Below are 115,343 nucleotides of genomic sequence, written 5' to 3'. Positions count from 1 at the left end.
TCAGAACGGCTGTGTTCGATCATGTGCAGCGCATGCCCGTCGCGTTCTTCACGCGTACCCGTACGGGAGCGCTGGTCAGCCGGCTCAACAACGACGTGATCGGCGCCCAGCGGGCCTTCGCCAACACCCTGTCCGGCGTCGTCAGCAACTTCGTCACGCTGCTGCTCACGCTCGCCGTCATGCTCACCCTGTCCTGGCAGATCACCCTGCTCGCGCTGGTGCTGCTGCCGGTGTTCGTGCTGCCCGCCCGCCGCATGGGCAGCCGCATGGCCCGGATGCAGCGGGAGGCTGCGGCCCTGAACGCGGCCATGGGCACCCGGATGACCGAGCGGTTCTCCGCCCCCGGCGCCACCCTGGTCAAGCTGTTCGGCCGCCCGGAGGAGGAATCCGCGGAGTTCGCCGCCCGCGCCGCCCGGGTCCGGGACATCGGCGTACGCACCGCGACCGCCCAGTCCGTCTTCATCACCTCCCTCACCCTGGTCTCCGCCCTCGCCCTGGCCCTCGTCTACGGCCTCGGCGGCTGGTTCGCCCTGCACGGCACCCTGGAGCCCGGCGCGGTCGTCTCCCTCGCCCTGCTGCTGACCCGGCTGTACGCCCCGCTGACCGTGCTCGCCGGGGCCCGGGTGGAGGTGATGAGCGCGCTCGTCAGCTTCGAGCGGGTCTTCGAGGTGCTGGACCTGAAGCCCCTCATCGAGGAGAAGCCGGACGCCCGCGAGGTCCCCGACGGCCCGGTAGCCGTCGAGTTCGACGACGTCCGCTTCGCCTACCCGGCCGCCGACCAGGTCTCCCTGGCCTCCCTGGAGGAGGTCGCCGCGCTCGACACCCGCGGCGGCACCGAGGTGCTGCACGGCATCTCCTTCCGCGCCGAACCCGGTCAGACCGTCGCCCTCGTCGGCTCCTCCGGCGCCGGCAAGTCCACCATCGCCCAGCTGCTGCCGCGCCTGTACGACGTCGACGCGGGCGCGGTCCGCATCGGCGGGGTCGACGTCCGCGACCTCACCTCGGCCTCCCTGCGCGCCACCCTCGGCATGGTCACCCAGGACGGGCACCTCTTCCACGACACCGTCCGCGCCAACCTGCTGCTCGCCCGCCCCGGCGCCACCGACGAGGAGCTGTGGGACGCCCTCGGCCGGGCCCGGCTCACCGACGTCGTACGCTCCCTGCCCGACGGCCTGGACACGGTCGTCGGCGAGCGCGGCTACCGGCTCTCCGGCGGCGAACGCCAGCGCATGACCATCGCCCGGCTGCTGCTGGCCCGCCAGCGCGTGGTCATCCTGGACGAGGCCACCGCCCACCTGGACAACACCTCCGAGGCGGCCGTCCAGGAGGCGCTCGCCGAGGCGCTTCAGGATCGCACCGCCGTCGTCATCGCCCACCGCCTGTCCACCGTCCGCGCCGCCGACCAGATCCTGGTCGTGGAGTCCGGCCGCATCGTGGAACGCGGCAACCACGACGAGCTGCTGGCGGCGGGAGGACGCTACGCCGAGCTGCACCGGACCCAGTTCGCGACCCGCGGCGAACCGGCCGCGGTGATGGCACCGCCGGCCGGCTGAGCGGCACCGGGCCCCGCGCCGGACGGGCGGCGCGACGCGAGCGGCGGGGCGACCGGATACGTGGCGGCACGTGTGAGGCGGGGGCGACCGGATACGTGGCGGGACGTGTGAGGCGGGAGCGACCGGATACGTGGCGGCACGTGTGAGGCGGGGGCGACCGGATACGTGGCGGGACGTGTGAGGCGGGAGCGACCGGATACGTGGCGGCACGTGTGAGGCGGGGGCGACTGGATACGCGGTGGGAACGGCAGCATCGTCCGTCCGGAAGGTCATCCCCGCCCATGACCAGCGCACCCCACCACTCCGAGGTCACCCTGCGGGTCAACGGCAAACCCCACACCCTGCGCGTCGACCACCGGCGCGTCCTGCTGGACCTGCTGCGTGAGGACCTGGACCTCACCGGCTCCAAGAAGGGCTGCGACCACGGCCAGTGCGGCGCCTGCACCGTGCTGGCCGACGGCCGCCGCGTCAACAGCTGTCTGCTGCTCGCGGTCACCTGCGACGGCAGCGACATCACCACCGTCGAGGGCCTCGGCTGCGACGGCGAGGAACCGCACCCCCTCCAGCGGGCCTTCCTGGACCGCGACGCCTTCCAGTGCGGCTACTGCACCCCCGGCCAGCTCTGCTCCGCCGTGGGCCTCCTCGCCGAGGCCGCCGCCGGCCACCCCTCCCACGTCACCGACCCCGCCGCCCCCTCGGGCCGGCCCGTCCCGCTGGACCGGACCGAGATCCGCGAGCGGATGAGCGGCAACCTCTGCCGCTGCGGCGCCTACCCCCGCATCGTCGAGGCGATCGAGGACGTGATCGAGTGAACGGCTTCGCATACCTGCGCCCCGGCACCCTCCAGGAGGCCGCCGAGGCCCACGCCGCCCACCCCGGCGCCCGCTACCTGGCCGGCGGCACCAACCTGGTCGACCTGGTCAAACTCGGCGTGGAACAACCCACCGTCCTCATCGACGTGGGCCGGCTGCCGCTGGACACCATCGAGGAACTGCCCGACGGCTCGCTGCGCGCCGGCGCCACCGTCCGCAACAGCGACCTCGCCGCCGACCCGCGCGTGCGCGACCGCTGGCCCGCCCTGTCCCAGGCCCTCCTCGCGGGCGCCTCCGCCCAACTGCGCAACGCCGCCACCACCGGCGGCAACCTCCTCCAGCGCACCCGCTGCCCCTACTTCCAGGACCTCGGCAAGCCCTGCAACAAGCGGGAACCGGGCAGCGGCTGCGGCGCCCGCGACGGCGTCCACCGCGACCACGCCGTCCTCGGCCACTCCGCGCGGTGCATCGCCACCCACCCCTCCGACATGGCCGTCGCCCTCGCCGCCCTGGACGCCCAGGTGGAGCTGTACGGCCCCGAGGGCACCCGGCGGCTGCCGGTGGCCGACTTCCACCGGCTGCCCGGCGAACACCCCGAACGGGACACCTGGATCCGCCCCGGCGAACTGATCACCGCCGTGCTGCTCCCGGCCGCCACCGCCGGCGTGCCCTCCGCCTACCGCAAGGCCCGCGACCGGGCGTCGTACGCCTTCGCCCTCGCCTCCGTCGCCGTCGCGCTGCGCGTCGCGGACGGGATCGTCGACCAGGTGGGCATCGCCTTCGGCGGGCTCGCCCACCGCCCCTGGCGGGCCCGGCACACCGAACTCGCCCTGCTCGGCGCCCCCGCCACACCGGACGCCTTCGAAGGAGCCGTCGCCCTCGAACTCGCGCACGCCGAGCCCCTGCGGGACAACGCCTACAAGGTGCCCCTCGCCCGCAACCTCGCCCTGGACGTCCTGAACCGTCTCGCCCCGGCCACCGCGACGGCCTGAGCCGCCCCAGGAGGACCCCCATGACCGGTACGACCGGCACGACCGGCACCGCCCTGGGTGCCCCCGCCGAACGCCGCGAAGGACGCCAGAAGGTAACCGGCGCCGCCCGCTACGCCGCCGAGTACACCCTGCCCGGCCGCGCCCACGCCTGGCCCGTGCCCGCCGCGATCGCCCACGGCCGGGTCACCTCCGTCGACACCTCCGAGGCCCTCGCCCTGCCCGGCGTCCTGGCCGTCCTCACCCCCGGCGACGCCCCCCGGCTCGCCGAACCCGAGGACCACACGCTCGCCGTGCTGCAGAACCCGCGGGTGCCGCACCGCGGCTGGTGCGTGGCCCTGGCGGTCGCCGAGACCCTGGAGACGGCACGCGACGCCGCCCGCGCGGTCCGCGTCCACTACGCCCCCGAACCCCACGACGTCACCCTCGTCCCCGGCCACCCGGACGCCTACGAACCCGAGGAGGTCGGCGGCGGCTACCCCGGCCGGCTCGAACAGGGCGACCCCGAGGCCGCCTACGCCGCCGCCGAGGTCCGCCTCGACGTCACCTACCGGGTGCCGCCACTGCACAACCACCCCATGGAACCGCACGCCAGCACCGCCCACTGGCACGGGGACCGGCTCACCGTGTACACCTCCAGCCAGGGCGGCAGCACCGTGCGGTCCGTGCTCGCCGGGCTGTTCGAGCTGCCCGAGGACCACGTCACCGCCGTCACCGAACACGTCGGCGGCGGCTTCGGCTCCAAGGGCACCCCACGCCCCGACGTCGTCCTCGCCGCCCTGGCCGCCCGCCACACCGGCCGCCCCGTCACCGTCGCCTACCCCCGCCGCCACCTGCCCACCACCGTCGGCCACCGCGCCCCCACCGTGCAGCGGCTGCGGCTCGGCGCGCACCCCGACGGCCGGCTCACCGCCCTGCTGCACGAGGTCACCACCCACACCTCACGCGTGCGCGAGTTCGTGGAACAGGCCGCGGTGCCCTCACGCGTCATGTACGCCACCCCGGCCCTGCTCAGCACCCACCGGGTGACCGCGCTCGACATCCCCAGCCCGTCCTGGATGCGCGCCCCCGGCGAGGCACCCGGCATGTACGCCCTGGAGTCGGCCGTGGACGAACTCGCCGACGCCCTCGGCATCGACCCCGTGGAACTGCGGATACGCAACGAACCCGACCGGGAGCCGGGCAGCGGCAAACCCTTCAGCAGCCGGAGCCTCGTCGCGTGCCTGCGCGAGGGCGCCCGCCGCTTCGACTGGGCCGGGCGCGACCCACGCCCCCGGACGCGCCGCGAAGGCCCGTGGCTGACCGGCACCGGAGTGGCCGCGGCCACCTACCCGGCCGCCGCCCAGCCGTCCGCCGCGGCGGCCCGCGCCCTGCCCGACGGCACCTTCACCATCCGGATCAACGCCACCGACATCGGCACCGGAGCCCGTACCGTCCTCGCCCAGATCGCCGCCGACGCCCTCGGCGCACCCCTGGACCGGGTCCGCGTCGAGATCGGCCACAGCGACCTGCCGCCCGCCTTTCTGGCCGGCGGCTCCATGGGCACCGCCTCCTGGGGCTGGCCCGTCCACGACGCCTGCGCCGAACTGGCCTCCCGGCTGGCCGCGCACCCCGGACCGCTGCCCCCCGAGGGCATCGAGACCCGCGCGGACACCACCGGGAAGGCCGGCGCCGACAGCCCCTACGCCAAGCACGCGTTCGGCGCCCACTTCGCCGAGGTCGCCGTCGACACCGTCACCGGCGAGCTCCGGGTCCGCCGGCTGCTCGGCGTCTACGCCGCCGGCCGCATCCTCAACGCCCGCACCGCCCGCTCCCAGTTCACCGGCGGCATGGTCATGGGCCTCGGCATGGCCCTGACCGAACACAGCACCCTGGACCCGGCGTTCGGCGACTTCCCCGAGGCCGACCTCGCCTCCTACCACGTGCCCGTGCACGCCGACGTGCCCGCCATCGAGGCCCACTGGATCGAGGAGGACGACCCCCACCTCAACCCCATGGGCAGCAAGGGCATCGGCGAGATCGGCATCGTCGGCAGCGCCGCCGCCCTCGGCAACGCCGTCCACCACGCCACCGGCATCCGCTTCCGCGAACTCCCCCTCACCCCCGACCGGATTCTCGCCGGCCTGCTGTCCGAGGGATGACGGTGACCGGGCCCACCTGGGAGTACGACGGCTACCGGCCCGGCGAGGAACGCCTGCGGGAATCCCTGTGCACCCTCGGCAACGGCTACTTCGCCACCCGCGGCGCGCTGCCCGAGTGCACCGCCGACGACATCCACTACCCCGGCACCTACGCGGCCGGCTGCTACAACCGGCTCACCTCCGAGGTCGCCGGACGCCGGGTCGAGAACGAGGACATGGTCAACCTCCCCAACTGGCTGCCGCTGCGCTTCCGCCCGGCCGGCGGCGACTGGCTCACCCCGGACACCACCCCCGTCACCGAGCACCACCAGGTCCTCCACCTCGACCCCGGGACACTGGAGCGCCGCACCCGCTACCCGCTCGGCGCCGGCGCGAGCCTGCTCGTCCGGCAGGTCCGCCTGGTCCACCTGGCCGACCCCCATCTCGCGGCGCTGCGCACCGAGTTCACCGCCGAGGGTCAACCCCTGGACCTGGACGTGGAGGCCGCGCTCGACGGGCGCGTCACCAACTCCGGCGTCGCCCGCTACCGGGAACTGGACGGCCGGCACCTCACCCGGGTCGAAGCCGGCGCCGCCGCCCCCGGCACGGTCTGGCTGCGCTGCCACACCCGCACCTCCGACATCGGCTTCGGCCTGGCCGCCCGGCTCACCGCCGAGGCACCGGTCCACCACGCCACCGAGGACCGCCGCGCCGTGCACCGGCTGCGACTGCGCCTGCCGCCCGGCCGGACCGCCACCGTGGACAAGACCGTCGCCCTGCACACCTCCCACGACCCGGCCATCAGCGACCCGCTGTGCGCGGCCCTCGACCGGACCGCAGGCGCGCCCCCGTTCGAAACCCTGCTGGAGGCCCACCGCACCGCCTGGCAGCAACTGTGGCGGCGCACCGCGCTCGACGTGCCCGGCGAGGCGGGCAGCATCCTGCGCCTGCACCTGTTCCACGTGCTGCAGACCCTTTCCCCGCACACCGCCGACCTGGACGTGGGCGTGCCCGCCCGGGGGCTGCACGGCGAGGCCTACCGGGGCCACGTCTTCTGGGACGAACTCTTCGTCCTGCCCTACCTGAACCTGCACCTGCCCGAGGTCTCCCGGGCCCTGCTGCGCTACCGCCACCGCCGGCTGGACGCCGCCTGCCACGCCGCCGCCGCGCTCGGCCGGCGCGGCGCGCTCTACCCCTGGCAGAGCGGCAGCGACGGCCGCGAGGAGACCCAGCAACTCCACCTCAACCCGCGCTCCGGCCGCTGGCTGCCGGACCACTCCCGGCTCCAGCACCACGTCGGCTCCGCCGTGGCCTACAACATCTGGCACTACTGCGAAGCGACCGGCGACACCGGCTTCCGGCACGGCGAGGGCGCCGAGATGCTCCTCCAGATCGCCCGCTTCTGGGCGGACTCGGCCGTCTGGGACGACCACCTCGGCCGCTACCGCATCCGCGGCGTGGTCGGCCCCGACGAGTACCACGACTCCTACCCCGGCGCCGCCCGCCCCGGCCTGGACGACAACGCCTACACCAACGTCACCGCCGCCTGGGTGCTCGGCCGCGCCCTGGAACTCCTGGCCGGCCTGCCCGAACCGCGCCGCCGCGAACTGACCGAGTACTCCGGCCTCACCGAGGACGAGCCCGCCCGCTGGGAGCAGGTCTCCCGCTGCCTCCACATCCCCTTCCACGACGGCGTGATCAGCCAGTTCGACGGCTACGCCGACCTGGCCGAACTGGACTGGGACGGCTACCGCAAGCGGTACGACGACATCCGGCGGCTGGACCGGATACTGGAGGCCGAGGGCGACACCGTCAACCGCTACAAGGCGTCCAAGCAGGCCGACGTCCTGATGCTCGGCTACCTCTTCTCGCCCGGCGAACTGCGCGGCCTGTTCCAGCGCCTGGGGCACCGGCTGGACGAGCACACCTGGACCGCGACCGTGGACCACTACCTGCACCGCACCAGCCACGGCTCCACCCTCAGCGGCCTGGTCCACGGCTGGATCCTGGCCCGCGCGCGCCGTGCCGACGCCTGGCGGTTCGTGCAGGAGGCGCTGCGCGGCGACATCGCCGACCTCCAGGGCGGCACCACCGGCGAGGGCGTCCACCTCGGCGCGATGGCCGGCACCCTCGACCTCGTCCAGCGCGGACTGACCGGCCTGGAGACCCGCGGCGGCCTGTGCCTGGACCCCGTCCCGCTGCCCGAGCTGTCCTCCTACGGCTTCTCCCTGCGCTACCACGGCCACTGGGGCGTACGGCTGCGGCTGCGCAGCGGCCTGCTGGAGATCGCCGTACCGGCCTCCGACCGCTCACCCATCGACATCCGGCTGCACGACCGGGTGGTGCCGGTCGGCCCCGGGGAGACGGCCCGGCTGGTGCTGCCGGACTGAGCCGTTCCGGGCGCGTCCGGCTCGACATTCCCGGACGGACCAGTAGATTTCCAGCCACCGTTTCGACAGGCCGCCCGGCAGCCGGCGGCACAGGACGAGCCAGACGGGGGCACAGGATGAGCCAGTACGACGGGGCCGTGCTCCGCGGTTTCCGCACGGGTGACGGACCGGGTGTGGTGGAGGCGTGGCGCCGCAGCGCGCCGGCCGACCCCCTCACCCCCGGCCGGTTCCGCTCCCTGGTCCTGCTGGACGCCAACTTCGACCCGGAAGGGCTCCGGGTCGCCGTGACCGGCGGCCGGATCGCCGGCGCCGCCTACGCGGTGCGCCGGCTGGTCCCGCAGGCCGGCACCGACCTGGAGCCGGAACAGGGCTGGATCCCGTTCTTCTTCGTCGACCCCGCCGCCCGCGGACGCGGCCTCGGCCGGCGGCTGCTGACCGACGCCCTCGACTGGCTGCACGGCCACGGCCGCACCCGGGTCGACTTCGCGTCGTACACCCCGAACTACCTCCTGCCCGGCCTGGACACCGGCACCTACCCGGAAGCGGCCGGGCTCCTCGCCTCGCTGGGCTTCCGCACGCTGTACGAGGCGGCGGCGATGGACCGCGGCCTGGTCGGCTACCGCCTCCCGGACGAGGTCGCCCGCCGCCGGGACGGCCTGACGGCCCGCGGCTACCGGTTCGCCACCCCGGCCGACGACGACCTGGTGGACCTGATCGCGCTCGCCGGTACCCACTTCCACGCCGACTGGGCCCGCGCGATCCGCGACTGCTGCGCCGCGGGCACCCCACTGGACCGGATCGTCGTCGCCCGGGACCCCTCGGGCCGGATGGCCGGCTGGGCGATGCACGGGGCGTACGAGGCAGCCGCCGAGCGGTTCGGCCCCTTCGGGGTGCGCGAGGACCTGCGCGGCAGCGGAGTCGGCAAGGTCCTCCTCCACCTGGTCCTGGAGCGGATGCGGGCGCACGGCGCGCACGGCGCCTGGTTCCTGTGGACCGGCGAGGACTCCCCGGCGGGCCACCTGTACCGCGCGGCCGGTTTCACCACCACCCGGGTGTTCCGCGTACTGCGCCGCGAGGCCGCCCGGTGACGCGGAGCCGCCGGCACTTCGTGCTCGCCCTCCCCTCGGCGCTGCTCGCCGCCGGCTGCGCCGCCCCGCACCGGGGCACCGGGCGGCCCGGCGACCCCATCGTCCTCACCCTGCTGTCCCACTACGCGAGCGGCACGCTCCGCCAGGCCCTCCAGGGCCCGGTCGACGAGTGGAACGCCACCCACGACCGGGTCAAGATCCGCACCAAGGCCGTCGAGTTCACCGACCTGCTGACCACGTTCATGGTCCGGCAGGCAGCGGGCCAGGGCGCCGACATCCTCCACCCGTACTGCCTGTGGAACGGCCAGCTGGTGCGCGCCGGAGTGCTGCGGCCCGCGCCGCCCGAGCACGCCGAGCGGATCCGGCGCGACTACGGCGCGGCCGCCGTCGGCGCCGTGACGGTGGACGGCACGGTCTACGGCTATCCCACCGAGGCCCAGACGTACGCCCTCTACTACAACCGGCGGCTGCTGCGCGAGGCCGGCGCCGACGGCCCGCCGCGCACCTGGCCGGAGCTGGAGGAGGCCGCCTACCGCACCACCCGCCGCGACCGGTACGGCAACCCCCTCGTCCAGGGGTTCGGGCTGTCCGCGAACGACGACGCCACCACCGTCGGCCAGACCCTCGCCCTGCTGCACGCCGCCGGCGGACGCTTCGTCACCCCCGACGGCAGGTCCACCGCCATCGACTCGCCGGCCGGCCGCGCCGCGCTCGCCCTGGAACACCGGCTCGTCACCCGCGGGGCGAGCGCCCCCGCCGTCAACGTCTACCAGGCCTTCCCGTCCGGGCGGGTGGCCATGGTGATCGGTGCCGGCTGGTGGACCGGCAGCCTTCGGCCCCTGATGGGCGGCGACTACCGGGACGTCGGCGTCGCCCCCGTGCCCGTCCCCGCGCCGGGCGCCCGGCCCGCCACTCTGGCCACCGGCTTCATGCTCGGCGTCAACACGGCCAGCCGGCACCCGCGCGAGGCCTGGGAGTTCCTGCGCTGGCTCAACGCCGACCGGGTGACCACGCGGAAAGGCGCCGCGGCCACCCGGATGAGCGCCCTCCAGGTGTCCGCCGGCACCCTCACCGCCCGCGCCGACGACATGCGCGCGCTCCTCGGCACGGGCGGCGACCCGAACCTGCGCCCGTTCCTGGACGCGCTGGACTACGCCGTGCCGGAGCCGAACGGGCCGGGCGCGCCCCGGGCCAAGACGCTGCTGCGCAAGAACATCGAGGCGCTGTGGACCGGTCGGCGGTCGGTCGAGGAGACGCTGCGCACCACCCGCCGCCAGGTCGACCAGGAGGTGTCCCGGTCATGGTGAACGTCCTGACCCCGCAGACGCCCGAGCGGGCACCGGGCCCGCCGCCCGGCGCGCCCGCCGGTCACGGCCGCCGCCGGGGCCGGCACCGCGAGACGGTCGCCGCCTACCTCTTCCTGGCCCCGGCGCTGCTGTTCTTCGCGGTCTTCCTGCTCCTGCCGCTCGGCTTCGCGCTGCTGCTGTCGCTCTCCCACTGGACCGGCTTCGACCTCGGCGCGATCGAGCCGGTGGGCCCGGACAACTTCGCCGCCCTCTTCGCCGGCGGGTCGACGTTCCTGGTGCCGGTCCTCACCAACACGCTGCTGTTCGCGCTGGGCACCGTGGCGCTGGCCCTGACCGGCTCGGTCACCGTCGCCACGTGCGTCGACCGGCTGCGGTTCCAGGGGCTGTGGCGCACCCTGTACTTCCTGCCGATCGTCACGACCGTCGTCGCCGTCGGCAACGTCTGGAAATACATCTACGAGCCGGGCGGCCTGGCCAACGGCGTCCTCAACGCCCTCGGGCTCGGCTCGGTGGCGTTCCTCCAGGACCCGGACACCGCGCTGCCCTCGGTCGTGGTCGTGCAGGCCTGGGCCTCGCTCGGCTCGGCCATCCTCGTGCTGACCGCCGGGCTGAAGTCCATCCCCGCCTCCTACCACGAGGCCGCCGCGCTCGACGGCGCCGGGCCCGGCACCGTCTTCTGGCGGATCACCCTGCCGCTGCTGCGGCCGTCCCTGCTGTTCGTGTGCGTCACCCAGTTCCTCACCGGCCTGCAGTCCTTCGCACTGATCACCGTGATGACCAGGGGCGGCCCGGGCGACGCCACCGACGTGGCCGCGCTGGAGATGTACCGGCGGGCCTTCGAGTACGGCGACTGGGGCACGGCGAGCGCCGCCGCGTTCGTGCTGTTCGCCGTGGTCCTCGTGGTCACCCTGGCCCAGTTGTGGGTCTTCCGCCGGGCGGGGGAGGACGCGTGAGGCGCCGCTTCCCGTGGCTGTCGTACCTGGTCGTGGTGGCCGGCGCCCTGTTCACGGTGGTGCCGTTCCTGGACATGGTGATGACGTCCTTCAAGGGGCCGGGCGAGGCGGGCACGCTGCCGTACCGGTTTCTGCCGAAGGCGTTCGCGCTGTCCAACTACCGCGCGGCGATGGACCAGTTGAACCTGCCGGTGCTCTTCCGCAACAGCGTCGTCGTCACCACCGTGATCACCCTGTCGGTGCTGCTCACCTCGTCGCTCGCGGGCTACGCGCTGGCCAGGCTCCGCTTCCCCGGGCGGGACCTCGTCTTCCGGCTGGTGCTGGCCACCATGATGGTCCCGCCGTTCCTCTTCCTCATCCCGCGCTTCCTGATCCTGGTGCACTGGCCGCTGGCGGGCGGCAACGACCTGCTCGGGCGCGGCGGCGCGGGCCTGACCGTCAGCATCGCGGCCCTCGCCGTGCCGTTCCTGGTCAACGGCTTCGGGATCTTCCTGACCCGCCAGTTCATGCTGTCCCTGCCCGACGAGGTCCTGGAGGCCGCCCGCATCGACGGGGCCGGCGAGTTCACGGTGTGGTGGCGGATCGTGGTGCCGCAGACCAAGCCGGTCCTGGTCACCCTCGGGCTGCTGACCTTCGTCGACGCCTGGAACGAGTACATCTGGGCGCTGCTCGTCTCGACCGCCAACCCGGACCTGATGACCCTGCCGGTCGGCGTCCAGCTGCTGCGTGACCACGTCGACCCGGCCCGTACGATGCCCGTCGTCATGGCCGGACTCGTGCTGAGCGTCCTGCCGGTGCTGGTGCTGTTCCTGCTGCTGCAGAAGCACTACATCCGCGGCGTCATGCTCAGCGGCCTCAAATAACGATTCGCGTCCCCCGGGCATCACGGCCCGGACACACCGCGGTCCGCGATCTCGACGCCGGTGAGCGGCTGGACCACCATGGGGGAGCGGTCGAGGACGAGAGGAGCGGTGCGCACATGGGGGTGAGCGACGCGCCCTTGCGCGTCCTGGCCGTGGACGACGAACGACCCGCGCTCGACGAACTGCTGTACCTGCTGGGCGAGGACCCCCGGGTCGGCACGGCCGTGCCCGCGCGGGACGCCACCCAGGCGCTGCGCCGGCTGGACGACGCCCGCACCCGGGACCCGGCCGGCCCGGAGGGCTTCGACGTCGTCTTCCTCGACATCGGCATGCCCGGCCTGAGCGGGCTCGAACTGGCCCGTACCCTCGGCGGGTTCACCGCACCGCCGCTGATCGTCTTCGTCACCGCCTACGAGGACTTCGCCGTGCGCGCCTTCGACCTGAAGGCGGTGGACTACCTGCTCAAACCGCTGCGCAAGGAGCGCTTCGCCGAGGCCGTGCGGCGCGTCGCCGAACTGGTCCGGGCCGGTCAGGGCCCCCGCCCGGCCGGACCCCCGGCGCCCGCTCCCACCGCACCCGGCACCGGCGGCCACGTGCCCGTGGAACTCGGCGGGGTGACCCGGTTCGTGCCCCTCGCCGACATCACCCATGTCGAGGCGCAGGGCGACTACGCGCGGCTGCACACCGGCGAGGGCAGCCATCTGGTGCGGATACCGCTGTCCACCCTGGAGGAGCAGTGGCGCCCGCACGGCTTCGTACGGATCCACCGCAGCCGGCTGGTCGCCCTCGGCAGGATCGAGGAACTCCGGGTGGAGGGCGGCAACCTGACGGTCCGGATCGGTGACCGCACGCTCGCCGTCAGCCGCCGCAACGCCCGCGACCTGCGCGACCTGCTGACCGGCCGCGCGGCCGGCCGGGCCCGCTGAGGCCGACCCGGACCCGGCTCACCCGGCTCCGCGGCGGTCCCCACGGGGGGCCGAGGTGCGGCCGATGCCCGAGGGGACGCTCTTCAGCAGGTCACCGTCACGGAGCACGGTGATGCATCCGCAGGCCGACAGGCAGTACTCGATGTAGCCGGCGGACGTCCGGTGCCGTGACAGCAGGACCCACTCCGCGCCCTCCGTGGCCGGCGACAGGCAGACGGGACAGCGATCGATGCCGGAGTCATCCATATCGCCACCCTGAGGCAATGGCCTAAGTGCGTTCAACCATTACACAGCCGGTGGGCGACTGTACGCCGGCTCCGGTGGAACGTCAGGATGTGGGCGTTCCGGGTCCCGACTCGGTGGCGGATCCCGCCGGACTGCGGTCGGCGCGGCCCGGGGCGGATCTGACCGACCACGCTCCGGCGATGACGACCAGCGCGATGGCCGCGCACTGACGCACGGTGACGTGCTCACCGAGCACCACGAAACCCACACAGGCACCGACGGCGGGGCTCATGGCCAGCAGAACGCCGAACGCCCGTACGTCGATGCGTCGCAGCGCCGTCATGTCCAGGGAGTACGGGATCAAGGAGGAGAGGACGGCCACCAGAAGGCCGATCAGCAGGAGGTGCGGATGCCGGGCGACGGCGGCTCCGTGGGTCACGGCTGCCACCGGGGTCAGCAGGCAGGCACCGACGGCCAGTGCGACGGCCAGGCCGCTCCAGTCGTCGAAGAGCAGCCCCACCCGTCGGTTGAGTACGACGTAGGCCGCACGGCATACGGCGGCCAGAGCCCCCATCAGCAGTCCGGCCATGGGGAGATCGGCCCCGGGGGAGGCCAGCAGCACCACGCCCGTCAACGCCATCAGGGCGCCCGCCATGTCACGCCAGTGCCTCGACATGGCGACGGACACCACCACGGGGCCCAGCAGCTCTATGGTCGAGGCGACGCCGATCGGCAGGTAGGTGATCGCCTGGAAGTAGGCGACGTTCATGGTGGCGAAGACCACCCCCAGCGCGATGGACGCCCGCCACTGGCGGGGCGCCATCGCGCTGGGGCGGGGGCGGACGAGCGCGCATACGATGACCGCGGAGAACAGCAACCGCATGCCGGCGAGCGCTGTGGCTCCCACTTCGTCATATGCGCCCTTGGCGACGGCCGATCCGAGCTGCAGGCTGCTGATCTGCGCCAGCACCAGCAGCGGAGGGACCCATCGGCCGCGGTGGGCGTGTCGTGCGTTCACAGCGGCTCAGCGCTCTCCCGTCCCCACCCGTCGGTCAGGCCGCCGCGGATTTCACGGCTTGGACTTCGTGTTCCTTCTCGGCCTCTTTGATGTGCACGTAGAAGTACTCGCAGGCCTTGTGGAAGTCGTCGTCCCTCTCGTAGACGCTCTTGTAGTTGCGCACCCCCTCGTACCGGCGCGTGAGCATCGAGCAGGCCAGGGGCTCCTGTGCCGGCAAGGCCCCCTGTCCCACGCGCTGGTCCTCCGACTCGCACAGCGCGCGCTGTCCCGAGCTGAACACCCGCGTGGTGTCCAACGTCGGCGCCTCGCGGATCTCCAGGTTCTTCACGCACTCGACGCACGTCAGGGGCCCACCCTTCCAACGGGAGCAGAACTCGTTGTTCAGGGCCTCACTCGAGTGAACGGAGGCAGCCAGTTTCTCCACTGGCTGCTCGATGAACACGGGCATGTTTTCCTGGGTGAGAACGGACATGTGCTGCGTCGACACCTGCTTCGGTCGGTTGTCTTCTGCACGTGCCATACCAGCGGCCATATCCGGAAAGAAACAGCCGCTGGCGCGCGACAAAGCATGCTCTAATGATGCTATGAAATTCAACCCTTACGGCGGCGAGGCCGCCCGACTCGCAGCGGATCTGGTCAACTGCGCGGCCCCCGTCGGGCCCCGTGAACTGGAACCGATCCTCGCGGCGCACGGCGTCGAACACCGGTCTCTCACCCCGCGGCAGGCGGTCGATATAGGGGAGTGGAGCCGACGGCTCGCCCGCTGTTTCGGCGACCAGCCGCTGGAGCAACGGTGCGAAAGGATCAACGAGTTATTGGCGAGTGCCGCCGGCACCCCCCACATTTCGCTCCACGACGGTACCCCGCACATGCACTACAGCGCTCCGGGAGCGGACCCCGCCGCCCACATCAAGGCGATCACCGCTGCCGGTCTGTCCTATGTCGTCTGTTCCGCCGCGCCGTCCAGGCTCGGCCGCTGCGCACGCGGCGTCTGCCGGCTGGCATTCGTGGACACGTCCCGCAATGGCCGCCGTGCCTACTGCTCCGTGCGGTGCGCCAACAACGACGCGGTGGCCCGGCACCGGGCCAATGCTCACGCCGCTACCGGCTCGGCCGGTACACACCGACGAGGACTTTGCGCGCGTTGATGACGCGTTTTTATAGCCCGCGGTACACGTGAAATGCGGCAGTCGAGGCGAAACGACCCCTTACATCAGCACGATGTGAGACACGGACGGCCGGCAGCGTCACACCAGGAAAAAGCGCGGTGCCCCAGGTGCCGGAGCCCGGCCGAAGGAGACCCGGCCGGGCCGGCGCACGCCTTCCTCGCCGACCACTTCCGGCACCCACTTCAGTCGTGGGCTGTCTCCCGAGGGCAGGGCCGGCCGGCCTCCTGCGGCGTGCGCAGCCGCTCGGCGACGGCGTCATCGGCCGTGCCGCGTTCTGTCGATGCGCCTGATGCGCAGGACACCCAGCAGAAGAAGACGCGGGTGCCGGTCGCGCGCGATACCAGCTCCGTCTCCTCCAGTCTTTCGACGTTCAGTTCCAGGAATTGAGGACCGCTGCGAAAGGCGACACAAAAAGACGTTTTCTGGCCGGAGGTGCGCGGAGCGGGCAGCGGTTCGGTGCCGGGGCGCCGATTCGTTGACCATGGGGCCGGCCTGATGCAACGGTCTGGTGCACGACAACCCGCACAGAGGGGTGATCCCTCGACCGCACCACGACAAGGAGTGCCGCATGTCCCGCCAGGACTTACCGGGTTCGTCCGCCGTGGACACCGATGGCCGGCCCGAACTGAAGCGGGCGATGGGTCCGGGCCTGTTGCTGCTGTTCGTCGTCGGTGACATCCTCGGCACCGGGATCTACGCGCTGACCGGGCAGGTCGCGGGGGAGGTCGGGGGCGCGGCATGGCTGCCGTTCCTCATCGCCTTCACCGTCGCGCTGGTCTCCGCCTGTTCCTACCTGGAGTTGGTCACCAAGTACCCGCAGGCCGCCGGTGCCGCGCTGTACGTGCACAAGGCGTTCGGCAAGCACTTCCTGTCCTTCTTGGTGTGCTTCACCGTGATGTGTTCCGGTATCACCTCGGCGTCCGCCGCCTCGCGGGCGTTCGCGGCGAACCTGGTGACGGGCTTCGGGCTCGACGCGGGGAACGTCCTCGTGATGCTGATCGCCCTCGGTTTCATGGGCTTGGTGCTGCTCGTCAACCTCCGAGGCGTCGCCGAGAGCCTCAAGGTCAACGTCGTGCTGACCGCGGTGGAACTCTCCGGCCTGCTCCTCGTCGTCCTGGTCAGCGGCTACTTCATCGCGGGCGGGAACGCGGACTTCTCCCGCGCCGTCGCCTTCGAAACCACCTCGGACAAGGGCGTGTTCCTGGCGGTGAGCACCGCGACGTCGCTGGCCTTCTTCGCGATGGTCGGCTTCGAGGACTCGGTCAACATGGCGGAGGAGACCAGGAACCCGGAACGGGTCTTCCCCCGTGTGATGTTCACCGGTCTGGGCATCGTCGGGCTGGTCTACGTCCTGGTGTCCGTCTGCGCCGTCGCCGTCGTCCCCGTCGGCCGGCTGGCATCGAGCGAGACGCCGTTGGCGACGGTGGTCCAGACGGCCGCTCCCGACTTCCCCATCGCCGACCTGCTGCCGTTCATCTCCATGTTCGCGGTGGGCAACTCTGCCCTGATCAACATGCTGATGGCCAGCCGCCTGCTGTACGGCATGAGCAGACAGGGGGTGCTGCCGCCGTTCCTGTCCAGGGTGCACGCCGTACGACGCACACCTCAGGCGGCGATCCTGTTCACCACCGCCATCGCCTTCGGCCTGATCGCCTTCGTCTCGCTGAATCCCGACAGCTCGGTCGTCGCCCTGCTGGGCGGGACGACGTCACTGCTCCTGCTCACGGTGTTCGCGGCCGTCAACCTCTCGGTCCTCGTCCTGCGCCGGGACAAGGCCGACGGGTGGCACTTCCAGGCAGGTCGCCTGCTGCCCGTAGTGGGCATGGTCACCTGCGTCTACCTGGTCCTTCCCTGGTCCTCGGCACGCCCCGCCGATCAGTACCGCGTCGCAGGGGTCCTGCTGCTGGTCGGTGTGGCCCTCTGGGCGATCACCTGGCTCACCCGGCGCGGCGCCCCCGTGCCCGCCGGGCAGGACGAGACCGCGGCGCACTGAGCGGTGGGGCGCTCCGCCGGCCTCTCAGTCGGCGCCGGGCTGGACCAGCTTGAAGGCGAGCCGGGCACCGGCCCGGTGCACCGACTGGCGCAGCCGCGCGGTCAGGGGCCGGGCCGGGGCCGCGGGCGGCCGGGCGGCCAGGCGGGGGAAGAGCGCCTCGGCGTTGGTGCGGCTGACGGCCGTCAGGGTGTCCGGGTCCACGTGGGTGTCCAGACCGGCCGTGAAGTACTGCCCGGCGGCGGTGGGCGCGAACGGCCAGTCGCTGCCGAACAGGACGTGCCCGGGCCGGGCGAAGCCCAGCAGGGTCGGCAGGGCCGCCGGGCTGGAGGACAGCGCGGTGTCGAAGTAGAAGGACCGGAAGTCGTCCAGCACGTCCAGCGGGCAGCGCCCGGTGTCGTTCGCGATGGTGACGGCCATGCGGTGGGAGGCGTACGGCACGAAGCCGCCGCCGTGGCTCAGCACGAACCGGATGTTCGGGTGGTCGCGCACGATGCCGCCCCGCACGAGGAGGTAGGCGGCGCGGGTGGTGTCGAGCAGGAAGTCGGCGGCGAACGGCGGGATGTCCTTGATCGCGGGCGCCGGCAGCTCGGCCGGGTGGACGAACACCACCGCGCCGTGCTCGTCCAGGCACCGCCACAGCGCGTCCTGGCCGGGCGCGCCGAGGTAGACGCCCTGGGTGTTGGCGAGCAGGGTGACCCCGTCCGCCCCCAGCGAGAGCAGGGCCCGGCGGGCCTCGTTCACGGCGGCCTCGGCGTCCGGCATGGGCAGGGTGGCGAACCAGCCGAAGCGGCCGGGGTGGTCGGCGGCCAGAGCGGCGGAGAAGTCGTTGAGCCGCCGGGCGAGGCCCGCGGCCTCGGCCGGATCGGTGAGGAAGCCGGTGCCGGGCGTCGAGACGGACACCATCGCCGTGGCGGTGCCCAGCAGGTCCATCGCCTCCAGCGCCGCCCCGGGGTTCCAGTCGGGCAGCGCGCGGCCACCCGCCTCGGCGATGCCCGCCTGGGCGAGCAGGGCACCGTAGAAGGGCGGTGTGACGTGCTGATGGACGTCGATCCGGCGAAGTGCGGCGGGCATGCGGTGACCTGCTGACTCTCTCTCGGGGGTGGATTTCCGGACGGCGCGGGCGGGCGGCGGTTCTCCGCGGGACGTCACCGGCACAGGGCCGGGACGGCCGGGGCGCGCTTCGCGGGGCCCGGCCGGCGACGGCGCCGGGCGCGGCGGTCGAGACGCCGGGTGATGTCCGCGGAACGAAGTCCAGGGCGCTGCCGTAACCGGTGGGGACGTGCGGCCGGCGCGGTGTGGAAGGCCCGGACCGCCCGTCCGTCCCGGAGCCGGGGGCACCCGGGGTGTGCGCGGCGGAACCGGCCGGCGCACGCGGGCCCGGCGGCCCCGCCCGGTCGCGGGGCGGGCTCGGCGCGTCGCCGGCCGGCCGGGGTCATCGCGCGCTCTCCGCGGCCATGCGCAGGCCCGTCTCGTACACCAGCCGCGCGTGGAACTGGAACATCTCCACCAGATCGACGCTGTCGCCGTTGAACTCCCGCTGGACGAAGAGCCCGTCGGCCCCGGCGATGGCATAGGTGGTGAGGAAGCGCACCGCGTCGTCGTCCAACTGCGGCAGCACGAACCGGACGACTTCCTCGATCCGCTGCCGGGCGATGTGCCGGACCTGGAAGAACACCGTCCGGCTCCGGGGTTCCTCGGGCCGCCGCTCCAGGGCGAGCATGAGGCCGAGACGCAGGAAGTCCGGCTCGTTCACCAGGGACTTGGCCACGTTCGCCGCCATGATCACGGCTCGGTCCAGGGGAGTGCCGGCCTCCTCGCCGGGCAGTTCGACGGCCGCGAGCCAGGTCTCGAAGCTGCGCTCGATGACCGCGGCGATCAGGTCGTCCTTGTCCCTGAAGTGCCAGTAGATCGAGCTGGCCGGAAGGCCGCACCGGGCGCTGACCGCCGCGATCGACGTGCCGTCGTACCCGCGTTCGCCCGCGATGGCCACCGCCGCGTCGAGGATGCGCTGCCGCGACTCCACGCCGTTGGCGCGCTTCTTGCCACTCGTCCGCGGCCCGGTCATGCAGAAGACCCTTCCGTCGCCACGCTCTTGACCCTGTCGGGCGCCGATCTTACCGTAATGCCTGCTCCAATTGGAGCAGGCATTACAGCAAGTCGCGGAGCGGAACCGAGCCGACGGCCCGGCACGGGACGGCCGCGCCGGCGACGGATCAGTCCTCGACCCAGCCGTGGCTCTCGCTGAACTTCACCAGCGCGGCGCGGATGCCGAGGATCTGCTCCGCGGTCAGCAGCGGGCTCGCGTTCAGCAGCAGCTCCGTCACCTCGCGCCGGTACTCCGCGGCGCTGAGCACGTCGCACATCGGCTGGCCGGACTCGTCCAGCGGCGCCGTCCGCGCCGCCGCGCCCGGCCGCCGCGGCACACCGGGCTCGACGCCCTCGGCGAGTCGGATGTTCGACGCCTTCGGCCCCCGCTCGCCGTTCTCCACGTCGAATTCCACGACCAGCCCCGGGCGCACGTACTCCTCGGGGACCAGCAGATCGTTCACGTGCAGGAAGACGTCCTCTCCACCGCCTTCCGGCGCGACGAACCCGTAACCTCGTGAACTGTCGAAACGGACGACACGACCCGCAACCATGCGAAACCCCCAACTCCTCGGAAACACACACCATCCGGGACCTGTCCCCGGAAACCATGTACGGATGGTAGCCGCGGGCCGCCGCCGCCCGGCGGCCCTCCCGTCGGGCATGATCGGGGCCATGGAGCACGCACACCTGCCGACCACCGAGGCCGCGGTCACCGCGATACGCGCGTTGGCGGAGGAATACCGGCTGTCGCTGTCGGTCACCGACGACATCGGGGCGGACCGCACATCGCGTCGCACCTCGGCCCCGCTGTTCACCGTCACCGACCCCGACGGCTCGCTGCCGCACGAGGCGTTCGTGGAGCTCGCGGGCCCGCCGTCGGTGAGCGTCCGGCTCTTCCCCGAGGACGACGCGAAGATCACCGTCGAGGGCGTGGAGTTCCACGACGTCCCCCGTGACTCTGTTCCCGCCTTCCTCCGCTCCGTCTACGGCGGACTGGCCTTCACCAAGGGCCGGCTGTTCCCGCCCGGCCAGTGGCTCGTCGTCCCGCTGCCCGGCGACGAGACGTACAAGGAACTGATCCCGTTCTCCCTGCTGACCCCCTGGCTCACCCGGGACCCCCGTCGCTAGCGCGCCCCCGCCCCGGGGCCGTTCCGTACCGCCGGCCGCCGCTGTGATGGGGTGGGTCCGAAGGAGGGGGTACGGAGACATGGACGGTCAGCGGCGCGTGCTCATCGTCGCCTACGACAACGCGCAGATCCTCGACATCGCCTGTCCCAGCAGCGCCTTGGACATCGCCAACCGCTACGGCGCGGCGCCGCCGTACGCCGTCGAGCTCGCGACCCTCGGCCGCCGGGCCGCCCGCAGCTCGGCGGGGATCCTGGTGGGCGCCGGACAGGACCTGAACACGGTGACGGGTCCGCTGGACACGCTGATCGTCGTGGGCGGCGTCGGCTGCGAGGACGCGGCGGCGAACGAACCGCTCCTGCGCCAGGTGCGCCGGCTGGCCGCCCGCAGCCGGCGGGTGGCGTCCGTCTGCACGGGCGCCTATGTGCTGGCCGCGGCCGGCCTGCTGGACCACAGACGGGTGACGACGCACTGGGGCTGGGGCGAACGGCTCGCCGAACGCCACCCCGCCGTGGCCGTGGACGTGCGCCCCCTGTGCATCCGTGACGGCAACGTCTACACCTCCGCCGGCGTCACCAGCGCGCTGGACCTGGCCCTGTCGCTGATCGAGGACGACCACGGGCCGACGCTGGCCCGCGCCGTCGCCCGGGAACTCGTCACCCCGCTGCACCGCCCCGCCGACCAGGCGCAGATATCGGTGTTCCTGGCCGCCCCGCCACCCCAGGACCGGCTGGTCCGGGACCTGATGGGCTATGTCTCCGGCCACCTGGCCGAGGACCTCGCGCCCGCCGCCCTGGCCCGCCGGGCGGGGATCAGCACCCGCCATCTGACCCGCCTGTTCACCGCCCACCTCGGCACGACCCCGGCCCGGGCGGTACGCAAGGCGCGCACCGAGGCGGCGGCGCAACTCGCGCGGTCCAGCGGGCTTCCGCTCGCGGCGATCGCCCGCCGCTGCGGGTTCGGGTCGGCACAGACCCTGCGGCAGGCGTTCCTGGACCACTACGGGGTCACGGGGGACACGATGCGCAGGATGCCGGACATGCCACCGCCCCTCGCCGCTTCCGGGCAGCAGACTCCGGGACATGACCGACAGCACGCGCACAGCGCACAGCACGCGGCACTCGACGACCCGTAGGAACGTCCTGCGCGGGACCGTGGCCACCGCCGCCCTCGCGGCCACGACGACGGCCCCGGCCGGACCGGCACACGCCGCGCCGCAGGCCGGCGGCGGCCCGCGGATCGGCGTACTCCTCTACGACGGCTTCAGCCTGCTGGACCCCACCGGCCCCGCGGAGGTCCTGTCCCGGCTGCCCGGCGCCACCGTGACCATGATCGCCGAGCGGCGCGGCGCGGTCCGCACGGACACCGGGGACGTGGCCCTGGTCGCCGAGCGGTCCCTCGACGAGGTGGACCGCCTCGACGTCCTGCTCGTCCCGGGCGCGGGCAACCGCGGCACCGTGGCGGCGATGAACAACCGGACGCTCCTGGACTGGATCCGCCGGATCCACCGGCACACCCGGTGGACGACCTCGGTGTGCACCGGGAGCATCGTCCTGGCCGCCGCGGGACTGCTGGACGGGCGGCGGGCGACGACCTACTGGGCCTCCGCCGGGTACCTGGAGTCCACGTTCGACGTGACCTACCTGCCCCGCCGCTACGTGCGCTCCGGGAAGATCATCACCGCGGCCGGGGTGTCGGCGGGCATCGACATGGCCCTGTACCTGGCGTCCCTGCTCGCCGGCCCCGACACCGCGAAGGCGGCCCAGCTCGCCATCGAGTACGACCCGCGGCCCCCCTACGACGCGGGCGACGCCACCCGGGCCGACGCCCGGCTGAAGGAGCGGGCCCTGAGACTGCTGGAGGAGTCGCAGGGGTAGGGCGAGGACGACGCGCGACAAGGCCTGTGCCGACGAGCTGGAGACGATGTGTCTCATCCGGGCCGAGGCGGCCGAGGGTGCGGCCGGAGTCCGCGGGGGATCGTTCGAAGTGGTGCAGGCGAGGGGGTGAATTCGCCGCCCGGTTTGGGCCCACGGCGCCCCCGCCCGCCCTTGTCCGGCGGTTTTCCGGCTCAGGTTGCGACATCAGGGAATCAGCTTCGACGGGAATCGACGTGGGCAGAGAACATCTCCGGGTCAATCGATTCGGCCTTGCCGAATACGAAGACATGGTCGAACTCTCTCGTGGAGTCGACGTCTCCGAGCCGGCAGGAGTTCTGCATGCGATCGTCGAGCTGGTTCTCCCGGAGGAATCCGGCCTGCTCGATTCGCTGACCGACGAAGCTCAAGCGGACTTCGTGGTCCCCCTGGGAATGTGCGCCAAGATGCTGTCGAGTGGCGAGTACTCGGAGATGGAGTCGGTCTCCGCGGCCTGCACCGTCAGCCACTGCGCCGCAGCGCACATGTCCGAGTTCCCGGACGACCTCGCGCGGATGGTCTCCCGGCTGCCCCGCTGAGTGTCACCGACAGCGAACCGGAAGCCCCGTCAGGTGTCTCCTGGCGGGGCTTTCCGGGTGCGCCGCGCGGATCCGCCGGACGTGCCGGGCGGCGCGGGTCGCGGCTGGGGCCTGGTCGTGTACAACGGGACCGGCCTGTGTGTCCGCGGCGACGCGGGAATCGACCACAAGCGGCCCGGCGCGCTGTCCGGCAACCTCGCGTATTCCCACACCTACGCGCTCACCCAAGGATGCGGCACCGGACTGTCCCGGCCCGACGGCTGGGCCGCCACGCGGGCCACCGTCTACCGCTGGAACGGCTCCGCCTGGACGGTGTGCCGCACCAGCGACTGGAAGTACGGCGCCACGGGCCAGATGGGCGGCGAGTTCCCCGGACCCTGGGGTCCTGAGCTGGTGTTCGACTGGGGCGGGTGGCAGTCCTGCGGGCAAGGCTACTACGGCACGCTCGCCGCGGCCTACGTCTGGGACGGCTCCGCATGGCGCGGTGGCGACGTCTGGTCTGGCTACGAGTACGCCTCGGCCACCAGCTTCCACGGCGCCCAGTAGTTAGTTGACCAGGTGACTTTTGAACCGGTGACCATCCGTACGAGAAGCAATCACCGGTGACCGGTGGACACAATGGGGGAGGGGAGCGGAGCGAGGGAGACCTTCGATGATCACCGTGGAACACGTTCCCCAGGCGGAAACGGATTACCTGGCACAGCTGGAGAAGGCCGCGAAACGCTTCGGCGACCGGTCCCCGCAGCGGGAGGAGACCCTCCACACCCTTGAGAGCCGGGGCGTGCTGTACGCCGACGAACCCGGTCGGGTGCAGAAGCGACTGGCCCGGCTGAACGCCGACTGGTCGCTCGCCAAGGCGATCGAGCAGATACCGACGCAGCCCGCCACGACGACCGGCAGCACGTTGTCGCTGTCACCGGACGCGTTCGGCGCCGATCTCCTCGGCCTGGAACGCCTCATGGGACGCAACAACCTCACCGGAGTGGCCTTCCTGGAGGGCGGGTATCTGGCCGCCCGGTCGGTCGGGCGGATCTCCGTCCGCGCACCGGAGGGCGGACATCACGGCACCGGTTTCCTGGTGTCCCCCTCCCTCCTCCTCACCAACAACCACGTACTGCGCAGCCCGGAGGAAGCGGGCCACGCCGTCGTCGAGTTCGACTTCCAGGCGGGCCTGGACGGGCACCCCCTGGTCCCGGTGACCTTCCGCATCGACCCCCACGGTTTCTTCGCCACCGACCGTGAGCTGGACTTCACCGTCGTCGCGGTGGCCGAACACAACCAAGAGGGCGCGCGGCTCGCCGACTTCGGCTGGCTGCCGCTGGACGGGGCCCAAGGCAAGGCCATCCTCGGCGAGTTCGTCAACATCATCCAGCACCCCAACGGCGAGCCCAAGCAACTCGCCCTGCGTGAGAACCAGATCGTCGACCTGCTGGACCGGTTCGTCCACTACGTGACCGACACCGCGCCGGGTTCTTCCGGGTCCCCCGTCTTCAACGACCAGTGGGAAGTCGTCGCGCTGCACCACTCGGCCGTACCGGAGACCGGTCCCGACGGCCTCCCCCTGGCCACCGACGGAACGCCCTGGCGGCCGGGGATGGGCGAGCACCGCCTGGCGTGGAAGGCCAACGAAGGAGTGCGCGTCAGCCGCGTGCTGCAAGCGCTGAGCCGGCTCACGCTGACCGGGAACGCGGCCCGGCTGCGCGACGAACTGTTCCGGCCACCGGACCGGCCGGGCCGCGAGGGCGCACTCCCGACGCCGACGCACCCGGGGCCGGACGGACCCACGCCGGACGGTTCCGCACCGCCCGCCTCCGGTCCCGCCGTCGGCATCACCGTGCCGCTCCGGATCACCGTGGGCGTCGACGCGCCGGCGCCCGGACAGCGCGGCCCCGACCGGTTCGCCGGCCCCCGGGTGACCGCGGTGACCGCCGACGGCGCCGTCCCCGCCCCGCCGGGGCGGGCGGCGGCAGGCTCCGCCGTCGCCGACGCCGTCGCGCGGGACCTGGACGCCGCCCTGCTCAACCTCCGGCTCGGGGAGGCACGCGCCTACTACGTCCCCGACGACGACCGCGCCGCGCGGGACGCCTACTACGCGCACGTCGACGCCGACTCGTACGGCGAGCCGCTGCGGCAGGCGCTGACCGCCCTGCTGGAGGACACCCACGGGCCCCGCCCCTCCTACAGACCGGCGCGCATGCTCTACCCGTGGGTCGACCTCCACCCCGACCGCCTCCTGCGCAGCGTCTACTCGGGGAAGACCTTCACCGCGGAGGAACTCATCCGCGCCGACGCCGCCGCCGAGGCGTCCCGGCTCCGGGGCATGCAGGAGTTCCTGCTGCGGGAGAGCACGGCGAGCGCGGACGAGCTCGCCGGGGAACTGGACGCCCTGGAGGCGTCGTTGCCGTTCAACTGCGAGCACGTCGTCCCGCAGTCCTGGTTCGGCAAGCGGGAGCCCATGCGCGGTGACCTGCACCATCTGTTCGCGTGCGAACCGGCGTGCAACAGCTTCCGCGGGAACTACCCCTACATGGACTTCCCCGGCTTCGAGGAGGCCGTCCGGGACGACTGCGGCATGCGCGAGAAGAGCGGGTTCGAACCGGAGCACAGCAAGGGAGCCGTCGCCAGAGCCACCCTGTACTTCCTGCTGCGGTACCCCGGCCTCGTCGGGGACAGGGCGCGGGAGTTCCCCGAGGAGCGGCTGCCCATCCTTTTGGCCTGGCACGAGAACGAACCCGTGACCGAGTACGAGCTGCACCGCAACGCGGCCATCGCCGGGATACAAGGAAACCGCAACCCCCTGATAGACCACCCCGAGTGGGCCCGGAGCATCGACTTCTCCGGCGTCTGGCCCTGAAGGACCGCGAGGGACCGGCCGGGACACCGGTCCGGTGGCCCCGTCGTCACCGGTCCGGCGGCTCGGGCGGTGGCAGGCGGACGGCGCGGGCCCGTTCGACGGCCGCCACGCCCTCCACCGCCCGCAGCAGCGGGAGCCGGTCCTCGGCGATGGTGCCGGCGGCCGTGCCGATGAGCGGCTGCTCACTCGTCACGGTGAGTCCGACGGCCCGCGCCGCCCCGATCGTCTCGGCGAACCGCCCGGGGTCGTCGACGGACAGGATGACGTCCACCCGCGGGGATTCGGTCACGGAGTCTGTCCCAGACCCGCACCGACGCTCGCGGGAGGCTGTGCGAGCCGGTACGCGCCGGAGAGCAGGCGCTTGCTCAGTTCGGACGCCGTGGCCTCCGGCGCCCCCTGGGCCAGCAGCGCGACGATACCCGCGATGTGCGGGGTGGCCATACTGGTCCCGCTGATCGTGTTGTAGACCTGGGGCATCGGCCAGGCGGAGCGCACATCGACCCCGGGCGCCGCGATGTTGATCTCGGCACCGACGAGACCCTGGCCCCGGCAGGAGAACGGTGCCACGTCCAGCGCCTTGCCCAGAGCCGCGACAGCCAGGATCGAGGGACAGTTGGCCGGGTGGTTGACCGGCCCGCCGTCGTTGCCCGCCGCCGCGACGATCAGCGTGCCCGCGGTGATGACCCGCTTGGCGAGGCTCTCGAAGACCGGTGAGAACAGCTGCCCGGCGCCGACCGGGGCGCCCAGTGACATGGAGATCACCTTCGCCCCCTGGGAGAGCGCCCAGGCGATCCCCGCGAGGATCTGACCGTCGCTCCCGCTGCCCTGGTTGCTGAGCACCTTGCCCGCCAGGATCTGCGCCTCGGGAGCGACGCCGTAGCGCGGCCCGTGCTGCGGCTGCGCCGGCCCGGCCGCCGTGCCGATGCAGTGGGTGCCGTGGCCGTTGCCGTCCTGCGCGGACTGCCCCGGCACGAAGGACGCGGTACCGGCGATGTGCGCGGTCAGGTCGGGGTGTGCGGTGTCCACTCCGGTGTCGAGCACCGCGACCCCGACGCCCTGCCCCGTCAGGGGAGAGTGGTTGGCCCGTACCGCCTGTAGGCCCCACGTGTGCTCGGTCTCGTCCCAGGCCGGGCCCAGCGAGACGGCCATCGCCGCCGTGGTGTGCCGCTCCAGGACGTCCTCGTCGCTGCGGTACGTGGGGTAGTACCCCGTCACCTCCGGTGTACGGTCCGTGATGGTCGATATGTAGACCAGGCGCTCCGGCTCCGCGGCGATGACCGCCGGTTCCTGCTGAGCGGCCGTCACCAGCGCCTCCCGTTGGTCCGGTGCCACGTCGACGACGGCGACGCCCAACTCCGGGAAGAGCGCGTTCACGTCCGGCGCCCCGAAGACGCGCACGGCGCTCTCCGCCTCGGCACCACGCACCGGTTCCGCGCTCGCGATGCCGGCCTGGGAGCGCAGCGCCGCCATGCCGCGCTCCTCCTCCTGGCAGTCGAGAAGTACGAGGTACTTCCCCGTGTAGGCGTTCTCACGCTTGCGGACGCTCTGGTCGTAGAGTCCGAACTGCCCCTCGCCCGCACGGCGGTCGAATGATTCGTTCGTCATGGTGTCTCCGCTCCGACTGCCCCCCTGCATACGGTGACCGCCCCGCCGCACGCCCGAGACACCTTCGGCGAGCGGATACCGCACGTCCGACCGTAGGGTGAGTCGGCGCGTCCGAGCCTGCTGTGTCGCCTTTCCTTCCACCCTCGGGCCGGCCACGGCCGGACGCAACTCGTCCGGAGCGATCCCGTGCTCACAGCCGGGCAGGCCGGCCCGGTCCCGGGGCATTCCGGACGTGGTGGTCTGGAATCGCCGGGCAAGGCCAGACCTGGAGATCACCCCCGGCCGGGCCGCGGACGGGCTTCGGTCCGGCCGGCCGGGCTCCGCTGCCGCGTGCCGGCACGCGGCGAGCCGGCCGCGAGCGGGTCATGCGGAATCCGTGACGGCCGGGGAGCCGGGGCGGGGGACGGTGCCCGCGGGGGCGTACTGGGCGGCCTGCGCGTCGAACATCGCGGCGTAGCGCCCTCGGGCGGCCATGAGGTCGTCGTGGCTGCCGTGCTCGACGAGCCGTCCGTGGTGCAGGACGAGGATGCGGTCGGCATGGCGGACACCGGACATGCGGTGGGTGACCAGGACGACGGCCCGGTTCGGGGCGGCGAGCCGGCGGATGCTGTCGAAGGCCGCGATCTCCGCTTCCGGGTCGAGGGCGGAGGTGGGCTCGTCCACGATGAGCACACCGTCGGCATCGGAGGTGGAGTCGCGCCAGTGGGTCCGGGCGAGGCCGATCTTCTGCCACTCGCCGCCGGACAGTTCGCTCGCGCCCCGGAACATCCGGGCCAGCAGGCTGCGCAGGCCGTCGGGAAGTTTCGCGACGACCGGTCCGGCGCCCGCGTAGTCGACGGACGGCCGCAGGTCCTCGGGGCCGGCCTCCCGTGCGGGCCGGCCGATCCGGATGTTCAGCGCCGCTGTCACCGGCCAGCGTTGGAAGTCCTGGGTGAGCAGCGAGACGCGGTCGAAGACCTCGGCGCGGTCCAGGGAGGCGAGGTCGGCCCCGCCCCACAGCACCCGCCCGGTCTGCGGCAGCAGCAAACCCGACAGCACCTTCATCAGGGTGCTCTTGCCGGAGCCGTTCTCGCCGACCACGGCGGTGACCGAGCCCATGGGCAGCGTGAGGGACACCTCGTCCAGGGCGGGGGTTTCCCGGTCCGGGTAGCGGTAGCTCACCTTGTCCAGGACGACCTGCCGCACCCGTGCCGGGACGGGATCACCCCCGCGGGGAATGGTGCGCCGCGCCGCCTCCTCCAGGAACCGGGCGTGGTCGCGGACGTAGAGGGACTCCTCGTGCAGCTGGTTCACGTTCATCACCAGCCCGCCCAGGCTCGCCGAGCCGGACCGGACGGCGATGACGGCGGTCCCGGCCACGGCCAGACCCATGTGCCCGCTCATGATCAGCCAGAACATGGCCCCGTACGTCGCCGCCATGGCGAGGCCGGACAGCGCGGCTGCCACCCACTCCGTGACGGCCTTGCCGACGGCCAGCCGCTCCTGCTCCGCCTCGGCGCTCTCCGCCATCCGCTCGTAGCGGCTGAGCAGGAACGGCCCGACGGCGTGGATGCGCACCTCCTGTGCCGCGGTGCGCTCCGTGAGCAGGTTGCCGATGAGGCGGCCGGCCCGCACATGCTCGACCCAGCTCATCACCGACACATACCGTTCCTGCGCCACCCGCATCGCGCCCCAGCCGCGCGGCGCCGCGATCAGGAGCAGCATCGGCAGCAGCACCGGGTGGAGGATGGTGAGCACACCGGCCGTGGAGAAAAGGGAGATGGTCCCGTTCAAGGCGGCCACGCAGGCGCTGATCATGCGACGGGCGGAACCGGCGCCGTACTGGGCGACGTCGATCAGCCGCCGGAACTCCGGGTCCTCGATGGCCTCCAGCTCGACGGACGCGGCGGCGGCCAGGTACCGCGTCGTGGCGATCCGTTCCACCAACGGCTCCAGCCGGCCCGCCCGCGAGGTGGACCAGCCGGCCAGACCGGAGTTGACCACGGCGGCTCCGGCGGCGGCGAGCAGTCCGGGCAGGATCGCGTGCAGCCGCTGGCCGGGGGTGCCCGAGCCGAGCAGGGCGTGCATCACGGCGTTCACCGCGAGCAGCCCGACCGCCGCTGCGGCACCCTGCCCGACCTCGCTGACGGCGACCGTGAGCAGAGCGCGGCGGTCGGCCTGCCACGCCATCCGCAACGTCGTCCCGACCAGCCTCGGCATGGAGCGCAGAGCCGACATCATCGTCAGGTCGAGCCAGGCACGCTCATGTTCCGACCAGCCCATGTCGTAGCGCAGAGGACCGCCGAAGAGCTCCCGCTCGGCGTCGGAGACCTCCGGCTCGGCCATCCGCACGCGCCCGAAGAACCTCTTCACAGCGCACCTCCCCGCCCGGACCGGCGCGGCACCCGGAGAACCGGCGTGCGCGGCCGTCGCGCCGCGTGATGGAGAGTCGCGCCAGCTGGTGTCCTGGCCGAAGTCGACATGGGTCCCCCTTGCCGGTTGTGTGACAGCTCCTGCGACTCAACGAGCGGGCGGTGGTTTCGAACACACATGTTTCGGTCGTGTCGGGATGCCCGGGAACGATCGGCCGGCACGACTCCCGGAAGGCCCGGGGGAAGCCGCCCGGACACGCGGGTCGTTCGCCAAGCCGCTCCGCAAGGTCTGCCGCCACCTCACCATCACCGGCCTCGCCGCCGTCGCCGTGTCTTCACCGGCTTCACGGCGGGCGCGCCGCTGTATAGGCTGCCTCGTGCAGCTGGTTCGCCCTGCCCGCCAGGCAGGCGCGTCGTAAGAGGGAACCCGGTGGGAATCCGGGACTGCCCCGCAGCGGTGAGCGGGAACGACCGCCGTCATACGCACTGGGCCCGGCAAGCGGGTCTGGGAAGCGACGGCCAGTAGGTGCCTCGTACACGTCGTACGGCACGAGGCGTGCTCGCGAGTCCGAAGACCTGCCACTGCCCGTGCGCGGCCATCGCGTACGGCATCTCGGTGACCTCGAGGGCGGGTCGGCGGCAGGGGCGGGCACCCATGGTGTCCCGCTGCCCTTCGTCATCCCTTCGCGCCCTCGTCCCGTCCCGGGAACCCATGACGAGTGCTCGCGAAGGAGAGTTCCGTGACAGCCGAGTCCGCAGCCGCGGCAGTACAAGCCACCGTGTACGGCTACCCCCGCCAGGGACCGAACCGGGAACTGAAGAAGGCGATCGAGGGCTACTGGCAGGGCCGGGTCACCGCCGATGCCCTCCGGCGCACGGCCGCCGGCCTGCGCCGCTCCACCTGGCGGCACCTGGCCGACGCCGGTCTGGGCGAGGTGCCGACCGGTGACTTCTCGTACTACGACCACGTCCTGGACACCACCGTCATGGTCGGTGCGATCCCCGACCGCCACCGCGCCGCGGTCCAGGAGGACGCCCTGCAAGGCTACTTCGCCATGGCCCGCGGCACCCAGGAGGCGGCGCCGCTGGAGATGACCAAGTGGTTCGACACCAACTACCATTACCTGGTACCCGAGTTGGGGCCGGACACCGTCTTCGCGGCCGACTCCGGCAAGCAGACCGCCGAACTGCGCGAGGCCCTCGCCCTCGGCCACACCCCGCGGCCCGTCCTGGTCGGCCCGGTCACCTACCTGCTGCTGGCCAAGCCCGCCCCCGGCGTCGCGGTGGACTTCCAGCCGCTCACCCTGCTGGACCGGCTGCTGCCCGTGTACGCCGAGGTGCTGGCCGACCTGCGGGCCGCGGGCGCGGAGTGGGTGCAGCTGGACGAGCCCGCCCTGGTCCAGGACCGCACCCCGGCCGAGCTGAACGCCGCCGCCCGCGCCTACCGCGACCTCGGCCGACTCGCCGACCGACCGAAGCTGCTGGTGGCCTCGTACTTCGACCGGCTCGGCGAGGCGCTGCCCGTGCTGGCGAAGGCCCCGGTGGACGGGCTCGCCCTGGACTTCACCGGCCCGGCCGCCGCCAACCTCGACGATCTCGCCGCGGCCGGCGGTCTGCCCGGCAAGCGGCTGGTCGCCGGTGTCGTGGACGGGCGCAACGTCTGGGTCAACGACCTGAAGAACTCGCTGACCACGCTGGCCACCCTCCTCGGCCTCGCCGACCGGGTCGACGTGGCCGCCTCCTGCTCCCTGCTGCACGTCCCGCTCGACGCCGCGGTCGAGCGGGACATCGAGCCGCAGATCCTGCGCTGGCTGGCGTTCGCCCGGCAGAAGACCGCGGAGATCGTCACGCTCTCCCGCGCCCTGGCGCAGGGCGCGGACACGATCGCGGCGGAGCTGGCCGCGAACCGCGCCGATCTGGCCTCCCGCGCGGGCTCGCCCATCACGCACGACCCGGCGGTACGGGCCCGGGCGTCCGCCGTCACCGCCGCCGACACCCGCCGCTCCCAGCCGTACCCGCGACGCTCGGCCGCCCAGCGCGCGCACCTGCGCCTGCCTCTGCTGCCGACGACCACCATCGGCTCCTTCCCCCAGACCGGAGAACTGCGCACCGCCCGCGCCGACGTACGGGCCGGAAGGACCGACGAGGAGACGTACGAGCGGCGCATCGAGGCCGAGATCCGCGAGGTGATCGCCTTCCAGGAGAAGACCGGCCTCGACGTGCTCGTGCACGGCGAGCCCGAACGCAACGACATGGTCCAGTACTTCGCCGAACAGCTCACCGGCTACCTCGCCACCCGGCACGGCTGGGTCCAGTCCTACGGCACCCGCTACGTCCGCCCGCCGATCCTGGCCGGCGACATCTCACGGCCGGAGCCGATGACGGTGCGCTGGACGAGGTACGCCCAGTCCCTCACCGACCGGCCGGTCAAGGGCATGCTCACCGGGCCGGTCACCATGCTCGCGTGGTCCTTCGTCCGCGACGACCAGCCCCTCGCCGAGACCGCCCGCCAGGTCGCCCTCGCCCTGCGCGACGAGGTGAACGACCTGGAAGCGGCGGGCACTTCGGTCATCCAGGTCGACGAGCCCGCCCTGCGCGAGACGCTTCCGCTGCGCGCCGCCGACCGGCCCGCCTACCTGGCCTGGGCCACCGAGGCGTTCCGGCTGACCACGGCCGGCGTGCGACCGGACACACAGATCCACACCCACATGTGCTACGCCGAGTTCGGGGACATCGTCCAGGCCATCGACGACCTCGACGCCGACGTCATCAGCCTGGAAGCGGCCCGCTCCCATATGCGGGTGGCCCGCGAACTGGCCCGGCACGGGTACCCGCGGGAGGCGGGACCGGGGGTGTACGACATCCACTCCCCGCGCATCCCGGCCACCGCCGAGGCGGCGGCTCTCCTGCGCGCGGGCCTTGAGGCCCTTCCGGCCGAGCGGCTGTGGGTGAACCCCGACTGCGGCCTGAAGACCCGCACCTGGCCCGAGGTGCGCGCCTCGCTCGAGAACCTGGTGGCGGCGGCCCGCGAGGTGCGCGGCGCCCTGCCCTCCGAGACGCCCTGAGACCAGCGCGAAGCGTCCTGTCTCGTGATCGTCTTCTCGGCCTTCACCGGCAGGTGGCACAACGCGGGGGCTCCCGCAGGCGACGTGCCTGCGGGAGCCCCCGCCGCTGTCACGGTGTGCGGCGTGGACCGATGGACCAGCAGTCCTCAGTTGCACTTACTATGCAACAACAAATTCCATGCAACAGGGGGGGCTCATGACGACCCGATGGATACGCGGTGCCGCCGTCGCCACGGCACTGGCCGGTGGGGCAGCCGCGTGCTCGGCGCCCGGTGGCGGCGAAGGCGGCGGTGGGCCCGCCGACTCGGTCGTGATCGGGGTGGCCTCGGAGCCGGACACCCTCAGCCCGCTGCTCGGCTACGGCAAGGACGGCAACTCGAAGATCTTCGACGGCCTCCTCACCCGCGACGCCGGCCTGAGACTGAGACCCGCGCTCGCCAAGGCACTGCCCGAGGTCGGTGACGGCGGCCTCACGTACACCTACACCCTGCGCGAGGGCGTCGAGTTCAGCGACGGCGAGCCGCTCACCTCCGCCGACGTGGTCTTCACCTACCGGACCATCCTCGACACCAAGACCAACAACACCTCCCGCAGCGAACTGGACGCCATCAAGGAGGTGCGGGCGGACGGCGACGACAAGGTCGTCTTCACGCTCAAGTACCCCTACGCGCCCTTCGCCGGCCGCACGGTCCTGCCGATCGTCCCCGAGCACATCGCCGGCAAGCAGGACCCCAACACCGGCGCCTTCAACACCAAGCCGATCGGCACCGGCCCGTACGTCCTGGCCGACTGGCGCAAGGGCGAGAAGCTCACCTTCAAGGCCAACCCCACGTACTGGGGCGGCGCACCGAAGGTGAAGACGGTCACCATGGCGATCGTCGAGGACGACGACGTACGCGCGACCCGCCTGCGCTCCGGCGACCTCGACGGTGCGATCCTCCCGCCCAACCTCGCCGCCACCTTCGACGACGACGAGAACAAGAAGACCTACGAAGCGAAGTCCTACGACTTGCGCACCGTCACCCTCCCCACGGCCGGCAAGGTCACCGGCGACCGCGCGATCCGCCGGGCCCTGGACGCCGCCGTCGACCGCGAGGCCATGGTCGACAAGATCCTCGACGGTGCCGGCCGCCCGGCCTACGGGCCGCTCCCCGTCGACGACCCCTGGTTCGCCAAGGGCATCGAACGGGGCCAGGACCTCGCGAAGGCCAAGCGCATCCTCGACGAGGGGGGCTGGAAGCCGGGGGCGGACGGCATCCGCGCCAAGGGCGGTCAGAAGGCGGCCTTCACCCTGCTCTACCCCTCGGGCGACAAGGTCCGCCAGGACCACGCTCTCGCGTACGCCTCCGACGCCAAGAAGGCCGGCATCGACGTGAAGGTCGAGAGCGCCACCTGGGAGGTCATCGAGCCGCGGATGAAGAACACCGCGGTCCTCGCGGCCGGCGGCAGCATCGGCGACCCCGACTTCGGCCTCTACACCATGCTGCACTCCTCCCTCGCCGGGAACGGCTTCAACAACATGGGCCACTACGACAACCCGGCCGTCGACCACGCCCTCGACACCGGCCGCCGCGGCCAGGACGAGGCCACGCGCGAAACGGCGTACCGGGCCCTCCAGCGCGAACTCGTGAAGGACCCCGGCTACACCTTCCTCACCCACATCGACCACGTCTACGTCCTCGCCGATCGCTGGCAGGGGCTGACCACGCAACTGGAGCCGCACGAGCACGGCTTCGCCAGCGGCCCCTGGTGGAACCTCGAGGACTGGCAGCCCAAGAAGTGAACCCGCTGCCCTGGGGAGCGATGGCCCGCCTGGCGGGGCGGCGGACGCTGTTCGCCGCCCCGGTCCTCCTCGTCGTCACCTTCGGCGTCTTCGCGATCGCCGCCGCCTCCCCCTTCGACCCCGTCAAGGCCTACGCCGGCACCGCCGCACTCGGCGCCGACCAGGAGACGCTGGACCGGCTGCGGGCCAACCTCGGTGCCGACCAGCCCTTCGCCGAACGCTGGTGGCGGTGGCTGACCTCCGCCCTCACCGGCGACCTCGGCCAGTCCAGCGTGATGCGCCAACCGGTGGCCCAGGTCATCGCCGAACGCCTGGCGTGGTCGGCCTTGTTGTGCGCGGTCGCGTTCGCCGTCGCCGTCCTGGCCGGCACGCTGCTCGGCGTCCTCGCGGCCCGCCGCCCCGGATCCTGGCTCGACCGCACCGTCACCTCGCTCGCCTACGCCCTGGAGGCCGCACCGGTCTTCTGGATCGCCCTGCTCGCCATCTGGCTGTTCGCACTCCAACTGGACGTCCTGCCGGCGGGCGGCCTGACCGACACCGCCAGCGAACAGGTCAGCACGGGCCAGGTGGCGAGCCATATCGTGCTGCCCGCCTGCGTGCTCGCCGTCTCGCAGCTGCCCTGGTTCACCCTCTACGTCCGCCAGGGCGTCGGCGACGCCCTGGCGGAGGACCCGGTACGCGGCGCCCGCGCGAGGGGCCTGGACGAACGCACCGTGCTGCTCGGCCACGCCCTGCGTTCCGGGCTGCTGCCGGTGCTCACCCTGATCGGCTCCCGCGTCCCCGAACTCATCACCGGCGCCCTGCTGGTGGAGAGCGTCTTCAGCTGGCCGGGCATCGCGGCGGCCACGGTGCAGGCGGCCACCGCCGTCGACTTCCCGCTGCTGGCCGCCCTCACCACGCTGGCCACCGCCGCCGTCCTGGCCGGCAACCTGCTCGCGGACCTGCTCTACGGACTCTTCGACCCGAGGGTGAAGCTCAGTGAAATGTGACTCCCATGGCTGAGGCCGCAGTCGAGAGGAAGTGGCGGTCGTACGGCACCAACCGCCGCTCCACCCGCACCGTCCGGGTGCGCACCTCCGCCACGCTGACCGCCCTGACGCTCCTCGCGGTGCTGCTCGTACCGCCGCTGGTCCAGCTCGACCAGCAGGCCGTGGACCTGGCGTCGAAGCTGCTACCGCCGTCCTGGGCCCACCCGTTCGGCACCGACGACGTCGGGCGTGACCTGCTGCTGCGCTGCGTCTACGGCCTGCGGGTGTCCCTGCTCGTCGGGGTGGTGGCGGCTTTGACGGCGACCGTGATCGGGACGGCCGTCGGGGCCACGGCCGCGGCGCTCGGCGGCTGGGCCGACCGCGGCATCATGCGGCTGGTCGACACGGTCTCCTCCGTGCCCCACCTCCTGCTCGGCATCTTCATCGTCGCCCTGTTCCGTCCGGGCGTCTGGCCGGTGGTCGTCTCGGTCGCGCTCACGCACTGGCTGTCGACCGCCCGGATCGTCCGCGCCGAGGTCCTCTCGCTGCGCTCGCGCCCGTACATCGACGCCGCCGTCTCCGCGGGGGCGTCCCGGTGGCGGGTGGCGGTACGGCACCTGCTGCCCGCCGTACTGCCCCAGGCCGCCCTCTCCGCGGTCCTGATGGTCCCGCACGCCATGTGGCACGAGTCGGCCCTGTCCTTCCTCGGACTGGGCCTGCCCACCCACACCGCGAGTCTCGGCACCCTCATCCAGACCGCCCGGGGCTCGCTCCTGGCCGGCCAGTGGTGGCCGACCCTCTTCCCCGGGCTGTTCATCATCGTCCCCACCCTCGCCATCGCCGGTCTCGCCGGGGCCTGGCGGGAACGGATCAACCCCCGCCGCCGATCGGAGCTGATGCTGTGACCGAGCGAGAACCCGTGCTGTCGGTGCGCGGCCTGTCGGTGCGCTTCCTCATGCCCGGCGGGCGCCGCGTCGCCGCCGTCACCGACGCGCACTTCGACGTGGCGGCGGGGGAGTGCCTGGCCCTGATCGGTGAGAGCGGCTGCGGCAAGTCCGTCCTCGCCTCCGCCCTCCTCGGCCTGCTCCCCGCCAACGCGCAGACCACCGGCGAGGCCCTCCTCGGCGACCTCGACCTGGTCACGGCCGACGAGCGCACCCTCGCCCGCACGGTACGGGGCCGCAGGATCGGCCTGATCCCGCAGAGCCCGGCCGCGCACCTGACCCCCGTACGCACCATTCGCTCCCAACTGCAGGAGACAATCGCCGCGTTGACGGGGGTCCGAGGCCGTGCCGCCCTGCGCGACGCCGCCGAGGAGGCCGCCGGACGTGCCGCGTTCCCGCCCGGCCACCTCGACCGCCACCCGCACGAACTGTCCGGCGGCCTCGCCCAGCGCGCCGCCACCGCCCTCGCCCTGGTCGGCGAAGCCCCTCTCCTGCTGGCCGACGAACCGACCACCGGACTCGACCGCGACCTGGTGCGCCACACGGTCGACGAACTGCGCCGCCACGTCGACGACGCCGACCGGGCCCTGCTGATGATCACCCACGATCTGTCCGCGGCCGAACGCGTCGCCGACCGGATCGCCGTCATGTACGCGGGACGCATCATCGAACTCTCCGACGCGACCAGCTTCTTCGGCTCCTCCGGACCCCGCCACCCCTACAGCCGCGGCCTCCTCCAAGCCCTCCCCGAACGGGCCTTCACCCCCATCCCCGGCATGCCCCCCGAACTCGGTGACCTCCCCGACGGCTGCGCCTTCGCCGCCCGCTGCGACCGGGCCACCCCCGCCTGCGCCGCCCAGCCGCCGATGACGGACGCGGTCGCCTGCCACCACCCGCACGTCCCGGAGGACGCCCGTGCTTGAACTGCGCGCCATCACCGCCGGCTACGACCGACGCGCTCCCGTGGTACGGGACTTCTCCCTGACCCTCGCACCCGGTGAGGCCGTCGGCCTGCTCGGCCCCAGCGGCTGCGGCAAATCCACCCTCGCCCGGGTCACGGCCCTGCTGCACCGCCCCTACTCCGGAACCCTGCTCCTCGACGGCACCCCCGTACGCCACTGGCGCCACCGGGCCCCCCGCGAACAGCGCACCGCTTTCGGCGTCGTCTTCCAGGAACCCCGGCTCTCCGCCGATCCCCGGCTGCGGCTCAGCGACCTGATCGCCGAGCCTCTCCGGGCCACCGGCCGTCGTGAGGAGATACCCGAACGCGTCCCCGAGCTGGCCGCGACCGTCGGCCTCACCCCCGACCTGCTGACCAGACGCCCGCACGAAGTCAGCGACGGCCAGCTGCAACGCGCCTGCCTGGCTCGCGCCCTCGTGCTCCGCCCCCGCTGGCTGATCTGCGACGAGATGACCGCCATGCTCGACGCCTCCACCACCGCCGCGCTGGTCGCAGTCGTCGAGGGCTACCGAGCCACGACCGGCGCCGGCCTGCTCGCGGTCGGCCACGACCACACCCTCCTGAAGCGCTGGTGCGACCACACAGTCGAGTGGCGAGCTCTGACCCCTGACGCCTGAACCTGCTTCCGGGAGTGCCCCGATGGTGCCTGATCGCGCTGACGGGGAACGTCGCTCCGTCCGCCGTACGTGCCTCTGGTTTCACCAGTTGTCGCCGATGTCGAGATTCGCGTCGACCGGCATGCCGTCGTCGGCGAACACCACCACCAGATAACTCCCGGTCGCGACGAGGCGGTCGTAGAGTTTCTCCGCCAGCTGCCAGGTCTCGATGGACTCGGACCGGGAACGGGCGGTCAGCATCGCCGGAACCTTCTCGAACACCCAGCCCGGCTCTCCGTCGTCGACATACAAGGAAATGCTCACCGAGTCATTCTCGAACCAATACCGATGGCTCCCGGAATCCCCCGGTTCACCGGGACTGTCCTCGAAGGACACCTCCAGAATTCGAGCGACATCAGCCCACAGCCGGTCACCGAATCGCTTCGCGTCCCAATCGCCCTCCGCCAGACCGACGTTGAAGTCGAAATCCTTCTTGGCGCCACCATGCGCCTGGAATCTTCCCATGTGATCACCGCCTTGATCGGCAGCGGACCCCTCTCTCGTGGACACATTGAGCATCGCGGCGACCTGAGATGTGCCGTGCGGTCGGCTGACCGGTGCGGCTGATCGGCGATCTGCCGCCATGTTGCCGCATCGCTTCGCCACGCGGCGCCGCCAGAAGGCCCGAGTGGTCGTCGCCCGGCCGCGCGGTCCAGGCCAGGACGAACCCGCTCGGCAGGAAGAAGAGCCCCACGCCCCAGGTGCCCGACCGGGCGAGGATGGCGGAGACCGACTCGCCCGCCGGCGGCGATGAATCGGATGCGGTGGGCCGGCTTGTCCCGAGGGGCTGAGCGGCGACTGACAGCGCGCTCGTGCGGGACGGCCGCGTCGTACGCCGAACGCCTCTGACGGGGGCGGTGGTTCAGCTCCGGGCGGCGACGGTGCTCGGTGAGTCGCCCTCCTGCGGGCTGTCCCCCTGCTCGGTCGCCGCCGCGGCCGACTCGGGCTTGCCCGGCAGGAACCATCCGGCGATCAGCACGGCGAGGGCTGCCCCGAACACCCACCAGGAGGTGGTCTGGAAGGACTCCACCGGGCTGTGGCCGCTGTCGGCCTGGCGCTGCAGCAGCAGGGCGACGACGGCGATGCCGAGCGAGGCGCCGAGTTGGTTGATGATGTAGAGCACCGAGGTGCCCTGTGCGACGGACTCGCCCGGCAGCGTCCGGTACAACGAGCCCATGGTGGGCGCGCCGATGAAGCCGAGGCCCACCCCGGTGGTGAACGCGCAGCCGCCGAGCAGGACTTCACTGGTGCCGGCACCGGCCTGGGTGTACGCCAGGGAGCTCAGGGTGATGACGAGGGCGCCGAACGGGGCGAGCCGCCTGGCCCCGACCGTGTCGCTGAGCCGGCCGGCCACCGGCATGGCCAGGAATGAGCCGACGCCGAGCGGGGCGAGCAGCAGCCCGGCCGCGAGCACGCCGTGGCCGCGCACCTCCTGCTGGTAGAGGGGGACGAGGAACAGCATCGAGAAGAGCATGACACCGGTGAGCCCCATGACCGTGACGCTGGCGGAGAAGCTGCGGCCGCGGAACAGGCCGAGGCTGATCAGGGCCTTGGCGCCGACCCGTACGGCGTGCGCGCCATAGCCGATGAGCAGCACGGCGCCCAGGGCGAGGGCCGCGATCACCGGGGCGCTGCCGAAGCCGGCGTCCTCGCCGGCCCGCGAGAGCGCGAAGGTGAGGACGGCGAAGGCGGGGCCGAGCAGCGCGAGGCCGACGAAGTCGAGCGGGCTGGTGGTCCGTTCGCTCTTGGGCGGGTCGGTCGGCACGATGCGCAGGGAGAGTGCGAAGGCCAGTACGCCGATCGGGATGTTCACAAGGAACATCCAGCGCCAGTCCAGGCCCTCGATGATGAGACCGCCCAGGACGGGGCCGAGGACGGGGCCGAGCGGGATCACGATGCCCATCAGGCCCATGACCCGGCCCACGCGTTCCGGCCCGGCCACGCGGGCGAGCAGGGTGAGCATGATCGGGTCGAGCATGCCGCCGCCGAAGCCCTGGATCACCCGGAAGACGATCAGGCTCTCGATGCTCCAGGCGAGGCCGGAGGCGAGCGAGCCGAAGACGAAGAGGGCCAGGCCGGTCAGCCACATCTTCTTGCTGCCGAAGCGGTCGACGGCCCATGCGGTGAAGGGGATGGCGAGCGTGACCGCGATGAGGTAGCCGGTCGCGACCCAGCCGACCGTGCCGAGGGAACTGTCGAAGTGGTCGCCCAGGGTGCCGATGCCGACGTTCACGATCGTGCCGTCGAGCAGGCCCATGAGCCCGCCCATCAGGAGCACGATGATCAGGCAAGGAAGAGCTCTTCAGGGAGGCCGTGTGCGTCACCGCCGAACAGGCCACCGCCAAGAGCCTCGCCGTGGTCGCGCGCCTCGGCAGCGACGTGGACGACCTGCCGCACGCGCTGCAGGACGTCGGATACCGCCTCCTGCTCTGCTACTCCAGCGATGACGCCTGGGCCCTGCGGCGCCTGCTGCACGCCGAGATCTCCCGCTTCCCCGACCTCTTCGAGAAGGTCTGGGGCAGTGGCCCGAACCGGCTCTCCGAGGCCCTCGCCGACCGCTTCGCCCGGCTCGCGCTCGTGGGCCGGCTGCGCCTGGACGACCCGGTGCGGGCCGCCGAGCAGTTCGTCGCGCTCCTGACCGGGCCGATGGAGGGCCGTTCCGTCCTCGGCACCCGCGCGGTGCCCGACGAGGAGCTGCGGGCCACTGTCGCCGCCGCCGTCGAGACCTTCACGCGCGCCTTCGCCGCATGACGCGAGGAGAGCTGACGCCCTCTCCGACGGCGACGCACTGGCCGAGCCCGCCTCCAAGTAGCCGCGCAGCTCGACCAGTTCGCGCGGGAAGTCGTCCGGCGACACATAGCCGTCGCGGCCCAGGGCCCGGCCGGCGCCCGCGTCACTGCCGCCCGCCCGGCCCATGCCCAGGTCGATGAGCCCCGGACGCAACTGCCCACCAGGTAGGGGTGGTCAGTTCCCGGACATCAGACGGGCGCTTGGTCGGTGGCACCAACCACAACAGCCTGGTTGGCGCCGAGGCCCAGGCGTGGAGCCCTGTCACCGAAAAGAAGCGATGTTCCTCCCGATCATCGACTTCGGCGGACGCCCTGTAGAGTGAAGAACGCCCTTGACCTGCACAAAGCAGGCAGGGAGCCATCTTACAGGAGTCCAAAGTGCTGCGTACTCTGTTCAAGTCCAAGATCTAGCGTTTGGGTGTTTGCGCAGGTCAGGGGCGTGAAGGAAGCCCCTCAGGTCAGCAAACGGTCAGCGTGCGTCGCAGTCCTATCTCCGCTTCCTGACCTTCCGCCCTCTGCACAATGCCTGTGCATGGTTCCTCGCTCCGGCTCGGAAGGTTCGACACGTGGCCCGACAGCTCGTCCGTGGCATGGGGTCCTTCTTCAAGGACTGTGACTGTGCCAAGCCGACCCATTGCGCACCCGTATACGATTCGGTTCAGGGACGCGCTTGGCAAGCAGCGCGAGGAGTCCGGCTACGACACGCAGGACGACGGGATCGAGCGCCTCACCCAGATCTATTGATCCGAAACTCAAAGGGTTCTATTCGAGAATGTAGCGGAGGTGCGGGCCGCTGAAGTAGCCCCGGACGATGTGCTGCTGGCGTTGGCGTCGGTGGAAGAACCGTCGGGCCTCGGCGGCGAGTTGGGCCTGGTCGCGGCCCGGCTGTGCATAGGCAGCCTCCGTTTGAGGTGGGCGTTGACCAGCTCGTCGGGGTTCAGGTCGGGCGAGTACGACGACAGGAAGTGCAGCTCGATCCGGTCCGGGTGATCGGCGAGCCCGGTGCGGACCTTGCGGGAGCGGTGCGCGGTGGCCGTGCACGACGAGGTGGACCTTGTGGTCGAAGTGGTCGGTGAGCTGGTCGAGGAAACGGCACATCACGTCGGCGTCGAAGGTCTCGGTGAAGACCATGAAGTGCATCCGGTTGCCCGAGCGGCGCACGATCGGGGTCCACCCTTGGCGCCCCAGGTGCGGCCGGCGGTGACCTGGTCGGAGCGGATGCCGACCTGGTCGGCGAAGAGCACTCCGCCGCACTCGGCTTTCTCCATAGCGCGGATCGCCGGCCAGGTCTCCTCCCGCCAACGCGCACCGCCTCCGGGTTCTGCTCGACGGCCCGGCTGGGCCACGAGCGCCTCACGTCCGCCGGCCAGCCACTTCGCCCACCAGATCTCCACGGCACGGCCTTCAGCGGGATCTGGAACACTGCCGCGACATCCTCGCGAGTCCGGCCCGCCACCAACGCGGCCACCGCCCGCAGCCAAAGTGCCTCCTGCGCCGATGGCGGCAATTGCCGGGCGTCCCTCACCAGTTGACTTGCGCGGGGATCAACGACCCGAGACACCTACCGTTTCGGATCAATACCTCGTGAACCGGCCCTCACACCAGCGATCTGGAAGTGCGCGGGTCCATCCAATCCAAACGTTTTGAGTCAGTTACCGATCCGACGAGGCGCGCACCATGGCGAGAAACGGGCTCGGGCCTCCGTGCCAGGAGACCCTCAGCGCCTCACGTGCCCGCGTACAGGCCACGAAGAGCAGACTCAGCTCGCTTAGCAGATCCTCGCGGTGCTGCTGAGCGTCGACCTCCTCGGCTGTGATGGCACTGCGCATGGGGACGATACCGTTATTCACCCCGGCTACGGCCACACAGCGAAATTCGAGCCCCTTCATGCGGTGCATGGTCCCGATACGGACGCCGTCACTTGTCCCTGACGGTGAAGAGCCGAGAACGGTCGCGCCTATCCCCGACCGTTCCAGAGCCTGAGCGACATCCTTCCCGAGCTGGACGAACCGAACGGCGATTCCGATCTCGGCCGGAGCGACGCCTGCCGTCACCCACTCCCCGATCTGGGCCACGAGTCCGGCGAGCTCCTCGGCCTTGCTGGAAGCCGGCACGAGCTGCGGAGGCGCGCCGCGGAATGCAGAGCGGTAGCCACTCAGGGACTCGTCGCCCCCGTCCATGTCATCGACGCTTGTACCCGTCAGCAGGCCGGTGGACCAGGACAAGATCTCCTTGGTCGTACGGTAGTTGATGCGCAGGCGCGTCGAGCGACCGGTGACAGGAATGCCGAGGCTGCGCAGTGACACCCTGTTGCCGTAGATGCGCTGGTGGGTGTCTCCTGCGATGAACAGATCATCGGCCCCCGGAGTAACCAGGGCCCGCAAGAGGCGCCATTGGGCCGGGTGCAGGTCCTGCGCCTCGTCGACCACTACATGACGGAACCGGCGCTCACCGCCGCGCTCCTCCAACAGCCGGGCGGCCTCCGCGCAGATCTGCAGGAAGGTCCACTCGCCGTTGGCCCGCAGTTCCTTCGTGAACGCCTCGACCGCGCGCCATACCTGGGCCCGTTTCAGCGGCCCGAGCGGGGTGCCGCGACCGCTGCGCGAGGCCTTGAGGTACGACTCCGCGGAGCGTACGTCCTGGGCGAGGATGACGTGCCTCCACTCCTGGTCGAGGAAGACGTCGGTGAAGTCGATGCCGAGACGGCGGGCGATCCGCGCCCAACGTGCGGTGATCTCCTTTTGGCCGGTGATGACGGACAGAGAGGTGCGCCGGTCCTCTCGGACGATCTGGTTGGCCAGCGCGTCGATATTGACGACGTGGATCTTGTCGCGCAGTTCCGCGTCGGGGATGAGCAGTTCGAGGCTCCGGCTCAGGTCGGAGGCGAGGTCCCGGGTGAACGTGGTCAGCAGGATGGATTTGTCCGGTGCCTCCGACGGGAGTTGCTGCGCGAGGTGCAGCGCCCGGTGCAGGGCAACCACGGTCTTGCCCGTGCCGGGGCCACCGGTCACGCGCGCCGGGCCGCTGTAGGAGGGGCGGCAGGCCACCTTGCGCTGGCTCGGATGCAGGAAAACCCGCCAGGCGTCGAAGGGTCGCGTAAGGATCTCCATCAGCTCGTCGGGACCCGAGATCAGCGCGATACGGCCCTGGGCACGTGCCATGGCGGCCGACAGCCCGTCCTTTTCACTCACAGGCACGGATCGGTCGTCACCGGTTACACCTGTGACCTGCTGGGGCACGCTTGGCGGCGTCTGCTCCAGCTGTGCCTGCACCACTTCGCGCCATACGTCGTCGACTCCCATGCCGGCCGCGAGGCCTGCCAGCACGTCGTACTGCTGCTCAGGAAGAATCTTGTGCAGGGCGTCGAGATGCGACTCGTCACTGAGATGCCGTACCAGGGGAAGCAGGTCGGCGTCGATTCCCAGGCGGGTCAGGTCCTTGTCGGAGACGTGGGTGAACAGCCGCTTCGTCGTGTCGGCGGCGATGGCCCGCACTCCTGCCGTGGCCCGCTCCAAGGCGACGTCGTTGCGCAATTCGATGCCCTGCGTGGCCGAGTTTAGGGTCGCCCGGTGCTTCACTGCCCACGCGATCGCGTCGTCGTGCGGCAGGACTTTCAGCAGCAGAAAGCTGTCTCCCGACTCTGGAGCCAGCACTACACCCCGCATGAACTGGGTGATGCGGATGGTGCGGATACGGGGGTCTCGGGCCTTTTCCAACTTCTCCAGGTGGAGGCCTGCGTGTCGGTGTTCCTGGAACTTCTCGAAGACCTCGTGGACGCGCTTCTGAACAGGCCTCTCCAGTCGGGCGAACTCCATCAGGAAGTCCTTGTGGATACCCAGCGTTGCCATCAGTGTCGAAGTCCTCTACGTCCTCTGCACCCTCGCCCGAGCGGTCCGGCGATTTCCTCGATCACCGTATCCGCCGCGTGCTCCATGCGACTATCGGCTGAGACAGGCCGCCTGCGCACACATCAGATCTTCAACCGCTGCAGCACGCCTCGCCGTTGCAGGTCCCGTATATGCTCGGCTGCCCTCTGGGGTGCCGTTCCCCCGATGACGAGCAGTCCGGCTTCGATGTTCCGATGGACTCCCGACTCGGTGAGGTTCGCGCTGCCCAGCCACAGAACGCGCCGGTCGGCAACCGCCAGTTTCGCGTGCTGCCGCGCGGGTCGGTGGTCGCGCTGCTCGGGGGGCCAATGCCACAGCCCTATGCCCGAGACATCGGAAAACGCCTCGGCCGGCTCGGGCCCGTGCAGCAGGCCGTCGGCGCCGGTCCTCGTCTCCACCACGACGTGGACCTCGACCCCCCGGGCCACCGCCGAGCGGAGCGCGGCCGAGAGCGGTGCGTAGGGACGGGCCGCGTATGTCATGGCGAGCAGTTCCTGCTCCGCGCGACCGACGACCTCGGACAGAACGCGCGCGGTGGGACGCACCGGTACTCCGGGAGTGGCCGGGCCGCTCCAGACGGGACGGATCTCGACGACATCCCGCTGCCGTGCCTGCCCGGCTAGGTAACCGCGCAGGTACGCGGCGGCCTCGGAGGGCGGCACGTGTTCCTGTTCCGCGACCTCGTACATGGTGCGGATCGCCTCGCACGCGCCCGGATCCTGAAGCATCGTCAGCGCGTACTCGACGCCCTTCCCCCGTGCGAACAGCCCGGCCAGATCCTTGGTGCGCGCCACCCCCAGTGAGGCGGCGGCGGACTGCGCCGCCGCCTCGAACCGCTTGCGGCTCACGGCCGCAGACCGATGGGGGTCAGCACCTGGTCCGTGTCATCCCCGAGCGGTACGAGGAAACGGCGGTCGAGGAAGCGGTTGCCGCGCTCACACGTCGTCTCGGACACGAACAGGCATACGTGGCAGGCGGCGCCGTGCAGGTAATCGGCCGGATCACGGGGGAGCCGCTCGGCGCACAGTGGATCGGAGGAGCAGCGGGCCGCGTCCTTCAGCGCTCTGCGGACGATCCGCTCGAAGTCCCGTTCCTCGGCCAGTGAGACGAGTCCTCCCAGGGTGCCTTCGGAGTCGGGAACAGCGGTGTAGATGAGGATGCCGGTGTGAGGGTTCTCCTCGTCTCCGGCGTAGATGCGTTCACCGAGGCTTGCCGAACTGTAGCCGCACTCCAGGGCGATGGTCCGGATCAGCAGGTGGGACAGCGAGTGCAGCGCTATGTAGCGCTCGCCCGGCCAGCCCCGCATCGGGTCGAACGAGCCCTGCAGGCGGTCGGACTTGCGGTTGGTGCGGAAGCGGGCGAATGCCTCACGGTGCGCCTGCATGGCAGGCGACTTGCGCATACGGTCCTCCCACTCGGCCATCAGGTCCTCCCGCACCCGCAGGAAGATCCCCTCCCCGCGGACCTCGCTCGCGGGCACCCAGTTCTGGGCGGTGCGCGCCAGGCGCACCCGCGTGGCGATCTCCGGAGCCTCAGGGTCCGGAGCGTCGAGGCGGGTGAAGCCGATCAGCGCGCGTGCCTCACGCAGTCGCTGGACCTGCCGTACGTCGGCGAAGAGGTCCTGCAGCGCGTCGGGAACGGTCACCTCCTCCAGCGCGAAGTCGTCGGTGACGTCGGGCAGGGGAGAGGAGGACAGTACTGCCCATTCGGGGCTCAGCAGGTCAGCGGTCGTCATCGCCGGCGCCGCCTCCTGGGACGGCTTGCCGTCGAGCCGGTCACGGTGCGCCTGGACCGCGGCAATGAGCGCGTCCGCGTCGTATTCCTTGAGGTAGGCGTAGGCCGGGGTGCCGGCGAAGGCGTCGAAGATCGCGCGCGAGGTGACGTTCTGGAGGTCGGCCCAGCGCTCCTCCACCAGTTCGGCGAGGTCGGCGTCCTTGGCGGGTGGCAGCGCGAGAGTGCTGAGTGTCATCGGGAACCACTGGTTGGACGCGCCGGCGACCATAAGAGTGGCATCCCGGTCACAGCCGTCCTCGTACGTGCCGAGGTGCGGGTGCCGTCCTCTGCAGGCGGGCAGGTTGCGTCGTCCGCGTTCGCCCATCGCGTCCCGGATGTTGCGCTGCTCGCCGCAGGCCACGCACTCCAGGGTGACGTTGGCCGCCTGGTTGCCGCCGTGGTCCTTCATCCGCAGCAGTGGCCGGGGCATCTTCGAGCACGGGCTGCCGTGGTGGACGAACAGCGCGTACGGGAACTCGTCGAGGTGCCCCGCCGTGCACACCAGGGTGAAGCGGGCCGCGACGGCGAGCGGCTTGCCCGGCTTGCAGTCGTGGACGAACTTGGCCTCGTGCGGGGCGCGCGGGTTGTTGTTGACGAACGCGAACGCGTCGGAGTCGATGGGCGCGAGGAGGTTGCAGGCCGTGCATCGCAGCCACTGTGGGAAGGGTGTGACCGGCACGCCCACACCCTGGGCGGCCAAGTCCTTGGGGGCGTTGTCCGCGCCCTCCATCCAGGGGGCGGAGCGCAGTTCGTTGACCTGCGCGGAACCGTAGAGCTGAAGGGCTCGGTTGACGGCGGAGCGCAGCCGCGGCTCGTCGATGACGTACCCGGCCAGGCCGGTGTAGCTCCAGGAGTCCAGGCCCTTCACCAGAACGGAGAAGTTGGGCAGGTCGATCAGGGAACCGACGCCCGCGGTGTACATGAGGTGGCTAGGGCGGGCCGCGCCCACCCGCCGGTAGTAGCGCTCGGTCATCGTCGTCCCCTTCCGGCCGCCGCGGGCGCGGCGTCCCCGTACTCGTCGGCGTCGACCGGCGCAGCCGCGGCGTCGGCATCGGCGTCACCGGCCGGCGTGAAGTACCAGTCCGGCCCGCTGTGCGTGGCCTGCTCCACGAAGTTCCCCCCGCCGGGCAGAAGCAGGTTCAGTTCGTTCTCGGTCTCACGCATCGACATCGGGACGGTGAGTTCGTCCCACCGCGAGCCGTCGGCCCGGTGCAGCAGCGGGGTGACCAGGATGTCCTTCTTCTTCTCCGTGCGGTAGCCGAGGACGCCCCCGCGCTCGCGCTGCTCGGCCCAGGAGTCCTTCAGCGCGGTGATGCGCTCGGACAGGTACTGCCGGGCACGCTCGCCCGCGACCCGGTCCGCTCGCTCCAGGAGCCGTTCCTCGACCCGCGCGGCGATGGAGCCGTCGAGATCGACGTGGTGTGCGTCGGTGTTGCGTGAGTGCTCGTAGGCGGCCTGGCGCAGTGCCGCGATGTACGTCGGTGCGGTGCCGCGGTCGAGGGCGCGCCGGGTAAACGGTGTGACCGACAGAGCCTCGACCTGGCGGTAGAACGTCGCGTGGTAGTGGGTGAAGTCCTCGAAGTGCGCGAGATCCCGGGGCCGGGACCAGTTGTACAGCGTGACGACCAGGCCGGGGCGGCGGGCGTCACGGCCGACGCGGGAGGACGCCTGGATGTACTCGGCGGTGTTCTTCGGCTGGCCGACGACGAGCATCAGACCGAACCGCGACACGTCCACTCCCACCTGGAGCATGGAGGTGGCGAGGACGACGTCCACCGCCCGCTTCTCGATGTGAGTCAGGGCTACGCGCGGCTCTCGCTTCTCCCGCCGTGCAGCTGCATACTCCGCGAACAGCGCCCGACGCCGCGGGGAGGTGTCCGTTTCCGGATCGAATGCTGTCTCAAGCCGCTTGAGCGTGGCGCCGATGTCGGCCGACGAGATGCGCGACGTCAGCTCCTGGATGTTGAGCATCCCGGACTTGGTGACGATGCGGTCGGCGATCGTGTCGTGGCCCTTGCGGCTGCCGTTGATCCGCACGCGGGTGGCGATGTCGTCGTCCATGTAGCGCCGCATGCCGGCGAGTTCGCGGGTGGCGTTGAAGTAGCCCACCAGCGTCATGTACGGGTCCGCCGGGGCGCCGTACGTGTCGAAGAGCTCCTGGGCACCGAGCAGCAGGATCTCGGCGACCCTGATCTCCGCGGCCTTCAGCCGTGTGCCGTGCGCGCACACGCCGAGGTAGCGGCGGCCGGGTGAGCTGCGGGTCACGTCGACCTGCTGGGAGAAGAACGTGTCGCCCACGTCCACCACCTGCGGCGGGAAGACTGCCACCTGCCGGGCGAACACCCCGCGGACCTGGTCCGCGGCCCGCTTGGTAGTCGCCGTGGAGGCGACGATCTTCGGCCCCACCTCGTGCCGGCGTCCGTCTGCGTCCGTGTACGTCCAGGTACAGAGCTGGTCGACCGCCGCCTCGAAGAGCCCCACGGTGGTACCGAGCGCTCCGGAGATCAGGTGCAGCTCGTCCTGGATGATCAGGTCCGGCGGTCGCAGCCGGGTGACGGGTTGCGCGGCTACCGCCGGCAGCCGCTGGCCCCTGCGGGTGTGCCGGCTACGGCAGCCGGTGCGCTCGTCGAGGTCGTCGTGCCGGTAGCCGTGCCGCGGGCACCAGTCGGTCACGCGTCCGAAGAGCAGCCCGGCGTACCCGTTCCACGGCAGCTGGGCCAGCTTGTCGACGGTCGCGATCACCATCGCGGGGGCGAGCCGGTAGATCTCCTCGTCCACGGTGAGCACGGGAATACCCTCACCGGGCGCCCCGAGCCGGGAGAAGGGGCACCGCTCCTCGCCCTCGCCGCGCGGGCAGTACAACAGCACCCGGCGCCGGTCCTCGTCGTAGTCCATGTTCGAGTGGGCGGACAGGCCCTCGCCGCACCACGGGCAGGTCAGTACCTGGATCACGCGCGCGTGCTTGTCGCTGGAGCTCTCCTTGGCGCCGGCGATCTGCTCCTGGGCCTCCGAGAACCAGTTGGGCGAAACCGAGCTTCCCACCCACAGGCCGATACGGAACGGCGTCTCGCCCCACCGCCGGTCCCGTACGACCTCCTGGCGCCGCAGCACCTCGCAGGCGCTGACCAGGGCCGCCGCCCGCTGGAACTGCTGTGCCGTCAGAAGCCGCAGCGTGTACCGCATGAGTACGCCGACCCCGGCCCCGCCGTCGCGGGCCTCGCTGCCGCTGCCCACGACGCCCTGGAGGCGACGCAGAGCGAAGGTGTAGGCGGCCAGCCCGAGATACGCCTCCGTCTTGCCGCCACCGGTCGGGAAGAACAGCAGATCAACGAGGGCTTCGCGTCCGGTGCCCCGGTGCGGGTGGCCGGGCTGGCTGAGCGAGGCGAGGTTGAGCAGCACGAACGCAAGCTGGAAGGGCCGCCAGCTGGCCGCCTTCTTGTCTTCGCCACGGACCTGCTCGAACGCCTGCCGGTAGCCCATACCGTCCTGCCCGGCACGCAGGGCGGCGATGGCGGTGTTCCGCCGCTGCAGGGCCATGGCCCGGTTGGCGAAGCGGAAGGCTTCCAGGGCGTTCGGGTCCGCGCTGAGCGCGTCGATGCCGAACGCTATGCGGTGGCAGACCTCCGCCGCCTGGTCGATGGCGGTCTCGGCAGCGACCCGCAAGTCCTCGGGCAGCGTCCGGGCCTTGGCCCGCTGTTCCTGGAGCCAGGTGTGGTACCCCTCGGCGAGCGGCGCCAGCGTGGCGGTGAGCTCCTTGCGCCGCTCGGGAACGGCCAGCGCGGCGAGTTCGTCCATCCCCAGCTCAAGGCCGTCCAGGAGAGGCTGCTCGGCGGCCGTCGGTGCCTGCGTGGCCGGCACGTCGTATTCCGGAAGCCAGGTGGTGCGCAGCCGGTGGGCACGGCGCTCACCCTTGCGTACGTCCGCCCGCACAGCCACGTTACGGCCGACGGCATGCCGCAGACTGTCCCGGTAGAGCAGCCGCAGACGCCGCTCCTCGACGTCCTCCGAGGCGCCGGCCGAGGCCGGGTCCAGCGGATCGTCGATCGGGAGGAAAACGGCTGCCTTCTCGTCGGGGAACGCGGTGACCGTGAGCTCCGTCTGGAACAGCCACTGGGTGTCCCGGCGCTCGGCGTCGTTCTCCCGCAGCCGGTTGACGAGCGCGATCTCCACCACCCGCAGGTCCTCGCCGCCCTGCCCGGCGGCACGCTCGCGCACCTGGACGTCGAGGCAGACACCGGAGGACTCGTCGCCTTCCAGGATCCGGCTCTGATCTCCGGTACGCGTCACGTCGATGCCGACCGGGTGCGCCACGGGCTCACGCCCCCACACCTGCGCCGGACGGCCGTCGGAGGTGAATCCGCTCGTCAGCGAGTACCGCCCCCATGCCGCCTGCACGGTCAGCGCACCGACCGACGCCGGAACGACGAACGACAGCCCCATGGACGAGGCCCAGATCCGCCCGGAGGCCTGAGGGGTGAGCCGGTCCTCCAGCGCGCCCTCTTCCGTCCCGGCGTCACTGCCCGGCTCGACATCGGCCTGCTGGGCGGCGTTACGGGCGATCTGGGTCGCCGTCTCGCTGCTCTCCGGCCGGGGGCCCAGCATGCCGACGAGGTAGCGGTCGCGCGGCCCGGCCGACCGGTGGGGCAGCTCCTCCGTGTCGCCGTCCCAGGGCCCGAGCAAGTCCCGCCGGATGTACTTCACCAGGTGGTCGCGTACGTCGTAGGAGTCGCCGGGGAGGAACGTCTGCGGCACCCCTTCGATGGGGTGGCGCACACCGGGGGCTGCGGCGGCGGGCTGGGACGGCATGAGCGATCGGGCCCTTTCGAGTGCTTGCGAGGGGAGTCGGGCGACCGGTTCCGGCGGGGCGGTCTGTCGGGGCGGAGCTGCAGTTGAGACTACCGCCGAGCATGGCTCATGAGACTCTCACAGTCTCATGTATTGACTGAGTTCACAAGTTACTAGCGTAGAGTCCTCAGAAGAGCGTGTCCTCGCGAGGGAACAGGGTGCCGTCGGCGAACTCCCAGCCGTCGTGGGAGTCGGCATCGGCCGGGGCCCCGGCTGCGGCGTTGTCGGTGGGGGATGGAGACGGTGGGGTGCCGTCGGGTTCCGGCGCGATCAGGGCACCCAGCGCCCCCGGCTCACCGCCGGTCATCGCATCCAGTCTCCGCACCGCCTTGTCCCGCATGGCTGTCCGCAGGGCCGGCGGAATCGGCACGCTCACCATCCTGAGCATGCGGTAGGCGCCGCTCGCGTCCTGGATCAGGAAGCCCAACTGCGCACGTCCGGCCCGCGAGAGCACCAGCAGTTCGCACATCTCGTGCGCGTCGTCCTCGTCGTAGCGGAACCGCATGTGGAGGCTCTGCGCATCGGGGTCGTGCTTGGGGAACCCGACCAGCATGTCGTTGGGGTCGTCGAGCGTACGGTGCCCGATGCGCACCTGGCCGTCGTGCTTGAAGCGCAGGGCCGCCGCCGACTCCATCCCGGCCTCCGCGACATACAGCCACCACGGCTGCGAGCCCACCACCCCGGTCCAGCCGAGCTGTCCCGCCTCGGAGAAGACCTGCCCGACCATGGCCATCCACTCCGGTACGAGGGCGCGCGGGCGCTCGGCGGGTTTCAGCGGCGCATAGTCCTCCTCGGTGAAGACGGGCGTGGGCAGAGCGGGATCGCCTGGGGCACACCAGATCTCCGCGTACTGCCGCAGATACGCCTCGGCTCGGGCCGCTTCCTCGGTGCCGAGGTCGAGGTGGGCGTGCTCCAGCGGAGTGAGCCGCGGGACGAACTCGTCGTCCAGCCAGCGCAGATACGCCCTTCCGGCATCGCGCAGGGAGCGAGAGGAAGCCACGAGATCGGCAGGGAGGACCTCGCCTCCGGCCTCCAGGTTGCCCTCGATCACGATGGTGAGCGCCTCGGCGAGTGCGCGTTCCCGGTGGATCAGCGCCAGGTGGGGAACATACGTCAGTTCGTCGGCGCATTCGGAGGCGTAAGCGTCGATCTCCTCGGCCAGGCCCGGAGTGCGCTCCAGGATGACGCGGGCGAAGGCGGCTTCCCTGCTGCCGGAGTGTGCGTCGAGGTAGGCGAAGTACCCGCACCAGTCACCGTCGTCCGATCCGTCGGCGGGGCCGAGCCCGCGCCGCCAGATGCCGTCACTGTCCAGGGACCACCGCTCCCGCAACTCGCTGTGCACCTGCGGCCAGCCCACCGCCTCGGCCCGCATTCGGGCCCAGTGAGCGAGCAGGCCTTCACCGAGAGGCTCGCGCCACCAGGAGTGGAGCAGCGGGGAGGTGGGGTGACGGAGAGCGGTCCACAACTCCTCCACCTCCGAAACACGCTCAGGGGCCTGCACCCCTTGAGGCCCGGCGAGGCGCACCAGGTCGCCGGCCACGAAAGCGATCTCCCGCCGCTCCATGTCGGCCTGCGCGGCCCGTGCGAGCACGGTGGCGGCGAGCAGCTCATGAGAACCGAGGTCGTGCGGGACGGCGGCGTGAATTGTGGGGGAGATGCGTCGGAGGATGCCCGACAGGTGTGCGGCGAGGTCGTCGAACCAGTCGTGGCGCAGGGCGTAGAAGGTGGAGGTGGTCCCATGGGGCGTCATGAAGGAACATTACGTCTGTTGACTCAGTTCACACAAGGCTCGGCTTCGGGGTGGACGGAGGGATGATGGAAAGATCCCGCTACTCTCCTCCCACCCGTCATAATGCCCCCAGGAGGTGAGCTGCCGTGAGCGTCATGAGCGATCTGATCGAACGGGGCGCTGTCCCCGAGGGGTACAAGGTCGAGGTCTTCGACGGGAGGGTGATCATGACGCCGCAGAGCCCGGAGCAGGACTGGACCGTCTCCGACGTCAAGGACGCGGTCAAGGCTGCGGGCATCGCCCGGGAGCGGGTCTTCGGGGACGTGCTCATCACCTTCCCCGGCGAGAATGACGCGGCGCCCGACCTGACGATCATCGGCTTCGACGCCGAGCGCCGGAAGAACAGCTACTCCTGCGTCGACGTGCTGGCCGTGGTGGAGGTCCCGTCCGAGCCGGAGGACGAGAAGGACTACGTCAGGAACGTCCGGAAGTATGGGCGGTTCGGCATCGACGTCTACATGATCGCCGACCCGTTCAAGCAGGCGGTCACGCTGATGTCTGAGCCGCACGCCGCCGGGTACGGGCGGGTGCTGGAGATCCCGTACGGCGAGCCGGTCAGCTTCACGCTGGCGACCGGGGAGCGCGTGAAGGTCGACACGAGTACGTTTCCCGTGCGGGACGCGCAAGAGGGATGATGCCGCCGGGGCGCTGCCCGCGGTGTCGATCACGGGATCACCTAGCCCACACGGTCTTGACGAACGCGTCGCGCGGCTCGCACCCCCAGCGATCGGCGAAGGCCTCGACCAGTAGCAGGCGCGGCCTGAGTGGGCGGGGGCATCGGTGGAGATGGTTGCCGTCGGGGGCCTGCTGCTCGGTGACGGCGGAAGTAGGTCGGGGCGGGTGTCGCTGACCTCCACGTGGGCCCGGTCGGCCGTGACGAAGAGCCGGACCTCGAAGTCGCGGCCGCGTGTACGGCCGTGGGTCGCCGCGTTGGCGGCGAGTTCGGGCGGTGATCGTGGCGAGGGCAAGTGCGGCGGGAGCGGACTGCGGCAGGCCCCGTGATTCCAGTTCCTGAGTGACGAGCAGACGGGCGAGTCGGGCGCCTCGGGGCGTGGAGCTGAAGAGGGCGCGGAGTTGAGGGCTGGGGGTGGTGGGTGTGCTGGGTTGAGGGGCGGTTGCCGGGGAGGCGGGAGACGGTGCGGAACGTGGGGAAGATTTCGACTTCATAGGGTAACCGTCCCGTCGCGCAGATATCCTGACCAGGTCGGACTGCCGTACTCGGTCCCGGTGTACGGGCTGGAAACTGATCTGTACGGGTTCCCGCCCGTGACCGGGGCGGGGATGCGGCGTTCAACTGGGGCTGGAACTTCAGCAACTGGGGGTATGGACGCGTGGCGGTCACAGCACGGGGGTCATGGGGAGTTCGGGCGCTCAGGTGATCCCGCGACGCAGGACGCGGGCCGAAGACGAGGACAACCCGGCCATCTGGATCGCGTACGGCAAGCTGGTCAAACTCTTCCGCACCAAGAAGGGGCTCACTCAGCAGGAACTGGCAGACGCTGTCGGCTACTCATGCGAGCAGGTGGCCTCGATCGAGCAGGGTCGCCGACCGGCGAAGGCCGCGTTCACAGAGGCGGCGGAGCGTGTTCTTGAGGCGGGCGGGGTGCTTGCGGAGCTCCAGGAGGATGTGGACCGGGCCAAACTACCCAAGTTCTTCGGGGACTTTGCGGGGATCGAGGCGGAGGCGGTGAGTCGGTTCGCTTACGATCCTCGAGCAACTTGCAGGAGCGGCATGAGCAAGGGGCAGGCCACGGGTGGCAACGGCAGGTTGACGTGGCGGAAAAGTAGTTACAGCGGCTCGGGCGGAGGCGATTGCATCGAGGTCGCCGAGACGCTCGGGACGATCCTCGTACGCGACTCCAAGGACAAGCGAGGGCCGAAGCTGTTCCTCGCTCGGGAAGCCTGGGTGGCCTTCCTGCCCTACGTCGGGGGCGCCTCGGCCCGCTGACCGCCCTGCGCCATCGGCACGAGGCGAGGCGGCAGGGGACGCGGCGGGTCAGCGTACGTCGCATGGGCCCGTTCTTGTTCCCTGCGCCAGACCATGAGGAGCACCTCGTTTGAGTGCGGGACAGCGAGGCCGAGGTCGCTGAGGAGCCGGCGGAAGAACAGAACGGGGCCGCCGTCGGGCGCGGTGACGAGGGCAGAGAGCAGGGGGACGTCCGGGCTCACTGAGCGGTCTATTGCCGTCAGCATCCGACGAAGCGTGTCGTCCGGGAGCGTGCGACCGCCTTCCAGATCGAGGAGGGGGATGGTCTCCCCGAGGCTCGCCGTTCGGACCAACTGCCGCCTGAGCCGTTCTTCTGCCTTGCTGGCCGAAGTCTTGGATGGCGTCGAGGACGTGGCCGGCACGGGGGTAACGGGAGCGCCGGTGGCAGGCACGGCAGAGAGTGATTCCTCGTTCGGTGGATTGCGTCGGCGCTCGTACTTGATCAGGATCTCTTCCTCTTTGATCGTGCGACGGAGCAGTTTGATCTGGACCTCAAGCAAGTGCGTGACGTGGTTACCGGCCAGTGAGGCGAGGCGAGTTCTCTGTTGCTGTGGCATAGCCTGCGCTAGCGCTGGTCGGCCGTGAAACGACAGCCATGCCTCTGCATCGAGAAGCACTTTGTTCTCGACCTTCTTCTTTTTCCCTGCCAACTGCGTCAGCCGAGCGCGGAGTTCGCGATACTCGTCAATGAGGGTCTGCACTCGCGCCATCGTGCTTTCGCTGGGGGGAATTACCCTGATGGGAGCTTTCGAGGAACCGCTCCCGACAGTGCCCGACCCGCGTCTCGTCGACTGCTTTGTCACCGCCTGGCCGTCGGCCTGCGAGCGCGACGGCTGCTTCCGAGTTGGAGACAGGTCCAGACGCGGTGGCATGGCCCGCGGCGGCCGACTGTACGCGGCGAAGGCCCGTTCGGCTTCGACGGACGCCCACTCCGGGATCCAGGGCGAAGACTGAGCGAACCCTACTCCAAGGCCGGCAAGCACCTGGTCCAAGTAAGGGAGGGGGTGTCTCCCCTGGCGTATGAGAGCGGACAGGACCGGGACGTTGCCCCAGAGCGGGGTGTCGACCTCGACAAGGAGATCGCGGCGCTCATGTTGGCTGAGGTCATCGAGTTCACACCCGACGGCCTGCGCCAACTGCGGCCATGTCGTTGTGGTCGCCTCGCACGCGCACTGCATGAGAGCTTCACGCACCGCCATGATGAGGTCGCTCCGGTTGAGGGCGGTAGACGCCTGGGGCTGCGCTGCGTCGTCCTGGTGAGCGGAAGGCTGGGCCTGGGTCTGGGACTCGGCGCCTTGTTGCGGGGTAGTCGTCGCGTTGCGCGGGGACAGGACCGGTGCGGCGGTCGGAGTGTCGGAGACCGGAGCCGGTGTCCACAGTCCGGTGCGCTGGGCTTCGTGGGCATCGAGTCGGAGATACCGGTTGGCCCGGATAGCCCACCCGCCATCCTCCGTGACGAGCATCCGAGCGGAGTCGGGGATGCGGTAGACGTGCTCGACTGGAGGCAGATCCGTATCGCCGGGCAGGGAGAGCAGGGCACGGACGATGGGGCTGTCGGTGGGCCTGACGTCCGCGACGACGAGGTGCCGGTCATCGGCGGCGAAGGGGGAGGAGATGGGGACCTCGGCCTCGGGTACCAGTGCGAAGAGCAGGCTGCCGAGGATCGGGAACGACGGCGGTTTCGGGCGGGGGAGGGGCAACCGGATCGTCTCTACATCCGGTGTGGAGAGCCCGTTCGGGGTCAACACGCACTCGTCGAGCGGGGTCCATTGGATCTGACGGTCCTGGGTCTCGGCCCCGATGTGCACACGGCGCTCGCCGCCCACGGTCTCGCTTCGCACGCGCAGGCAGAAGCCGTGGCGGCCGGCGAGGTCCCGGGTGACGGGTGTGTCAGGTCCGAAGACCCAGTCGAGGTCGTCGGCGTCACCGGCGAGTTCGTCGACAGCACGTCGCCAGGCGCGGTGGTCGAGGGAGGCGAGCTGGAAGCGGAGGCGGCGCCGGGAGTCAGGAAGGTGCACGTCCACGGCGTCGCCGGGTCCGGTGCCGAGGTTCCTCGTCTGTACTGTGCCGCGCACCTTCTCCTTTTCGAGCAGCCGCTGCACAGCACGCTTGATGAACAGGTGGTCGGCACTGGATTCGCCGTTCGCGGTGCGGTGGCAGGTCGGAGCGCTGGGGTGGTGGGCGAAGTGACAGACCTTGTCGGTGTACCGCTTGTCGCTCAGCTCACCACCACATCCGCCGAGTTGGATGCCGCACCACTAGGTGTAGCTCGGGTGCGCCTTGCGCCAGAGGTCCAGCTCGTACGCGTCCATCGGCAGGATGACCGGATGGTCGGAGTTCGCGTGACCGATGACGCCGGTCTGGACGAGGCGGTGGTCGAAGCCGACGTCGGATGGGGACATGGGGCCTCGCGGTGGGGGTCTCGGTGTGGCGGTCGCAGGTGGCGACTGCGATGGTGGGTGGCCGGTTCTCTGCTTGCCGATAGCTGCAGCTATCGGCAAGCAGAGAACCGGATGTGCGGTCAATCAGGGCCTGGCACTGAGCTGACTGATGGCGTACTTCAGAAGATGGTGCCCTCGGGCCGGAAGAGGCCGCCGTCTTCGAAGTCGACGGTCGCGGTCTGCTTCTGCTCCGCCTTCTTGCGCTGGGCTTCCTCGGAGGGTGGAGGCATGTCTGGGTACTTCTTCGGCTTCTTGTGCAGCCCGAGGAAGACCTCATCAGCGTACGCCTGGTGGTTGAGCTGGCGAAGCCGGTCGATGATCTCGGTGCGGGCGAGCAGGCCGATGGTGTAGCGCGTGCCCTGGTCCGTCTCGTGGAAGCCGTGGTCGAGAGGGAAGGTCTCGTGGGTGGGGTCTGTGGGCGGCGTTGACCCAGTCTCGTCCAGCAGATCGCGCCAGCCGTAGGCCTCGACGGTGGCCTTGTCGATCTCCTGGTGAATACTGCGGAGTTGAACAATGTCCTCATCCTGACAGGCGGGGTCATGCAAGAGGCTGTACGTGCCTGTCAGGCCGATGTTGCGGCGCATCATGAGTTCGCTGCGGTGCTTGTGCAGGCGAGTTCCGGCTGTGCGAAGGCGATCGTTAAGGTGTGGGTAGATAAATGGCTCGAAAACGTCGGTGGGTGTGTAGCGGAGGTCTCCCTTCATGGTGGACGCACGATCGATCGCCCACCAATAGTGGACAGCGCTGCTGAGAACGGACAGAAATGCGTAGTCATCCGAAGCGAAGACGACAGTTGCATCGCTGAAGACCTGCCCAGTCGGCACCATGACCGGCATAACCACCTTGCTCACGCGGGTGATAACGATGCAGCGGTCCAGTGGCGCGATAGCAGCAACCATTGACTTTTGCTTCTCGCCGTATTGCCACCAGCGTTCGCGATAGACTTTTCTCTTGTTCAAATCCCGCTCTGGTTTTACCAGGGCCTCGACCTGGTTGAATGCGAGTGGGAACTCCATGGCTTTGTGGAGTGGCCAGTCGTGGAAATTGATGATCCAGCGATCTGTTCCATGCTCGGGGTGGCTGTTTAGGTCCTGGCCGTTTATGTATGGGAAGAGCACTTCCGAGTACCGGGTATCCTCGCTGATCCAGGATTTAGCTCTGGTCTCAGGCAAGGTAAAACCAAGCCCCAACACTAGCGAGCCGATGTGGGAGAGCTGACTGTTGCGGCGCAGGGGCTCCGCCCATGACGCCTCCCGCGTGGCGGGATTCAGCGACGTAGCAATCCCGTTCGGTACCACGGTCCCGTCAATTACTCTGTTGGCGTTTTTCGCCATTAGTCCTGAACTGGTCCAGATCGCGCAGTATTCAAGCATCGCGGAAGCAGAAGGCCACGGTGCGCTTTTCACTGCTCGGCGAATCTCAACCCCGGCGGCGTGAAGTTGATCCAATCCGACTTCGCGGGTATCTCCTTGCGCCAAGGTGTTGGTTGCGATTAGGCCGCTCTGCCCATTGCGGTTCAACAGGTCATGTGCGCGCAATGTGAAATAGGATACCAAATCTGCGCTGCCGCGCTTACTGTTAGCGAGAAAGTCGACCATGTATTCTCGGTAGGCTTCGCCGAGCGCGCCAGTGAGCTTCTTTCCCCCCAAGAAGGGTGGATTGCCGACCAAGGCATCAAATCCACCCCTCTCTGTAAACACTTCCGCAAACTCCAATGGCCAATGAACCGAAATCCGCCGCATCCCACCGTTGGGCAGCTCACTATCCAGCCAAGCCCGCGCCTGCGCCCGAGCCTCCCGAACCGTCGCCGAATTCTCTGCCACGGATTCAGGCACAACCTCCCGAGCCACCCGAGCAGCCACCGGAAACAGATCCCGAAGCCGTTCGCCGCCCTCCTCCTCGTACCAGGGCACCCGCCCCGAGGCGCATGTCGCCAGCGCAGCCCCTACGACCAGATCCCCCACCAGCCGCAGCTTGGCCGTCTTCTTCCGGATCTCCTCCAGCAGTTCCCGCTTCTCCGCCAGAGCCTGTGTCCCGTCCCCCTTCTCCGTGATGGCGTGCCGCAACGCCACCACCTCACTTACCAGCCTCTCGGTGTCGGCCGCAGCTCCCAACAGGTCACCCTTGGCCACATCCAGGTGCACAGCCTTCAACTGCTCCAGTGAAGTGACACCCAGCAGCGAATCCCCCGCCACCAACCGGTCATCCAGAAACGTGAACGGCCGCTCCGGGTCCATCGACACCAGCCACAGCGACAGCTTTGCCATCTCCACTGCCATGGGGTTGATGTCCACCCCATACAGGCAGTGCTCGATGATCTGACGCCGGGCCTCGATCACCACCGGGTCGGACTCCGCGTCCGCCGCCGTGACCTGGTCCACGTCCTGCCCGGCCCGATAAGCGACCGCCTGCTCGCGGCCCTCCCGAGCCCACGCCTCGATCAACCGGTCGCCTAGATAACGGCAAGCCGCCACCAGGAACGCCGCCGACCCCATCGCGATGTCGGCGACCTTCAACTCAAGGATCTGTTCCGAGGACTTCGGCACCCAAGCCGACTCATCCGCCGTCTGAAGCGGCCCCGGCTCATACACCAGCGGCTCCAGCGCATGCCGGACGACCTCCTCCGCCAGCGACCGAGGCGTGTAGTGCGTCCCCGTGTTCTTCCGCAGCGACGACTCCGTGACGAACAGCGCGCCCGCCGGAATCACCACCGGCAGGTCCCGCAGATCGCGCCGCAGGACCCCGAAGAACGGCACCAGCCGCTCCGTGAGGTCCGCGTCCTTGCACGCGGCCTGCAGGAGCCGCTGCGCCTCCGTGACTTCCTCCGGCTTCCCGGGCGCCAGCAGCTTCTCCAGTTTCGCCACGCTCGCCGGCGGCTTCGGGTCCTTCCACTTGTCGTAGATCTTCTTGGCCAGCGTCTTCACGCTGCCCCTCGACTCCGCCGCCAGCGCCTCCAGCTCCCGCAGCGGAACCTCGTGCTCCATGCCGGCCGGCCCGATCAGGCCAACCATCGTCTCCACGGCACGCTCACCGTCGTACGACAGCAGACCCTCGTACACGTAACCGATCTGCTCGACGTTCAGCGCCCGGAAGCTCAGCGTGCGCGTCTCGCGCTGTCGCCCGGTGCCGACGCGGACCTCCTGCACTGCCTGGAGCATGTGCAGGACCGTGCGGTCGTCGATGGGGAGGAGAGGCGAACTCTTCTCCAGCCAGGGGTATTTGTCCGGGTCGAAGATCGAGCCGTCGTACGCGGGGAGTTCGAGTTCCGGGTGCTTCACGCCGCCGTGCACCGCGTGGAACAGGGCGATCAGGCGGTGCCAGGCCGCCGTCGTGTGCTCCAGTGACGCCTCGCCTTCCGCGTCCGCCCGTGCCTTCAGCTCAGCGCGCAGGAAACGTGCGGAGTACGACTTGGCGTACACCTCGTTGTCCGCCGGGAGCAGGCCGCGCTCCTCGGCGAACAGCAGGAACACCACCCGCATCATCACCGCGACCGCAGCTCGGTAGACCTCGCTCGCCTCGACCCCACTCGCCCGCAATCCCGGCGCGCCGTTCTCCATAGCCCTCGCATCAGCACGGCCGATCGCGTCCACCAGCAGCTCGACAGCCTGGCGCACCTGCACACCGAGCGCGTCCGTGACCTCGTCGCCCGCGTCCAGGCTCTTCTTCAGCAGGCCGACCAGCGTCTCGGACTCGGCGTACTCGAAGAAGCGGCGACGGCGCAGGAGCGACACGAAGGCGCGTACGACGTTGCGTTCCGCGGCCTCGTTCCAGCCGATGGCGTCGAAGACGGCCGTCGTTGTGACGCCGCCGACCGGGGCCCAGACCAGGCACCACCAGCGGCCGTCCGTGAGCAGGCCGAGTGAGACGCCGTGGTGGCGCAGGAGGCGGGCCAGGCGGTCCGCGTGGCTCGCCGACCAGTCGTCGCCCCACGCCGGGCGCGCTGTCGGGGCCGTGCCCGCCGGTACCAGCATGCCCAGCACGCGGACGCGCTCGGCCGCCGAATCTGTGTCCGGCTCGGCCGCGATGTCCGTACCCGGCTCGACGAGGGCGAAGTCCGCGCGCAGGCGGGCTCCGTGCTCGGGGACATCGACCGTGAAGCGGTCCAGGACCAGGTCCGGTACGTCCTCTGCCTCACCCTGACGCAACACCAGCGCGTCGCCCCACTCCAGGAGCGAGCGCAGGACGTACGCCACCCACTCATCGCGGTGGGCGGTCGTGTCCGTCTGCCAGTCGGCGTGGTGGGCTCGCAGACGGGTGCGCTGGTCCTTGTCGAGGGCGTCGAGCTGGGGCCAGGCCTCCAGGAGCACCGGCATGGTGAGGAAGGGGCCGGAGACCTCGGTGAGGTCGAGCCACTCCTGGTGCTGGGCTCGGCCGTCGAGCGCCTTGGCCTTGGCGGCGGCGAGTCCTCGGGAGACGGCAGGGCGGGGGCTCATCGGCGGGCTTCCTTTGTGGGGATCACGAAGACGACGGCGACGGGGAAGAGGTGGGAGCGCGGCTCCTCGTAGCGGGCGGCGATGGCGGCGAGTTCGCGTTCGCGTTCGGCGGGGATCTCCCGGATGCGGGCCTCCCACCGGTCCCGGTCCTCGCGGTACTGGCGCTGCTCGGCCGTGGTCACCTCGCGGGTGCCGAAGAGCGCGATCTGCTCGCCGGCGTCGTCGCCCTCTTCCTTGAGTTTGGCGCGCAGGGTGGCCTCGAAGCGGTCGAGGGTGGCCTGGATGCGGGCCTCCTCCTCGCCGCGGCGGTTGGCGAGGGCGGTCTCCAGGGAGGCGCGGCGTTCGCGGGCGCGGGCGGTGAGGGAGTCGTGCAGGGGGTCTTTGAGTTTGGGCCAGGCGTTCACCATCTCCTGGCGCAGGGGGGCGGAGGCCTCGGTGCCGTCGGTGAGGGCGCGGGCCAGGGCGGCGCCCTGGGTGCGGACCGAGTCCCAGCGGCGGAAGCGGCCCGTGTCGCCGAACCAGCCTCCCGCGTAGAGGATTTCCTCGTGCAGGCGGGTGCCGTCGGAAGCCACGAGTACGTAGCGCGCGTAGGCCGAGACGAGGGTCGTCTGGATGTCCGGGTCGTCCGTGACGACCGCCGTGACGCGGTGCAGGCCCACGCTGTCCGCGTTCCACACGGCCGCGGTGAGCAGTCTTGTGGAGAGAGCCACCAGCGGATGCTTGAGGTGGGCGAGGACGATGTCGTCGCGGCCCTGAGCGGCGATCTGCGGGTCGAAGGTGACCGGACGCAGTTCGGTCGGGCGCAGGCGGTGGGCCAAGCCGCGCGTGGCCCGCTCCCATGTGCCGGACAGGGGCGGGACCTCGTACAGGCCTCCGTCGAAGTCCTCGCTGTAGTACGGCGTGAGCGGCTGCTGGTGGTCCAGGGCGAGCGCGGTGTCGACCACGCGCTTGATATTGGCCGGGGTCAGGCCCAGCGCGTCGACCGTCTCCTGGTACTGGTCGGCGAGGCGCTTGGCCTGCGCGGTGACATTCTGCTCCGAGGCGATGTCGCCGCCGGTGCGCCGTCCGGCGATCTGCTTCGGCTTGGCGTCCTCGATGTCCACGGGGGTCTGGTCGCCCGTCATGCGGCGCTGTACGGCGTCGGCGATGACGGCGTTGACGGAGCCGAGGTCCGCTTCCATCCGGGCGACCTTGCGGGCGACACGGGAGAGGAACTCCAGGTCCGCCTCGTAGGAGCCGGCCGTGGCTTTCTCCCAGCCGGCGCCGATGAAGTGGGTGATCTCCGGGTCCTTCTTCTGGCCCCAGCGGTCGATGCGGCCGATGCGCTGTTCGAGCTTGTTGGGGTTGAAGGGGATGTCGTAGTTGAACAGCCGGTGGCAGTGGTTCTGGAGGTCGATGCCCTCGCTGGCGGCGTCGGTGGCCAGCAGGATGCGGACCTTGCCCTCCTCGGTGGCGGGGTGGGCCTGGAAACCCAGCCGGATCTTCTCGCGCTCCTCGGTGCCCAGGCCGCCGTGGAGGACTGCGACCCGGCCGCCGTCGCTGAGCTCGTGCTGCTGGAGCAGGTTGAACAGCCACTTCTGGGTGTCGCGGTACTCGGTGAAGACCACGACACGCTCGTTGGTCCAGTGCTGGTCCGGGCGGCAGATCGCCTTGAGCTCGCGGATCAGCACCTCGGCCTTGGAGTCGGCGGCGGCCTCGTGGGTGAGGGCCCAGCGCTCCATCTGCTGGAGCAGCTTCAGCTCCTCGCCGTCCTCCTGCGGGGTCAGGCTGGTGGAGCGGGTGAGGGCGTCGTCCTCGGCGTCGGCGAGGCCGAGGTCGTCGAGTTCGGCGGCCAGGTCCGGGAACTCGTCCAGCCAGTTGGGGACTTCGGCGGCGGCGGAGCGCGGGCGACCCTTGGTGTCGTCCAGGTGTGAGAGGTAGACCTGCACGGTGTGCAGGAAGGCGGCGGGGGAGGAGAACAGGCGTTTCTTCAGCAGCAGGGTGACCAGGTCGGCTGCGCGGCGGCCACCGCGAGCCTTGGGCGCCATACGCTGCTTGCGCAGGTCGGCGAAACTGCTGAGCAGGCCGTGGACCTCGCGCTCCTGGTCCGTGTACTCGACGGGCAGTTCGCGGGTTCTGCGGGTACGGAATCGCGGGGTGCCGTCGGGGTTCATGACGCTGGACTTGAGGCGCCGGACGACCGTTTCGTCACGCGACTGCTTGTCGGGTTCGACGCCGCGGGCAAATTTCTGGTCGTCGATGAGCTCCAGCAGTGCGGTGTACGACTCGGGATAGCCGTTGTGCGGGGTGGCCGAGAGGAAGAGGCGGTGCTCGAAGTGGGGCACCAGGCGGCGGATCAGCTTGGTCTGCTGGGAGTCGACGGCGTACACCTGCTTCGGCGCGGCAGGTGCCACGTGGTGGGCCTCATCCAGGACCAGGAGGTCGAAGAAGCGGCGCCGACGCGCTCCGTTCTCCGTGGTCTCCTCCCGGGCCGGCACCACTTCGTCCAGGAGGCGCTGCGCCTTCGCGCCCCGCAGCCAGGGCAGCGAGACGATGGTCAGCGGGTGGACGCGGAAGGGGTTGGCCGCGGTGCCGTGGGTGCGGCGCAGCCGGGCGCAGTGCTCCGAGTCGACGATGGTGAAGTCGAGGCCGAACTTGTCGTGCATCTCGTCACGCCACTTCAGGGTCAGTCCGGCTGGACAGACGATCATGACCCTGCGGGCCCGACCCCGCAGCAGCAGCTCCTGCACGACCAGCCCGGCCTCGATAGTCTTGCCGAGACCCACGTCGTCGGCGAGCAGCAGGTTGACACGCGGGGCACCGACGGCGCGGGAGACGGGTTCGAGCTGGTACGGCTCGACGGCCACACCGGAGCGGAAGGGGGCCTGGAGCGTACTGACGTCGGCGGAGGCGACCGCCGACCAGCGGACGGCGTCGAGGAACGCGGCGAGACGTCCGGGTGGGTCGAACTGGCCGGTGGAGGTGTCGGGCAGCGAGCCGCGGTTCAGGACCCGGCGTCCAGGCTCGACCTCCCATATGACCGACAGGGTGTCCCCGAAGCGGCCGTCCGCGACCGACTGCAAATGGACCAGCGTCGCGGCCCGGCCGGCGACGGCGGGGGCTGCCTCGACCCGTGCCACGACCCAGCTCTGACCGCGGACCTCGACCAGCTCGCCCTCCTCCGGGAGCTGGTCCGCCACCCCTGCCTCGCGCTCCCGCCGAGCCGTCTGCGTCATGCCCGCCGCTCCCTTTCCCTTGCCGGTACGCGCCCTGTACGTACGGCGCTGAGCCTACGCAATTCGGAACACTTGGCGCGGGCTCTGAGAAGGGGAGCGTAACAGAGCTTAGGTGTGTGTGAACATAGTTCACGCATGCCTCAGGTGGCGGCGAGGAACTGATCAAAGCGGGCGATGAGCTCCTCGACCTTGGTGTGCCGTTGGTCGCTCGCAGGAAGGACGCGCCGCTGGTCGTCCCGGAGTGCGGCCAGCTGGTCGCGAGCGGGGCGAACCTGTCCGCCGCGTGCCACGAGCGAGGCGATCTCATACCGGGTGTCGAAGACCCTGCCGTCGGTGGCGCCGAAAGCATGCTGCTGCACCGGCAACATCGCCTCGAACTCGTGCAGGGCCTCCGTGGTGCGGCCGAGCTCGGCCAGGCACTTGGCCGCCCCCGCCCGGCAGGCGAGGACGTCCCGGTCGGTGGCGGGGCGGCTTCGGCGCAGCGCCCCACCCAGCTGGAAGTAACTGTCGTACGCCTGCGTGAAGTCCTCGCAGGACAACAGCAGCTCGCAGCGGGTGAGCCGCAGCGGCAGGAGCTCGGGGTCGTCCACGGGGCGCCGTGTCCTGCGCAGATGCGAGTCGATGAGCGCTGCGGCCGCCGCGTGTTCGCCGCGCCCGGAGAGCCGGCGGAGTTCCTCGGTGAGGGAGGCTGCGGAAGGGGGATCCGCGTCATCGGCAGCGGATGCGGGGCGGGGCAGAGCCGACGGGGCATCGGTGATCAGGGGTGGCTGCTGCTCGGTCCATGCCCGGGCCACCGTCTGCACTTCCTGTACCGAAGGGCGATCCCCCGGATCCTTCGCCAGCAGGCGCATCACGAGATCGGCGAAGATGTGCGGGACGCCGGGCCGCAGCTCACTCACCGGGCGGGGCTTGTCCTGGATGTGCTTGTAGACCAGGAAGAAGGGCGACGCGCCCGGCGCGATCTCGAATGGAGGCCGCCCGGTCAATGCCTCGTACAGTACGCAGCCCAGCGCGTAGAGATCACTCCGCGTGGTCGCAGGCTCGCCCAGGCCCTGTTCAGGAGAGATGAAGCCCGGGGTCCCGGGGACCTCGTTTGTCCCCGTGAGTCGTGGCTCGTCCGGGTCGGGTTCCAGGGCGGATGCGATCCCGAAGTCGAGGACCTTGACGGTGTTGTTCCCCGTGAGCATGAGGTTCGACGGCTTCAGATCGCGGTGGACGACGCCGATGCGGTGGGCGTGTGCCAGGACATCGGCGGTCTGCACGGCCACGAGCGCGGCCAGCCGGACGGGGAGTGGGCCCTGTGCGCGGAGACGGGCGGACAGGGTCTGCCCGTCGACGAGTTCCATGGCGATGTACAACGTCTCGCCGTCGTGACGGCCGGTCTCGAACACCGCCGGTACGCCAGGGTGCCCGATCCGGGCCGTGAGCTGCGCCTCTCGCGCGAAACGGCGCTCAAGGCGGGTGAGGCCCCCGTCCTGGCCTCCGCCCTCCCCCTTGGAGCGTAGGAGCTTCACCGCGACCACCCGGTCCAGCTGAAGATCTCTGGCCGCCCAGACCTCCCCCATACCGCCACGCCCGAGGCGGTCGCCGAGTTCGTAACGCTCCCGGATGACTGTTCCCACGCCTCTTCGGCCCCCTGAGTCCCGTCTGTGCGTGCGCCCTCTCCCGGCATCTTCTCACTTGCCCCGGGCAACTGCGCACGTAGCGGCCGCATCACAGTGGGTAAGGACCCTGCGGCAGGACGAACGGACGGGCGGGGTCCTCGGGGCCGAACCGGTGCGCCGCCGAGAGCCCCGCCGAGGAGGCGGGCAGCCAGGGGCCGAGGGCGGTGTAGACATCGGCCGCCGAGCCGGGGCGGTCGTCACGTTCCTTGGCCATGAGTGAGAAGAGCAGCGCCTGCAGGCGGTCCGGCACGTCCACACCGAGGTCCGATAGTGCGGGCGGGGGCTGGTTCAGGTGCCGGTGCAGCACGGCCATGGGCGCGCCGGGCGGGAACGGAGGGGCGCCTGCCAACAGGTGGTGCAGCAGGCAGCCGACGCTGTAGAGGTCACTGCGGCCGTCCAGAGGCGGTTCCCCGGACAGCAGCTCGGGGGAGGCGTACAGGAGGTTGCCTGGTTGCTGCCCGGTCGCCGTGAGAGTGGGGCCGTTGTCCGCCACCAGCTTCACCAGCCCGAAGTCGAGGATCTTCACGACGCCGTCGCGGCGGATCATGACGTTCTCGGGTTTGAGATCGCGGTGCACGAGCCCCGCCGCATGCGCCGCGGCCAGACCGGCACAGATCTGGGCCCCTGTGGCGGCGGCCGAGTGCACGTCGAGCGGCCCGCGCTCGTCCAGTGCTTCACCCAGCGTTGCCCCCTCCACGAGCTGCATCACGAGCCAGTGCTCGCCGTCAGTGACGCCCGCGTCGAATACGGTCGCGACATTGGCACTGTCCAGTGCCGCGGCGGCCCTGGCCTCACGGTCGAAGCGGCGTCGGAAACGCTCCTGGTCGTCAGGGTCGGCCTCGGGATCCACGATGACCGTCTTGACGGCGACCCGGCGCCCCAGCCGCAGGTCACGCCCCTCCCAGACGCGTCCCATGCTGCCCCGGCCGAGCGGGCGCTCCAGGCGGTAACGCTCCCCGAGCACGGGGCCTTTGTGTGGGGTGGGCATGGCCTTCCCTCTCCTACTCCGCCGAAGACTGCCGACCGTGGTCTTCCACGACCTCGTCCGCCGCGTGTGGTGGACTCCGTAAGGAGCGATCGTATGGCCAGATGCCATCCGATTCGGCGCTTTGCGGACTGTGAACAAAGTCAACGGGCGTAGTAGCCTGACAGGCAGGGCGGGGCAGGGTGGCTTGTTTTGAGCACCTAGGAAGTCGAATGGTCGTTTTTCATCGGAGTGCCAGGGAGATCCATGGTGTCGACGACGCCCGCCGTGCCAGTAACCTTGGCCGAAATCGCGCGGCTTGCTGGTGTGGGACGTGCCGCCGTAAGTAACTGGCGCCGTCGGCACGAGTCGTTTCCCGCCCGTATCGGCGGCACGGACGTGAGCCCACAATTCTCACTGACCGAGATCGAGGCATGGCTGCGTGACAATGGCAAGTTGAAGAAAGCCGCGGAGCGCGAGTGGCTCTGGCCGCAGTTCGAGGCGCTGGGTGGCCGTGATGCCACAGGCTTCGCCATCGCGGCCGCGGGCCGCCTCATGAGCGGCGACGCACACGGACCTGTGGGCATACATCTCTCTGCCGAGGCGCGCGAGTTGGCGCAGAAGGCGGCGAATCTCGGGCGGCGTGAGGGCCCGTCGGACGCCTTCGAGTTCCTGCTGCGGCGCTGGCTCGACGCCAACGTACGGCAGATCAGCACAACGCCAGAACCGCTCGCCGCGCTCATGGTCGATCTCGCCCAGGGGGTGCGGTTGGGCGCGGACGCCGGCGGGCACGGCGACATCCACACCGTGCTCGACCCCGGGTGTGGTACGGGGCACCTGCTCGCCGCGGCCGCCGCCGCCCACGCGCCGGTCACCCTGCTCGGCTGCGACCGCGACCCGGTGCTGGCCGCACTGGCGGACGCCCGTCTCGCTTTGCTGTCCCGAACCGCCGAGGGGTCCATCACGGCGGATGTCCGGTCCGCGGATTCGCTGCGCGCGGATCCCCTGGCCGATGTCCGAGCGGACGTGGTGCTGTGCAACCCCCCGTTCAACGAGCGGGACTGGGGTTATGAGGAACTCGCTACAGACGCGCGTTGGGTGCACGGGATGCCACCCCGCACCGAACCCGAACTCGCCTGGGTGCAGCACTGTGTCGCCCGCTTGGAACCGGGTGGTGCCGCGGTGGTTCTCCTGCCGCCGGCGGTGGCCTCTCGCAGGGCGGGCAGGAGGATTAGGGGGTCGCTGCTGCGCTCCGGGCTGTTGCGGGCCGTCGTGGCTCTGCCCCCGGGCTGTGCGGCACCACACAGCGTCTCGCTCCAGTTGTGGGTGCTGTACATGCCTCGGTTCGGCTCAGGTCCGCAGGGCTCTGGGGAGCTACTGCTCGTCGACGCCGCTTCCCGCTTTCCGAGGACGTCCGCACACGATGCCGTACCCGACTGGGGAGCACTCGCCGCGTTCGTCCGGTCGGCGCTCGGCGCGGCAGGTCAACCGGGCGAGCGGGCAGACACGCGGCCGCAGTTCGTCACCTCGCTACCGGTCATCGACCTTCTCGACGACGAAGTCGATCTGACGCCCGGGCGTCACATCACGCCGCCGCCGTCCGCAGTCGGCTCCCAACGGGCGGAATCGTGGAAGGAATTCGACCGGCTAGTGGCCGCTCTCGGGGACACGGGCGGGCACTTGTCCTCCCTCGAATTCGCCGGCGGCGAGGCCGGTGCACAGCCGACCACGACCGTGGGTGAACTTGCCCGCGCGGAAGCACTCACTCTGCGCGGAGGGCAGCAGCCGACGGAGGGGACGGTTTGTGAAGGTCGGCCTGCCGACGACGGCGTTCCCCTGCTGACGGTGCCCGACCTGCTGATGGACGGTGAGCCCCATGGCTGGCTGACCCGGGCGGATGCCGAGGCGACAGCAGCTGTCCTCGCGCAACCGGGGGATGTCATCGTGGTCGGTGTGGCGAGGGCTTTCGCCGCCTGGGTCCACGACGGCCCGCCGACGGCCCTCGGGCCCCAGCTGTACGCGCTCACGGTGCATCCGGACCAACTCGACGCCTGGTTCCTCGCGGGATCGCTGCGGGCTCCTGCCAACGCTCGCCAGGCCGGTACCCACGCGTCGAGTTCCTCGCGCGTGGACGTCCGCAAACTGCAGGTCCGCCAGATCGGCCTGGCGGAACAGCGGCGTTACGGTGAGGTTTTCCGGCAGGTGGCGGACTTCGAGAAGACCGTCAGACAACTGCACACCCTCGGAACCGGACTCGTTCGCGACCTCGCTGATGAGCTGGCCGCCGGGCGGATGACTGCCGAGGCATGACAAGGCGCCGGGCCGGGCGGTGCGCAGCCTCGGACCTCGGCGATCAGGCTAGTTTCGGCTTACGGCGCGTGGTCTTGCCGAGCCCCGAGGGCCGGATGCCTGTCCTCGCCCGAGGGGGTCCGGCCGTATCCCGGTTTCAGGACTCCGGACCGGCGAGCCGTTCGGTGACGTCGAGGTCGACCTCGCGGCGTACCTCCTCCACGCGCGCCGCCAGTGAGGCGGGCAGCCCGGCCGCCACGTGGCCTGCCGCCTCCACAGCGGCGATCGCCTCCTCGATCTCGCCGAACGCGAGCCGGCACTCGGCCGCCCGCAGCCGCAGCACCGCCCGGCACGCCCGTTCCTCGGGACCGTCGCCGTGCACGAGTTCGCTCGCGATGCTCTCGTAGAAGCGGGCGGCCGGGCCGCACTCCCCGGCCAGGCGCAGGCCCTCCGCCGTAAGCTCCCAGACCCGGCGGACCAACGGCCGCCGTGATCCCCACTCGTCGCGCGCCCGTTCTGCGAGCCCTTCAAGCCGACGTACTGCGTGGTCTGGGTCGCCGTCGTGAATCTCCCGCTGAGCCTCGTCGCACAGCTTCTCGACGGCACGCGCGTCGAGCCACTCGTCGTGAGCCGCGGGAGCGGACGGCGAGGGAGCGGGCGGCTGCCGACGGATCGGCCGCTCCCGCGGGAGCCGGAAGGGCGCCGTGGGATCGCGCTTCAGCCGCGGACGCGGTTCGGGATCACCAGGGCGTGGCGTCAGCGCGGCCAGGACCTCTCGGACCTCTTCGACGGTCGGCCGGCGCTCGGGGGCCTTGGCGAGCATCCGGAGCACAAGGTCGTCCAGGGAGCCGGGAATTCCGGCGGCGTGGACCGCGAGGGGCAGAGGGTCGTCGTGCAGGTGCTGCTCGACCATGCCCTTCGTCCCGTCGGCGACGAAAGGTGGTCGGCCGACGAAGAGCTCGTAGCAGACACAACCGAAGCAGTAGACGTCGGTGCGAGTGGTGGGCTCCTTCTCCAGGATCTGCTCTGGCGCCTGGTAGCCGCGGCTCCCCAGTGTCGAGCCGTGCCGTGTGTACTGAGTGACGCCCATTCCCAAGGGCTTGGCGATGCCGAAGTCGATGAGGACGGCGACACCGTCGTCCGAGATCATGATGTTCTGCGGCTTGAGGTCCCGGTGCACCACGGGCAGCGTGTGCGCGCAGGCCAGGGCGTCCGCCACCTGCGCCGCGACGGCGGCGGCCACGGTGAGCGTGAGCGGGCCGTGCTCGCCGAGGAACTTGTGCAGGTTCACACCGGGGACGTGGCGCATCGCCATGTACGGCATTCCCCGGTGCGACCCGTGCCCATAGAGCTCCGGGATGCCCGGGTGGTCCAGCCTGCCCAGGAGCATTGTCTCGCGCCGGAATCGGGCACGGAGCACGTCGAGTTCCTCCTGCCGCGCGAGGGTGTCGAGCTGGCGCAGGTCCTCTGAGTCAGGGCGGAGGAACTTCACCGCTACGTCGAGACCGGTTTCGCGGTCTGCGGCACGCCACACCTGCGCCATGCCGCCCTTGCCGATCGACTCGGCCAACTCGTAGCGACCCTCGACCACTTCGCCCGCGCGGAACTCCTGTGAACCGCTGTCCACCACTGCGCCCCTCCGTACGCCTGCACCACTTGGTGCATCTCAGCGTAGCGTGAAACGGAAGTGGATCGTTTCGTCTATGGACTTAGTTCACAGATTTATGGCATTGTGAAGTGCACGCTGGAGCGTTGCCTGCGTTCCGGCTGAGCCCTGTCCTCGATCGCTCGCGCTGTCCTCACCAGGGGGAATCAATGCAGAATCCGCCGGGAACCGCAGGGCACGGATGGCTGATCAAAGTGAGCCCCAGACACGCCCGTCCGGCTCCCGCCGCCTGCCCATCCCACCTGCGGACCGCCGTGCGGCCGATGGTCACCGCGGATCCGCCCACACCGTTTCGCCCCGCACCACGCGAGGAGTTCGCGTTCGGGCCCCTGTTCGCCGCGCTCGACCTCTGGGAACACGAAGGGTGGCCACTTGGGCGGGTGCTCGCCGAACTCCGCAGTACTCGTGGGGTATTCCGCGGACGTGGCGCAGTCGTGCATCCGGCCCTGCTGGAGTGGACAGCGCAGGCGCTGGAACGGTATGCCGTCGCCCGTGAGCGTGAGCAGTCGCAGGCCAGGGCGGCAGGGCTGCCATCGACCGCGCCGGTCCGGTCGGGATGGACGGTGCGCACCGCCCGGCGGGAGGTGCCCGACGCACGTGGGGCACGGCAGTACGAGCACACCGTCTGGGGCCGACCCTACGCGTCCGCGGACGGCTCCCTCAGGGAGCTCTGGATTCCGTCGCTGGGTAGAGCCAAGGAAGACCGTCCAGCGGCGGAGAAGGCTGCCATCGCCCATGTCATGGCCAAAGGCGAGGAGACTCCTCGGCGCCGAGCCCGTGTCGCTCCGCCTGAGGCGCCGACCAACCCCGGGCGTCCACCGGACCGGGTGCGCGTGTTCGACTTCGGGTGCGCGGACGGCAGTGCCACCCTGCTGCTGGACTGGAGGTCCGCGCAGGCGGCGGAGCGCTTTACCGCCGACACCGCACCTGTCTTCCACCATGTGGCCACCGGGACCGGCACGCGACCCGGCGAGAGCTGCGTCGAGTGCAAGGGCATCAGCCGGTGCACCGCGCTGCGCAGGACCCCGGATCTGTGGGGAGGCACGCCTTCGACGCAGGCCCACAAACGGCGCTCTCTGTCCGCCTGGGACCTGCGCCTGTACGGCGAGTGCCCGGCCCAGTACCACTTGGTCCGACGGCTCCACCTCGACAACCTGGCCGAGGAGGGCGACGGCGCACGCCGGGGCCGGGCCGTCGACGACTGGCTGAACAAGCGGCACTCCGTACGCCCTGCGCGCACGTGCCGGAGCCTGCCCCGCCCCGACGAATTCGAGGTGGCAGGGGAGTACAACCTGGACGGTCCGTCGGCGTGGGAGGCCGCCCGGATGCTCGACGAGCACCGCGCGCTGTGCCCTCTGGACGGGATCGCCCCCGAGGAGCAGGTGCTTGTGCAGCACACGGTGACCGCCTACGTCCCTGAACTCGACGTCGTCGTCCTGGCCGTGCCCGACCTCCTGTACACCTTCCGCGGCCGGTGGATCTGGCGGGAGACCAAGACCTCCTCCCGGCCTCTGTGGGAGGGGCGGTCCCTCCTGCGGTCATATCCACAGCTCGCGCTGGCGGTACTGCTGTTCTCCGCCGGAGCCGTCGGCACCGGGGCGCGGCGTTCCTGGATCGAGCTGGAGCACCTGCGAGCTGACCGGGGCCTCAGTCGCCTGGAACGTATCGACCCTGCCCATCCGGAGACCGTCACAGAGGCCCGCGAGGTCATCGCCGAGATCGCCCAGCCCCTGCTGAACGACACGTCGTACGAACCCAGGACGGGGCGGCACTGCCACGGCTGCCAGGCACGCACCTGGTGCGGTCCCGGCACCGCCTACACGGCCGATCATCCGCGTGCCACCGGCACGCTGGAGGATGCGTCGGCCTGGGACCCCGATCGAGGGAACCCGCATGACTGATCGACCGCATCTTCCTGACTGGCTTGCCAACCCGGACGTCGTTCTGCTGCGTGATGTCGCGACCGCCGTCGTTCGGCTCGACGCGGTTACCCGGCTCGACTCCTTCAGGCTGCCTTATCCGGCCGATGCCCAGAGGGCCCTGGACGCGCTCGTGCTGCAGTGCCTGCGCAACGGCGCACGTCCGCCGGCCGGGGTGCCCGAGATGGTCCGGTGGTGCCGCACACGGCCGCTGGGCAGCTGGCCGCTCGACCGGCTACCCGACGGGCTCTTCACCGGCGACGACCGGCTGATCGACGAGGACTCGGGGGAGCCGACACAGCTCTGCCAGGAACTGGCCGTCGAGGGGCGCGGCGGCAGCACCGCTCGCCAGTACGACCGACTTGTCGTCCATGAAGCCATGCGGGCATGCCGCGACGCCTCGTCCCCCGAGTCGTACACGGCGTTCCGCCGCCTGCTCGTCGACCGCCCTGTGCTCACCGAGGCCGAGTGGTCCGACGTCAGCACGGACCTGTTCCTCGATCCGGTGAGGTTCCTGATCGAGGAGATCTATGCGCCGGTGCCCGCCAGTCACCGTAGGGACGGCTCCTACCTCACCTGCGGGCGGTGCCTGACCCTACTCACACCGCTGGCCGGAGGCGGTTGGTGGTGCGAACGGGACCAGTGCCGGCATGAAGGAGACGCACCGCACGGCCGCCTGCTCGACCCGGCCGAAACCGGTGAGCTGCGCCAACTGCGCAGGCCCCTCAGACAGTTCGTGACCGGCCCCGGCAGGGCGGAGACCGAGCTGGAACAGGCCCTACGAGACCTGGGACTAGGCGTGGAGATGTGGCCAGGGTTCGACGCGTACGACCTGAGGATCACCTTTCCCGACGGGTACGTGTGGGCCGTCGACGTCAAGGACTGGGCGTTTCCCGGGCTGCTCGGCAGCACTGCGGAGCCCGTCCGACCGGAGCCGCCCTACCACGAGGCCTGCTGGGTGGTACCGCGGTTCCGGGTGCGCACGCGGCGGGACTATCTCGACGTTTTCGACCAGGAGCGCCCGGCGTCCGCCGGCGGCCTGCGGCTGCTGACGGACGAACAGCTAGTGAAGGCGGCGCGGTTTCGGTTGCGTGGCGAGCGAGGGCCCGAGGCTCGTATCGCTCCGTCGACCGCGGAAGCAGAAGGAGCAGGAGCAAAAGGTGCGTGATCGCAACGGCTGGTACCAGCAGCTCGTCAAGGACTTCGGCCCCTGGCCGCAGGAACACGCGGGAACGAAGCCCGCGCTTCTGTGTCAGGTCGAACTGGGCCTGCGTCTGCTGGAAACTCTCGATCCGGGCCTCTCCGTCGATGGCACCTGGGTGCTCCTCGGCGGCTACCCCTTCGCCCGAGCCGCCGGACTCGTCACCCGCCCCGCCGACGAACTGGCGCTGACCGCTGCCCGTCACCTGCTGTGGCCCATGCGCCGCCACCGCGTCTGGCAGCAGAGCCTGGAGGCCTATCTCGACCTGCCGGAGCGGCTGCGTGGCTACCGTGTCCCGCCCGGCGGCGGTCCTGCCCGGCGCGTCAGTCCGCCCGTGGCCGCACACCGCTTCGAGGTGTACGACACCGCTCTGAGCCGGCTACCCGACTACGCCAGCAATCCGCTTCCGCAGGCGAGCGAGGGCACGTACCGTTTAGTGGACCGCCGCAGGTATACATCCGTCACGCTGTCGGCCGACCTGGTTCTCGATCCGCCATCGGGTCACGACCTCGGCGCCGGACGCCCTGGCCGATCGACGCGGTTGAACGTGTCCCTCGCCGAACTCGCGGGGATCGCACAGTGGATGGATGAGGCGGAGCGCACGCGCGGTCTGAAGCCGGGCAACTGGGCCGAGCGCCTGTCGCGACTGGAACTGGACACCCGCACCGCCGACGGAACAGGGTTCGAGAAGGCCGACGCTCTGCCGCTCGACCAACTCACGCACCTCGTGGGAATGGTCGGCGCCGGAAAATCGACCCTGATGACGCTGCTCGCGGTGTGGGCGCACCGCAAGGGCCTGCGTACGACGCTCGTCGTCGGTGACGTCGCGGAACAGCTGGCGCTGACCGCACTGTTCCGCGGACTCGGTCTGCGCGCGGCGATCGTCCAGGGCGGCACCACCCGGCAGCAGCACACTCAGCGGCTCCACCGTCGGCTCGCCAGCCGCGGCGGACACTCCCTGCTCACCCACACCAGCTCTGCGTTCACCCATCTGAGCACCGCGTGTCCCCTGGATGCCCTGCGCGTCCTCGACTCGGCCGCACCCCTGCGCTACGCGGACGCACCGTGCGGCAGCCTCCACCCGGTCCGTCAGCAGGACGGGAAGGACGAGTCCACGGCCGCCAGGATCACCCGGGAACTCGCCCGAGCCCGCGGCGAACGCCCCGACGACAGTGGCTCCGAGGACTTCGGCGACGGCTCGGACCTGGAGGAGCTCCGGGACCCGCACGCTTGCCCACTCTGGAGCGCCTGTCCCCGCCACTCCGCGGCCAGGGACCTCGTGGACGCGCTCATCTGGGTGGCCAACCCGGCGAGTCTCGTCCAGACCCCGGTGCCACGCCAGCTCAACGCCGAGCGGCTGCGCTACCTGGAGCTGGCCTGTCTGCGGAGCGACATCGTGATCGTGGACGAGGCCGACCGGGTGCAGATGCAACTCGACCAAATGTTCGCACCCTCGGCCACTCTGGTAACGAAGGGGCTCGAATCCTGGCTGGACCAGCTGCAGACGCACGAGATCGCGGAGCTGGCCCGGCAGGGTCGCCTCCAGCTGTCCGACCAGGACGTCGAACGCTTCTCCGCCGCCCTGGATGTCGTAGGCTCCGCAGCCGACCGGCTGTACGCCATACTCATCGGGGACGCGAAGCTGCGGAAGTGGGTGCAGATCGACTATTTCAGCGCCTGGACCCTTCAGGAGAAGCTGCTCCACGCCTGGTACCCGCCTGCACGGAGAGAGGGGGAGGCCGACGGCGAATACGACATCGAGGACGAGGCCGACCTCTACGGTGACGACGAGGGCCTGGACACAGGGACAGGTGACGCCCCTGCTGCGGTCGGCGACCCGTGGGCCGCCCGCCGCGACGAGGTGACCAAGCTTTTCGACACCTTCCGCGACGACCCGCTCGGTGATCGAGGGCCGCACGGCACGGCCGCGGACGCGATGGCCGACCTCGCACAGGATCTGCTGCACACACTCAACGAGAGGCACACCCGTCGCCGAGTTCGCGGCCTGCTGGAGGACCTTCTCGACGGTGCACCGGGCCCGGACCAGAGGCCGGCTCAGGCATCTGGCGCCCAGGGGAAGACTGCCCCTGAAGACGTCCCCCTGACGGATGCCTGGCTGGAAGCAAACGCACGCCGACTGGAGTTCACCCTCATCCTCGCCGCGCTCCACCAGCGCCTGGACCGTGTCACTTTCTTGTGGCCCCAAGTCGAGGCGGCCCTGCGGCTCGATCCGGGGGGACACGACCTCACCCGGCGACCGCCCCTCGACTACGCCCCCCTGCTGCCCGAGGCCCCCATGGGGAACGTGATCGGCTTTCAGTACCTGATTGAGGAGCGGGATACGGGGACAGAGCGCGACGGTCGGCGCACCGGGACCCTGCGCTTTTTCCGGTGCGCCGGAGTGGGCCGGGAACTCCTTCTCTCCCTTCCGCAGCTCGGCGCCGACCCGGAACACGACGTGAACGGACCACATGTGCTGCTGATGTCGGGCACCAGCTGGGCAGGCACCTCGACCCGTGCCCACGTGCTCGCCCCTGTGCGAGCGGTGCTCAAGCCACAACCACAGGCACTCCGCTCCATCCGGGACACCGTATTCCGCACAGAGTTCCAGTACGACGACGCGGGGCGCCCGATCCGCCTGTCCGGACAGGACCCCGACAAACGCGACGATGTTCTGCGCATGCTCGTACACCGGCTGGCACGACCCCGCCGCGACGGCAGTGCGGGCCCGCTCCAGCGTGAACTCGCGCAGATCGCAGACGAACGGCGCCGCCGTGCGCTGCTCCTCGTGGGCAGCTACCGGGAGGCATCGGTGGCAGCCGACTGCCTGGACGAGATCCCGCGCTGGCGGGGGCGGGTCCGCGTGCTCGTCGCGGACGACGCCGAGCTGGAGGCGGCAGTCGACGGCGAGGCCCCGGCTGCCACTCAAGGCCCCCGGGCGGGCGCCGTGCGGCGTGGCGACCTCGCCTCCTTCGCCGATGATCCGGACGCCGAACTGCTAGTGGCCCCACTGTTGGCCATCGAACGCGGACACAACATCCTCACGGCACCGCAGCGTCCGGGCGAGGAGCGGGTAGCCGCGTTCGGGACGGTGTTCTTCCTTGCCCGCCCGCATCCGCGCCCCGACGACCTGTCCCTCGCTGTCTTCGCCGTCAACGACTGGGCCACGCGCTTCGCACGTAACCAGCCCGGACTTGATCAGGGCACCTTCGGCGAGCTGGTAAGCAAGGCCGGGGGCCTCAACGCAGCGGGTGGCGCCTTCCGGGCGACCGCCCGCGCGGTATGGCGGCATCTGCTGTCGCGGCGCTACATCTACTCAGCGTTGTCCGACAAGGAGAAGACCTCTTTCGCGTGGGACCAGTTGGTCACCATCTGGCAGGTGATCGGCCGTCTGGTACGCGGCGGCGTGCCGGCGCGTGTCGTGTTCGTCGATGCCGCGTTCGCCCCTCGGCTTGCCTCCGAACGGACTCGGAGGCTCTCGTCGGGGCGACTCCCTCGTTGGCTCGACGATCCCGGCCTGCTGGTCAGGTTGCGGGACGTATTGGCTCCCTACTTCGCCCCAGGCATCGACCCGGGAAGGTTTCCAGACCCATCTGACCCCGCACTGGTCAGGCTGCTCTACCAGCCCCTGTACGAGGCCCTGTGCGGCATCGGCGTACAGACCCGCGAGGACCCACCCCGGTGACGCTGTAGCCGCTCAGCAGGGAGCCGACGGATCCACCCGCTGAGCTTTCCGCTCCCGCATCCCGCCTGAAGGAGGAACACATGTACAAGAAGATCCGCAGAGCCGCCTACCACCTGAGCGACGAAGGAGCCTGGACAGAGGACTTCCGCGCGCTCCGGTTTCCCGAGCACTGGCAACAAGGACTGCTGGAACTCCACAACCACGGGCGTGACGAGGACAAGCGGCACAAGACCGTCCCCACCCGGCGCCTGGACGCCGTACTGCAGACGCTCGCACCCGACATCGTCGTCCGGCCGCGGCCCAAACCGCCTGTGGGCCAAGGGGCCATGCCCCCAGACGACTTCTGGATGTACGTACCGGACGGGGCGCCGGACCCGCTCCCGGACGGGACTCTGGGCAAGCTGCTCGACGCCTGGCTGCGCACACTCGGGCCCACGGGAGCGGCAGACGACCCTGGCTTCCGCTCCCTTCTTCTCCGTTGTAGTGCCGAGTTGAAGCAGAACCTCCCAGGGTGGGAACCGGTGCGTGGCGTGGAGTTGCTGGCCGCGTCGCCCACGAAGGGCGGCACGGCCGCTCCGGAACCCCGGCAGTTCCAGCTCGCGACCGACGCGCTCGCGCGCCGGATTCTCACGTTGGATCCGTACCCCTTCGACGGTGGTGAGCTCCGCTTCCGCGCGCTCCCCCGAGGCCCCCGCGACCAGGGGGCCGAGCTGATGTCCCAGCCCCTGAGCCGCACGATCAAGCGCAGGGAATGGTGGTTCTCCATCGTGCTGAACATCTCCCTGCACACCACCCCGTTCGACCCCCGGCCCCGGTTGCACTTCCACTGGGGCGTACGTCGGTGGGCCACACACCCGAGGGCGGACACCAAGCGTCTGAATCTTCCGTACCGTGAGGCGACCACCATCTATCTCCGGCCGCGCATCCCCTGGCTGCCCGGTGCGCCGGCCACCGAGCGGTACGCTCTGGCCCGCCTTCGGCGCGACCGGGACTCCGACGGATTCGCCTGGGTCGAGAACGACCCGGCGGGCATCCTGCGCACGCTCAGCGTCACCGGTCACTTTCCGGACATCGACCAGCTCCTCTCGGAACCCACCGAGTGGATCAAGGACGGTCCCGGGGTACGCGCCTGCGTGGTCCACAGCACCCGCATGGGTGTCCACGAGGTGGGCCGGGGCCTTATGACGCACCAGCTGTCCGAACTCACCGCGTGGGCGGAGCAGGCGCTGCCCGAAGGTGTAGTGCGCGTTCCGGACCTGGTGCGCGGTCGGGGACGCGGCATCGCCGCCCCTGCGAACCGGCGCGCCAAGCCGAAGGGCGACGCGGAGAAAAAAGCCGAGGAGCTGCGCGCTGCTCAGGCCCGGCGCACCGCCCTCGCTGCGCTTTCCCGCCTCACCGGTCTGGACTCCACCGACACCGGACGTCCTGTCGTGGAGGCCCGGCTGCTGTGGCAGACCGCCGAGGTACGACGCCAGGGAGTCACGGCCTTCGCCCAGGCACTCGGCCTGGACGGTCCCGGCGACCCGGACAGCGCCGGGGTGACGGACCAGGACTTCGACGAGGCCCGCCCTGGCTCACCTGTCGTGTTGGAGTGGCAGACACCGGAACTGATCCTGAGGTTGCGCTGTCTGCCGCTGGCCGACGGGCTCGGTGACCGGCTGCGCCCCGATGCGGTGGTCAAGGGAAAGGGAGCGCGCATCGCCGACGGGATCATGCGGCGCCGACGCGATCTCCGCGAATGGCTGAGCCGGGACGGGGCCGACCCGTCTCGCCCCGGACTCGCCCTGGTCGAGATCGCACACCGTAGCACCTTCAAACCCCGCGAGACGGACCCGAAGTTCGCCATCCGCCTCGGCTGCGCCGACGCCGGGCTCCTGACGCAGTTCGTTGTCACATCCTCCGAGGAACGCGGGATCGACAACGCCGACAGTCTGGAGCACCGAGCCCACAATGCCTGGCTGGACGGACTGCGGCAGCTCGGTGTGCGCGTACTGCCCCAGCACACGCTCGGTGCCGACCTTCCCAACGATCTTCAGTACGCCGCGCTGTGGATGGTGAAGCGGCGCAAGGACGGCCCCACCCGCTTGCCCAGGCATCTGCCAGTCGCCGTGCTCGTCACGCCGCTTCCGGAAGCCACGGACCTCGCATTGGTCCGCGGGTGGGATGACGACGCCTGCGAATGGATCCCCTATCCGCGCTTTCTGCTCAGCTTGGTGAAAAAGGCCGAGATCGATCCGGAGGAGTTCGCGGAGCCGTCCCCTGCCATCCCCGGGCAGCGCGACGGCACGAGCCCACAGGCGCGATGGGTCACCCCTAAACAGTGGCGTGCCAACCTGGCTCAGCAGCGCCAGGAGACCGCAAGCTTCCTGCAGCGGATGCTTCAGTCTCTGCGCGGACGCCCCACGGCCCTCATCACTCATGCCCAGAACAGCAGGCTGCACTGGCCGTGGCTGCAGGATGGTCAGGTCATCCGGGACCTCCTCCGGACGGGACATGCGCCCGCGGGACGGCTCGACGACGAGCTCCGCCTGGTGCGCGTACGCGGGCGGACGGGGAGGGAGACCGCCCAGTGGTGGGGCCTGGCGGAGAAGGGCGAGCCGAATGGGCAGCCGGCCGGATTCTGGGCGGCGGACATCAGCGGCGATGGTCAGCGCTCGCCAGACGAGAGGGTGTTCTACAGCACCACGGAACGCCCCGGATCCCAGCCGGTCTCTCCTGCACTCGACAGGCTCGCCACCAGAGTCACCGCGGCCGGTAACCTCGTTTCGCAAGCGGGCAAAGGCGCCTGGAACCCCGCCCTTGTCGAGATCGCGGTACTTGGATGTCATGCGAGTGACGACTTCTCGGATCAGGCGGGGAAGCCCGACGAGCCGGAGGTGCTGGCCCTGGCCATGCACCAACTGCGTCAAGCACCGGACTATCCGGCGTCGCTGTCTCTACCACTGCCTCTTCACCTGGCTGGGCTCGCTCAGGCTTATGTTCTGCCCATGTTCGCGGAGGGAGAATCGGCTGAGGAGGACGAGAGCGACAGCTCAGGGGAGCAGGCTGCCGGTGGTGCAGCAGAGTATGAGGCCGAAGTGGACCCGGATGTCGCGGACGCGGCAGGGCTGTCGGCGGAACCAGATCTGCACGATGAGGCCTGGGGTGCTGACAGAAGGCTGGAAGCGGGCACTTGAGCAGACCCGTCCGACCTCGGCCCTCTCGGAATCGAAACAGGGGGCTACTGTTCTCTCGGCATCACTCGAGGAGTTCAGCCGCCGCCGACATGTACCCTGATCGGCTCCGAGTAGCCCCGGTCGGATCCGGGTCGAATTCGTCCCCGCGTATTGTCCGCTCTGGTTGCGCGAGGGGTCGGAAGCCGACGGATAGCCGGACGGGGAGCGCCGGACAGGACCGAAAGTATCGTCCGGTGTGTCTCCCTGCGGGGCGGGCACTGTGGGCGCGGGCATTGTCAACATTAACCAGGTCGTAGCCGGCTTCCCGGTAGGTGGGGGGCAGCCTCGTGGACGGGCAGTACGCGCGGGCGGTCGGCCGTGTAGGTGTGGCCGCCCGGAGCGGGCCGGTCGTCGAGGAGGAGGTTGGTGACGGCAGGGTTGGTGAAGGCGCCACGCAGCATGACCTCGTGGTTGATGCGGCGGATGGAGTACTGGTTGAGGTCCCGGCGGGCGACGCGCCCCGCTCGGTCGGCCAGCGGCCGGCGGCGCTGTGGGCGGGGATGCGTCCGGCGGGGGAGATGTGGTCGGCGGTGATGGAGTCGCCGAGGTGCAACAGTGCCTTTGCCAGCGTCGGACCCACGTGTTCGGGCGTCGCAGCCTACAGGCCGGTCAGGTGTGGAGGGCCCTGACGATGGGAATGCCGGGAGGGCTGGCGAAGACCTCCTGCCGTGGCTTGACGATGCGTCAGGAAAGTCGGCAAGTGGTCAGCATGAGTCCTGAAAGACCTGGAGAGAGCTGACCGAACGTGCGAATGGTTGTAGGCTCCGGGAACCGCCCTTGACCTGCGTGAAGTGGGCAGGGAGCAGACATTTCGGGAGTTTCTTCGTGTTTCGTACCATGTTCAAGTCCAAGATCCACCGCGCCACCGTCACCCAGGCCGACCTGCACTACGTGGGATCGGTGACCATCGACGCCGATCTCCTCGACGCCGCCGATCTGCTGCCCGGGGAACTGGTGCACATCGTGGACGTCACCAACGGTGCCCGGCTGGAGACGTACGTCATCGAGGGGGAGCGCGGCTCGGGGGTCGTCGGGATCAACGGGGCGGCGGCCCATCTCGTCCACCCCGGTGACCTGGTGATCATCATCAGCTATGCGCAGGTCACCGACGCGGAGGCCCGTGAGCTGCGGCCCCGGGTCGTGCATGTCGACGCCGGCAACCGGATCGTGTCCCTCGGCGCCGACCCGTCCGAGCCGGTGCCCGGCTCGGACCAGCAGCGCAGCCCGCAGGCCGTAGGAGGCTGACCGGCTGACCGGTGGTCCAGGGGCGTGCGGCGCCTGATCGAGACCGCACGCCCTGTCCGCCGTCCACACGACCGTCCAGCCCGCCCGCGAAACCCGCTCGACCTGGTCAGCCCACCGACGGGATCATGATCAGATGCCGTCGACCGAATCAGCCGCCCGCCGGCTTCAGGACCGTGCCGCTCTGTGGAGCGTGGGTGAGATCCGCGCCACCGACGTCGTCACCGCCGCCTGTGACGCACTCGTCGCCGGCCTGGACGGCCCCGCCCTGCGGATGTTGGCGGCGTGCACCCGCGCGGAGGCGGATCACGACGTTCCCGGCCTCCTGCCCCCGGCACTCGATGAGCTGGGCCTCACCTTCCCCGCGGTGGGCAGTGTTGCCGGCCAGGAGGCCGCCGTACGAGCGCTTGCCGCCCGGATGCTGGCCGGCGAGCTGACGCCGCGGGAGCTGGCCTTCCGGATCCACCGGCGGTTCGGGCACGAACTGCCGCTGGCCGAGCGGCTCGCCGAGCTGGACGACGCGTACGACCTCCTCGAATACGGCGACGCGACACCGGCACAGGTCGACGCCGAGGTCACGGCCGAAGCCTCGCGGCTGGCACGGCATCCCGGTCTTCCAGCCGGGCGCACGGACGCACCGGCCTGACACCGGCCGGTGGTCCCGTGGGCTCAGGCCGAACGGGAGCTCGCCTCCCAGGAGGCGGTGATGTCGCGGGCGACATCGCGTAGGAGGCCGATGAGCAGGTCCGCGAGCGGGGTGAGGCCGGCGTCGGCCTTGGTCACGGCGTAGAGCTGGCGGTAGGGCCTGGGGCGGGCCAGTTCGCGATGGGTGGTGCCGGGCGCGTGGGTCAGGGCCAGGCGTGAGACCAGGGCCACCGCGATGCCCGTGCCGACGAGGGCCTGGGCGACGTCGTAGGACTCCGTCTCGAACCGCACGGTGGGAGTGAAGCCGGCCTCGCGGGCCGCGTCGTGGAACTGTTCGCGGGCGGCGTGGCCGGCCAGGATGGAAACCCACGACTCGTCGCGCAGCTGTTCCAGGCGGAGTTCGGTGTCCGCGGGCTGCCCGGTGGCCAGGGGATGGTCGTCGGGGAGCACCACGACCATCGGGTCCAGCAGGAGCGGGTGGGCCCGTATGTGCGGGGGCGGCGCGAGCGGCGTGCCCCAGGACGCGACGATGGCCACGTCCAGGCGTCCCGCGCCGATCTCGTCCGCCCCGCGTCCCGACACCACGTCCACGACCGAGACATCGGCGTCCGGGTGGCGGTGGCGCAGCGCCGTCAGGGCCGGTGGCAGCAGGTGCAGGGCGGCCGCCTGGAACGTCCCGATGCGCAGCCGCAGCGAGAGGTGACCGAGCAGCGCGGCCAGTTCCGCCTGCGCCCTGTCCGCCGCCTCCTCCACGGTCCGGCCGTGCGAGGCCAGCAGCTCACCGGCCGCGGTGAGCGAGGCCCCGCGAGGCCCCCGCACGACCAGCGGCACCTGCCAGTCCCGCTCGGCCTTGGCCACCTGCTGGGTGACCGCGGCGGGCGTGAGGTGCAGTGCGCGAGCCGCCGCCGTCAGGGAGCCGTGCCGCTCGATCAACGCGAGAAGCCGCAGCTGTCCCGGATCCACCACCATTCACCGATCCTAACGCTGCACCCCTCTCTTTTAACTTCTCTTACGAGCGCGGGAGGGGAAGGGTGGGGGCACACCCATCGGACACGGTCCCCGGAAGGGTTCTTTTCCCATGCCCACGCATGTGCCCGCTTTCCTCGTCACCACCCTGCTGCTGGCGATGCTGCCAGGCGCGAGCCAGGCCCTGATGATCCGGCAGGCCCTGGAAGGCCGCCGGCATACGCTCCGGGGCACGCTCGCGGGCAATGCCAGCGGCTTCCTGCTGTGGTCCACGGCCGCCGCGGCCGGGCTGTCCGCCGTCCTGCTGGCCAGCCCCACCGCGTACGCCGTGCTCCGGATCGCGGGCGGCGTCGTGCTGATGATCCTCGGGCTGAAGACGCTGCGGACCGCGCTCACCACCGGCTCCGCCCGCCCGCCCCGCGACGAAGGGGGCCGCAGCGGCTTCGCGGGCGGATACCTCACCGGCCTGAGCACCAACCTCGGCAACCCCAAGGCGGGCGTGTTCGCCGTCTCGGTGCTGCCCCAGTTCGTGACCTCCGACGGCCCGGTGTTCCTGTCGACCGTCGCCCTGGGAGCCCTGTGGGCGCTCGTCAGCGCCTCCTGGTACACGCTGCTCACCTGGGCCGTCGGCCGGGGGCGCGCCCTGGTGTCGCGGCCGGCCGTCCTGCGGGGACTCAGCGTGACCACCGGCGCCGTCCTGCTGGGGCTGGGCGCCGCGGTGACAGCGGGTGTCTGAGGACCGGACGCGAGTACTTCGCCCACCGCACGGGAGACGAGGAAGAAGCCGATGACCTACGCCACGACGCCGGACGGAACCCGCATCGCCTACCAGCTCCGGGGCCGGGGGGCGCCGCCGCTGGTCCTGCTGGCGGGCCAGGCCAACAGCCACCACTGGTGGGACACCGTACGCGCCGACTTCCACCCCGCCCGCAGCACCCTCACGCTCGACTACCGGGGCACCGGCGACAGTGACAAGCCCGACGCCCCCTACAGCACCGAGCTGTTCGCCCAGGACGTCATCGCCGTCCTCGACGAACTCGGCATCGACCGGGCCGACGTCTACGGCACGTCCATGGGCGGACGGGTGGCCCAGCAACTCGCGGCCCGCCACCCCCACCGGGTGGGCGCCCTGGTCCTCGGCTGCACCTCACCCGGCGGCCCGCACGGCGTCGAACGCGGCGCCGACGTCCGCCGGGCCCTGACGCGGCCTCGGCCCGGAGCCGCGCGACAGGCCCTGCTGGAGCTGATGTACACCCCTGGATGGCTGGCCTCCCACCCCATCCCGCACCACACCCTCGGAGACCCCGGCATGCCCGTCCACGCCCGGCGCCACCACCTCGCGGCCGGCGACCGGCACGACGCCTGGGACCTCCTGCCGGCCATCAGCGCGCCCACCCTGGTCGTCCACGGCAGCGACGACCTGCTCAATCCCACCGCCAACGCGCCCCTGCTCGCCGACCGCATCCCCGGCGCCCGGCTGCACCTGATCCCCGGTGCCCGGCACGCCTACTTCGAGGAGTTCCGCACCCACGCCGGGCGGCTCGTCCTGGACTTCCTCACCACCGCGCACAAGCGGTGACGCGCGCCCGGAGGCGAGCCCGTCACCCCGAGGCAGGGCCGCGCCGGCACGGGGCCGGGTCCGTCCGGTGCCGCCGTCGGGTGAGTGGCCGCGCGGGCACCGGGTAGGCGGGGGAGTAGTCCAGAGGCGACGTCCCGTGACAGCCCGGAGGACACGATGACCAACCCGCACCCCGACCCGGTCCCGCCCGACCCCGTCCCGCCCGGCCCGGCACCCGGTCCGGGCCCGAGCCCGACTCCGCCGGACCCCTACCCCACCCCGGTGCCGCCGCCCGAGCCGGTCCCGCAGCCGACCCCGCCCCCGCCGGGCCCCGGTCCCACACCGCCTCCGGCACCGCCCCACCCGGGCCCGCCGGAACCGTCCCCGTCCCCCATCCCCCCGGGCCCGGAACCGGTGCCGAACCCCGAACCGGGCCCTCCCCTCACCTGAGCACCACCGAGTGAGGGGGAGCGCACGGGGAACCGCCCGCCCAGCCACCGGCACACCCGTAGTCGCGGCCCGGGAGTGCCCCATGCCCCGTCCCCGTGTGCCCAGTCCCCGTGCCCCGGACAGCGTCCCCGGGGCACGGGGAACCACCGCCCGCCTATGCCGTGACCTCGCCGCGGTCCCCGCCCCACAGCGTGTGGAACGCCCCCTCGCGGTCCACCCTGCGGTAGGTGTGCGCGCCGAAGAAGTCCCGCTGGCCCTGGGTCAGCGCCGCTGGCAGGCGCGGGGAGCGCAGGCCGTCGTAGTACGCCAGGGCCGCCGCGAAGCCGGGCGTCGCCACTCCCTGCCGTACCGCCGCGATCTGCACCTCCCGCCAGTCGTCCTGCGCGTCGGCGATCTCGCGGGCGAACGTCTCGTCCGAGAGCAGGCTCGGCAGGTCGGGCCGGGCGTCGTAGGCCGCGCGGATGCGGTCCAGGAAAGCGGCGCGGATGATGCAGCCGCCCCGCCAGATGGAGGCCACCGCGCCGAGGTCGATGTCCCAGCCGTACTCCTCGCTGCCGGCCGCGATCTCGTGGAAGCCCTGGGTGTACGACACGATCTTGGAGGCGTACAGCGCCTGTTCCACCCGGTCGGCGAAGGCGGCGGCCTCCGGTTCGCTCAGCGCGGAGGGCTGCGGTCCGGCCAGGTCCCGCGAGGCGGACCGCAGCGCCGCGTGCCCGGACAGGGACCGGGCGAACACCGCCTCGGCGATGCCGGACACCGGGACGCCCAGGTCCAGCGCGATCTGCACGGTCCAGCGGCCGGTGCCCTTCTGCTCGGCCTGGTCCACCACCACGTCCACGAACGGCTTGCCGGTGGCCGCGTCCACGTGGGACAGCACCTCGGCGGTGATCTCGATCAGGTACGAGTCCAGCCGGCCCGTGTTCCAGGTGCGGAAGATGTCCGCGATCTGCGCGGGGGAGTACCCGGCGACATCGCGCAGCAGCTGGTACGCCTCCCCGATCAGCTGCATGTCGGCGTACTCGATGCCGTTGTGGACCATCTTCACGAAGTGCCCGGCACCGTCGGGGCCCACGTGCGTCACGCACGGCGCGCCGTCCGCGGCCTTCGCCGAGATCTTCTCCAGCATCGGGCCCAGCGACTGGTACGACTCCACGGACCCGCCCGGCATGATGCTCGGTCCGTGCAGCGCGCCCTCCTCGCCGCCGGAGATGCCCGCGCCGACGAAGTGGATGCCCCGCTCGCGCAGCTCCCGCTCCCGGCGCCGGGTGTCCGCGAAGTGTGCGTTGCCCCCGTCGATGATCATGTCACCGGGCTCCAGCAGCGGGGCGAACTCCTGGATCACCGCGTCCGTCGGCTCGCCCGCCTTGACCATGACGACCAGACGGCGGGGGCGCTCCAGCGCCGCCACGAACTCCTCGGCGGTCTCGGCCGCGACGAAGTCGCCCTCCTGCCCGAACTCCTCCACCAGCGCCTTCGTACGCGACACCGTACGGTTGTGCACGGCGACCGTGTAGCCGTTGCGCGCGAAGTTCCGTGCGAGGTTGCGGCCCATCACCGCGAGGCCCGTGACACCGATCTGCGCTGAAGTGCTCATACCGCCTGCTCCCTGGTTGCCTCATGTCTACGGCTCCGTCAGTACGGGGCCCTGCTTATCCTGACGTGCTGTGACGGCGAACGTGTTGGTGACCCGCCACATTCCGGTACGCGTCGCGAGCGCCCTGCCTCGGCCACCGGTCGCGGCCCGGCTCGACAAGAGCTGTTTCCCGGCCACTTGAGCCGTGCGGCAGGCCGATTCCCTGCCTTGTCATGGCCAGTTCGTGGTGCTTACCTTTGCCCCTCCTGACGCATGCCGAGGGGAATTCGGACATGGCCGCACGCGGCCGGCACCGCCGGTACCAGCCGAACAGGATCAACCGCGCCTCGCTCACCGTCACGGCGAGCGGCGCCGGCCTCGCCATCCCGCTGGTCGCCGCCGGCACCGCGCACGCCGCCGACGCGGCCACCTGGAACAAGGTCGCCGCCTGCGAGTCCAGCGGAAACTGGAGCGTCAACACCGGCAACGGCTACTACGGCGGGCTGCAGTTCACCCGGTCCACCTGGGAGGCGTACGGCGGCACCCGCTACGCGCCGCGCGCCGACCTGGCCACCCGGGACGAGCAGATCGCCGTCGCCGAGAAGGTGCTGGACGGACAGGGGCCCGGCGCCTGGCCGGCGTGCGCGCCCCGCGCCGGGCTGATCAGGGGCGGCGGCACGGCCGGCGCGCACACCGACTCCGCGACCACACCCCCGGCGCAGACCGACTCCTCGGCCACCCACTCGGCGCACACCCGCTCCGCGGCCACCCACCCGGTGCGGACCGGTGCGCAGCCGGCCTCCTCCGTCAGGGACGTCCGTCCGCAGACCACCCCGCAGTCCCGCGCGGGCCGGGCCGAGATGTACACCGTGGTGCGCGGTGACACCCTCTCCGGCATCGCCGGCGAGCAGCGCGTGCCCGGCGGCTGGCGGGCCCTGTACGCGGGCAACCGTGCCACGATCGGCTCCGATCCCGACCTGATCCTGCCGGGCCAGCGGCTCGGCCTGAACGGCGCCCGGACCCGGAGCACACCCCCCGAGGCTTCCGAGCCTGCCAAGTCACGGAAACGCCAGGCTCCTTCGGACAAGTCCCGGAAGCGCCAGGCCCCTTCGGAGCATGCCGGTACCCACCACGCCCCGCCTCCGGCCCACCACACGCGCGTCGCCCCGGTGACCGCCTCCGTCGGCACCGGCTACCACGTGGCCGGCTCGCACTGGTCGAAGGGCTACCACACCGGCGTGGACTTCCCCGTGCCGACCGGGACTTCCGTGCGGGCGGTGGCGGCCGGCCGGGTGGTGGCCGCGGGCTGGGGCGGTTCGTACGGCTACCAGGTCGTGCTGCGGCACGCCGACGGCCGCTACACCCAGTACGCCCACCTGTCCGCCATCTCCGTGCGGGCCGGCCAGGACGTCACCGCCGGCCGGCGCATCGGCCGCTCCGGCTCCACGGGCAACGTCACGGGCCCGCACCTGCACTTCGAGGTGCGGACGGGGCCCGAATTCGGGTCGGACGTCGACCCGCTCGCCTACCTCCGGGCCGGCGGCGTCGCCATCTGACGGGGGCACGGCACCGACAGCGGGACCGGCACCGACAGTGGCACCGGCACCGGCGGCACGGCCGGCACGTGGGAGCGCACGGACAGCGGGGCGTACGGCGCGGGGTGCGTGCCGTCGCCCGGTGGGAGGTACGGGTCCGGGGACGCGGCGTCGGCCGACGGGACGTACGGAGCCGGGGCCACGCCGTCGGCCGGCGGGCCGACGCCACCAGCCTCCGTTCCGGTTTCGCTCTCCGTCGTGCTCCCGGTCTCCGTTCCGCTTCCGGCTCGCGTTCCGCTCCCGGCCGGGCCGGGCTCGCGCGGCACCGGGCTCCCGGCCCGGTCCGTTCCGGTGTCCGCCGCCCCACGCTGCCGTGGCACTACGGGGCGGGGCTCCCGGGCGACGAGGGCCGGCCCCGTGGCGGCCGGAGACACCGCTGGGCCGGTCGGGGAGGCCGGCGTCGGCTCCGCCGGTGGGTCCGCCGGGGCCGGCCCCGGCGACTCCGGCGCCTCCCCGTGCTCCAGCCGTTCCGTCGTCAGCATGATCAGGCCGCCCGCCGCCACCACCCCGCAGCCCAGGGCGAGTACCATGCCCGCGGTGCCGTGGCGGAAGGTCTCGCCGAACATCAGGACGCCGACCGCGGCGGCCAGCACCGGATTGACCACGGTCAGAGTGGCCAGCGGGGCGGCGAGCCCGCCGTGCCGGTAGGACAGCTGGGACAGCAGGACACCGGCGACCGAGAACGCGCCGATCACCCCGAGCGAGGGCAGCGCGCCCAGGTCGATGCCGTGGGTCCAGTCCACGGCCACGGTCTTGGTGAACACCGACGACATGCCGAAGGCGACGCCGGAGGCGGTGGCGAGCAGCACGCTGCGCACCGCCGGGTGCCGGTGCACGGCCAGCCCGGCGACGGCCAGCGCCGCCACCGCCGCGCCGGTGGCCGGCGCGACGGCCAGCCGCTGCCCGGCGGTCAGGGAGTGCGTGGCGGAGGAGCCGACCAGCGACAGCAGACCGGCGAGGCCGGCCGTGGCCATGAGCGCGCCGCGCCAGGCGGTCGCCCCCGCCCGGCGGCCTACCCACAGCGCCGCCATGGGCAGGGCGAAGACGATGGTCAGCGCGCCGAGCGGCTGGACCAGGCTGAGCGGCCCGTAGGCCAGGGCCACGACGTGCAGCACACCGCCGAGGCCGTTGAGCGCGAGCGCCCCCCACCAGCCCGGCCGGCGCACCGGTGCGCTGCCGGCGGAGGACACCGCCACCCGCTCCTGCATGATCGCTCCGCCCGCGTAGGCCAGGGCGGAGACGACCGACAGGAGCACGGATAACGCCAGGGCGCTCATCGGCGTCTCCTCTGGGGGCGGTGGGTGTCCCGGGCCCGTATGCGATCGGCTTCCATGGTCGACACTCTGCCCGCTCGTGATCCGCCCGTCGTCGTCCCTGAGCGCAATGCCGCCTACTGCTTTCGCAGTATGCCGACGTGCCGCCCATCCCTTGGCGGCCTGACGCCGGGCGGGCACCCGCCGCACCGCTTCGGCGACGCGCCTGGTAGGAGTGCTGTCGTGGATCTCGACCGCGATCTCGCCGCACTCCGCCCGCTCGGCGGCTTCTTCGTGCTGCGCACCCTCCCCGGCCCGCCCGGCGCCGCCGGTCCGTGGCGGCTCCCGGCCCTCGCGGACGGCTACGCGCGGGTGCCGCCGTCCGGCCGGGATCCGGTCGCCGCGCGAGTCGCGGTGGTGGGGGAGCGGCTGCGGACCGCCGAGCCCCGGGTGGCCGCCTCCCTCGCCCAGCAGGGGCTGGCCGCCCGGCTGTGGTCGGCGGCCCTGGGCTGCGCCGTGCTGTACGGCCGGTTGCCAGACCTGGACCCGCGCCTGCTGCGCTGGGACGTGGACGCCACCGCCCCCGACGATCTGTGGCTCACCGAGGTGCGCGCCCTGCCCGGGGACGCGGCCACGCTGGCCGCCACCGTGCTGCACGGCCATCTGGAGCCCCTGACGGCGGTGCTGCGGGCCCGCTACGGCGTCGCGGCCGGCCTGCTGTGGGGCAACGCGGGCTCCGCGCTGGCCGCGACCGCCCGGGAACTGGGCCGCTGGGCCCGCGCCCACGGCCGTGCCGACGTGGCGGCCCGCACCCGCGCCCTCACCGGCGAACTGTTCGCCCATCCGCTGCTCGACGCCACCGGAGTGCGCACCGGCGCGTCCTTCCGGCGCCGCAGCTGCTGCCTGTACTACCGGGTGCCCGGCGGCGGACTCTGCGGCGACTGCTGCCACACCCGCCCACCGGGCTGACCGCTCTCCCGCACCCCCTACCCGGCGTTCCGCCCTCGACGAGAGCCCCCTCGGTGCGACGCGTCGCACGCCAATCACCCTGAATGCCCGGGTTCGTGCCTCGCGGCCTTCAGGATGCAGGCAACGATGTCCAACCCGCGGAGGTCACCGATATGAGAGGGACCCGGCGCACGCGCTGGTGCATGGCCGGGGTGATGGCAGCCTCGGCGCTGATCGCCACCCCCGCCGCACGGGCCGGGGAGCCGCCCGGCGACCGCCTCACCGAGCTGGTCAACCCGTTCATCGGCAGCCGGAACGAGGGCAACACCTTCCCCGGCGCGGCCGTGCCCTTCGGCATGGTGCAGCTCTCCCCGGACACCGGGCACACCACCGGCTACGACTACGCGCAGAACCGTATCCGCGGCTTCTCCCTGGTCCACCTCTCGGGGGTCGGCTGCCGCATCGGCGGCGACCTCCCCGTGCTGCCCACCACCGGCGACGTCACCCAGACGGACTACGCCCGGTACGCGGCGGCCTTCTCGCACGACGACGAGGAGGCGAGCCCCGGCTACTACCGGGTCGGCCTCGCCTCCGGCATCAGCGCCGAGCTGACCGCCACCGCCCGTACCGGCGTGCAGCGCTACACCTTCCCGGCCACCGGCAAGGCCAACATCCTGCTGAACGCGGCCCAGGCGCTGCACAAGCCGGTGCGCAGCGCGGTGGAGATCCTTGACGACCGCACCGTGCGCACCGAGATCACCGGCCACGGCTTCTGCCGGGACACCGGCCCCTACACCGTCCACACGATCACCCGCTTCAGCCGGCCCTTCACCGCCTACGGCACCTGGGACGGCCGCACCGTCACCCCCGGCGCCCGCACCGGAGCCGACGGCGCCTACGTCCGCTTCGACACCACCGGCGACCGCGTGGTCGAGGCGACCACCGCGCTGTCGTACGTGGACGCGCGCGGCGCCGCGACCAACCTGCGCGCCGAGGGCGGCCGCTCCTTCGACACCGTGCGCCGCCGGGCCCGCGAGGAGTGGGAGGGGCGGCTGACCGCCGTCCGGGTGCGGGGCGGCACGCCCGCGCTGCGCCGGACCTTCTACTCCTCGCTCTACCGGTCGTACCTGGCGCCCAACATCGGCGGCGACGCCGACGGCCGCTACTTCGGCTGGGACCGCCGCGTCCACCGCGCCCGGGGGTTCACCTACTACCAGAACTGGTCGCTGTGGGACACCTACCGCACCCAGGCCCAGCTGCTCGCCCTGCTCGCGCCGCGCGAGGCCCGGGACATGGCCCGGTCGGTGGTCGCGGTCGCCGAGGACGGCGGCTGGCTGCCCAAGTGGGGCTACGGCCCGGTCGAGACCAACATCATGACCGGCGACCCGGTCACCCCCTTCCTGACCACCGCCTACCACTCGGGCCTGCTGAAGGGCTTCGAGGAGCGGGCCTACCGGGCGCTGCGCGAGAACGCCGACGGCGTGCCGCCCGCCGCCCACCCGGGCGTCGGCCGGGAGGCCAACGCCGAGTACATCGCGCGCGGCTTCGCGCCCTGGGTCAAGGACCGCCCGTACGCCAAGATGGGCGACTCCGACTTCCACTACGGCGCCTCGGTCACCCTGGAGTACGCGCTCGCCGACGCCATGCTGGCGCAGATGGCCCGCGGCCTCGGGCACCACGAGGACGCCGCCCGCTACGCCGCCCGTTCGCGCAACTACCGCAACATCTTCGACCCTGCCACCGGCTTCTTCCGCGCCCGGGACGCCTCCGGCGCCTTCGCCGGCCCGGCCGACCCGGCCCGCGGCAGCGGCTTCCACGAGGGCACGGCCTGGCAGTACCAGTGGCTCGTCCCGCAGGACGTGCCCGGCCTGGTCGGGCTGATCGGCGGCAGGGGCGCGGCCGACGCCCGCCTCGACGCCTTCTTCGCCTACGACCGGCTGCTCGCCGACCCGGAGAGGACCGCGCGCGAGGTGTGGGTGCACGGCGACCCGTACGCCTACTACAACGCCGCGGTCTACAACCCGATGAACGAGCCGGACCTCATCGCGCCCTACACCTACCTCTCCACCGGCCGGCCCTGGAAGACGACGGACGTGGTGCACGCGGCGCTGACCCTGTTCACCGACAGCCCCGAGGGCCTCACCGGCAACGACGACCTGGGCACCATGTCCGCCTGGCACGTGCTGTCGGCCATCGGGCTCTTCCCGGTCCAGCCCGGCTACGGAACCTGGGGCCTGACCACCCCCGTGTTCGACCGGGTCGACCTGGCCCTGGACCGCCGTCACTGGCCGAGCGGCCGGCTGACCGTGACGGCGCCCGGCACCTCGGCCACCGATCGCTACGTCCAGGCGGTACGCGCCGACGGCACCCCGCACGACCGGACCTATCTGACGACGGGCGCGCTGCGCTCCCTGCGCTCCCTCGCCTTCACGGTCGGCCCGCGCCCGTCGGCGTGGGGCACCGCACCCGAAGCGGCGCCGCCCGTCCTGAAATGACCGCCGACGCGTGAGGCAAGCCCGTGACTTCCGACCTGCTCGCTCCTTTGGACCTGGCCTTCTGGAACATGGAGACCGACCGGCACCCGATGCACCTCGGCGCGCTCGGGATCTTCGGCGCGCACTCGCCGACCGCCGGGGCGCACGCCGCCGACCTGCTCGCCGCCCGCGCCGCCGCCGTCCCCGGGCTGCGCCTGCGCATCCGCGACCTGTGGCAGCCGCTCGCCTTCGGCGGCGCCGCCCGCGAGACCGACCCGCGCTTCGACCCCCTCGACCACGTCCGGCTGCACGCCCCCGCCGACGACTTCCACGCGGCCGCCGGCCGGCTGATGCAGCGCCCGCTGGAGCGCGGCCGGCCACCGTGGGAGGCGCATGTGCTGCCCGGCGCCGACGGGGTCTCCTTCGCGGTGCTCTTCAAGTTCCACCACGCCCTCGCCGACGGGTTGCGCGCCCTGAAGCTCGCCGCCGGCATCCTGGACCCCGTCGGCCTGCCCGAGCGCGCGCCCCGCGTCGTCGAGCCGCCGCGCGGCCCGCTGCCCGACGCGCGCCGGCTGCCCGCGCGGGTCCCCGGGCTGGTCCGGGGGGTGCTCACCGACATGGGCCGGGCGCTGGACATCGGCGCCTCGCTGGCCCGGTCCACCCTCGGCATGCGCCCGTGCGCCGCGCTCACCGCCGAGCCCAGCGGCACCCGCCGCGTCGCCGGGGTCGTCCTCGACATCGACGAGGTGCACCGGGTGCGCAAGAGCGCCGGAGGCACGGTCAACGACGTCCTCATCGCCGTCGTCGCCGGTGCCCTGCGCCGCTGGCTGGACGAGCGCGGCGACGGCAGCGAGGGCGTGGCGCCCCGCGCCCTGATCCCGGTGTCCCGGCGCCGGCCGCACGCCGCCCAGCCGCAGGGCAACCGGCTCTCCGGTTATCTGATACGGCTCCCGGTGCACGAGAGCGACCCGCTCGGCCGGCTGCGCACCGTGCGCACCGCGATGGTCCGCAACAAGGACGCGGGGCCCGACCGGGGCGCCGGCGCGGTGGCCCTGCTCGCCGACCACGTCCCGGCCCTCGCCCACCGGCTCGGCGGGCCGCTGGTCGGCCAGGCGGCCCGGCTGTGGTTCGACATCCTGGTCACCAGCGTGCCGCTGCCCGGCTTCGGGCTCCGGCTCGGCGGCCAGGAGCTGACCGAGGTGTATCCGCTGGCCCCGCTCGCCCCCGGCCAGGCCCTCGCGGTCGCGATCTCCACGTACCGCGGGCGCGTGCACTACGGGCTGGTCGCCGACGCGCGGGCCGTACCGGACCTGGAGCGGCTCGCGCGGGCGGTGTCGGCGGAGGTGGCGACCCTGCTGTCGGTCTGCGACCGCTGAGCACCGGCCCCCGGCGGCCTCCGGTCCCGACGCGCACCGCTTGGCGGGGGCCGGCCCGCGCGTGCCGCTTGGCGGGGGCGGCTGAAGGGGCTGGCTGTCCCGGTTTGTCGGGGGTTCGGTCTCGGGGTTCGGCGTGTACCCCTGTGCGGGGATCGGCTCAGGCGCGCCGCCTGGCGGGGGCGGCTCGGGGGCTGGCTGTCCTGGTTCGTCGGGGGGCCGGTCTCGGGGGCGGGCGCGTAATGCTTGGCGGGGGCCGGCCCCGGGATCGGGCGCGTACCGCTTGGCGGGGACCGGTCCCGGGGCCGGCTCGCGGCCCTTGGCGGGAGCGGCCTCGGGCGGCCCTGGGGTGCCGGCCGTGTCCTCCGCGCGGCTCCGCGACGGGTGCGGGCGGACCCGGCGGCGGAGCGGGACGCCGGTGGTCCGCGGGCACCGGAATCGGCGGCGGTTTGGCCCACCGGCCCGGCGCTCCGTAAAATTCGCTGTTCGAAAGCGGACGCGAGTCGGAGCGCCGCTCGGGTGACCAGGGGAACGGCAGCGCGATGACGGTGACAGAGGACGGTTCGGCGTCCATGGACGAGATGGTCTACGGGCCCGGTATCGACCCCGAGCGGCTCGCCGTCTGCCTGAGCGTGCTGGAGGAACTGGACCGGCTCGACGTCGACCACCCCGACGCGATCAAGGTGCGCCGGGCCACCTCGCACATCTACCGCACGGTCAAGCAGCGCCGCCGCCAGGAGCGCCGGGCCGCCAAGACCGCCCACGACCGCGCCGTCACCGAGGCCACCGCCACCGGCTCGGCCGAGCGCATCGACGACGAGACCGAGGGCATCCTGCCGTCCTCCAAGGTCGAGGAGGGCAGGATCGCGGGGATACTCCAGCGCCCGCGCTCCTGCTACACCTGCAAGACGCGGTACGTGGAAGTCGACTACTTCTACCACCAGCTCTGTCCCGACTGCGCCACCGTCAACCGCGCCAAGCGGGACGCCCGTGCCGACCTCACCGGCAAGCGCGCCCTGCTCACCGGCGGCCGGGCCAAGATCGGCATGTACATCGCGCTGCGGCTGCTGCGCGACGGCGCGCACACGACCGTCACGACCCGGTTCCCGAAGGACGCCATCCGCCGTTTCAAGGCGATGGAGGACTCGGCGGACTGGCTGCACCGGCTGGAGGTCGTCGGCATCGACCTGCGCGACCCGGCCCAGGCCGTCGCACTGGCCGACCGGGTCGCCGAGGCCGGCCCGCTGGACATCCTGATCAACAACGCCACGCAGACCGTGCGCCGCCTGCCCTCCGCCTACGCCGCCCTGGTCGATGGCGAGAGCGCCCCGCTGCCCGCCGGCGAACTGCCCGCCCACCACGTCATCGGCGCCTTCAACTCCGGCGCGGTCGACGGCCTGGCCGCGCTGCCCGTCGGCACCAGCGGGCTGGACGCGCAGAAGGTAGCCGACCTCGCCCTGGTCGCGGGCAACGCCAGCGTCGCCCGACACCTCGACGGCACCGCCATCGACGCGGGCGGTCTGCTCCCGGACGTCGTCGACACCAACACCTGGGTGCAGACCATCGACCAGATCTCCCCGGTGGAGCTGCTGGAGACCCAGCTCTGCAACTACACCGCGCCGTTCATCCTGATCAGCAAGCTCCGCCCGGCCATGGCCGAGGCCGCGCGCAAGGCGGCGAGCGGACGGGCGTACATCGTGAACGTCTCGGCCATGGAGGGCGTCTTCAGCCGTGGCTACAAGGGCGCGGGCCACCCGAACACCAACGCCGCCAAGGCCGCGATGAACATGGTGACGCGGACCAGCGCCCAGGAGATGTTCGAGTCCGACCGGATCCTGATGACCTCGGTCGACACCGGCTGGATCACCGACGAGCGCCCCCACTACGACAAGCTGCGTCTCGCCGAGGCCGGCTTCCACGCCCCGCTCGACCTGGTCGACGGCGCCGCCCGCGTCTACGACCCGGTCGTGCGCGGCGAGGCGGGCGAGGACCTGTACGGCGTCTTCCTGAAGGACTACGCGCCCGGCAAGTGGTGAGCGGCGGGCGGGTGTTGGCCGGGGCGCGCCCCGGTCCACCACGCCCGGGAGCGACCCCGGTCCACCGCGCCCGGGAGCGACCCCGGTCCACCGCGCCCGGGCGCGACCGCGGCCCGGCGGGCGCCGTGGATCGGCCGGCCGTGTCTCAGTCGACCGCGCCGAGCCGGCACGTGCCGGCCGCCACCAGCTCCAGCACGGTGCGCCAGTCCTCCAGCACGCCCGCGTCGAAGGCGGCCGTGCCGGCCTCCTCCTCGGCCTGGCACAGCCGCAGCACATCGTCGTCGGCCGGGTCCGCGTCCGCGCGGACCAGCCGGGACACCCGCTCCCCGAGCAGGGAACGCACCGCCTGTGCCGCACTGTCGGCCCGGGCCGCCTCGTCGCCCGCGCACAGCACCGGTCCAATGCCCCTGACCAGGCCCGCCACTTGGAGCTCCTTGTCGGCGGGGCGGCCGCGGCGCAGCAGCGCGGCGGTCCGCAGCGCGTGCCGGTGCCGACCGGCGTCCAGCAGATCCATCAGCTCCTCGACGCTGCGCAGCTCCATGCGTCAGTCCTTCCGCGAGACAGCCGTTGCCGCGTCAGCAGACCATGGCCGGTTTGCCGCCCGGCCAACGACACTTGAACTGCGCCGGGTCGGTCAACCGTTCCCCAACTTATTTCGAAGAGGCGTTCGTTCATATCCGCCGTACGGGTGATTCCGGACGTCGTACGAGTGAGCATCTTGTGGGAAAAGGCCCCATATTGGGGGCTATTGGGAGGCCGCGCGAAGCACAGTGGTTACACCTTGTTTGCATTCCCTATCGAGCGGATGTCCGCTCATTTGGTTAATCTGGGAGTCGGCGGACAACAGTACGGGGTCTCACCCACACCCACCGTCCGTCCTGGGGCACGCCGGTCCACAACGGTTCGCTCCGGCAGCGGAAACCGGCGCCACCGCGTCCGTAATCGGCTTTCCCACCAGACCCGAGCGGGCGCCCGGCGCCATGGCGTCGACTGTCCGGTATGCCCCGAGGGTGACCCGACACATAAGGAGTGCGCGGTGACACCGGAGAAGACGAATCGCGAACAACGCCCCGAGGAACGCGCGGAGCGCGGGCGCCGCAGGCCCGGAGAACTCGGCAGCCTTGAGGTGTGGGCCCGCTCCGCCCCGATCCGCCTCGCCGGCTACGAGGACGACCTGGCCGAGCCGCACATCCTGCCGAGCGTGGACTGACCCTCCCGCCCCGGCCCGCCGCGATCGCCGTCCGTGTGGGCGTGACAGACTCGCGCCCATGCTGATCAGAGAAGCCACGGCCGGGGACTGGCCGCGGATCTGGCCTTTCTGGCACCGGATCGTCGCCGCCGCCGAGACCTACGCCTGGGACCCCCACACCACCGAGGAAGCGGCCCGCGAGCTGTGGATGAGCCCGGCCAAGCGGGTCTACGTCGCCGAGGACGCCGGCGGAGCCGTGGTCGGGTCGGCCTACCTCACGCCCAACTACGGCGGACCCGCCGCCCGCGTCGCCAACGCCGGCTTCATGGTCGACCCCGACCACACCGGCCGCGGCATCGGCCGTGCCCTCGCCGTCCACGTGCTGGCCGAGGCCCGGACGCACGGCTACCGCGCGATGGTCTTCAACGCCGTGGTCGAGACCAACCCCGCCGTCGCCCTGTGGACGTCCCTCGGCTTCACGATCCTCGGCACGGTCCCGGAGGCGTTCGAGCACCCGCGGCACGGCAGGGTGGGGCTGCACATCATGTACCGGTCGCTGGAGTAGGCCCTGTTCGTCACGCTCCCGCCGTCCGCCGCCAGGGGATCAGCTCCGCCAACTCCTCGGCCACGCCCAGTAGCAGGGACTCCGTGCCCGGCCGGCCCACCAGCTGTACGGCGCAGGGGGCGCCCGAGGGCAGGGTGCCGACCGGCACGGACATCGCCGGCCAGCCGGTCAGGTTCCACGGCGGAGTGAACGGCGAACAGGCGGAGTTGGCGAGGACGTTGCGCAGCCAGCCGCGCTCGTGCCACGGCCCGGCCTGCGGGGAGCGGCGGGCCAGGGCCGGGGTGAGCAGCATGTCGTGCTCGGTGAAGAACGGCGTCAGCCGGGCGCGCAGCCGGTCCCGGGCGGCCCCGGTGCGGACCGCGCGGGTGAAGCGGCGGCCCACGGCCGCGTGCACCCGGGTCCGGCGGGCCAGCCGGGCCGGGTCCAGGCCCTCCGCGTCCATCGCCGTCCCTGCCGTCCAGTGCCGGAGCGCGGTCACCCCGAGGGAGGGCGGGTACGGCGGTTCCGCCCGCCGCACCCGGTGCCCGGACCGGGCCAGCGCCCCGGCCGCCCGCCGCACCGCGTCCGTATACGGCCGGCTCACCGGCACCCCGGCGAGCGGGCTGCGCAGCGCGACGGCGATCCTCAACGGGCCCCGCTCCTCCCGCCGTACGAACTCCGCGTCGGCGAGGACGCCCAGCATCAGCCGCAGATCCTCCACCGTCGTGGCCAGCGGCCCGTTCTCCGACATGCCGAACCAGTCGCCGTGGCCGATCCCGGCCGGCACCACCGCGTGCCCCGGCTTCAGCGTGACCAGCCCGCAGTTCGCGGCCGGGATGCGCAGCGAGCCCATCCCGTCGTTGCCGAGCGCCAGCGGCACCAGCCCGGCGGCCACCGCCGCCGCGCTGCCGCCGGAGGAGCCGCCCGCCGTGCGGGACGGATCCCAGGGATTGCGGGCGATGCCGTACGGGCCCTCCGTGGTGCCGAAGACGCACAGCTCGGGCACGTTCGTCAGGCCGACCACCACCGCCCCCGCCGCGCGCAGCCGGGCCACCGTCACATGGTCCTCGGCGGCCGGGGTGTCCGGGGTGGCGGCGGAGCCGTTGCGGCACGACTCGCCGCGCACCGCCAGGTTGTCCTTGACCGCCACCGGCACGCCCGCGAGCGGCAGTTCGGCCAGTTCCGCCCGGGCGGCCACCTCGTCGGCCTCGACGAGCGCCGCCCGCGCCCGGACCTTCCGGAACGCCCCGACCCGGCCGTCCGACCGCTCGATCCGCGTGAGATGTTCGGCCACCACCTCCCGGGGTGTGACCCGCTTCTCGCGGACGGCGGCGGCGATCTCGGCGGCACTCCGGCCGGCCCAGTTGCTCACGGACGCTCCTCGGGTGTTCGTAGGCTGCGCGCCCCCCTCGGTTACCCGTCGGTATGAAGGCGCGTAGGGAGAACTGTGCACCGCCGGGCCCGGTACGTCGAGGGGCCGACGGACCGGGGCCGGCGCTCGCGGCCCGGCCGGCGGGTCGTCTCCGTGCCGGCGGCCCGGGTGTCGCAGCGGTTCGGTGCCCGGGGTTCGGTCGGTTCCAGGGGCGTGCCCGCAGCCCCGGGTGCCGGTTCGGCTTTCTGGCCGTGGCCCGGCCGTTGGTTCACGCGTCGGCGTCCGAACCACCGTCGCCCGTAACGCCGTTCCCGGTCCCGAGGCGTGATCGCCGGTCCGTTCGTGCCGGGCCCGTGCTGTCCCGCTCGATCAGCCGGGGGACCGGTACCCGTACCGTCCGGGCCGGGCCGCCGTCCAGCAGGGCCAGCAGCTCCCGGGCCGCTGTCGACCCGAACTCCACGCTGTCCCGGGACAGCGCCGACAGCCACGGCGTGACCATGCGGCACAGGGCCGAGTCCTCCCAGGCCACCACCGACAGATCGGCCGGCACCGAGAAGCCCAGCTCCGCGGCGGCGGCGAGACCGGCGACGGCCATCACATCGGTGTCGTACACCAGGGCCGTCGGGGGAGCGGGGCCGCGCAGGACCCGGCGGGTGACGACGGCGGCCTCGGTGCCGGAGTAGTCGGTCGTCACCGACTCCACCTCGGCGAGCCCCCGCCGCTCCGCCTCGGCGCGCAGTGTGCGGATGCGGCGCTGGGTGTGCGCGAGGCCCGGCAGGCCGGCGATGTGCACGATCCGGCGATGGCCCAGAGCGGTCAACTCGCCCACCACCGAGGCCATCGCGCCCGCGTCGTCCGCCCAGACCGTGGACAGCCCCGGATGCCGCTCGTCCGGGGCGCCGCCGATCACCACGGCCGGCAGGGACAGTTCGTCCAGCAGACCGGGACGCGGATCGTCGGCGCGCGGATCGACCACCAGCACGCCGTCCACCCGGTGCTCGGCCCACCAGCGCCGGTACACCGCGCACTCGCCGGCCACGTCCTCCACCACCTGGAACAGCAGGCCCAAGTGGCGCTCCGCCAGCACCCCTTGGATGCCGGAGACGAGCTGGAGGAAGAAGGAGTCGACGCCCAGCGTGGTCGCCGGGCGGGCCAGCACGAAGCCGACCGTGGCCGCGCCCTCCCCGGACAGCGCGCGGGCGGCCGTACTCGGCCGCCAGCCCAGCTGTTCGGCGACGCGGCGCACCCGGGCCCGGGTGGCCTCCGAGACGCCGGGGCGGTCGTTGAGCGCGAAGGACACGGCGCTCTCGGACACCCCGGCACGCCGGGCGATGTCCTTCATCGTGGGCCGGCGGGCGGGGGACCGTCTGGTCGGCACGTTTCCTCCCCTTCGGCAGGGAACCGCTGAAGCGCTTGAGTGTCAAGACCCTAAAGCGCATTAGTCAACTCTTGCAAGGTCCCGGCGAGTAGACGCCGACCTGCACTTGTGCCGGACGGAATGCTTTGGCGGCGACGAATCCATTGACTTTCCCGGAACGCCCTGTGCAAGGTCTTTCGCGCCACCCACAGCCCCGACACAGCAAGGGAGCCGTGTCCGTGCCCATCTCCCGCAGAGCCCTCACCGCCGTCGCCGTCGCCCTCGTCCTGCCGCTGAGCGCCTGCGGCTCGGGCGGCGGTGCCGGCGGCACGGGCGACGCCTCCGGCAAGGTGGAGGGCGACATCACCTTCCAGACCTGGAACCTGCGCGCCAACTTCAAGGACTACTTCGAGGATCTGATCGCGGCCTTCGAGGAGAAGTACCCGGACACCCACGTCAAGTGGATCGACCAGCCCGCCGAGGGATACGCCGACAAGATCAGCGCGGACGCGGGCGGCGGCACCCTGCCCGACGTCGTCAACGTCTCCCCGGACCTCGTCGCCCCGCTCGCCCGGGCGGGCCTCGCGCTGGACCTCGACAAGGCCGCCGCCCGCTACCGGAAGGAATACCTGCCCGGCGCCTGGGCCGGACACCAGGTCCCCGGCACGACCGGCACCTACGCCTTCCCCTGGTACCTCAACACCGGCCCGCTCTTCTACAACAAAGCCCTCTTCGAAAAGGCCGGACTCGACCCCCGGAAGCCCCCGAGGACATACGACGAACTCTTCGCCACCGCCCTGGAAATGGCCGAGAAGAGCGGCGGAAAGGTCGCCACCCTCGCCAACGTGCCCACCATCGAGGACTTCGGCCGCTACGGCGTCCCGCTCATGAACGAACAGGGCACCGCATTCACCTTCAACGACCCCAAGGGCGTCGAACTGCTCACCAAGTACAAGCAGTTGTACGACGCCAAGGCCCTCGACCCGCAGGCCCTGACCGCCACCGGCGAGTCGGCCGGCAAGAAGTTCCTCACCGGCGCCGTCGCCATGAACCCCGGCAGCGCCCTGGACCTCGGCAACTTCAAGAAGAACGCCCCGAGCCTGTACCGGAACATCGGCATCACCGACCAGATCACCAGCACCGGACACGTCAACATGTACGTGATGGGCGTGATGGTCAACTCCCGCACGCGGCACACCCCGGCCGCCGTCGCCTTCGCCCACTTCGTCACCGACGCCCGGAACCAGATGGCCTTCGCCAAGCGGGTCGCCGTGTTCCCGAGCACCGCCGGCTCGCTCGACGACCCGTACTTCACCAGGGAGGACGGCACCGACGAGACCCGGGTACGCGTCGCCGCCGCCAAGTCACTGAAGGACGCGGTCAACTACACGCCCGTGCTGTTCAGCGAGCAGATGAAGACCGCGCTGCGCAACGAGGTCGCCAAGGCGCTCCAGGGCAAGGAGAGCCCCGAGGAAGCCCTCGACAACGCTGTCAGGGCCGCCGACCGGTTGCTCCGGGGCTGACCCGCCATGGCCGCACCCCTGCGCGTACGGCGGCAACTGCCCACCAGTCCCTGGCTGTTCGCCGCACCAGGACTGCTGATCGCCGGCGCCTTCGTGCTGTACCCCTTCGTCTCCACCCTGGTGAACTCCTTCACCGACCGCCGCACCCTGCTCCCCGGCCGCTTCGTCGGGCTCGCCAACTTCCGCGAACTGCTCCACGACGACATGTTCTGGACGGGCCTGCGCAACAGCGTCCTCTACGTCCTCGTCGTCGTCCCCGCACTCGTCGTCCTGCCGCTGCTGCTCGCCCTGCTGGTGCGCCGGAACATCCCCGGGATCACCTTCTTCCGCTCCGCCTTCTACACCCCCGTCGTCGCCTCGATCGTCGTGGTGGGCCTGATCTGGGTGTGGCTGCTGGACGAACGCGGCCTGGTCAACTCGGTGCTGGAGACGGTGGGCATCGGCCGGATCGGGTTCCTCAGCGACCAGTGGCTGCTCCTGTTCAGCGCCATGGCGGTCACCGTGTGGAAGGGCCTCGGCTACTACATGGTCATCTACCTGGCAGCGCTGGCGAACGTGCCACGCGAACTGCACGAGGCCGCTGCCGTCGACGGGGCCGGACCGGTGCGCCGCTTCCTGTCCGTCACCGTGCCCGCCGTACGGTCCACCATGGTGCTGGTCGCCGCGCTCTCCTCGGTCGCCGCCTTCAAGGTGTTCTCCGAGGTGTACCTGATGGCGGGCCCGAGCGGCGGCCCGGCCGGCGAGGACACCACCCTGGTCATGCTCGTCCAGCGCACCGGCACCGGCCTGACCGGCCGGGTCGGCTACGCCTCCGCCCTCTCCGTCGTCGTGTTCGCCGTCACCGTCGTCCTGATGCTGCTCGTCCTGCGCGCCGACCGGAAGGAGGAAGCGTGAGCGTCCTGGAGAAGGTCCGCCCCGAGCGGCCCGCCGCCACGGTCCGGGAGCCCCGCGTCACCGACGACGACGGCCGCCGCGTGCGGCCCGGCGAACTGCTCTGGCGGTACCTGCTGCTCCTCGCCGTCCTCGCCCTGACCACCGGCCCGTTCCTCTGGCAGCTGGCCACCTCCCTCAAGGGCCCCACCGAGGACATCTACAGCTCCCCGCCCCGCCTCCTGCCCGCCCATCCCACCCTGCACAACTACGCCCGGGTCGCCGACACCATCCCGGTCTGGGACTACGCCCTGAACTCCCTGAAGGTCGCCGCCGCCAACGTCGTGACCAACTGCGTCGGTTCGGCCCTCGCCGGATACGCCCTGGCCCGGCTGCGCTACCGCGGCCGGCGCGTGACCACGCTCGTCTTCGTGCTGGCGATGCTCGTACCCGTCGAGGGCATCGTCATCGCCCAGTTCACCACCATGCGCGAACTCGGCCTGAACAACACGCTCATCGGCGTCGTCCTGCCCGGCGCCGTCGGCGCGATGAACGTCCTGCTGATGCGGGGCGCCTTCCGTGCCCTGCCCTACGAGATCGAGGAGGCCGCCTACGTCGACGGCGCCAACGTCTGGCAGCGGTTCCTGCGGGTCGCCCTGCCCTCGGTCAAGGGCACCCTCGCCGTCGTGGCGATCTTCGCCTTCATGGGCGCCTGGGACGACTTCCTGTGGCCGCTGATCGTGCTCAGCGACCCCTCCAAGTTCACCCTGACCATCGGCCTCAACTATCTGCACGGCACCTTCGCCAACGACGAACGCCTGGTCGCCGCCGGCACGGTCATCGCCGTGGCGCCGCTCATCGCCCTGTTCGCCTGCCTCCAGCGGTACTTCTTCCGAGGCGTCGGCGAGGGCGCCGTCAAGGGCTGAACCCCCCCGAGCGCAAGGACACCGCATGCCTCCCGCCGTACGCTTCGGCGTCAACTACACGCCCAGTCAAGGCTGGTTCCACCACTGGCTGGACTTCGACCTCGACTCCGTGCGCGCCGATCTCGACGCCATCGCCGCGCTCGGCCTGGACCACATCCGCGTCTTCCCGCTGTGGCCGTACTTCCAGCCCAACCGCACCCTGATCCGCCCCCGCGCCGTCGAGCAGCTCGTGGCCCTCACCGACGCCGCCGCCGAACGCGGCCTCGACACCGCCGTGGACGGACTGCAGGGCCACCTGTCCAGCTTCGACTTCCTGCCCGCCTGGACCCGTACCTGGCACCGCCGCAACCTCTTCACCGACCCGGACGTCACCGCCGGGCAGGCCGCCTATCTGCGTACCCTCGCCGCCGCCCTCGCCGACCGGCCGCACTTCCTCGGCATGACCGTCGGCAACGAGGTCAACCAGTTCGCCGCCGGCCCCCACCCCGACCCCGACCCGGTGACCGCCGACGAGGCCGGACGCTGGCTCACCCGGATGCTGGACGCCTGCGCCGAGGGCGCCCCCGGCCGTCTCCATCTGCACGCCTCCTACGACGCCGCCTGGTACCAGGACGACCAGCCCTTCACCCCCGCCCACTCCGCCCGGCTCGGCGCCGTCACCGCCGTGCACTCCTGGGTGTTCAACGGAACCGCCCAACGCCACGGCCGTACCTCCGTGCCCGCCGAGCACCACGCCGCCTACCTGGTCGAACTCGCCAAGGCATGGGCGGACGACCCGCACCGGCCGGTCTGGCTCCAGGAGGTCGGCGCCCCCGCGCCGCTGGTGCCCGCCGAGCACGCCGCCGCCTTCGCCGAAGCCACGATCGGCAACGTGCTGGACTGCCCCGACCTGTGGGGCATCACCTGGTGGTGCTCCCACGACGTGTCGCGCACGCTCGCCGACTTCCCCGAACTCGAGTACTCCCTGGGTCTGTTCACCGGTGAACGACGGCCCAAGGACATCGCCCGCGTGCTGGCCGACGCCGCCCGCGCCGGCCACCGCGCCCCGGCCGCGCGCCGTACGGCCCTCGTCGTCCCCGCCGCGCCGGACCGCCGCTCCCGCTGCGCGCCCGGCGGCGACGTCTTCGACGCCTACTTCCGGCTCGTCGCCGACGGCACCCGCCCGACCACCGTGCTCGACACCCGAGCCGACGACCGGGACCACCTCGCCGCGCGCGGCATCACCGACGTCGTCACGCCCGGCCAGGTACTCCCCGCCCTCCGAGGAGGCACCCGCTCGTGAACCCCAGCAGACGCACCGTCCTCATCGCCGCCGGTGCCGCGGCCCTCGCCCCCGCACCGCCCGCCACGGCCGCCTCGCCCGCCACGGCCGCCCCGCGTGCCACCGCCGCCACCCCGCCGTACGCCGCCTACTGGTACCCGGACTCGCTGCCCGCCGGCAGCCCCGGCCCCGGCATCACCTGGCGCAGCCTGAAGAGCTGGCGCGCCGCGGACGACCCCGACCTCGCCTTCAACGCCGCGACCGTGCCCCTCGCCCCGCGCTTCACCCCGACCCCGGCGAACCCCACCGCCCGCACGGGGCAGGCCCGCGTCCAGGCGCTGGTCTCCTTCGGGCCGACGTCGGCCAACCCCTCCCAGGGCTCGGCCACCGCCGACTACTACGCGCTCACCCACTGGGCGTACATCGACGAGCTGGTGTTCTGGGGCGGCTCGGCCGGCGAGGGCCTGATCCTCGCCCCGAACGCCCCGGTCGTCGACGCGGCCCACCGGCACGGCGTCCCCGTCCTCGGGAACGTCTTCCTGCCACCGGCGGCCTACGGCGGACAGCTCCAGTGGACCCGGGACCTGGTGCAGCAGGACGCCACCGGCCACTACCCGCTCGCCGCGCAACTTGTCGCGGTGGCGGCGGCGTACGGCTTCGACGGCTGGTTCCTGAACGCCGAGACGGGCGGCGGGAACACCGCGCTGGGCACGGCCATGCTGGGCTTCGTCAAGGAGCTGAGGGCGCTGGCGGCGGCCAAGGGACAGCGGGTGACCTGGTACGACGCGCTGACCGTGAACGGCACGGTCAGCTGGCAGGGCGCGCTGACCAGCCAGAACCAGGCGTTCTTCGAGGCCGCCGACGGCATGTTCGTGGACTTCCGGTGGAGCGCGGCCTCGCTGGCGTCCTCCGGTACGAAGGCGGACCGGCTGGGGCGCAGCCGCTACGAACTGTGGGCCGGCGTCGATGTCGAGTCGAACGGGTCCGGCACGTACGTGAACTGGGACGCGATCGTGCCGGCCGGGAAGCCGCACGTCACCTCGATCGGGTTCTACCGGCCCGAGTGGACCCGGAACCACCTGCCTGCCGACCGCCGCGCCCCCGGGGACTTCCACGCGGCCGACGACCGGTTCTGGACCGGTCGGTCCGCGGACCCGTCGCGGCCCGACCCGGGCGATCCGTGGCGGGCGCCCGCGGTGTCCGTGGCGGACCGGTCGACGGTGACGTCCGTGCCGTTCGCGACCGTGTTCAACACGGGGCACGGGCTGCGGTGGTACGAGGAGGGGGCCGTCGTCTCGGAGAGCCCCTGGAACCATCTCGGCCTCCAGGACCGGTTGCCGTCACGGCGGTGGGTGGTCCGGACGGCGGGCACGCGGCCGACGGTCGCCTTCGACTTCGCCGACGCCTGGCGAGGCGGGAGCAGCGTGCTGGTGGCGGGTGAACTCGATCAACCAGTGGTGCTGGACCTGTACGCGACCCGGCTGCCGATCGCTGTGAACACGGTTGTCGACCTGACGTGTCGGGGCGAGTCTGGGGGTGTGAACGTCGAACTGGCGGTGGCAACGGCGCCACCGAGCGGACCGGGGGAGACGCCGCCGTACAGGTATCTGGCTGTGAACTCGGTCAACACGCGGGCTGTGGGGCAGGCGACGGTCGGAGGGACGGGTGTGAACTCCGATCAGGCGCCAGAGGGTGTGAACTCGGCTCACCCAGAAGCGCGCGGAGACTCCGGCAGCGCCCACGCCCGTGTGAACTCGGTCAACAGCTGGCAGACCGTCAGCATCCCGCTCACCGGCCTCTCCGGAACCGTGCACGCTCTCGGCGTCCGGCTCACCCCCACCGACGGCGCGACCCCGGTGCGCTGGCGGCTCGGCGGCCTCGCCGTCCGCCCCGACGGCACCCCGCCGGCCCCCGCCGCCCCCTCCGCCGCCCGCGTCACCGCGGCGAACGGCGGTGACCTCCGGCTCGCCTGGAACCCCGCCCCCGGCCCCGTCCGCCACTACACCCTCCACCGCCTCCTGGCCGACGGCACCCGCCGCTTCCTCGGCGCCACCGGCCAGCGCGCCTGGTTCGTCACCGGCCTGCGGCCCGAGCAGGGCGAGCCGGCCGCACGGTTCGAAGTGCGCGCCGTGGGGGAGCTCTACAACGCCTCGGCCCCCGTCACCGTCACCCACCCCTGGTAATCACCCGGAACCCGCAGGGAGCACCCCGCATGCATGACGACCGCACGCTGGTGGAAGCCCGCCTCAGGCGCGTGCTCGACGAACGTATCCGCCCCGCCGTGTACCCCGAGTCCGTGCCGCTCCAGGTCGCGGTGTGGCACGCGCCCGGCGAGCCGGTGCCGGTCGCCGAGGGGCTGGCCGCCGAGCCCGAGCCGATCGCGGTGGGCGCCCGCTGGGGTGCTCCCTGGGGCACCAGCTGGTTCCGGGTGACCGGGACCGTGCCCGAGGCGTGGGCCGGGCGGACCGTCGAGGCCCTGCTCGACCTGGGCTTCGACGAGAACATGCCCGGCTTCCAGTGCGAGGGCCTGGTCTACCGGCCCGACGGCACCCCCGTGAAGGGCCTCAACCCGCGCAACCAGTGGGTGCGGATCGGCGCGCCCGTCGCGGGCGGCGAAGAGGTGCGCCTGCACATCGAGGCCGCCTCCAACCCGGTCATCCTCGACTACCACCCCTTCCGGCCCACCTGGCTCGGCGACAAGGACACCGCCGGCACCGAACCCCAGTACACCCTGGCCCGCATGGACCTCGCCGTGTTCGACGAGACCGTGTGGCAGTTGGTCATGGACCTGGAGGTGCTCGGCGAGCTGATGGCCGAGCTGCCCGTGGACTCCCCGCGCCGCTGGGACATCCTGCGCGCGGTCGAACAGGCCCTGGACACCGTCGATCTCCAGGACGTGAACGCCACCGCCGGCCGGGCCCGGGAACGGCTCACCGGCGTGCTGTCGGCCCCCGCCGTCCCCTCCGCGCACCGGATCGGCGCCGTCGGGCACGCCCACATCGACTCCGCCTGGCTGTGGCCGCTGCGCGAGACCGTGCGCAAGGTGGCCCGGACGGTGTCCAACATGACCGCGCTGCTGGAGGACGAGCCGGACTTCGTCTTCGCCATGTCCCAGGCCCAGCAGTGGGCGTGGGTGAAGGAGCACCGTCCCGAGGTGTGGGCGCGGGTGAAGAAGGCCGTCGCCGAGGGGCGGTTCGTGCCGGCCGGCGGGATGTGGGTGGAGTCGGACACCAACATGCCCGGCTCGGAGGCGATGGCCCGGCAGTTCACGCACGGCAAGCGGTTCTTCCTCGACGAGTTCGGCATCGAGAACGAGGAGGCGTGGCTGCCGGACACCTTCGGGTTCGCCGCGGGACTGCCGCAGATCATCAAGGCGGCCGGCTCCAAGTGGCTGCTGACCCAGAAGATCTCCTGGTCGCAGACCAACAAGTTCCCGCACCACACCTTCCACTGGGAGGGCATCGACGGCACCCGGATCTTCACGCACTTCCCGCCGGTCGACACCTACAACTGCTCGATGAAGGGCAGCGAGATCGCCCACGCGGTACGCAACTTCCGGGACAAGGGCAGGGCCCGGCACTCCCTCGCCCCCACCGGCTGGGGCGACGGAGGCGGCGGCACCACACGCGAGATGGTCGCCAAGGCGGCCAGGCTGCGCGACCTGGAGGGCTCGGCCACCGTCCGCTGGGAGACCCCACGCGCCTTCTTCGAGCAGGCCGAGGCCGAATACCCCGAACCACCCGTCTGGGTCGGGGAGTTGTACCTCGAACTGCACCGCGCCACCCTCACCAGCCAGGCCCGGACCAAGCAGGGCAACCGGCGCGCCGAACACCTGCTGCGCGAGGCCGAGCTCTGGGCGGCGACCGCCGCCGTGCGCACCGGGTTCCCCTACCCGTACGAGGACTTGGACCGCTTCTGGAAGACGGTGCTGCTGCACCAGTTCCACGACATCCTGCCCGGTTCGTCCATCGCCTGGGTGCACCGGGAGGCCCGGGCGACGTACGAGCGGCTGACCGCGGAACTGACCGCGGTCATCGACGCGGCCCAGCGCGCCCTGGCGGGCGAGGGGACGACCCCGCTGCTGTTCAACTCCGCCCCGCACGCCCGGCACGGCGTCCCGGCGGGCGCCGCCGCCACCCCGGACGCGCCCGGCACCAGCACCCTCACGCCCCAGGAGGACGGCGGGTTCAGGCTGGACAACGGCCTGCTGCGGATCACCGTGGACGCCCGGGGCCTGGTCGTCTCCGTCCACGATCCCGCCGCCGGCCGCGAGGCCATCGCCCCCGGGACCGCCGCCAACCTCCTCCAACTCCACCCGGACTTCCCGAACATGTGGGACGCCTGGGACGTCGACTCCTTCTACCGCAACACCGTCACCGACCTCACCGGCGCCGAGTCGGTCACGGCCGGCGAGGACGGCGCCTCGGTGCGGATCGTCCGGTCCTTCGGTTCGTCCCGGGTCACCCAGCTGCTGTCCCTGCCGCCGGGTGAACGCCGGCTGGTCGTCGACACCGAGGTGGACTGGCACGAGACGGAGAAGTTCCTGAAGCTGGCCTTCCCGCTCGATCTGCACGCCGAACGGTACGCGTCCGAGACCCAGTTCGGGCACGCCTTCCGCCCCACCCACACCAACACCTCCTGGGAGGCGGCCAAGTTCGAGGCGTGCAACCATCGCTTCGTGCACCTGGAGGAGCCCGGCTGGGGCGTGGCGGTCGTCAACGACTCGACGTACGGCCACGATGTGACCCGCACGGTCCGCGCGGACGGCGACCGCGGTACGACCACGACGGTCCGGGTGTCCCTGTTGCGCGCCCCGCGCTTTCCCGACCCGGAGACCGACCAGGGCGTCCACCGCTTCCGGCACGCCTTGGTCGTCGGCGCCTCGGTCGGTGACGCGGTCCGCGAGGGCTGGCGGATCAACCTGCCGGAGCGGCACACGACCGGCGCCCGCGCGGTGGCCCCGCTGGTGGGCGTGGACGACGACGCGGTGGTGGTGACGGCGGTGAAACTCGCCGACGACGGCAGCGGGGACGTGGTCGTCCGCTTCCACGAGGCCCACGGCGGACGGGCCCGGGCGACCCTGACGACCGGCTTCGCTTTCACCGGCGTGACCGTCACCGACCTGCTGGAACGCCCGCTGCCGGACGCGGAGCCGCCGGCCCGCGAGGGCGAGCGGATCACCGTACGCCTGCGTCCGTTCGAACTCGTCACGCTCAGGTTCGGCCGCCCCTGACCGGCGTGGCGCGGCCGCTCCCGGCCGGCCGCGCCCCGGGCACACGGCCAGGCGCGAGGCCGGGCACAAGGCCAGGCGCGAGGCCGGGCACAAGGCGGGGCCGGGCCGGGCACTAGCCCCCGGCCCGGCCCCGCAGCCACTCCTCCACCTCGCCCACGTGGGCCGCTGCCGCCGCTCGTGCGGCCTCCGGGTCGCGGGCCGCGAGGGCGCGGTGGATGGCGGCGTGTTCGCGGCGGGTGCGGGTGATGGCGTCCTGGTCCTGGTGGCCGCGCCGGACGCGGGCGCGGAAGGTGCGCGAGGACAGGCCGTCCAGGATGGCGGCCATCGTCGCGTTGCCCGCGGCGGACGCGATCTCGCGGTGGAAGGCGAGGTCGTGGGCGAGGATCTCCTCCGGGTCGTCGGTGGCGTTCATCGCCGCCAAGTGAGCCGCCACCGCCGCAAGTTGCTCGTCGGTGATGCGCGCGGCGGCCAGCGCGGCCGCCGCGGACTCCAGGATCCGGCGCACCTGGAGCAGTTCCACCAGGCGCGGCCCCCGGGACAGGTCCGCGACCACCCCGAAGGTCTCCAGCAGGTCGCCGGCCTCCAGCGCGCCGACGTAGATGCCCGAGCCGTGCCGCGCGTCCAGCACACCCATGACCGTCAGCGCGCGGATCGCCTCCCGCGTCGAGCTGCGGGACATGCCCAGCCGTACGGCGAGTTCCCGTTCGGTGGGCAGCCGCTGGCCCGGTTCCAGCCGGCCCTCGGCGATCATCGCCTTGATCTCCTCGACGGCGCGCTGGGTCACCGTGCCCTTGCGCGGGGCCGCATCGTCCACGCCACTCCTCCACTCACCGGGTGCGTGGCAGTCTAGCCAGGCCAGTGGTCCGACCACTTCGAGTGAACGGCAACGATATTCCGTGCACGAGGCTGTCGTAGCGGCTCAGTGGTCTGATAAGTATGCGGCGTCACCCCCGCCGTATCCCCGCGCCCTGACACGCCCGAACCTCACACCTCGCACTCCCGCTCGGCTGGCCGCACGCGAACACCGCCCGGACCGAAAGGCCCCCCGTGTCCCCGACGCCCGCCCGCATCACCGCGGTCGACACCTACGACATCCGGTTCCCCACCTCGCGCGCACTCGACGGCTCCGACGCGATGAACCCGGACCCCGACTACTCGGCCGCCTACCTCGTGCTGCGCACCGACGCCGAGGACGGACCGGAGGGACACGGCTTCGCGTTCACCATCGGACGCGGCAACGAGATCCAGGTCGCCGCGATCCACGCGCTGCGCCACCACGTGGTCGGCCGGTCCGTCGAGGAGCTGTGCGCCGACCCGGGCACGCTGTACCGGGACCTGACCGGCGACAGCCAACTGCGCTGGCTCGGCCCCGAGAAGGGCGTGCTGCACATGGCGACCGGCGCCGTGGTCAACGCCGTCTGGGACCTCGCCGCCAAGCGCGCGGGCAAGCCCCTGTGGCGGCTGCTCGCCCAGGCCGAGCCCGAATGGCTGGTGCGCCAGATCGACTTCCGCTATCTGACGGACGCCCTCACCCCCAAGGAGGCGCTGACGCTGCTGCGCCGGGGCCGGGTCGGCGCCGGCCGGCGCACGGCCCGCCTGCTGGAGGCCGGTTACCCCGCCTACACCACCTCGCCCGGCTGGCTCGGCTACGACGACGACAAGCTCGCCCGGCTCGCCCGCCAGGCGGTGGCCGACGGCTTCCGGCAGATCAAGCTGAAGGTCGGCGCCGATCTCGCGGACGACGTGCGCCGCTGCCGGGTCGCCCGCGCGGCCGTCGGACCGGACATCCGCCTGGCCGTCGACGCCAACCAGCGCTGGAACGTGGACGAGGCGATCTCCTGGACCAAGGCGCTCGCCGCGTTCGACCCGTACTGGATCGAGGAGCCCACCAGCCCCGACGACATCCTCGGCCACGCGGCGATCCGCCGGGCCGTGGCACCGGTCAAGGTCGCCACCGGCGAACACGCCCACAACCGGATCGTCTTCAAACAGCTCCTCCAGGCCGGCGCCGTCGACATCGTGCAACTCGACGCGGCCCGCGTCGGCGGCGTCAACGAGAACCTCGCCGTCCTGCTGCTCGCCGCCAAGTCCGGCGTCCCCGTGTGCCCGCACGCCGGCGGCGTCGGCCTGTGCGAACTCGTCCAGCACCTGGCGATGTTCGACTACGTGGCCGTCACCGGCAGCACCGAGGACCGGGTCATCGAGTACGTCGACCACCTGCACGAGCACTTCCTCGACCCGGTGGTGATCCGCGCGGGCCACTACACGGCACCCACCGCGCCCGGCTTCTCCGCGGCCCTGCGCCCCGAAGCCCTCGCGCACTACACCTTCCCCGGCGGCACCTACTGGTCCGCCGGTCCCGACGACCGGAAGGGACAGTCGGCATGAGCGAATTCACGGGCCTGAAGGCCCTGGTCACCGGGGGCGCGTCCGGCATCGGCCGGGCCACCGCCGCTCTCCTCGCCGAGCGCGGCGCGCAGGTCGCCGTACTCGACCTGGACCCCACCCAGGTGCCCGAACCGTTGCGGGCCTGGCGCGCCGACGTCACCGACGACGCCTCGGTGCGCGCCGCCGTGCAGGAGGCCGCCGGTGCGCTGGGCGGCCTGGACATCCTGGTCAACAACGCGGGCGTCGGCGCCCAGGGCACCGTCGAGGACAACACCGACGACGAGTGGCGGCACGTCTTCGACGTCAACGTTCTCGGCATGGTCCGCACCGCCCGCGCCTGCCTGCCCCACCTGCGCCGCTCCGCCCACGCCGCGATCGTCAACACCTGCTCCGTCGCGGCCACCGCGGGCCTGCCGCAACGCGCCCTGTACAGCGCGACCAAGGGCGCCGTGTACTCCCTGACCCTCGCCATGGCCGCCGACCACGTCCGCGAGGGCATCCGCGTCACCTGCGTCAACCCCGGTACGGTGGACACCCCGTGGATCGG

82 protein-coding genes and 1 riboswitch (2 of these 83 running past the window's edge) are annotated in these 115,343 nt (G+C 71.5%); of the genes, 51 read left to right on the top strand and 31 right to left on the bottom strand.

Annotated features, from left to right (window positions below):
- The 10 genes from Srubr_RS17080 to Srubr_RS17035 form a co-directional block, all read left to right on the top strand.
- Positions 1-1,553, top strand: the 3' portion of a protein-coding gene (locus Srubr_RS17080; protein ID WP_189989821.1) for an ABC transporter ATP-binding protein. 340 nt of this gene lie to the left of the window's left edge; the window shows 1,553 of its 1,893 coding nt (coding positions 341-1,893); its start codon lies beyond the left edge, outside the window; the stop codon is at positions 1,551-1,553.
- A 281-nt stretch (positions 1,554-1,834) separates the two neighbouring features.
- Entirely contained in the window at positions 1,835-2,365 is a 531-nt protein-coding gene (locus Srubr_RS17075) for a 2Fe-2S iron-sulfur cluster-binding protein (protein ID WP_189989402.1), read from the top strand.
- Positions 2,362-3,357, top strand: a complete 996-nt coding sequence (locus tag Srubr_RS17070) for an FAD binding domain-containing protein (RefSeq protein WP_189989400.1) — start codon at positions 2,362-2,364, stop codon at positions 3,355-3,357. Before Srubr_RS17075 ends, Srubr_RS17070 begins: the two co-directional genes overlap by 4 nt.
- A gap of 20 nt (positions 3,358-3,377) precedes the next feature.
- Positions 3,378-5,495: a xanthine dehydrogenase family protein molybdopterin-binding subunit gene (locus Srubr_RS17065; RefSeq protein WP_189989399.1), complete on the top strand. Its 2,118-nt coding sequence runs from the start codon at positions 3,378-3,380 to the stop codon at positions 5,493-5,495.
- A complete protein-coding gene (locus Srubr_RS17060; RefSeq protein ID WP_189989397.1) occupies positions 5,492-7,864 on the top strand; it encodes a glycoside hydrolase family 65 protein in 2,373 nt (790 codons plus the stop codon). The genes Srubr_RS17065 and Srubr_RS17060 overlap by 4 nt, the downstream gene beginning before the upstream one ends.
- Before the next feature lie 116 nt (positions 7,865-7,980).
- The gene (locus Srubr_RS17055; protein WP_189989395.1) at positions 7,981-8,952 is read left to right on the top strand and encodes a GNAT family N-acetyltransferase; all 972 of its coding nucleotides are present in this window, start codon (positions 7,981-7,983) and stop codon (positions 8,950-8,952) included.
- Positions 8,949-10,259: an ABC transporter substrate-binding protein gene (locus Srubr_RS17050; RefSeq protein WP_189989393.1), complete on the top strand. Its 1,311-nt coding sequence runs from the start codon at positions 8,949-8,951 to the stop codon at positions 10,257-10,259. The genes Srubr_RS17055 and Srubr_RS17050 overlap by 4 nt, the downstream gene beginning before the upstream one ends.
- The gene (locus Srubr_RS17045) at positions 10,253-11,212 is read left to right on the top strand and encodes a carbohydrate ABC transporter permease (protein ID WP_189989391.1); all 960 of its coding nucleotides are present in this window, start codon (positions 10,253-10,255) and stop codon (positions 11,210-11,212) included. Before Srubr_RS17050 ends, Srubr_RS17045 begins: the two co-directional genes overlap by 7 nt.
- Complete coding sequence (locus Srubr_RS17040; protein ID WP_229926393.1) at positions 11,209-12,075, top strand: carbohydrate ABC transporter permease; 867 nt, start codon at positions 11,209-11,211, stop codon at positions 12,073-12,075. Before Srubr_RS17045 ends, Srubr_RS17040 begins: the two co-directional genes overlap by 4 nt.
- A 116-nt stretch (positions 12,076-12,191) precedes the next feature.
- Positions 12,192-13,001, top strand: coding sequence for a LytR/AlgR family response regulator transcription factor (locus Srubr_RS17035; protein ID WP_189989389.1), 810 nt, complete (start codon positions 12,192-12,194; stop codon positions 12,999-13,001).
- Between the two features lie 18 nt (positions 13,002-13,019).
- Here the strand turns inward: Srubr_RS17035 and Srubr_RS17030 are convergent, their stop codons facing one another.
- The 3 genes from Srubr_RS17030 to Srubr_RS17020 form a co-directional block, all read right to left on the bottom strand.
- Entirely contained in the window at positions 13,020-13,247 is a 228-nt protein-coding gene (locus tag Srubr_RS17030; protein ID WP_189989387.1) for a hypothetical protein, read from the bottom strand.
- A gap of 82 nt (positions 13,248-13,329) precedes the next feature.
- Positions 13,330-14,244 carry an EamA family transporter gene (locus Srubr_RS17025; protein WP_189989385.1) on the bottom strand — a complete coding sequence of 305 codons (915 nt, stop codon included), beginning with the start codon at positions 14,242-14,244 and terminating at the stop codon, positions 13,330-13,332.
- Between the two features lie 34 nt (positions 14,245-14,278).
- The gene (locus tag Srubr_RS17020; RefSeq protein WP_189989383.1) at positions 14,279-14,716 is read right to left on the bottom strand and encodes a hypothetical protein; all 438 of its coding nucleotides are present in this window, start codon (positions 14,714-14,716) and stop codon (positions 14,279-14,281) included.
- Positions 14,717-14,828: 112 nt separating this feature from the next.
- Here Srubr_RS17020 and Srubr_RS17015 point away from each other — a divergent pair, with 112 nt between their 5' ends.
- Together Srubr_RS17015 and Srubr_RS17010 are read left to right on the top strand one after the other, a co-directional pair.
- A complete protein-coding gene (locus tag Srubr_RS17015; RefSeq protein ID WP_189989381.1) occupies positions 14,829-15,392 on the top strand; it encodes a CGNR zinc finger domain-containing protein in 564 nt (187 codons plus the stop codon).
- 589 nt (positions 15,393-15,981) lie between these two features.
- A complete protein-coding gene (locus Srubr_RS17010; RefSeq protein ID WP_189989379.1) occupies positions 15,982-17,406 on the top strand; it encodes an APC family permease in 1,425 nt (474 codons plus the stop codon).
- Positions 17,407-17,430: 24 nt separating this feature from the next.
- Here the strand turns inward: Srubr_RS17010 and Srubr_RS17005 are convergent, their stop codons facing one another.
- The 3 genes from Srubr_RS17005 to Srubr_RS16995 form a co-directional block, all read right to left on the bottom strand.
- Positions 17,431-18,477: an amidohydrolase family protein gene (locus Srubr_RS17005; RefSeq protein WP_189989377.1), complete on the bottom strand. Its 1,047-nt coding sequence runs from the start codon at positions 18,475-18,477 to the stop codon at positions 17,431-17,433.
- Positions 18,478-18,838: 361 nt separating this feature from the next.
- Positions 18,839-19,471: a TetR/AcrR family transcriptional regulator gene (locus Srubr_RS17000; RefSeq protein ID WP_189989376.1), complete on the bottom strand. Its 633-nt coding sequence runs from the start codon at positions 19,469-19,471 to the stop codon at positions 18,839-18,841.
- A 148-nt stretch (positions 19,472-19,619) separates the two neighbouring features.
- Positions 19,620-20,045 (bottom strand): cold-shock protein, encoded by a 426-nt coding sequence (locus Srubr_RS16995; protein WP_189989374.1) that lies wholly within the window; start codon positions 20,043-20,045, stop codon positions 19,620-19,622.
- 121 nt (positions 20,046-20,166) lie between these two features.
- Between Srubr_RS16995 and Srubr_RS16990 the strand changes: the two genes are divergently transcribed.
- The 6 genes from Srubr_RS16990 to Srubr_RS16965 all read left to right on the top strand — a co-directional run bounded on the left by Srubr_RS16990 (position 20,167) and on the right by Srubr_RS16965 (position 25,925).
- Positions 20,167-20,622, top strand: a complete 456-nt coding sequence (locus Srubr_RS16990) for a hypothetical protein (RefSeq protein ID WP_189989372.1) — start codon at positions 20,167-20,169, stop codon at positions 20,620-20,622.
- A gap of 97 nt (positions 20,623-20,719) precedes the next feature.
- Positions 20,720-21,754 carry a GlxA family transcriptional regulator gene (locus Srubr_RS16985; RefSeq protein ID WP_413790257.1) on the top strand — a complete coding sequence of 345 codons (1,035 nt, stop codon included), beginning with the start codon at positions 20,720-20,722 and terminating at the stop codon, positions 21,752-21,754.
- Positions 21,702-22,496 carry a DJ-1/PfpI family protein gene (locus Srubr_RS16980; RefSeq protein ID WP_189989368.1) on the top strand — a complete coding sequence of 265 codons (795 nt, stop codon included), beginning with the start codon at positions 21,702-21,704 and terminating at the stop codon, positions 22,494-22,496. The genes Srubr_RS16985 and Srubr_RS16980 overlap by 53 nt, the downstream gene beginning before the upstream one ends.
- Before the next feature lie 233 nt (positions 22,497-22,729).
- Positions 22,730-23,071: a hypothetical protein gene (locus Srubr_RS16975; RefSeq protein WP_189989366.1), complete on the top strand. Its 342-nt coding sequence runs from the start codon at positions 22,730-22,732 to the stop codon at positions 23,069-23,071.
- A 57-nt stretch (positions 23,072-23,128) separates the two neighbouring features.
- Positions 23,129-23,617 (top strand): hypothetical protein, encoded by a 489-nt coding sequence (locus Srubr_RS16970; RefSeq protein WP_189989365.1) that lies wholly within the window; start codon positions 23,129-23,131, stop codon positions 23,615-23,617.
- A gap of 106 nt (positions 23,618-23,723) precedes the next feature.
- Positions 23,724-25,925, top strand: coding sequence for an endonuclease (locus tag Srubr_RS16965; protein ID WP_189989363.1), 2,202 nt, complete (start codon positions 23,724-23,726; stop codon positions 25,923-25,925).
- A 46-nt stretch (positions 25,926-25,971) separates the two neighbouring features.
- Here the strand turns inward: Srubr_RS16965 and Srubr_RS16960 are convergent, their stop codons facing one another.
- The 3 genes from Srubr_RS16960 to Srubr_RS16950 form a co-directional block, all read right to left on the bottom strand.
- On the bottom strand, positions 25,972-26,214 hold the full coding sequence (locus tag Srubr_RS16960; protein WP_189989361.1) for a hypothetical protein: 243 nt from the start codon (positions 26,212-26,214) through the stop codon (positions 25,972-25,974).
- Positions 26,211-27,530, bottom strand: a complete 1,320-nt coding sequence (locus Srubr_RS16955; RefSeq protein WP_189989359.1) for a S8 family serine peptidase — start codon at positions 27,528-27,530, stop codon at positions 26,211-26,213. The genes Srubr_RS16960 and Srubr_RS16955 overlap by 4 nt, the downstream gene beginning before the upstream one ends.
- Positions 27,531-27,893: 363 nt before the next feature.
- Positions 27,894-29,882 (bottom strand): ABC transporter ATP-binding protein, encoded by a 1,989-nt coding sequence (locus Srubr_RS16950; protein WP_373313329.1) that lies wholly within the window; start codon positions 29,880-29,882, stop codon positions 27,894-27,896.
- A gap of 365 nt (positions 29,883-30,247) precedes the next feature.
- A riboswitch (cobalamin riboswitch) is annotated at positions 30,248-30,479 on the top strand.
- 142 nt (positions 30,480-30,621) lie between these two features.
- Here Srubr_RS16950 and metE point away from each other — a divergent pair.
- From metE to Srubr_RS16920, 6 genes are all read left to right on the top strand, one after another.
- Positions 30,622-32,946, top strand: coding sequence for a 5-methyltetrahydropteroyltriglutamate--homocysteine S-methyltransferase (metE, locus tag Srubr_RS16945; RefSeq protein WP_189989357.1), 2,325 nt, complete (start codon positions 30,622-30,624; stop codon positions 32,944-32,946).
- A gap of 196 nt (positions 32,947-33,142) precedes the next feature.
- Positions 33,143-34,729 (top strand): ABC transporter substrate-binding protein, encoded by a 1,587-nt coding sequence (locus tag Srubr_RS16940; protein WP_189989355.1) that lies wholly within the window; start codon positions 33,143-33,145, stop codon positions 34,727-34,729.
- Positions 34,730-34,749: 20 nt separating this feature from the next.
- Positions 34,750-35,718: an ABC transporter permease gene (locus Srubr_RS16935; RefSeq protein WP_189989815.1), complete on the top strand. Its 969-nt coding sequence runs from the start codon at positions 34,750-34,752 to the stop codon at positions 35,716-35,718.
- 5 nt (positions 35,719-35,723) lie between these two features.
- Positions 35,724-36,602, top strand: a complete 879-nt coding sequence (locus tag Srubr_RS16930) for an ABC transporter permease (protein ID WP_189989352.1) — start codon at positions 35,724-35,726, stop codon at positions 36,600-36,602.
- On the top strand, positions 36,599-37,564 hold the full coding sequence (locus Srubr_RS16925) for an ABC transporter ATP-binding protein (protein WP_229926392.1): 966 nt from the start codon (positions 36,599-36,601) through the stop codon (positions 37,562-37,564). The genes Srubr_RS16930 and Srubr_RS16925 overlap by 4 nt, the downstream gene beginning before the upstream one ends.
- Entirely contained in the window at positions 37,557-38,219 is a 663-nt protein-coding gene (locus tag Srubr_RS16920) for an ABC transporter ATP-binding protein (protein WP_189989350.1), read from the top strand. Before Srubr_RS16925 ends, Srubr_RS16920 begins: the two co-directional genes overlap by 8 nt.
- 81 nt (positions 38,220-38,300) lie before the next feature.
- Here Srubr_RS16920 and Srubr_RS16915 read toward each other — a convergent pair whose 3' ends face one another.
- Complete coding sequence (locus Srubr_RS16915; RefSeq protein ID WP_203855030.1) at positions 38,301-38,777, bottom strand: hypothetical protein; 477 nt, start codon at positions 38,775-38,777, stop codon at positions 38,301-38,303.
- Positions 38,778-39,120: 343 nt separating this feature from the next.
- The gene (locus Srubr_RS16910; RefSeq protein WP_189989346.1) at positions 39,121-40,527 is read right to left on the bottom strand and encodes a DHA2 family efflux MFS transporter permease subunit; all 1,407 of its coding nucleotides are present in this window, start codon (positions 40,525-40,527) and stop codon (positions 39,121-39,123) included.
- Between the two features lie 44 nt (positions 40,528-40,571).
- On the opposite strand from Srubr_RS16910, the gene Srubr_RS16905 reads away from it, so the two are divergent.
- Complete coding sequence (locus tag Srubr_RS16905) at positions 40,572-41,009, top strand: TetR/AcrR family transcriptional regulator C-terminal domain-containing protein (protein WP_189989344.1); 438 nt, start codon at positions 40,572-40,574, stop codon at positions 41,007-41,009.
- 790 nt (positions 41,010-41,799) lie between these two features.
- Here Srubr_RS16905 and Srubr_RS42025 read toward each other — a convergent pair.
- The 6 genes from Srubr_RS42025 to Srubr_RS16875 form a co-directional block, all read right to left on the bottom strand.
- Positions 41,800-42,024 carry a hypothetical protein gene (locus Srubr_RS42025; protein ID WP_373313341.1) on the bottom strand — a complete coding sequence of 75 codons (225 nt, stop codon included), beginning with the start codon at positions 42,022-42,024 and terminating at the stop codon, positions 41,800-41,802.
- Positions 42,025-42,699: 675 nt separating this feature from the next.
- Positions 42,700-44,895, bottom strand: coding sequence for a UvrD-helicase domain-containing protein (locus Srubr_RS16895; RefSeq protein ID WP_189989342.1), 2,196 nt, complete (start codon positions 44,893-44,895; stop codon positions 42,700-42,702).
- A 122-nt stretch (positions 44,896-45,017) separates the two neighbouring features.
- Positions 45,018-45,782, bottom strand: a complete 765-nt coding sequence (gene drmC, locus Srubr_RS16890; protein WP_189989340.1) for a DISARM system phospholipase D-like protein DrmC — start codon at positions 45,780-45,782, stop codon at positions 45,018-45,020.
- Positions 45,779-47,680 carry a DUF1998 domain-containing protein gene (drmB, locus tag Srubr_RS16885; protein ID WP_189989337.1) on the bottom strand — a complete coding sequence of 634 codons (1,902 nt, stop codon included), beginning with the start codon at positions 47,678-47,680 and terminating at the stop codon, positions 45,779-45,781. The genes drmC and drmB overlap by 4 nt, the downstream gene beginning before the upstream one ends.
- Complete coding sequence (gene drmA / locus Srubr_RS16880; RefSeq protein ID WP_189989335.1) at positions 47,677-51,513, bottom strand: DISARM system helicase DrmA; 3,837 nt, start codon at positions 51,511-51,513, stop codon at positions 47,677-47,679. The genes drmB and drmA overlap by 4 nt, the downstream gene beginning before the upstream one ends.
- Positions 51,514-51,679: 166 nt before the next feature.
- Entirely contained in the window at positions 51,680-53,302 is a 1,623-nt protein-coding gene (locus Srubr_RS16875) for a hypothetical protein (protein WP_189989333.1), read from the bottom strand.
- A gap of 134 nt (positions 53,303-53,436) precedes the next feature.
- Between Srubr_RS16875 and Srubr_RS16870 the strand changes: the two genes are divergently transcribed.
- Complete coding sequence (locus Srubr_RS16870) at positions 53,437-53,976, top strand: Uma2 family endonuclease (protein WP_229926391.1); 540 nt, start codon at positions 53,437-53,439, stop codon at positions 53,974-53,976.
- A gap of 719 nt (positions 53,977-54,695) precedes the next feature.
- Positions 54,696-55,289, top strand: a complete 594-nt coding sequence (locus Srubr_RS42020) for a DUF397 domain-containing protein (protein ID WP_373313328.1) — start codon at positions 54,696-54,698, stop codon at positions 55,287-55,289.
- Here Srubr_RS42020 and Srubr_RS16855 read toward each other — a convergent pair.
- The 6 genes from Srubr_RS16855 to Srubr_RS16830 all read right to left on the bottom strand — a co-directional run bounded on the left by Srubr_RS16855 (position 55,262) and on the right by Srubr_RS16830 (position 68,069).
- On the bottom strand, positions 55,262-57,430 hold the full coding sequence (locus tag Srubr_RS16855; RefSeq protein WP_189989329.1) for a hypothetical protein: 2,169 nt from the start codon (positions 57,428-57,430) through the stop codon (positions 55,262-55,264). The genes Srubr_RS42020 and Srubr_RS16855 overlap by 28 nt on opposite strands.
- Positions 57,431-57,586: 156 nt before the next feature.
- A complete protein-coding gene (locus tag Srubr_RS16850; RefSeq protein WP_189989327.1) occupies positions 57,587-57,730 on the bottom strand; it encodes a hypothetical protein in 144 nt (47 codons plus the stop codon).
- Positions 57,731-57,888: 158 nt separating this feature from the next.
- Positions 57,889-62,202 (bottom strand): Eco57I restriction-modification methylase domain-containing protein, encoded by a 4,314-nt coding sequence (locus Srubr_RS16845; RefSeq protein WP_189989325.1) that lies wholly within the window; start codon positions 62,200-62,202, stop codon positions 57,889-57,891.
- On the bottom strand, positions 62,199-65,417 hold the full coding sequence (drmD, locus tag Srubr_RS16840) for a DISARM system SNF2-like helicase DrmD (protein ID WP_189989323.1): 3,219 nt from the start codon (positions 65,415-65,417) through the stop codon (positions 62,199-62,201). The genes Srubr_RS16845 and drmD overlap by 4 nt, the downstream gene beginning before the upstream one ends.
- A 140-nt stretch (positions 65,418-65,557) precedes the next feature.
- Positions 65,558-67,039: a serine/threonine-protein kinase gene (locus Srubr_RS16835; RefSeq protein ID WP_189989321.1), complete on the bottom strand. Its 1,482-nt coding sequence runs from the start codon at positions 67,037-67,039 to the stop codon at positions 65,558-65,560.
- 91 nt (positions 67,040-67,130) lie between these two features.
- A complete protein-coding gene (locus Srubr_RS16830) occupies positions 67,131-68,069 on the bottom strand; it encodes a serine/threonine-protein kinase (RefSeq protein WP_189989319.1) in 939 nt (312 codons plus the stop codon).
- A 243-nt stretch (positions 68,070-68,312) separates the two neighbouring features.
- Here Srubr_RS16830 and Srubr_RS16825 point away from each other — a divergent pair, with 243 nt between their 5' ends.
- On the top strand, positions 68,313-70,355 hold the full coding sequence (locus tag Srubr_RS16825; RefSeq protein ID WP_229926390.1) for an N-6 DNA methylase: 2,043 nt from the start codon (positions 68,313-68,315) through the stop codon (positions 70,353-70,355).
- A gap of 136 nt (positions 70,356-70,491) precedes the next feature.
- Here Srubr_RS16825 and Srubr_RS16820 read toward each other — a convergent pair whose 3' ends face one another.
- Positions 70,492-71,961 (bottom strand): serine/threonine-protein kinase, encoded by a 1,470-nt coding sequence (locus Srubr_RS16820; RefSeq protein WP_189989317.1) that lies wholly within the window; start codon positions 71,959-71,961, stop codon positions 70,492-70,494.
- An 872-nt stretch (positions 71,962-72,833) separates the two neighbouring features.
- Between Srubr_RS16820 and Srubr_RS40780 the strand changes: the two genes are divergently transcribed.
- From Srubr_RS40780 to Srubr_RS16790, 6 genes are all read left to right on the top strand, one after another.
- Positions 72,834-73,901 carry a PD-(D/E)XK nuclease family protein gene (locus Srubr_RS40780; RefSeq protein WP_229926389.1) on the top strand — a complete coding sequence of 356 codons (1,068 nt, stop codon included), beginning with the start codon at positions 72,834-72,836 and terminating at the stop codon, positions 73,899-73,901.
- Entirely contained in the window at positions 73,894-75,087 is a 1,194-nt protein-coding gene (locus Srubr_RS16810; RefSeq protein WP_189989315.1) for a pPIWI_RE_Y domain-containing protein, read from the top strand. The genes Srubr_RS40780 and Srubr_RS16810 overlap by 8 nt, the downstream gene beginning before the upstream one ends.
- Positions 75,080-78,805, top strand: a complete 3,726-nt coding sequence (locus tag Srubr_RS16805) for a pPIWI_RE_Z domain-containing protein (protein ID WP_189989313.1) — start codon at positions 75,080-75,082, stop codon at positions 78,803-78,805. Before Srubr_RS16810 ends, Srubr_RS16805 begins: the two co-directional genes overlap by 8 nt.
- Positions 78,806-78,885: 80 nt before the next feature.
- Positions 78,886-81,981: a pPIWI_RE module domain-containing protein gene (locus tag Srubr_RS16800; protein WP_189989311.1), complete on the top strand. Its 3,096-nt coding sequence runs from the start codon at positions 78,886-78,888 to the stop codon at positions 81,979-81,981.
- 864 nt (positions 81,982-82,845) lie between these two features.
- The gene (panD, locus tag Srubr_RS16795) at positions 82,846-83,265 is read left to right on the top strand and encodes an aspartate 1-decarboxylase (RefSeq protein ID WP_189989309.1); all 420 of its coding nucleotides are present in this window, start codon (positions 82,846-82,848) and stop codon (positions 83,263-83,265) included.
- Positions 83,266-83,398: 133 nt separating this feature from the next.
- Positions 83,399-83,908, top strand: a complete 510-nt coding sequence (locus tag Srubr_RS16790; RefSeq protein WP_189989307.1) for a hypothetical protein — start codon at positions 83,399-83,401, stop codon at positions 83,906-83,908.
- A gap of 23 nt (positions 83,909-83,931) precedes the next feature.
- Here Srubr_RS16790 and Srubr_RS16785 read toward each other — a convergent pair whose 3' ends face one another.
- Positions 83,932-84,876, bottom strand: a complete 945-nt coding sequence (locus tag Srubr_RS16785; protein ID WP_189989306.1) for a LysR family transcriptional regulator — start codon at positions 84,874-84,876, stop codon at positions 83,932-83,934.
- Positions 84,877-84,985: 109 nt separating this feature from the next.
- On the opposite strand from Srubr_RS16785, the gene Srubr_RS16780 reads away from it, so the two are divergent.
- Together Srubr_RS16780 and Srubr_RS16775 are read left to right on the top strand one after the other, a co-directional pair.
- Positions 84,986-85,609 (top strand): LysE family translocator, encoded by a 624-nt coding sequence (locus Srubr_RS16780; RefSeq protein WP_189989304.1) that lies wholly within the window; start codon positions 84,986-84,988, stop codon positions 85,607-85,609.
- Between the two features lie 51 nt (positions 85,610-85,660).
- Entirely contained in the window at positions 85,661-86,452 is a 792-nt protein-coding gene (locus Srubr_RS16775) for an alpha/beta fold hydrolase (protein ID WP_189989302.1), read from the top strand.
- A 583-nt stretch (positions 86,453-87,035) separates the two neighbouring features.
- Here the strand turns inward: Srubr_RS16775 and gndA are convergent.
- On the bottom strand, positions 87,036-88,475 hold the full coding sequence (gene gndA / locus Srubr_RS16770) for an NADP-dependent phosphogluconate dehydrogenase (RefSeq protein ID WP_189989300.1): 1,440 nt from the start codon (positions 88,473-88,475) through the stop codon (positions 87,036-87,038).
- 272 nt (positions 88,476-88,747) lie between these two features.
- Here gndA and Srubr_RS16765 point away from each other — a divergent pair, with 272 nt between their 5' ends.
- Complete coding sequence (locus Srubr_RS16765; RefSeq protein ID WP_189989298.1) at positions 88,748-90,010, top strand: transglycosylase family protein; 1,263 nt, start codon at positions 88,748-88,750, stop codon at positions 90,008-90,010.
- Here the strand turns inward: Srubr_RS16765 and Srubr_RS16760 are convergent.
- Positions 89,980-91,326 carry a DMT family transporter gene (locus Srubr_RS16760; protein WP_189989296.1) on the bottom strand — a complete coding sequence of 449 codons (1,347 nt, stop codon included), beginning with the start codon at positions 91,324-91,326 and terminating at the stop codon, positions 89,980-89,982. The genes Srubr_RS16765 and Srubr_RS16760 overlap by 31 nt on opposite strands.
- A gap of 219 nt (positions 91,327-91,545) precedes the next feature.
- Between Srubr_RS16760 and Srubr_RS16755 the strand changes: the two genes are divergently transcribed.
- The 4 genes from Srubr_RS16755 to Srubr_RS16740 all read left to right on the top strand — a co-directional run bounded on the left by Srubr_RS16755 (position 91,546) and on the right by Srubr_RS16740 (position 98,133).
- Positions 91,546-92,271 (top strand): (2Fe-2S)-binding protein, encoded by a 726-nt coding sequence (locus Srubr_RS16755; protein WP_189989293.1) that lies wholly within the window; start codon positions 91,546-91,548, stop codon positions 92,269-92,271.
- Positions 92,272-92,423: 152 nt separating this feature from the next.
- Positions 92,424-94,745: a GH92 family glycosyl hydrolase gene (locus Srubr_RS16750; RefSeq protein ID WP_189989292.1), complete on the top strand. Its 2,322-nt coding sequence runs from the start codon at positions 92,424-92,426 to the stop codon at positions 94,743-94,745.
- Positions 94,746-94,768: 23 nt separating this feature from the next.
- Positions 94,769-96,100: a wax ester/triacylglycerol synthase family O-acyltransferase gene (locus tag Srubr_RS16745; protein ID WP_189989290.1), complete on the top strand. Its 1,332-nt coding sequence runs from the start codon at positions 94,769-94,771 to the stop codon at positions 96,098-96,100.
- Positions 96,101-96,639: 539 nt separating this feature from the next.
- Positions 96,640-98,133 carry an SDR family NAD(P)-dependent oxidoreductase gene (locus Srubr_RS16740; RefSeq protein ID WP_189989288.1) on the top strand — a complete coding sequence of 498 codons (1,494 nt, stop codon included), beginning with the start codon at positions 96,640-96,642 and terminating at the stop codon, positions 98,131-98,133.
- 145 nt (positions 98,134-98,278) lie between these two features.
- Here the strand turns inward: Srubr_RS16740 and Srubr_RS16735 are convergent, their stop codons facing one another.
- Positions 98,279-98,674 (bottom strand): hypothetical protein, encoded by a 396-nt coding sequence (locus Srubr_RS16735; protein WP_189989286.1) that lies wholly within the window; start codon positions 98,672-98,674, stop codon positions 98,279-98,281.
- Between the two features lie 495 nt (positions 98,675-99,169).
- Here Srubr_RS16735 and Srubr_RS16730 point away from each other — a divergent pair, with 495 nt between their 5' ends.
- Both Srubr_RS16730 and Srubr_RS16725 read left to right on the top strand, forming a co-directional pair.
- The gene (locus tag Srubr_RS16730; RefSeq protein ID WP_189989284.1) at positions 99,170-99,343 is read left to right on the top strand and encodes a hypothetical protein; all 174 of its coding nucleotides are present in this window, start codon (positions 99,170-99,172) and stop codon (positions 99,341-99,343) included.
- Between the two features lie 58 nt (positions 99,344-99,401).
- Complete coding sequence (locus Srubr_RS16725; RefSeq protein WP_189989282.1) at positions 99,402-99,887, top strand: GNAT family N-acetyltransferase; 486 nt, start codon at positions 99,402-99,404, stop codon at positions 99,885-99,887.
- Positions 99,888-99,897: 10 nt separating this feature from the next.
- Here Srubr_RS16725 and Srubr_RS16720 read toward each other — a convergent pair whose 3' ends face one another.
- Together Srubr_RS16720 and Srubr_RS16715 are read right to left on the bottom strand one after the other, a co-directional pair.
- On the bottom strand, positions 99,898-101,238 hold the full coding sequence (locus tag Srubr_RS16720) for an amidase (protein ID WP_189989280.1): 1,341 nt from the start codon (positions 101,236-101,238) through the stop codon (positions 99,898-99,900).
- Between the two features lie 268 nt (positions 101,239-101,506).
- Positions 101,507-102,580, bottom strand: coding sequence for a LacI family DNA-binding transcriptional regulator (locus Srubr_RS16715; RefSeq protein WP_373313340.1), 1,074 nt, complete (start codon positions 102,578-102,580; stop codon positions 101,507-101,509).
- A 254-nt stretch (positions 102,581-102,834) separates the two neighbouring features.
- Here Srubr_RS16715 and Srubr_RS16710 point away from each other — a divergent pair, with 254 nt between their 5' ends.
- The 6 genes from Srubr_RS16710 to Srubr_RS16685 are packed head-to-tail and all read left to right on the top strand — an operon-like array spanning position 102,835 to position 112,408.
- On the top strand, positions 102,835-104,118 hold the full coding sequence (locus tag Srubr_RS16710) for an ABC transporter substrate-binding protein (RefSeq protein WP_189989275.1): 1,284 nt from the start codon (positions 102,835-102,837) through the stop codon (positions 104,116-104,118).
- A gap of 6 nt (positions 104,119-104,124) precedes the next feature.
- A complete protein-coding gene (locus tag Srubr_RS16705; protein ID WP_189989273.1) occupies positions 104,125-105,012 on the top strand; it encodes a carbohydrate ABC transporter permease in 888 nt (295 codons plus the stop codon).
- A complete protein-coding gene (locus tag Srubr_RS16700; protein WP_189989271.1) occupies positions 105,009-105,914 on the top strand; it encodes a carbohydrate ABC transporter permease in 906 nt (301 codons plus the stop codon). Before Srubr_RS16705 ends, Srubr_RS16700 begins: the two co-directional genes overlap by 4 nt.
- 25 nt (positions 105,915-105,939) lie before the next feature.
- Entirely contained in the window at positions 105,940-107,196 is a 1,257-nt protein-coding gene (locus Srubr_RS16695; protein ID WP_189989269.1) for a glycoside hydrolase 5 family protein, read from the top strand.
- Positions 107,193-109,358: an endo-beta-N-acetylglucosaminidase gene (locus Srubr_RS16690; RefSeq protein WP_189989267.1), complete on the top strand. Its 2,166-nt coding sequence runs from the start codon at positions 107,193-107,195 to the stop codon at positions 109,356-109,358. The genes Srubr_RS16695 and Srubr_RS16690 overlap by 4 nt, the downstream gene beginning before the upstream one ends.
- 29 nt (positions 109,359-109,387) lie before the next feature.
- Complete coding sequence (locus tag Srubr_RS16685) at positions 109,388-112,408, top strand: alpha-mannosidase (RefSeq protein ID WP_189989266.1); 3,021 nt, start codon at positions 109,388-109,390, stop codon at positions 112,406-112,408.
- 112 nt (positions 112,409-112,520) lie between these two features.
- Here the strand turns inward: Srubr_RS16685 and Srubr_RS16680 are convergent, their stop codons facing one another.
- A complete protein-coding gene (locus tag Srubr_RS16680; RefSeq protein WP_189989264.1) occupies positions 112,521-113,222 on the bottom strand; it encodes a FadR/GntR family transcriptional regulator in 702 nt (233 codons plus the stop codon).
- A 233-nt stretch (positions 113,223-113,455) separates the two neighbouring features.
- On the opposite strand from Srubr_RS16680, the gene Srubr_RS16675 reads away from it, so the two are divergent.
- Together Srubr_RS16675 and Srubr_RS16670 are read left to right on the top strand one after the other, a co-directional pair.
- Positions 113,456-114,796, top strand: coding sequence for an L-fuconate dehydratase (locus Srubr_RS16675; RefSeq protein ID WP_189989262.1), 1,341 nt, complete (start codon positions 113,456-113,458; stop codon positions 114,794-114,796).
- A protein-coding gene (locus Srubr_RS16670; protein WP_189989260.1) for an SDR family NAD(P)-dependent oxidoreductase crosses the window boundary here: on the top strand, positions 114,793-115,343 show its 5' portion. It continues 208 nt past the right edge of the window; 551 of the gene's 759 nt are visible here — the first part of the coding sequence; it begins with the start codon at positions 114,793-114,795; its stop codon lies off the right edge, out of view. Before Srubr_RS16675 ends, Srubr_RS16670 begins: the two co-directional genes overlap by 4 nt.

It is taken from the genome of Streptomyces rubradiris, from assembly GCF_016860525.1.
GTDB lineage: Bacteria > Actinomycetota > Actinomycetes > Streptomycetales > Streptomycetaceae > Streptomyces > Streptomyces rubradiris.
Note: the sequence above shows the minus strand (reverse complement) of the source record. Positions and strands in the feature narration are given on the sequence as shown.

Excerpts from the sequence above, each read along its gene's own strand:
- Srubr_RS17075 (WP_189989402.1), top strand. The coding sequence starts at position 1,835 with ATGACCAGCGCACCCCACCACTCCGAGGTCACCCTGCGGGTCAACGGC.
- Srubr_RS17065 (WP_189989399.1), top strand. The coding sequence starts at position 3,378 with ATGACCGGTACGACCGGCACGACCGGCACCGCCCTGGGTGCCCCCGCC.
- Srubr_RS17060 (WP_189989397.1), top strand. The coding sequence starts at position 5,492 with ATGACGGTGACCGGGCCCACCTGGGAGTACGACGGCTACCGGCCCGGC.
- Srubr_RS17055 (WP_189989395.1), top strand. The coding sequence starts at position 7,981 with ATGAGCCAGTACGACGGGGCCGTGCTCCGCGGTTTCCGCACGGGTGAC.
- Srubr_RS17045 (WP_189989391.1), top strand. The coding sequence starts at position 10,253 with ATGGTGAACGTCCTGACCCCGCAGACGCCCGAGCGGGCACCGGGCCCG.
- Srubr_RS17035 (WP_189989389.1), top strand. The coding sequence starts at position 12,192 with ATGGGGGTGAGCGACGCGCCCTTGCGCGTCCTGGCCGTGGACGACGAA.
- Srubr_RS17030 (WP_189989387.1), bottom strand. The coding sequence starts at position 13,247 with ATGGATGACTCCGGCATCGATCGCTGTCCCGTCTGCCTGTCGCCGGCC.
- Srubr_RS17020 (WP_189989383.1), bottom strand. The coding sequence starts at position 14,716 with ATGTCCGTTCTCACCCAGGAAAACATGCCCGTGTTCATCGAGCAGCCA.
- Srubr_RS17015 (WP_189989381.1), top strand. The coding sequence starts at position 14,829 with ATGAAATTCAACCCTTACGGCGGCGAGGCCGCCCGACTCGCAGCGGAT.
- Srubr_RS17010 (WP_189989379.1), top strand. The coding sequence starts at position 15,982 with ATGTCCCGCCAGGACTTACCGGGTTCGTCCGCCGTGGACACCGATGGC.
- Srubr_RS17005 (WP_189989377.1), bottom strand. The coding sequence starts at position 18,477 with ATGCCCGCCGCACTTCGCCGGATCGACGTCCATCAGCACGTCACACCG.
- Srubr_RS17000 (WP_189989376.1), bottom strand. The coding sequence starts at position 19,471 with ATGACCGGGCCGCGGACGAGTGGCAAGAAGCGCGCCAACGGCGTGGAG.
- Srubr_RS16995 (WP_189989374.1), bottom strand. The coding sequence starts at position 20,045 with ATGGTTGCGGGTCGTGTCGTCCGTTTCGACAGTTCACGAGGTTACGGG.
- Srubr_RS16990 (WP_189989372.1), top strand. The coding sequence starts at position 20,167 with ATGGAGCACGCACACCTGCCGACCACCGAGGCCGCGGTCACCGCGATA.
- Srubr_RS16980 (WP_189989368.1), top strand. The coding sequence starts at position 21,702 with ATGACCGACAGCACGCGCACAGCGCACAGCACGCGGCACTCGACGACC.
- Srubr_RS16965 (WP_189989363.1), top strand. The coding sequence starts at position 23,724 with ATGATCACCGTGGAACACGTTCCCCAGGCGGAAACGGATTACCTGGCA.
- Srubr_RS16955 (WP_189989359.1), bottom strand. The coding sequence starts at position 27,530 with ATGACGAACGAATCATTCGACCGCCGTGCGGGCGAGGGGCAGTTCGGA.
- Srubr_RS16940 (WP_189989355.1), top strand. The coding sequence starts at position 33,143 with ATGACGACCCGATGGATACGCGGTGCCGCCGTCGCCACGGCACTGGCC.
- Srubr_RS16935 (WP_189989815.1), top strand. The coding sequence starts at position 34,750 with ATGGCCCGCCTGGCGGGGCGGCGGACGCTGTTCGCCGCCCCGGTCCTC.
- Srubr_RS16930 (WP_189989352.1), top strand. The coding sequence starts at position 35,724 with ATGGCTGAGGCCGCAGTCGAGAGGAAGTGGCGGTCGTACGGCACCAAC.
- Srubr_RS16915 (WP_203855030.1), bottom strand. The coding sequence starts at position 38,777 with ATGCTCAATGTGTCCACGAGAGAGGGGTCCGCTGCCGATCAAGGCGGT.
- Srubr_RS16910 (WP_189989346.1), bottom strand. The coding sequence starts at position 40,527 with ATGGGCGGGCTCATGGGCCTGCTCGACGGCACGATCGTGAACGTCGGC.
- Srubr_RS16895 (WP_189989342.1), bottom strand. The coding sequence starts at position 44,895 with ATGGCAACGCTGGGTATCCACAAGGACTTCCTGATGGAGTTCGCCCGA.
- drmB (WP_189989337.1), bottom strand. The coding sequence starts at position 47,680 with ATGACCGAGCGCTACTACCGGCGGGTGGGCGCGGCCCGCCCTAGCCAC.
- drmA (WP_189989335.1), bottom strand. The coding sequence starts at position 51,513 with ATGCCGTCCCAGCCCGCCGCCGCAGCCCCCGGTGTGCGCCACCCCATC.
- Srubr_RS16875 (WP_189989333.1), bottom strand. The coding sequence starts at position 53,302 with ATGACGCCCCATGGGACCACCTCCACCTTCTACGCCCTGCGCCACGAC.
- Srubr_RS16870 (WP_229926391.1), top strand. The coding sequence starts at position 53,437 with ATGAGCGATCTGATCGAACGGGGCGCTGTCCCCGAGGGGTACAAGGTC.
- Srubr_RS42020 (WP_373313328.1), top strand. The coding sequence starts at position 54,696 with ATGGGGAGTTCGGGCGCTCAGGTGATCCCGCGACGCAGGACGCGGGCC.
- Srubr_RS16850 (WP_189989327.1), bottom strand. The coding sequence starts at position 57,730 with ATGTCCCCATCCGACGTCGGCTTCGACCACCGCCTCGTCCAGACCGGC.
- Srubr_RS16845 (WP_189989325.1), bottom strand. The coding sequence starts at position 62,202 with ATGAGCCCCCGCCCTGCCGTCTCCCGAGGACTCGCCGCCGCCAAGGCC.
- drmD (WP_189989323.1), bottom strand. The coding sequence starts at position 65,417 with ATGACGCAGACGGCTCGGCGGGAGCGCGAGGCAGGGGTGGCGGACCAG.
- Srubr_RS16830 (WP_189989319.1), bottom strand. The coding sequence starts at position 68,069 with ATGCCCACCCCACACAAAGGCCCCGTGCTCGGGGAGCGTTACCGCCTG.
- Srubr_RS16825 (WP_229926390.1), top strand. The coding sequence starts at position 68,313 with ATGGTGTCGACGACGCCCGCCGTGCCAGTAACCTTGGCCGAAATCGCG.
- Srubr_RS16810 (WP_189989315.1), top strand. The coding sequence starts at position 73,894 with ATGACTGATCGACCGCATCTTCCTGACTGGCTTGCCAACCCGGACGTC.
- Srubr_RS16800 (WP_189989311.1), top strand. The coding sequence starts at position 78,886 with ATGTACAAGAAGATCCGCAGAGCCGCCTACCACCTGAGCGACGAAGGA.
- Srubr_RS16790 (WP_189989307.1), top strand. The coding sequence starts at position 83,399 with ATGCCGTCGACCGAATCAGCCGCCCGCCGGCTTCAGGACCGTGCCGCT.
- Srubr_RS16785 (WP_189989306.1), bottom strand. The coding sequence starts at position 84,876 with ATGGTGGTGGATCCGGGACAGCTGCGGCTTCTCGCGTTGATCGAGCGG.
- Srubr_RS16780 (WP_189989304.1), top strand. The coding sequence starts at position 84,986 with ATGCCCACGCATGTGCCCGCTTTCCTCGTCACCACCCTGCTGCTGGCG.
- Srubr_RS16775 (WP_189989302.1), top strand. The coding sequence starts at position 85,661 with ATGACCTACGCCACGACGCCGGACGGAACCCGCATCGCCTACCAGCTC.
- gndA (WP_189989300.1), bottom strand. The coding sequence starts at position 88,475 with ATGAGCACTTCAGCGCAGATCGGTGTCACGGGCCTCGCGGTGATGGGC.
- Srubr_RS16765 (WP_189989298.1), top strand. The coding sequence starts at position 88,748 with ATGGCCGCACGCGGCCGGCACCGCCGGTACCAGCCGAACAGGATCAAC.
- Srubr_RS16760 (WP_189989296.1), bottom strand. The coding sequence starts at position 91,326 with ATGAGCGCCCTGGCGTTATCCGTGCTCCTGTCGGTCGTCTCCGCCCTG.
- Srubr_RS16750 (WP_189989292.1), top strand. The coding sequence starts at position 92,424 with ATGAGAGGGACCCGGCGCACGCGCTGGTGCATGGCCGGGGTGATGGCA.
- Srubr_RS16740 (WP_189989288.1), top strand. The coding sequence starts at position 96,640 with ATGACGGTGACAGAGGACGGTTCGGCGTCCATGGACGAGATGGTCTAC.
- Srubr_RS16735 (WP_189989286.1), bottom strand. The coding sequence starts at position 98,674 with ATGGAGCTGCGCAGCGTCGAGGAGCTGATGGATCTGCTGGACGCCGGT.
- Srubr_RS16725 (WP_189989282.1), top strand. The coding sequence starts at position 99,402 with ATGCTGATCAGAGAAGCCACGGCCGGGGACTGGCCGCGGATCTGGCCT.
- Srubr_RS16715 (WP_373313340.1), bottom strand. The coding sequence starts at position 102,580 with ATGAAGGACATCGCCCGGCGTGCCGGGGTGTCCGAGAGCGCCGTGTCC.
- Srubr_RS16705 (WP_189989273.1), top strand. The coding sequence starts at position 104,125 with ATGGCCGCACCCCTGCGCGTACGGCGGCAACTGCCCACCAGTCCCTGG.
- Srubr_RS16695 (WP_189989269.1), top strand. The coding sequence starts at position 105,940 with ATGCCTCCCGCCGTACGCTTCGGCGTCAACTACACGCCCAGTCAAGGC.
- Srubr_RS16685 (WP_189989266.1), top strand. The coding sequence starts at position 109,388 with ATGCATGACGACCGCACGCTGGTGGAAGCCCGCCTCAGGCGCGTGCTC.